Origin of the sequence: Acidovorax sp. sif1233, from assembly GCF_019218755.1 — a bacterium.
GTDB lineage: Bacteria > Pseudomonadota > Gammaproteobacteria > Burkholderiales > Burkholderiaceae_C > Acidovorax.
Genome location: NZ_JAHUWZ010000003.1, coordinates 1 through 115343, shown reverse-complemented (window position 1 = coordinate 115343; position 115343 = coordinate 1). Strand labels below are relative to the sequence as shown.

Here is a 115343-nt window from a genome sequence, read left to right as displayed (position 1 = left end):
CGCCAACGGTCGACACTCCGGGCGCAACCGTCACCGTCAACGGTGTGACCGTTGCCAGCGGCACCGCCTCAGGGGCTATTGCGCTGAACGTCGGCTCCAACACCATCACCACCGTCGTCACGGCTCTCGACGGGAGCACCACTAAGACCTACACCATCACCGTCACGCGCGCGGCACCGCCCTCGAGCAATGCCAACCTGAGCAACCTAGCGCTCTCGGCAGGTACTTTGAACCCCGTGTTCGCCTCGGGCACCACCTCCTACACGGCCAGCGTGCCCTTCACTACAACATCGCTCACTGCCACGCCCACCGTGGCCGATGCCACTGCCAGCGTCACCGTCAACGGTGTCGCTGTCACCAGCGGCAATGCGTCGGGGGCCATTGCGTTGGCAGTGGGCTCCAACACGATTACCACCGTCGTGACCGCCCAGGACGGCACCACGACCAGCACCTACACCACCACCGTCACCCGCGCGGCCGCGTCGGGCAACAACCAACTGGGCGCGCTGTCGCTTTCAAGCGGCGCACTGACCCCCGCGTTTGCCTCGGGCACCACCGGCTACACGGCCAGTGTGGGCAATGCCACCACGTCGTTGACCGCCACCCCCACCGTGGCCGACGCTACCGCCAGCGTCACCGTCAATGGCGTGGCCACCACCAGCGGCAACGCCTCGGGCGCGATTGCGCTGAACGTCGGTAGCAACACCATCACCGTCACCGTCACCGCGCAGAACGGCACGCCGCTGAGCTACACCGTGACCGTGACCCGGGCCGGGTCGTCCAATGCCGACTTGTCTGCGCTGTCGCTGTCCAGCGGCACCTTGGCGCCTGCGTTTGCAGCTGGCACCACCAGCTACACGGCCAGCGTCAGCAACGCCACCACCTCGCTCACGGTGACCCCGACCGTGGCCGCCGGTACCGCTAGCGTCACCGTGAACGGTGTGGCCACTACCAGCGGCAATGCCTCGGGCGCGATTGCGCTGAATGTGGGCAGCAACACCCTGACCACGGTCGTTACGGCCCAGGACGGCACCACGACCAAGACGTATACCGTCACCGTGACCCGTGCCGCGTCGTCCAACGCTGACTTGTCTGCGCTGAGCCTCTCTAGCGGCACTTTGAGCCCGGTGTTCGCATCGGGCACGACGGGCTATGTCGCCTCCATCGCGGCCGGCACCTCCAGCCTTACCGTCACCCCCACCGCGGCCGCTGGCACCTCCAGCATCACCGTCAACGGGGTGGCTGTCACCGGCGGGGCCGCCTCGGGTGCCATCGCGATGAACCCGGGCAGTAACACGGTCACCATCGTCGTCACCGCCCAGAACGGCGCGACCAAAAGCTACACCGTGACCATCACGCGCGCGCTGCCTTCGGGTGACGCTGATCTGTCTGCGCTGTCCTTGTCCAGTGGCACCTTGGCGCCTGCCTTTGCCGCTGGCACCACCAGCTACACGGCCAGCGTCGGCAACGCCACCACCTCCCTCACCGTGACGCCAACCGTGGCCGATGCCACTGCCAGCGTCACAGTGAACGGGGTGGCCACCACCAGCGGCAGTGCCTCGGGCGCGATTGCGCTGGCGGTGGGTGCCAACACCATTACCACCGTCGTGACAGCGCAGGACGGCACCACCACCAAGACCTACACGGTGACGGTGACGCGGGCGGGATCGGGCGACGCCAACCTGTCGGCCCTGGCGTTGCCGGGCGGCAGCATCAGCCCGGCGTTTGCGCCGAGCACCACGGGCTACACGATGTCGATCGCGGCCGCGACCACCAGCATCACCGTCACGCCGACGGTCAATGAACCGAACGCAGCGGTGACGGTCAACGGCGTTGCCGTGGCCAGCGGCAATGCCTCCGGCGCCATCGCCATGAACACCGGTGCGAACACCGTCACGGTCGTGGTCACCGCGCAGAATGGCACCACCAAGACCTACACGGTCACCGTGACGCGTGCGGTCTCGTCGAATAACGACCTGGGCGCATTGTTGTTGTCGAGCGGCACCCTGAGCCCGGTATTCAGCGCGGCCCAGCAGAACTACACCGCTACCGTGCCCGACAGCTCCATCACCGTCACCCCCACCGTGGCCGATGGCAGTGCGAGTGTCATGGTCAACGGCGTTGCCACGCCCAGCGGCAACGCGTCGGCCCCCATTGCGCTGAACGTCGGCAACAACATGGTCACTGTGCAAGTGACCGCCCAGAGCGGCTCCACCAAAAACTACACGGTCACCGTGATGCGTTCGCGCCCCACCACGGCGACGGGCATCAGCCCCACCGGAGGCGGTACGGTGAATGCCAGCCTGTCGGGGCCGGCTGGCTGCGGTTTTGACCAGGCGAATTTCATCCCCCGCACGGGAGGCGCGGGCTCGCCGCCTTCTGGGGGCACGGCCGGGTATGTGTTTCCCCAGGGCTTATTCGATGTGATCGTCGGAGGTTGCACCAACGGTGCCGCAGTGACCATCACGCTGACTTATCCGCAGCCGTTCCCATCCGGCGCCGTGTACATGAAATACGGCCCTACGCCGGGCCAGGGTGCTCCCCACTGGTACCCGTTCCCCGGAGCGACGATCACCGGCAACACAGTCACGCTGGTACTTACGGATGGCGGCTTGGGGGATGATGATCTAGCGCTGAATGGCTCTATCCCGGATCCGGGCGGTGTGGCACTGGCCGCAGTCTCCACGGGGATTCCAACGCTTTCCCAGTGGGGTGTGCTGTTGTTGTCCTTGATGCTGGCTGCAATAGCCGTTCTGTGGACTGGTGCTCCGTCTCGTGAACAACTGGTACTTATCGTGCGTACCAGTGAGGTATCTTTGAAACGGAGATACCGCGATGAGGACAGGCAGACCGAAGACTGAACTGGTGCTGTCGGATGAGGAGCGTTCGCAGCGGCTGTCGCTTGCTCGACGCCGCTCGCTGCCTGCGGTGGTAAGCAATCAAGGGAATTTTTAGAAACTATCAATCACACCTAAATGTGATAGTTATTCCACGTTCATATGATATTTTCTACCAGGGCCTGAGCCAGGGCGGGCGCCGTTGAGTATTTTCCAGTGTCGATGGAAATATAGTTCCCCAATTTTGTAGTTCCATAATCAGAACGGCGGTGCAGCGTTGATTTTCGATCCGAAAGTGCTCCTTGGCCGGCGGCAAAAACCCATCCACCTTCAAGGGTGGAACGCTCTGCTTGCTCGCGGATTTTCGCTACCCACGGCAATAAGGCTTGAAGATGATTGAGAATGGAATTCGATATATCCTCAGCATCTTTGGATGCTAAATGAGGCTCCGGTGGTGAAATGTCAGAGCTGTCTACACGCAAACCATCGGGATACCAGGAGAGGTAAAAATCGCGCCCGTTGTAGTTTTTTATGTCTCCGAATGGTCCGGTGGCGATGACAGCGCAAGGGGCATGAACCGGTTCTGCAGTGTGCAAGAAAAGCGATTGACGGTACCTGTTCGACCAAACTCCTGTCGGCTCTAGCCCCGCAGTTCGATCTATCGCTAAACGACCTTGCCAGAGCGAGTTTATTACGTAGTCGTATGGGCCAAATATGCCTGCGGAAGTCTCTATTTTCCACGTGCCGTTGATTCCAACCTCTGCGGGCCGTGCAGCCATGACACGGGTTCCCATAAATTGTTGAATCAATTTTTCAGCGCCCATCGCAGGTATAAACCGCTCGGCGACCCAATTGGTATCAACGGATCTTTCTGGAACCCGAAAGCCTGCAACAATATCTGGCGACGATGTGAAACCAGCCAGTTCGGAAGAGCTCAGCTGGTGAATCCGACTTTCAGACGCATCTGCTAGATATCGCGCTGCATCTGGGTGAGATCGCACGCGCTCAACGACTTTCTCCATGTACGTCTTCATTTCCGATGCAGAAGTCACGGATTTGCGATGGCAAAAAAACAGGTCGTCTTCGGAGGTAATGGCTGGAGCGAGGGACGTGCCGATCAATTCCTCTATCAATGGCCGAAATCTGAGACCGCCGGGAATCACATGATCCGCCGTGCTTAGCGATGGATCTGCGCTGTAGAGGCACCCCAAGTGGATTTTTCCTTCGTTCCATCGGCTTGCCGCACTGAACGGTTGTTCAGCCATATCGAAGATGGATACTTCGATTCCTTTGCGGGCAAAAAACAGCGCTGCAGAGCAGCCCATGATGCCAGCACCAAGGATGGCAATTCGGGGGGGATTTCGCATATGTCTTAATTCCAGGTCGAGACATATGATCCGGGATCATAGGGTTCGCTGGCCAATACTAAAAGTGAGGAATCCGAAACCAAATAAGTCTGGCGGCACCACACGCCAGCTCCTAAAAGGAGGCCTGGTCCGGCTGGTGTCAGCACAGTATCCACTTCTTCGTGCCCCTTTCTGAGCAAGAGGCCGATCTTTCCATGCAAGCAAATGAGGAGTTGTTCCCCGCTGCGGTGGCCATGCTCCCCCCGAATGGATCCGGTTGGGGCATCTGTCACTGTGAATGCGCGGCGTGGCGTGAAGGGCAGGCTATCAAAATCGAGGGGCAGCAGATTGCCTCGCTCATCAGTGTGAGTGGGAAGGTCAATGAAGCGGACTCGCCCCCCAAACCAACTGGAACAGAGGTTTGGAGCGATGGTGTTCATCACTTTTCCTCTTTTTTGAGATCTGGATTGTTTTGATAGAGCCATCTCGCCAAAGGGCTGGCGAGCGTCATTTTTTGCTCAGTAGTGAGGTTGGAAATCCAAATTTCCCGCATTATCGCGGCATAGACCTCATAGCGTTGGCGTTTGGAGAATTCCCAACTTCTGGATAAGCTACCGGGTTTGTAGTATTTGTAGCATAGAGTTTGAGGGATGCGTGCGAATTCTCCCAGGAGGCTCATGTGGAACAGCCACGGCCAATCTGCGGAAAATTCTCCTGCGCGATGGGTTTTGAGGCCGTTGATTTGCCGCGCTTGATTTAGGCGAAATAGTCCCCGATTGGGTACCCACCATTTATTACTCCCACTCATCATGAGTGCACCCCGTTGGACCGGGTCGCGAACACCCTCAAGCTCCGTGAATATCCAGTGCTCTTGAGTTCCGTTGGTGTTTGTCAAGTGTACGTCCGAATAACTCATGACAACCTCTGGCCGCATGTCCAGCACTTCTGTCAGCAGTTTGATGTATTCGGGTTTTACGATGTCATCGTGAAACGCAAACAGTACATAATCTGCGTCAGTCTGATCAAGTAAAAAGTTGCAGTTGCCCACATAACCTAGTCGATGCGGTTGCAAGATCACCCTGAAGCGCGAGTCTTTCTGACCATGCGCCATGCAGATCTCATAAGTTGAATCACTGCATTCATCTACAGAGACGATAACTTCCAGGTGAGGGTAAGTCTGCGCGGAGAGGCAGTCGAGGGTTGCTTGAATGAATGCCGAAGACTGCCACGCCGGGACAAGCGCGGCCACTTTCGAGGGCTTTGGACTAGGTTGCATGGGCTTGGTAAAGTGAACTCCAATTCTCAGTGTAGTAGAGCCGAATGGGATCGCGGAGGGTTTGCCAGCCTACGTCGTGTTGGCCGCTTGCGTGCATGCCGCAGCACAGTCGGGTGGGCTAGTTCGGGATGCACCGCGACCCGCAAAAGCCTGGATACCTCCCGGAAACCGCTTGCGTCTGTTGCTCGCGGTTTCCCCTTTCTGACCATCAGAACCGGTACGTCGAAGTCAACGTGTACGTCCGTGCCTGCCCGTAGAAGCAATCCCCCCGCGCCAGGCACTGCGTGATGTGCACTTTGTCCGCGAGGTTGACCACGTTGAAGGCCACGCGCCAGTCGCTGGCGTCGTACGCCACCATCGCATCGGCCAGGGTGGCGGCCGGGGTGCTGATGGCGCTGGTGCCGCTCCACTGCGAGCCGGTGTAGCGCACGCCGGCGCCCACGGTCCAGCCGCCGCGGCCCTCGCTGGCGAAGCGGTGGCTCAGCCACGCCGATGCGGTGTGTTTGGGCACACTGGCCACGGGAGTACCCTGGTCGCCGGCGTTGCTGCGGCTGATCTTGGCATCGGTAAACGCGTAGCCCAGGGTGAAGTCCCACTGGCGTGCGAGGCTGGCCTGCACTTCGGCTTCAAAGCCCCGGACCTTGACTTCGCCGATCTGCAGGCTGTTGAGCGGGTTGCCGGGGTCGTTGGTCTTGCGGTTCTTCTCGCGCAGCTGGTAGACCGCCGCGAAGGCGCTGATGCCCTGGCCGGCGGGTTGCCATTTCACGCCGGCCTCCCACTGCTCGCCGCGCTGGGGTTTGAAGGCCGTGCCGTAGGCGTCCACGCCGCCCAGCGGCTGGAACGACTCGGAATAGCCCGCGTAAGGGGCCCAGCCGCCGTCCATCTGGTAGGTGAAGCCCGCACGCTTGGTCCAGGCCTTGTCATCCACCGCGGCCGCGGGGCGGCCCACGGTGTCGGTCTGGGCGCTGTCGTGGCGAAGGCCCAGCGTGGCGGTCCAGCGGTCCCACTTGATCTGGTCCTGCAGGTAAAAGCCCAGCTGCTTTTGCACCACGTTCGGTTGCCGCACCAGCTGCGCTGTGGTGGGTGGCGTGAAGTTACCGTACACCGGGTTGTACACGTCGATGGCCGGTGCCACGGCGCGCCAGGCCTGCTGGCCGGTGTGGTTGCGCTGCACGTCCAGGCCCGCGAGCAGGGTGTGGTCGGCGTTGCCGGTCTTGAGCTTGCCTTCGAGCTGCGTGTCGATCAGCAGCATGCGGCCGGTGTTGATGTTCCACACCGCATCGCGCACCACGGTGCGGGCGTCGCTGTTGAACACGGGGCGCGCGGGGCGGCCCGTGGCGGCGTTGGCGGTGAAGCTGGTGTAAATCGTGCGGTAGTCCACCTCGCTCACTGTGCGGCGCAGGTTCTGGCGCACGGTCCAGTCCGCGTTCAGGCGGTGGCTGAAGAGGTAGCCCCAGGAGTTGTTGGTGGTGTCAAACGCGTCCCAGCCCGGCTCGCCGATGAAGGTGTTGCGCGGGATCTGGCCGTAGCGGCTGGCCAGCTGCGTGCCCTGCCACGGGAAGAAGCCGATGATCGAGCCGCTCTGGTCCTTCTGGTGCAGCGCCTGCAGCGTGAGCGAGGTGTCGGCGTTGGGCTTCCAGGTGAGCGAGGGCGCGAACACCAGGCGGTCGTCGTCCACGTGGTCCACCTGGCTGCCGCTGTCGCGGCCCACGGCCACCAGGCGGTAGAGCCACTGGCCGTCCTGGTCGAGCGCACCGGTCAGGTCGGCGGCGATCTGCTTGCGGGCGTTGTTGCCCAGCTGCAGCTGCAGCTCGCGTTGCGTTTCTGCCTGCGGGCGTTTGCTGGTGAGGTTGAGCACGCCACCCACGCTGCCCTGGCCGTACAGCACCGAGGTCGGCCCGCGCAGAAACTCCACCCGCTCCAGCGTGTAGGGGTCGGGCCGGCTGGTGTTGTAGGTGCCGTAGGTGCGCAGCAGGCCGTCCTGGTACTGCGACACGGTGCCGCCGCGTGCGGCAAAGCTGTCCACGCGGCTGTCGAAGTAGTTCGACACCGCCCCGGCCGTGTATGCCGTGACCTGGCGCAGCGTCTGCACGCCCTGCGCCTCGATCTGGTCGCGGGTGATCACGCTGATGGCCTGCGGGGTTTCGATGAGGGGCGTGTCGGTCTTGGTGGCGCTCAGCGCGCGTTTGGCGACGAAGCCGGTGACCGGGGCTGTGGGGCTTTCCTGTTCGCTGCCCGCGCTCACGGTGACGGGGGCCAGGGCCCTTTCGGCGGTGGGGGCGGCCGTGCCTTCGGCGGTGGCCTGCTGGGCGTGGGCGGCGCCGCACAGCGCGAGCAATGCGGCCTGCGCGATGGCGGTGCGGCAGGCGGTGGTGCCAGGTCTCATGGTGCTGTTTCTCCGATGGTTGAAAACTCTTCAAGCCCGAGGCGCAAGGCTTGCGGGGGCAAGCGCTGGCCTGCGGTCAGGTGATGGGGTGGTGCGGACGGTGTGGCGCGCCCTCAGAACGTGTAGTCCAGCGACACCTGTACCGTGCGCGGCTGGCCGGGCACCACGGTGCCAAAGCCGGCGGCCGTGGCCGTGCCGTCCAGGTAGTAGCGGCGGTTGCCCGCGTTCTTCAGGTTGGCCTGCAGCCGCACGCCGCCCGCGAACTGGTAGCCCACGGCCAGGTCGACCACGGTGAAGCCCGGCAGGCGCCACTTGTTTTCGTTGGCGGTGAACTTGTCGCCCTGGTGCACCAGGCCGCCGCCGACCCACAGGCCGGGCAGTTGCGGCAGGCGGTACTGCGTCCACAGCGATGCGTTGCGGCGCGTGGCCAGCGCGACACGGTTGCCCACGTTGGCACCGGCGGTGGTGTCGGACAGCACCTTGGGGTCGTGGAAGCTCGCATTGGCCGTCACCGTCCAGCCGGGGGTGATGCGGCCTTGCAGCTCCAGCTCGATGCCCTTGATGCGCTGGCGGGCGGTCAGCACCGAGTAGCCCGGGTGCTGCGGGTCGGTGGCGGGCGCGTTGGTCAGCTCCAGCTCGAAGGCCGACACCGTGGTCATCAGGCGCTGGTCCAGCCATTCCTGCTTCCAGCCCACCTCCAGCTGCTTGCCCTCCGACGGCGGCGCGGAGCGGTCGCCCCACAGCAGCGTGCTGGTGTTGGCCTGGAACGAGCGCGCATGGCTCGCGTAGAGCATGCTGCCGGGGCGGGGCTCCCAGCTGATCGCCGCGCTCGGCTGTGTCTTGCTCAGGTCGGTGGCGGGCGTGGAGTACGCGTCCTTGAAGCGGTCGTGGCGCAGGCCCAGCAGCAGGCCGAAGTCGCCCAGCACCATGCGGTCCTGCACGAACACGCCGGTGTTGCGCGCGTCCGAGGACAGCCGGGACACGCCGGTGGACGCTGCGGGTGGCACCAGGCCCGTCACCGGGTTGTAGAGGTCGACGGCACCCAGGTTGCCGGTGGCGCGCGCGCCGTACACGCCCTGGATGGTGCGCCAGTCCACGCCGGCCAGCAGGGTGTGTTGCACCGGGCCGGTCTGCACCTTGGCGCGCAGCTCGGCCAGCGCGGTGTCCGATGTGTATTCCTGCCCGGGTGCCAGCCAGTAGCCGCGCGGGACCCGGCCGTTGGCCGCAGGGCCCATGGGGGAGGGCAGGTTCACGTTGCGGTTCGTCTCGTTGCGCGACAGGTGCACGCGGCCCTGCAGCACATCGGTGAAGCGGTGCTCCAGTTCGGTGGAGTAAAAGCGCATGCGGCCGTCGGTGGTCAGCCACGGCTCGCCGTAGAACGCGCCCACTGGCAGCACGTCGGCACTGCGCGGGTTCTTGGGGTCGGGCACCGCCAGGCCCACGGTGGAGACGCCGTCGATGCCCTGGTATTCGGCCTGCGCGCGCCAGACGGTGTCGGGCGTGATCTGCCACTCCAGGCTGCCGGCGATGCCCTGCTTGCGCGGGGTGTTGCCGTCCACGAAGCTGCCTCCCCGGCTGGCGCCGCCATCGAGCCGGTAGCGCAGCGTGCCGTCGGCGTTGAGCGGGCCGGTGAGGTCGAACTCCGCGTTGCGCCAGCCGTCGCTGCCCACGCCGACCTTCACGTTGCGCAGCGCCTCGGCCTGGGGCCGCTTGCTCACGTAGTTGACGAGGCCGCCGGGCGCGACCTGGCCGAACTCCAGCGCGGCGGGGCCCTTGATGACCTCGACCCGCTCGATGTTGAACAGTGGCGGGTCCAGCAGGTGGACGAACTTGGCGCCGTCGCGCAGGAAGTTGAAGGTGTTGTTGGCCCACAGCCCGCGGATGGAGAACTGCGAGTACGAGCCGTAGTACTCGCTGCGCATCGACACGCCCGAAGCGTTGCGCAGCACGTCGCGCTCGGTCGTGGCCATCTGCTGCTCCAGCAGCGCGTTGTCGATCACGCTGACCGAGCGGGGCGTCTCCAGCACCGACAGGCCCAGGCGCGAGCTGCTCTGGGCGCGCCGTGCGGGTGTCGCTGCCGCGCCGGCGGTCGAATCGACCACATCCACCTGGCGCAACGATGGCGCCGCGGCGGGCGGGTCGGCAGGGTCTGGCGCCGCGCTGGTTTGTGCCAGGGCTGCACTGCACAGGGCCAGCAGGGCGGCGTGGGCCACGGCGGTGCGCAAAAAGTTCGGTTGGATCATGGTGCTATGGTTTTAATAGCTGCTGGCGCTTGTCCATCAAGCGGTAGGCGGCAATTGGATTGGGTCGGATTGGATTGGGTTGGCTGCATGCCTCATCCACGCTCTGGTCCGTTCGGGCCGAGCCTGTCGAAGCCAAGGCGCTTTCTGCGAAGGGCCCTTCGACAGGCTCAGGGCGAACGGTGGATTTGCGGCAAGCACCCACCAGACGCTGGATGCAGAAGCCGCACCCTGCACGACACCGCTGGCGTGAGCGACTGGCTGTTGCCGGTGGTGCGTCGGCCCGCGCTGCAGGGACTGCGCAGAGCGTGGGTCCAGTCGCGGTGGCGCCTTGCGGGCTGCGCCGCGGCGGTCGCTAAGGCTCAGAGCGGATCACAAAACTCAGCGAAACGGTTCTGGCCAGGCGCCACGTCGCAAGCAGTACGCGCAGTACGCGCAGTACGAGCAGTACGACAAGACATGGCAACAACGCCAGAAGCGCTTTGTGAGCCGCTCTCAGTGGGCCTTGGGGGGCGCGGGCAGGGCGGGCGACGCCATGCCGTCGGCCAGCACGAAGGTCAGCGTGGTCACGTAGCTGGCTTCGCCGTATTTCTCGCCCTGGGCTTCGCCGGGGGTCTTGTCGCTGTGCTTGACCTCGGCCACGTACTGGCCCTTCCAAGGGGTGACGAAGGTCACGGTACCGTCTTCAGCCGCCTCGGCCTCGCGCGTCCAGCCCGAGGGGGCTGCCAGCTGCACCTTGGCCTTGGGCAGTGGCGCGCCCTTGTAGACCACCTTGAACTCGCCAGGCTTGCCGGTGGGCACCAAGTCCAGCGGCGCGGTGGGCGCCACGGCTTGCGTCAGGCCCGCCACCCAGCGGGCCGAGGGCTGCCAGTACATCGCGGGCAGGTTGCGCTTGCTGCGGTCGATCAGCGGGTAGGTGGCGGCGGCGAACAGTGTGTCGGGCGTGCCGGCCACGGTGTAGTTGAAGCCGTCCTTGCCCAGCTGGCCGTCCACGCGCTGCTCCGTGGTGCCGGTGCGCTGCTCGAGTGCAGGCACGCCCTTGAATTTGTCCAGCGAGCCTGGCGAGGTCTCGCGCAGGTTCTCGTTGAACTCGCCAAAGTGCAGGCGGGCCTGGCCGCCCGCGTTTTCCAGCCACACCTGGTGGGCGTGGGCGGCGGTGACGGCGGTGAGGGATGCACAGGCGAGCAGGGCGGCAAGCACGGGGGCCTTGTGGCGCAGGGACGAGGACATGGCAGTTTCCTTTCGGTGGTTTCAACAAAAATCGGCAAGCACGCAGCGCTCCGCGCCCCTGGACGAGGGGGCGAAACGCGGCGCGAAAGGGATTGGCTGCCTACGCCCGGTGGTCAGGCGCTGGGTGGCTGTGCGGCGGTGTGCAGGGTGCAGCGTCCGGATGAACGCGCCGCTGGGGCAAGGGGCTGTGGTGCAGAGTGGGGAGAGCCGGTGGCGTCAGAAGTCCACGCCCACGCTGACCGACAGCGTGCGCGGCGCACCCACCACCAGGTAACCCGCGCCGGGGTAGCCGCCCGATGATGCCCAATAGTTGCGGTTGGTGAGGTTGTCCACGCGGGCGCGCAGCGTGACCAGGCGGCCTTGCACCTCGGTCAGGTAGCGCACGCCCACGTCCAGGCGGTTCCAGCCGGGCACGCTGATGGTGTTCGTGGCGTTGGCATACACCGAGCCGGTGTGCACCAGGCGGCCGTCCAGCGCCAGGCCGGTCACGCCCGGCACGTCCCATTCGGCGCCGATGTTGGCCTGCAGCCTGGGCACGCCGATCACACGGCGGCCGTCGGTGCTGGCGGTGCCCGTGTTCAGCTGCTTGGCGTCGAGCCAGGTCAGGCCGCCCAGCAGGCGCAGGCCCTTGGTGGCCTCGCCCTGCACGGCCAGCTCGATGCCCTGGTGCCGGTCCTTGCCGTTGCTGCGGAAGATGTTGTCGCTGCCCACGTAGGCGCGCGGCTTGGTGGTGGAGAACAGCGCCACGCTGCCGCCAAAGCGGCCGCCGTCGAACTTCACGCCCACTTCTTTTTGCTTGGCGACGTAGGGCGACAGCATCTCGCCACGGTTGGCGGCGGTGGAAGGCGCGGTCGCGCCCTGGCTCAGGCCTTCCACGTAGTTGCCGTACAGCGACAGGCTCTTGTCCAGCTTGTAGACGGCCGCCAGCAGCGGGCTGGTGCGGCTCTGGTCGTAGCGGTCGGTCTCGGCCGCCGTGCCGTAGGCGTAGTTGGCGATCTCGATGGTCTGGTGGCGCAGGCCGCCGGTGAGCAGCAGGCGCTTGTCCAGCAGCGAGAGGGTGTCGCCGATGGCAAAGCTGGTCAGGCGCGTGCTGCCGGTCAGGCGCGGGTCGGCCAGGTCGCCGCCGCGGAAGGCACTTGCGCTGAAGCCTGGCAGCGGGCTGTACACGGGGTTGTAGAGGTTGGTGGACTGCGTGTTGGCAAAGTCCATCGCGTAAGCGTTCTTCTTGTCCGCGCTGAAGTGCGATGCCACCACCACCCACTCGTGGCCCACGCTGCCGGTCTGCAGCTTGCCGCGCAGGCCCAGCTCGCCGGTGTTGACGCTGTCCTTGCGGGTGTTGTCGAAGCGGTAGGTAGAGCCCGCGCCGGTGCTGCTGTCGCTCACCGTCAGGTTGGCCAGCGAGTTGGCTTCGGAGCTGCGGCGTGCGCCGGCCGCGGCCCAGCCGGTGATGTCCTGCGTGATGTCCCATTCGCCGCGCAGCGTGCCGAAGGTGTCGCGCTCGTTCGAATACGTCCAGGGCTGGGCGAAGTTGGTGCCGCCGTCCGGGGCGGTGGGCATCTGCGTGGCGGTGGCGCCCAGCGTCACATTGGTGCGGGTGCTCTTGAGCTTGTGGTCCTGCCAGCCGATGTCGCCCGACAGGCGCACGTCGCGGCTGCGCCAGTCCAGCCCCACGGCCGCCAGGCCGAGCTTGACGTCTTCATGGTCCACGGCCGTGCCGCCGTTGTGGGTGGCCGCATTCACGCGGATGCCCGTGTTGCCGTCGGGACCGAAGCGGCGCGCGATGTCGGCCGCCAGTTGCGTCTGCCCGCCGCTGGAGACGCCGAATGTGACGCGGTTCAAAGGCTCGTTGGGCGCGCGCTTGGGCAGCAGGTTGATCGATCCGCCGATGCCGCCGCCATTGGGGCTGGCACCGCTCAAGAAGGCCGATGCACCGCGCAGCACTTCCACGCGTTCGAACAGCTCGGTGGCGATGTACTGGCGCGGCAGCAGGCTGTACAGGCCGTTGTAGGCCGTGTCGTCCGAGTCCAGGATGAAGCCGCGGATGAAGTACGCCTCCTGGAAGTTGCCGAAGCCGCGCGCCACGCGCACCGTGGGGTCGTTCTGCAGCACGTCGCCCACGCTGCGGGCATGGCGGTCCTGGATGAACTCGTTGGTGTAGCTGGTGATGGAAAACGGCGTGTCCATCGCGTCCTTGGTGCCCAGCACGCCGGCACGGCCGCCGCGCGCCACCTGGCCGCCAGCGTAGGCGGGCGACAGGCCTTGCGCCGATGCGTCGGCACTGGCGTTCACCGTCACGGTGGACAGCGCCTTGCCTTCCGCCGGGGTGGTTGGCGCAGCCTGCTGGGCCAGCACGGCAGGCGCCGCCAGCGCGAACATCACGGCGGCGGCAATGGCCACCGGCGTGGCGGCAAAAACGGGGCGCAGCGGGGCTGGCTGGAACGATGTGGCTGGGCGCATGGTCGTGGTGTGAAAAATGAAGTTGAAGGAGGTGTCAGCGCGGCGCCGAAGTGGTGCCGCTGCTGTGGATGTCGGTGTCGACGGGGTCGCCGGCGCGGCCCGGGGTGGTCTGCGGTGCCGGGGTGTCACGGAGGGCGCGGCGTGCATGGTGTGCCTGCTGTGAAAAAGGCCATGAGAACCAGCCCATCACCGCCACCGGAACGCCCAGGCCCACCCACGACCACCAGTCGCCCCAGGTGTCGGACACCAGGGCGGTGATTAGGCCCGTGGTGGTCAGCACGCCCACCACGATGGGCCAGCCCCACAGCGACCAGAACGGGTTCGGCTTCATGCGCGGCCCTCCGTGCGGGGCAGCGGCGTGCCGGTGCGTGCAGCTGGGATGGCGGTAGAGGCAGTGGGCAGGCCGGTAGGCGCGGGCGCGGTGGCGGCCGCGGTGGTGCTGCCCGCCTGCACGCCCTTGCGCAGCCACAGGTATAGCCCGCTGCCCAGCACGACGATGGTCGCAATGTCGAGCAGCGCCCAGATGATCTTCATCGGCATGCCGCCGTAGTCGCCAAAGTGCAGCGGCTGCGACACCAGCAGCGCCGTGAGGTACCAGGGCAACTGCGGCGCGGCCGTGACCTGGGCCGTGCGCGCGTCCACCATCACGGGCTGCAGCAGGCGCGAGGTCAGCGGTTCCTTGCCGCGCAGGAAGAAGGTGTTGTGGTGGGGGCTGGAGAACGCGGTGCCCGGGAAGGCGATGAACGACAGCTTCATCTCCGGCGCGTGCGCCTGGGCCGCCTGCAGGGACTGCTGCAGCGGGCCGCGCTCGGCCACGGGCACGGTGGGCTGGCCTTCGTAGGGCTTGAGCAGGACGGACAGCTGGTCGTACTGCCAGTACTTGATCATCAGGTCCGCCCAGGTATTGATCATGCCCGTGGCGCCCACCACGAGGGCCCACACCAGGGTGACGATGCCCAGCAGGTTGTGCAGGTCGAGCCACTTGACGCGGGTGGAGCGGTCCCGGCGCACCTCTCCGAAAGCCAGCTTGCGCATGAACGGCGCGTACAGCACCACGCCGGTGACGATGGCCACCAGCAGCAGCAAGCCCATGAACCCCAGGAACAGCTTGCCCGCCAGGCCCGCGAACAGGTCCACGTGCAGGCGGAACATGATGTACATGAAACCCTGGTCCACCGGCCGCTGCGACAGCACGGCGGCGGTGCGCGCGTCGACCGCGATGGACTTGAAATCCTCGGTCGGTGAGGGCGTGGGCGTGAGGGTGACGAACCACAGGGCGTCGTCGTCCTCGGGCTGCGAGGCGAACTGCACCACGCGCTCGGGGTGCAGGGCCTGCGCGGCGGCCAGCACCTTGTCCAGGCTGGTGCGCGGCGTGTGGGCGGGCATGGGGGGCGCCTCGACCTCGGTGCCCAGCAGGTGGCCGATCTCGTGGTGGAAGATGAGCGGCAGGCCGGTGAGGCACAGCAGCAGCATGAAGACGGTGCACACCAGGCTGGACCACTTGTGGGTCCAGCTCCAGCGGCGCAAGGCGGTGGGGCTCATGGCGGTGTCGGAAGGTAGGGGCGCGGTGCCCGCGCGCGCGCCCGGTCCCCGCGCGGCGAGCACGGGCGACGCGGCGGTGGAGATGCCACCCAGGTGGCAAAAGCAGGGGCGAATGAAGTCAAGCCAGGCAACCCGGAAACGTCGAAGGGGCGGTGGGTGCTGGCTGCAGCCGGCTGCGGGGCGCGGGCTGTGGCTTGCGGATACCTAATTTTACATTGCAAATGGGAATTATTCCTATTGTTGGGATGCGCGGGGCGCCGCGTTGTCTGGGATGAGCAACACCCGGTGGCGGGTGGGCGCGGGCAGGGGGCGCGCGCCCGTGGCATCGCGTGCAGTGCCCCGGCGCACTGGCGTTGGCCGAGCCACCAAAGTGCTTGCGTGGCTATAGTGCGCGGGCGTGCCCGAACGGGTGCGTGACCGTCGCCACTACAACACTTGGCCTTCCGGCCATCAAAAGACACTTTCATCCATGAAACATTGCCTTGCCCTTTGCGCCATCGCGCTGGCTGGCTGCGCTTCGCAGTACCACCCCCAACCCACCGCCGACAGCGCCACGCTGAAGATCATCGGCAACAACGCCCACTTCTTCACCGAGGCGTACGAGAACGAAGACTGCGTGCCCCACAAGGACGGCATCCGTCTGGCGACCTTCACCGGGATGACGAAGGACGTGGAGAACCCTTCCGTGGGCAAGACGGTGCAGATTCCGGCCGGCAAGCCGTTCGTGCTCTCGCACTACTACATCGATGCGCGCGTGGCCCAGAACCGGATCTGCCGGGTGACCGTGGCCTTCGTACCCGAGCGTGGCCAGAGCTACCAGACATACTTCCATGTGGAGCCGGACGTGAGCAGCTGCGATACCGTGGTGTCCGCCAGTACCGGCAGCCCGTCCATGAACGTGCCATCGTTCAAGTACGGCCGCAACCTGTGCGTGAGCGGCGAGAACCACGGGCCCGTCGCGCGCAAGGCCACACGGCTCGACTGGAAGGTGAACCTGCAGCGCGCTCCCGCACGCTGAGGCGCGGCAGCCGGCGGGCCCGGGCAGGCCCGCTGGCGGTAGCCCGCTTCCCCGTCAGTACCGCGCCTTGAGCGCCACCGTCACGCGGCGTGGCTCGCCATAGAAGTTCTGGCGCGACACGCCGGATACCTTCTCGTAGTAGGTCTTGTCCAGCAGGTTGTCCACCGACAGGTTCAACGACAGGTGGTCGTTGATCTGGTAGCCCACCTGCGCGTTGAACACCGCGTAGCCGGGCGCGTTGATGCGCAGCGCGCCGCTTTGCGCGAAGAACGCGCTGCGGTACGACATGCCTCCGCCCACGCTGAAGCCGCGCAGTGCCGGGCTGGTGAAGGCATAGCGGGTGAACAGGTTCACGCTGTGGCGCGGCGTGATGGGGCTGAACACCTGGCCCTGCTGGGCGACGGGCGCCTTCAGGTAGCGGGTGTCGTTGTAGGCGTAGCCCGCCACGATGTCCCAGCCGGGCTGTGGCTGGCCGCTGACCTCGGTCTCGAAGCCCTGCGCGCGCACCTTACCGCCGGCGATCGATGCGTTGGTCACCACCGGGTCGGCGACAGCGCGGTTCTCGTCGATGATGCGGAACAGCGCTGCATGGGCCTGCAGGCGCTTTTGCAGGAACTCGCCCTTCACGCCCAGCTCGACCTGCTTGCCCGTGCGCGGGTCGAGCAGTTGCTTGGCCGCGGTGAGCTGGGTTTGCACCACGAAGGTTTCGGCGTAGCTGGCGTAGCCGGTGTACTGCGGGTGGAAGTCCCACATCAGCGCGATGGAGGGCACGAACTGGCGGCCGGGATCGGCCGATGCGGTGACCGCGCCGGTACTGGTACTGCGCGTCACCACCTCGGCCCACGACAGGCGCCCCCCCGCGAGCAGCTTGACGGTGTCGGCCAGGCTGACCTGGGCCTGCCCGTACAGCGCGTTCTCGCGGCGGGTGACGATGGAGGTGAAGCCCTTGAGCGTGATGTCGGGGTACGCCAGGTCGTAGTTGGGCCGCAGCAGGTTGAAGGGCAGGGTCGGCCCGTAGATGTAGTTGCCGTCCCAGGTCCTGCCTTCGTTGTGGCTGGCGCCCACCAGCAGCTTGTGGGTGCGGCCCGCCACCTGCACCGGCGTGGCCAGGAAGGCGTCGTAGTTGCGGGTGCGCACGTGGAAGTCGCCGTCCACGGTTTCCATGGTGAAGCTGCCGTCGGCGGCCAGGGCACTGTTGGCCCGGGCGGAGCGGTAGAAGGCCGTGCGGTCGATGTCCCGCGCGGACAGGCGCACCACGCCGCCGCCGGCCAGGCGGTGCTCCAGCTCGGCGAAAACGTCGGTGGTTTCCAGGTCCTGGCGGTTGGCGCGCAGGCCGGCAAAGGAACTGCGGGGCAGGTCGGCCAGGCGGCCGTCGGCATAGGTGGGCAGGCCCTGGTCGATGGCGGCGCGCACGCGCTGCTGCGCTGCGCCCACCGACACGGTGGTGGACGGGGCGATGTCCCATTCCAGCGTGCCGTAGCCCAGGCGCTTGTTGTTGAACAGCGTGTCGATGTGGCTGTCACGGTCTTCCACCACGGCCACGGCGCGTGCGCGAATGGTGCCTTCGGCGTTGAGGCCGCCGCCCACGTCCACCGTGCCGCGGCGCAGGCCGAACGAGCCCACCGCCGCATCGGCACCGATGGCCAGTTTGGACGGGGCGCGCTTGCGCACCAGGTTGACGGTGCCGCCGGGTTCGCTCGCGCCCTGCAGCAGGCCGGCCGGGCCGCGCAGCACTTCGATGCGGTCGTACATGGCCGTATCGAGCGTGCTGTAGTTGCCTTGCGGAATGGGCACACCGTCGAGCTGGATGGCGCCCAGGTCGAAGCCGCGCGACTGGAACGAGTTGTAGTTGCCCGCGCCGTCCAGCCGCGTGATGGTCATGCCAGTGCTCAGCTTGATCGCGTCTTCCACCTTGGTCAGGTTGCGGTCGTCGAGCTGCTGGCGCGTGACCACGCTGATGGACTGGGGCGTCTCGCGCGGCGTCTGCTGCAGCTTGCCCACGCTGACTTCGCGGGCGGTGTACTGGCCGCTGCCCTCGGTGGTGGCGCCGTCCGCGCCGTCGGTCACCTTGACCTCGGGCAATGCGGCCGTGGCGGCGGTGGTGGCGGCGGTCTGGGCCTGGGCTGTGGCCAGCGTGGCCAGCAGCGAGGCCGCCAGGGCCAATGGGTGCATGCGCATGGTGCTTCTCCTCCTCGATGTTGCTATGAATTGAGTAGCTGCCAGCGCTTTTCCATCAAGCGCTGGTGGCGTAAAAGGCTTTGAATTTGCTGGCGGCGCCTGCATGTGCCGTGTCAGAACCGCGTGCGCAGCGTCACCTGCAGCGCGCGGGGCGAGCCGGGCAGGATCAGGTTGTCGTTGCTGCCGTGGGCCGACACGTAGTACTTGCGGTTGGCCAGGTTCTTCACGTTCACGTCCACATCCCACTGGCCCACCGTGTACTGCAGCGCGGCGTCGAGCGTGGTGTAGCCGGGCAGGGTGACCAGGTTGGTCAGCGAGGTGAAGCGTGCACCCACGTAGTTCACGCCGCCGCCCACGCGCAGGCCGTGGCCCAGGTCCTTCATGGCCCACAGGAACGCGGAGTTGCGCGGCGTGAGCGCGGCCACCTTGCCCTGCGCCGCGATGGCCGCCGTGGGCAGCTGCAGCGAGCCCGTGGTGGCCAGCGACTTGGTCATGCGACCATCGAGCCACGCGTAGCCGGCGCTCACGTCCCAGCGGCCGGGCAGGCGGCCATTGGCGGTCAGCTCCAGGCCGTTGGTGCGCTGCGTGCCCACGTTGATCTGGCGCGACGGGTTGGTCGGGTCGGTGTTTTTGATGTTGGTGCGCTCGAGGTTGAACAGCGCGCCGGTGAAGTTCAGGCGGCCGTCCAGCACATCGAGCTTCACGCCGATTTCCTTGTTCTCGGTGATCTCGGGCTCGGCGCCGGTGGTGTTGGCGGCCAGCGCAAAGGTCTCGGCCGAGGGCTGGAACGACTTGCTGTACGACACGTAGTACGACAGCGTTTCGTTGGGCTGCCACACCAGGCCCGCGCGGGGGCTGAACTTCTTGTCGGTACGCGAGAGGCCCGCGAGCTTGCGGTCGAACGTGGTCTCCTGCCCGAACACGTCGTAGCGCGCGCCCACCAGCGCCTTCCACTGGGGCGCGAGGGTGATCTGGTTTTGCCAGTACAGCGCGGCGGTGTCCTGTGTGGTGTGGCTGGGGATGGCGCCGTCGGCCGCAAAGCTGGCGGCCGGGATGGCCGGGGCGGGGCGGTTGCCGGGGTTGAAGATCGGCACGCGGTCGGCGCCGCCCGAGACGGACTCGGCGCGCTTCTTCTGCTGGCCCAGCTCCACGCCCATCAGCCATTCCTGCTGGAAGCCGCCCAGCCGGTTGCGCCAGGTGACGTCGGTCTGGTTGAAGAAGCCTTTTTCGTCGCGCAGGACGAACGAGCGCGTGCGGCCCACGGTCAGGTTCACCGGGTCGGTGGTGCCGCCGGGCAGGGTGTTGTAGCGGTCCAGCGCGTAGTCGTACAGGCGCGTGACGTTGCGCACCGACCAGTCGTCGTTGAAGCGGTGGTTCAGCGTGGCCGCGAACGACTGCATGGTGCTGGTGGTGGTGTCGTCCTGCGCGGCATTGCTGGAGCCGTAGTATGTGCGGGGCGATACGTTGACGGGGCGGCCGTTGAGCGCGGGAATGCCAAAGTCCGTCAGGCGCTGGTCGCGGGCGTGGGTGTACTGCAGCAGCAGGTCGGTTTGCGCCGCGAGCTTGAGCGCGAGCGACGGCGCGAAGTTGTGGCGCTTGACGAACTGCTGGTCGCGGTAGCTGCCCGAGTCCTCCACCGCGGCGTTGATGCGAAAGGCCGCGGTGTCGCTGATGCCCACATTCACATCGGCCGTGGCGCGGCGGTAGTCGAAGCTGCCCAGGCCCAGCGAGGCCTCGCCCGAGGTCTCGCCGAACCTGGGCTTCTTGGTCACGCGGTTGATCAGGCCGCCCGACGAGCCGCGCCCGTACAGCACGGCGGCGGGGCCCTTGAGCACCTCCACCCGCTCGATGTCGGCCAGGTCGCGGAAGTACAGGGCATCGTCGCGCACGCCGTCGACAAACTGGTCGGCGATGGCCGTGAAGCCGCGGATCACCACCTGGTCGCGCTGCCCGTCGCCGTGGCTCATGGCCACGCCGGGCACGTTGCGCAGCACGTCTTCCATCGACCGCGCGCCCTGGTCGCGCATGAGCTGCTCGGGCACCACGTTCACGGCCTGGGGCACGTCGCGCAGCGGCGCACTGCCCTTGGTGGCCGAGGTGCTGGCGGCGGGCGAGTAGCCGTCGTCCCCCGTGGTGGACTGCACCGTGACCTCGCCCAGCGTCTGCGGTGCGGTGGCCGGTGGTGGGCTCTGCGCCCACGCAGCGCTGCAAAGCGCGGCGAGCAGGGCGGCCGACAGGGGCCTGAGCGTATGGGACTGGCGGATGGCGTGCATGGTTTTTCCTTGAGCGTGTGCGCAGCGCAGATGAAGACGGCAACCCCGCACCCCGTGCCTGGCGCGGGCCGGTGGTCGGCCCTTGGCTGGGAGGTGTGCGAAGCGTGAAAAGGGGTGCGGGTGGTGGCGGTAACGTTCAGGGGCGGAGGTCTGGCGGGCGGGCGGCGGTGTTCATCACCAGCCCCAGGCCCACGCAAGCAGGCCGCCCGCCAGGGCCGCGCCCGCCAAGGCCGGGGCGCGCCGGGGTTGCCAGGTCATGGTGGCCGTCACGGCCACCGCCGCCACGGAGAGCGCGACGGTCCAGGCGGTGATGCCCAGCGAGGCTGGGGTCTCGCCCGAGGGGCGGGCCGCCAGCCACAGCGACAGCAGCAACACCAGCCACCCGGCGCGGCGCAGGTGCAGCAGGCGGCGCTCCGTGCCTTCCCGGCCCAGCGCGTCTTCATGGTGGCGGTCCATGCCCAGTGCGATGGCGGACCACGCCGCGAAACACAGCAGAAAGGCGGACATGGATCAGGCCCCCGAGGTCGAGACGTCGGGCGTTGCCGACAGCGCCGGTGCAGCGGGCCGTGGGGCGGATGCGCTGGCAGCGGCGGCGTGGCGCAATGCCTTGGACACAGCGGCCCGGCCCTTGCGCACGCGCCCCGGGCGCAGCCGCCAGGACAGCCAGCCCAGCAGCAGGCCCGTGGCCAGGAACGACAGGTCCATGCTCGCCCAGATCCATTCGCCCGCGGGCAGCGTGACGCCCAGGTGGGTGTGGGTGGTCAGTGCGTTGATCAGCGGCAGGGCCGTCCACACGGCACCCGCAGCGCCCAGCGGCACGGACCAGCCCATGCGGCTGGGCCGCGCCACGGCGCACGCCAGCGCCCACAGCAGCGCGATGCCCCAGGCGCTGAAGAACCAGGCCAGCTCGGTGTCGGCCCGGCCCTCGATGCCCACGGGGATCAGGCGGTTGGAGGCCACGTACACGCCGCAGGCCAGCGGCAGGCCTGCCAGCGTGGCGATATTGATGGCGGCCACCAGGCGCTCGCCGAAGGGTGCCTTGGTGCGCGCTGCAGGGGCGGCTGCGCCCTGGCGGCCGGCTTTCGTCTGCGACAGGGCGCTGCGCTTGACGGTCCACAGCACCATGCCCGTGGCGATCATCAGGCTGCCCAGCACGCCAAAGCCGAAGAGGGCCCAGCGCATGCCCACATCGGCAAAGCGCGCCAGGTGCAGCCCGTACAGCACGCCATACGTCTTGGCGGCGGGGCCCGTGGGGTCGGCCTGGTCCAGCCACTGGCCGGTGGTGGCGTCGAACAACAGGCGCGGCGGGCGGTACTGCAGTCGGTCGCCCTCGTGGCGCGTGACCTCGACCACGGCGCGGCCCTTGGCATCGCGGCGCGCCTGCAGGCTGCCGATGCGCCCGCCGTCCCAGCGGGTGCGTGCTTCGGTCAGGATGGGCTGCAGCGCGATGGCGGGCAGGGGCTCCACCTTGTCGTTTGCGCCGCGGCGGGGGCGGCTCTCGGCCTTCTCGCCCTGCAGGTCGGCAAAGTACGCGTTGGAGTCCACGCCTTTTTCATTCTTGTACGTGGTGGCGATGCCGGCGGGCATGTACAGCGTGTGGAAGATCATCAGCCCGCTGAAGGTGATCATCAGGTAGAACGGCAGCACCAGCACGCCGGTGACATTGTGCGCATCCAGCCAGGCGCGCTGCCCGCCCTTGGTGGGACGGAAGGTGAAGAAGTCCTTGAAGATGCGCCGGTGCGTGATCACGCCCGTGATCAGCGCGACGAACATCAGCATCGTGGCCACGCCCACCACCCAGCGGCCTTCGAGGGTCCAGCGGCCCTTCTGGGCCGTGCGCAGCTCGAAGTGAAAGCGGTAGAAGAAGTCGCCGCCCATGGTCTGGCGCGCCTCGATGGCTTCGCCGGTCTGCGGGTTCATGCGCAGCGTCTCGAACCGGCCGTTGCCGGTGCCGCGCCACAGCAGGTTGACGGCCGGGTCGCGCTCGTCGGGCAGGTGCATGATCCACTGCGTGACCTCGGGCGACTTGCGCTGCAATGCGTCCAGCGACTTCTGGGCCACCTGCGCATCCGCCGCGGGCAGGCCGTGCATCTCGGGGCGCATCCACAGGTTGAACTCGTTCTTGAAGAACGACAGCGTGCCGGTGAGGAAGATCGCAAACAGCAGCCAGCCCAGGATCAGCCCGGCCCAGGTGTGCAGCCACGACATCGCCTGGCGAAAGCCTTCTCGGTCATTGGGTGTCCTGGCGGCGTTGGCCTTGGCGTTGACCGGGGCAGCCGTGGGCATGCCCGCTGCCATGTCTGCGGACGCGTCGGGTGTCAGTGTGGTGGCGTTCATGCGGCGGCCTTCATCCATTGCGACGCCATGGCGCAGGCGCCCAGTACCAGCGCCGGCAGCAGCGTGCCGGCCCATGCACCCAGGGCGGTGCGGGCATAGAACGCCCAGCCCGCGGCCATGGCGTAGGCCAGCCAGGCCAGCATGGTGGCCGTCAGCACGGCTTCCACCCGCGGCATGAACTGCGCCAGCCCCAGCGACAACGCGGCCGCGAACCCCGCCGCCAGCGCATAGCCGCCTCCGATGGCCGCCACGGCGCGGGAGGTGATGGCCAGCCGGTAGCGCCAGTCGACATGCGCGGTCTTCATGGCGTGCCAGCCGGGGCGCGGCTGTCAGCAGGTGATCCGGGCGATCGGAAAGAAGCGGAGGCCCCGGGCAGGCAGGGGCTGGCGGTGCGGCGCAGCATCAGGAAGGCTCCAGGCAGGTTTGGACACAACAAACGTACAAACGCTGGCTGCAGCGGGGCAGGGCCCGGCTGACTGGCTGGCTAGGTATTCAGGGAATCAATCACGGCACCCCGGCGCAACGCGCACTCCATGCCATCAGGTCTGGGGAAGAGGTGGGCAGGGAAGGGCGGGCGCCGGTCGTAAGAACGCATTCTACTTTTGTTGAGAAGCATTCGCATTCATTGCGGCACAACTTTGGCGGCTTTGATGTGCAGTTGCAACATCCTGTGACTGCAGGGCGATGCGGCCCTGCCTTCGCGCGGACACAAAAAAACGGGCCAGGGCCCGTTTTTCTGATTTCTTCGTTGGTGGTTTTTTTCGTGGAGCGCTCTGGTGAACTCTTGCTTCAGTCTGCGTCGCCCATCTGCGACTGCAGGTAGTTCTGCAGGCCGACCTTGTCAATCAGGTCGATCTGGGTTTCGATGAAGTCGATGTGCTCTTCCGTGTCATCCAGGATCTTTTGCAGGAGGTCGCGCGAGACGTAGTCACGCACGCTTTCGCAATGGGCCATGCCTTCCTTGATGGTGGCCTGGGCGCCTTGTTCGGAGCGCAGGTCGCAGGCCAGGATCTCTGGCACGTCTTCACCGACCTGGAGCTTGGCGAGGTCCTGCAGGTTGGGCAGGCCGTCGAGCATGAAGATGCGGTCCATCAGCCAGTCGGCATGCTTCATCTCGCCGATGGATTCGGAGTACTCCTTCTTGGCCAGCTTGTCGAAGCCCCAGTGCTTGAGCATGCGGTAGTGCAGGAAGTACTGGTTGATGGCCGTGAGCTCGTTCTTGAGCTGGGCCTGCAGATGGCCAATGACCTGTGCGTCACCTTTCATGGGGACTCCTTATTGTGTTGATTCCGCCCGATTGTCGTGACCTGAGTCAGCAGGCGCAAGGCAATCCCCTGCGGGGGCGCACGGGGTGCGTGTGATGCTGAGTTGTGTTCGCATTCCCGCGCGGGTGGGCTGCGCGCCGAGCGCGGCCGGGGCGGGCTTCGTGCGCGGCGCCATGCCGCTTCCCGCCAAAAAAGAGGCCCTGGGTGTGATGACCCAGGGCCCGGTGCATCGGCGGGCCGCGTGTGGCGGCCTGGCCTGCCAGCGGGCTACAGCGCCTTGGCGGACGGGCCCGCTGGCGTGGCCGTGGGCTGCCCGGCGCGCTGCTGGTCGCGCCAGTGCGCAATGCCCAGCCACAGCGTGGGGACCAGCACCAGGGCCAGCGAGATCGCCTGGGCCACCGTGCCTTCGGCCAGATCCTCGGTGGCGGCATGCCACCAGGCGTTGTCGATGCCCGGAATCAGCGCGCCTTCGGTGAATTCATGGAAGGCATAGACCACGAGCTGGACCGCGAACACCGCCATGAACCACGAGGTCACGCGGAAGAAGCGGCCCAGGTTCACCGCACGGCCGTAGCGCGTCCAGGCCCATGCAATGGCGATGGCCAGGGCCAGGCCGGCGATGCCGCCCCAGGCCATGTAGCCCAGCTCGGCGCTGCGGGCCAGCGCGGCCAGCATCGTGGCGGTCTCCACGCCTTCGCGGCCCACCATGAACAGCGAGAACAGAAACACGGCCAGGGCGGCGCGCGGGCCCTCCAGCACGCTGGCGCGGTCGATGCGCTGGGCGATCTCCTGTCCCATGCCTTTGCCGGCGCTGCGCATGTGCACCACGCACCAGGCGACGGCGGCCGCGGCCACCAGGGCCATCACCCCCTCGGCCGCGGGTGACAGCGCGCCCACCTGCGACAGCACCCAGCCCAGCACCAGCGACAGCAGCACCGCCACCACGACGCCGGCGCGCAGTGGCAGCAGCAGCGCCAGGCGCCCGGTCTTGCGCAGATACAAGGTGGCGATGGCCACGACAAGCAGGGCTTCAAGCCCCTCGCGGAAACAGATCAAGAGGGTCTGGAACATGGCGGATTCGGTTCTTTGCTATGAGTTTATGAGCTGCTTGCGCTTTTCCATCCAGCGCGCGGGGCCGGTGGGGTCACACCCGACGTGAGCCGTGCGGAGATGGATGTGCCTTGCGCCCCTGGAGCAGATCATAAATTCAACTGAGAATGAGTTGTATTTGAATATTTGACAAGGCGCAATGGTTGGGCATGTTCCCCTGTGGATCGGGGGCGGAGGATTTTCCGCTTTCAGTCTCGATGTATAGTTATTGGCAATTGATTTGATCTAATCAATTAATTGGATTGATGGCCCGGAAAGGCCTAGACTTCAGTCCTGTTCACTCAACCACCAACAAGGAAACAGCAATGTCCCTGATCAATACGCAAGTTCAGCCGTTCAAGACCACCGCTTTCGTCAACCGCAATGGCAAGGGTGAATTCGTCGACCTGACCGAAGCCGACCTGAAGGGCAAGTGGTCCGTGCTGATCTTCATGCCCGCAGCCTTCACCTTCAACTGCCCCACCGAAATCGAAGACGCCGCCGAGCACTACGCAGAGTTCCAGAAGGCTGGCACCGAGGTCTACATCGTCACGACCGACACGCACTTCTCGCACAAGGTGTGGCACGAAACCTCGCCCGCCGTGGGCAAGGCCAAGTTCCCCCTGGTCGGCGACCCTACGCACCAGCTGACCAACGCGTTTGGCGTGCACATCCCTGAAGAAGGCCTGGCACTGCGCGGCACGTTCGTGGTCAACCCCGACGGCATCATCAAGACGTCCGAAATCCACTCCAACGAGATCGCGCGCGACGTGAAGGAAACCGTGCGCAAGCTCAAGGCGGCCCAGTACACCGCCGCCCACCCCGGTGAAGTCTGCCCCGCCAAGTGGAACGACGGCGCCAAGACCCTGGCTCCTTCGCTAGACCTGGTCGGCAAGATCTGAGCGGACACTGATTCGGCAGAGCGCTGCGGGCGCTCCCCAGCCGGACAGCGCCATGGCGCACGCGCGCCATGCCGTCCGGCTTTTTTACGCCTTTTTCACCTACCTTTGCGGTGCCGGGCTTGCCACAAGCAGCCCCAACCCCCACCCTGCAAGTCACAACTCGAAAGGACACCACCATGCTCGACGAACAACTCAAGACCCAGCTTTCCGCCTACCTGGAGCGCGTGACGCAGCCGTTCGAACTGGTGGCTTCCCTGGACGACAGCGAAACCGCCCGCGAGATGCGCGAGCTGCTGACGACCATCCAATCCCTGCGCAGCGACAAGATCACGCTGCGCACCGACGGCAACGACGCGCGCAAGCCCTCGTTCAGCCTGCAGCGCGTGGGCAGCACGAATTCGCTGCGTTTTGCCGGCCTGCCCCTGGGCCACGAATTCACCTCGCTGGTGCTGGCCCTGCTGTGGACCGGCGGCCACCCGCCCAAGGTCGAGCCCGAGGTGATCGAGCAGATCGCCGCGCTCGACGGTGACTTCAACTTCGAGGTCTACATGAGCCTGACCTGCCACAACTGCCCGGACGTGGTGCAGGCGCTGTCGCTCATGGCCATCGTCAACCCCAAGATCAAGACCACCGTGATCGAAGGCGGCGCCTTCCAGCAGGAAGTGGCCGACCGCGAGATCATGGCCGTGCCCATGGTGTTCATGAACGGCCAGGTGTTCGCCTCGGGCCGCATGTCGGTCGAGGAGATCGTGGCCAAGCTCGACACCGGCGCCGCCGCCCGTGACGCGGCCAAGCTGTCGGCCAAGGCACCGTACGACGTGCTCATCGTCGGCGGCGGCCCCGCCGGCGCCGCGGCCGCCGTGTACGCGGCCCGCAAGGGCATCCGCACCGGCGTGGCGGCCGAGCGCTTCGGCGGCCAGGTCAACGACACGCTGGCCATCGAGAACTACATCTCCGTGCTGGAAACCGACGGACCCAAGTTCGCCGCTGCCCTGGAAGCCCACACCCGCGCCTACGACGTGGACATCATGAACCTGCAGCGCGCCGACCAGCTGATCCCCGCGGCCCAGCCCGGCGGCCTGATCGGTGTGAAGCTGGCCAACGGCGCCACCTTGCAATCGAAGACGGTGATCCTGTCCACCGGCGCGCGCTGGCGCAACGTCAACGTGCCCGGCGAAGCCGAGTACAAGAACAAGGGCGTGGCCTACTGCCCGCACTGCGACGGCCCGCTGTTCAAGGGCAAGCGCGTGTCGGTCATCGGCGGCGGCAACTCGGGAGTCGAGGCTGCCATCGACCTGGCCGGCATCGTGGCCCATGTCACGCTGGTGGAGTTCGCCGACCAGCTCAAGGCGGACGCCGTGCTGGTCAACAAGCTCAAGAGCCTGCACAACGTGACCATCCACACCAACGCGCAGACCACCGAGATCACCGGTGCCGACGGCAAGGTCAACGGCCTCAAGTACAAGGACCGCGCCACGGGCGTGGAGCACCTGGTGCAGCTCGAAGGCGTGTTCGTGCAGATCGGCCTGGTCCCCAACACCGAATGGCTCAAGGGCACGGTGGAGCTGTCCAGGTTCGGCGAGATCATCGTCGACTCGCACGGCCGCACCAACCTGCCCGGCGTGTTCGCGGCGGGGGACTGCACCACGGTGCCGTTCAAGCAGATCGTGATCGCTGCGGGCGATGGGTCGAAGGCCGCGCTGAGCGCGTTCGACCACCTGATCCGCATGCCGGTGGTGGCGGCCGCGCCAGCGGGTGCCCCGGCTGCGGAAACGGTGGCGGAAACCGTTTGATGTTTGATTGAAAATGGCCTGCAGCGCTTGATGGTAAAGCGCTGGCAGCTATCAATAGATGAGCGACCGGCTGTGTTGTGCGGCCGGTCGCTTTTTTTCGTGGGCCCGCCGTGTCTTGGGGAGCGGCTGGTGCCGTGTGGTTGTAAATCTGGTTACGTATTGAGAATTATTCTCATATAATTCACCCCATCAGCCAGCCACAACGGCCCTTTCTGCTGCCCGCAGAAGCCAGGACCGTCTGCATGGAGCCAGCTCTGTATTCGTTGTCGTTTCAGAGAAGGACTCCCCTCCGTGGCGCAGGCATTCCGTACCCCTCCGTTTTCTTCCCGGCGCGCACTGGCGCACCCCTCCGATCAATGGCTGCAAGGCCGTCTGCGGCCGCTCACGTGGCTGGTGGCCTGTGCATGTGCCGCCATCGGCAGCGCGCATGCGCAAGATGTGGCCCAGCTGGTGGCTGCGGGCCCGGTGCTCAAGGAGGTTGTCATCAGCGGCTCGCGCAGCGAGCAGGACCGCGACGAGCTGCCCATGAGCATCGACGTGATCAACGCGCAGGCCATCGAGGAAGGCCAGGTGCGCGACATCCGCGATGTGGCGCGCGAGCTGCCCAACGTGTCGGTCACGCGCTCGCCGGCGCGCTTCACGCTGGCCAGCGGCTCCACGGGGCGCGAGCAGAACGCGGGCTTCAACATCCGCGGCCTGGACGGCAACCGCGTGCTGATGATGGTGGACGGCATCCGCCTGCCGCGCAGCTACGTCTTCAGCGCCAATGCCTTCGGGCGCGACTACCTGGACATCGGCCTGCTGCAGCGCATCGAGGTCGTGCGTGGCGCCACATCGGCGCTGTATGGGTCGGACGGCATGGCGGGCCTGGTCAACTTCATCACCGCCGAGCCGTCGGCCTTCCTCGATGGCGACAAGCGCATCGGCGGCCGCGTGAGCCTGGGCTACGACGGCGACGACCACGGCAAGCGCGTGGGCGCCACGGTGGCGGGACGGGCGGGCGACACGGTGCAGTGGCTGCTGGGCGGCAACGTCACGCGCGCCAGCGAGCTCGACAACATGGGTACCAACAGCGCGGCCAATGCCGACCGCACCCGTCCCAACCCGCAAAAGGACCAGAGCGGCGCGCTGCTGGGCAAGGTCATCCTCACGCCCGGCGGCGGCCAGCGCCATGTGTTCACGCTGGAGCATGTGGACAAGAACTCCGACTACGAGCTGCTCACCGCGCGCTCCAAGCCGCCGCTGGCCGCCACGTCCGTGCTGGGCTCCACGTCGTTCACCGACATGCAGCGCAGCCGTGCGACGTGGGAGGGCTCGTTGCGCGTGAACTCCGCCTTTGCCGACGACCTGAAGGCGACGCTGAGCTTTCAGGATTCCCACTCGCGCGAGTACGTCACCGAGGACCGCAACACCGCCGCCGACCGCGTGCGCGACGTGACCTACGACGAGCGCACCTGGCAGGCCAACCTGCAGGGCAGCAAGGTGCTGCGCGCAGGCCCTGGTGGTCTGGTACAGAAGATCACCTACGGCTTCGACTACACGTCGGCCAAGGTCGAGAACCTGCAGACCGGCGTGACCCCGCCCGTGGGCGAGACCTTCCCGCTCAAGCGCTTTCCGGACACCACAGAGACCAGTGCCGCCCTGTACGTGCAGGACGAGTTCGTGACCGGCCCCTGGAGCATCACCCCGGGCGTGCGCTTCGACACCTTCCGCATCAAGGCCGACCAGGCGGGCTTTGGCGCGCAGGCCGTGTCCCTGTCGGGCAATGCCACCTCGCCCAAGTTCGGCGTGCTGTACCGCGCCAGCGAGCAGTGGAGCGTGTTCGGCAACTACGCGGCGGGCTTTCGTGCGCCCAACGCGGGCCAGGTCAACGCCTTCTTCGAGAACCCGGTCAGCAATTACAAGACCGTGCCCAACGCCAACCTGCGCCCCGAAAAGAGCCAGAACTTCGAGCTGGGCGTGCGGGGCCGTTTGGAGAGCCTTTCCATCGAGGCCGCCGCCTTCACCGGCCGCTACAAGGACTTCATCGAGGACCTGCGCCAGGTCGGCGGCACCGGTGCGCCGGGCAACCCGCTGGTGTTCCAGTCGGTCAACATCGGCCGCGTCAAGCTCAACGGCTTCGAGGTCAAGGGCGACATGCGCTGGGGCCGGTGGGCCGGCGGGCAATGGACATCGCCGTTCAGCTACGGCCAGACGCGCGGGCGCGATACCGCCACCGGCAGGCCGGTGAACACGGTGGACCCATCGCGCCTGTCTGCCGGCCTGCGCTACGACACCGGCCACTGGATGGCGCGCCTGGATGCCACCCACGCCGCCGCCAAGAAGGCCAGCGACGTGGCCGTGGCCACGGGCAGCACGCAGTACCTCACGCCGTCGTACACGGTGCTCGACCTGTCGGGCCAATGGCGCATCCGCAAGGACCTGCGCCTGAACCTCGGCATCTACAACCTGACCGACAGGAAGCACTGGCGCTGGGCCGACGTGCGCGGCCTGGCAGCCAACGCCAACTTCATCGACGCCTACAGCCAGCCCGGCCGCTCCGTGCGGGTGTCGCTGGTGGCGGACTTCTGAGCACCCACGTGAACACGTTCCAAGGCCACCCATCAAGGAGAACACCCATGAGCCACGTTCCCGACCCTTCCAATGCCTCCGATGCCAGCGCCCACTGCGACGAGGAGTACAGCCTGCCGTGCGCCGAGGCGCTGCTGGCCGGCACGCTCGCCCTGATGACGGGCTACGTGCAGGCCTGCTGCGACACCCACCGCGACGCCATGGGCCGCAAGATATCGGCCAACCTGCAGATGCTGGCCGACGCCGACGGCTTCACCGCTCACTTCCGCACGGTGGTCTGGAGCCTGCAAGGCCGTTGGGAACAGCAGTGCAAGGCGCGCCAGGACACCGCCGCCAGCGCCGCACTGGTGGCCGCAGAGCAGCGCCGCGTGCTGTGGCACACCGCGCCGGAGGCCGTGCAATGAGCCGCGCCGTGACGAACACCCCGGGCACTCCAGCCTCCGCGCCCCTGGCCGCACCCGACATTCGCGCGCAGTTCGCCACCGCACGTGCTGCCGGCAAGCGCGCCAAGGATGCGGCCGAGAGCCTGGGGCTCTCGGAAGGCGCTGCGGTGGCGGCCCACGCGGGCGAGCATGGCCACCCGCTCAAGGCCGTGCCGCTGCAGGGTTCGTGGCTGGAGATGCTGCAGGCGCTCGAGGCCTGCGGCCCCTTGATGGCCCTCACGCGCAATGAAGGCGTGGTGCATGAGAAGACCGGCATTTACACCAACGTGTCGGCCACAGGCCCGGTGGGCATCGCGCTGGGCGAAGACATCGATCTGCGCCTGTTCTTCGCGCAGTGGCATGCTGGCTTTGCCGTGACCGAGCTGGCCAACGACCCCGCCAGGCCGCCGTCGCGCAGCCTGCAGTTCTACAACGCCAGCGGCCGCGCCGTGCACAAGATCTTTACCCGCGAAGCGACCGACCTGGCGGCGTTCGATGCGGTGGTGAGCCGCTTCGCGCAGCCCAGCGCGGGCTATGTGTTCGGCAAGGCGCCCGCGCCGGAAGCGGTGCGGCCCGATGCCGACATCGACGCCGACGGTCTGCGCGAGGCCTGGGGTGCCATGCAGGACACACACGAGTTCTTCGGCCTGACCAGGAAATTCGGCGTGGAGCGTCAGCAGAGCTTTCGCCTGGTCGAAGGCCAGTTCGCGTGGCGCGCCGAACCGCAAGCGGTATCGCGCCTGCTGGACGAGGCCGCGGTGGACGGCCTGCCCATCATGGTGTTCGTGGGCAGCGGCGGTTGCATCCAGATCCACACCGGGCCGGTGCGCAACATAAAGCCGCTCGACACACCGCACGCCCAGTGGATCAACGTGCTGGACGCAGGCTTCAACCTGCACCTGCGCACCGACGTGGTGGCCAGCGTGTGGGTGGTGGAAAAGCCGACGGCCGATGGCGTCGTCACCTCCGTCGAGGCGTTCGACCACGCGGGCGAGCTGATGGCCATGTTCTTCGGTGCGCGCAAGCCCGGCAAGCCCGAGCTGCAGGGCTGGCGCGACCTGGTGGCGCGGCTGCCGCAGGCGCAGCAAGATGAGGTGGTCCATGCTGCGTGATGGCCTGACCGACGCGGCGCGCAGGCAGCTGCTGCGCGGCATGGCAGCGCTGCCGCTGCTGTCTGTGGTGGGCGCGGAGCGCGCAGTCGCGGCCAGCCCGGCGCGCATCGTCTCGCTGGGCGGTGCGTTGACCGAGGTGGTCTACCTGCTGGGCGCGCAAGGCCAGCTGGTGGGCACCGACACCACCAGCCTGTTCCCCGAGGCCGCGCTCAAGACCGCCAAGGTCGGCTACATGCGCCAGCTCTCGGCCGAGGGGCTGCTGTCCCTCAAGCCCGACGCCGTGGTGGGCACCACCGAGGCCGGCCCGCCCGTGGTGCTGGACCAGGTGCGCAGCGCCGGGGTGCGCGTGGAACTGGTCAAGGCCGACCACACCTGGGACGAGGTGCAGCGCAAGGTGGTCACCGTGGGCCGTGTGGCGGGCCGCGAGCGCGAGGCCGCCGCCCTGCAGGCCGATCTCGATGCCCAGTGGGCGGCGGTGCAAAAGAGCGTGGCCGCGGCTGCGCGGCGCCCGCGCGCGATCTTCATCCTCTCGCACAGCGGCAGCCCCATGGTGGCGGGCACCGGCACGGCGGCCGATGCGCTGATCCGTTTTGCGGGCGGCACCAACGCCATCACGCAGTTCGCGGGCTACCGGCCGCTCACGGCCGAGGCCATGGCCAGCGCCGCGCCCGAGGTGCTGCTCAACAGCACGCAGGGCATCGAGGCGCTGGGCGGCGAGGCCGCGTTCTGGCAGCGGCCGGAACTGGCGCTCACGCCCGCTTTCCGCCACAAGGCCCTGGTGACGATGGAGGCCAGCCAGCTGCTGGGCTTTGGTCCGCGCCTGCCCGGGGCCGTGCGCGAGGTGCACACCCGCATGCAGGCGATCACCGCGTGAGCGGCCTGGCCGTGGCGCAGCCGGGTGCGCGCTGGACCGCGGGGCGCCTGTCGCCCCGCACCGCGCTGACCGTGGGCTCGGTACTGGTGGTGCTGGCATTGGCGTGGGCCAGCACCCAGGGCGCGTACGCCATCGCACCGGCCCAGCTGTGGCAGGTGCTGCTGCAGGCCGTGGGGCTGGCGCCTTCTGCCGAACAGGCACCGGAATACCTGGTGTTCATCAACATCCGGCTGCCACGCCTGTTGATGGGCGTGGCGGCCGGGGCGGGCCTGGGGCTGGCGGGTGCGCTGATGCAGGGGCTGTTTCGCAACCCGCTGGCAGACCCCGGCCTGATCGGCGTGAGCAGCGGCGCCGCGCTGGCTGCTGCGCTCACCATCGTGCTCGGCATGCACTGGCTGCCCGACATGCCGCGCACGCTGGGCAGTTGGTCGCTGGTGACCATGGCCTTTGGCGGTGGCCTGGTGGTCACGGCGCTGATCTATGGGCTGGCGCAAGCCGATGGCGCCACGCGCATGGGGCTGATGCTGCTGGCGGGCGTGGCGGTCAATGCGCTGGCGCTGGCGGGGCTGGGCTACCTCAACTTCATCTCCACCGACGAGCAACTGCGCAACATCCAGATGTGGCTGCTGGGCAGCCTGGGCGGCGCGCGCTGGAGCGCCGTGGCGCTCGTGGGCACCGTCGTGGCGGTGGCCTGCGGCCTGGGCCTGGCGCTGGCGCGCCCGCTCAACGCGATTGCGCTGGGAGAGGCGCAGGCCGCGCTGCTGGGCGTGCCGGTGGAGCGCACCAAGCGCCTGGCGGTGCTGGTGACGGCGCTCGCCGTGGGGGCCGTCACGGCGGCCACCGGCATCATCGGCTTCATCGGCCTGGTGGCGCCGCACTGGGTGCGCCTGGTGGCCGGGCCGGATCACCGCGTGGTGCTGCCGGGATCGGCCCTGCTGGGCGCCGCGCTGGTGCTGGTGGCCGACGTCGTGGCGCGCACCATCGTCAAGCCGGCGGAGCTGCCGCTGGGCGTGCTCACCGCCTTCATCGGTGTGCCCTTGTTCCTGGCCATGCTGCGCCAATTCAGGAGCAAGGTATGAGAGCAGGCCCGCTCCATCCCGGCGATCCGCTGGTGTGCGATCAATTGGCGGTGGGCCTGCCCGGCCTGCCGCTGCTGGCGACCGTGCATGCGCGCCTGGCGCCTGGCCGCTTCACCGCCATCCTGGGGCCGAATGGCGCGGGCAAATCCACGCTGCTGTCCATGCTGTCGGGCCAGCGCGCGCCGCGCTCGGGCTCGGTCAGCCTGAGGGGCCGGGCGCTCACTGCGGTTGGTGCCTTGGAGCTGGCGCGCCTGCGCGCCGTGCTGCCGCAAGAGACGGCGGTGGCCTTCGACTTCACGGTGCAGGAGGTGGTGGAGATGGGCCGCTTTCCGCACCGCCAGTCGCCCAGCCGGAACGAGGCGCGCATCGCCCGCGAGGCCATGGAGGCCACCGGCGTGGTCCACCTGGCGGCGCGCGGCGTGAACACCTTGTCGGGCGGCGAGCGGGCCCGCGCCCACCTGGCCCGGGCGCTGGCGCAGATCTGGGAGCCCCGGCCCGATGGCGCCACGCGCTGGCTGCTGCTCGACGAGCCCACCGCCGCGCTCGACCTGGCGCACCAGCACCAGGCCATGGCCCTGGTGCGCCGCTGGGCGGTGGAGCAGGGCATCGGCGTGGTGGCGGTGCTGCACGACCTGAACCTGGCGCTGCGCTATGCGCACGACGTGGTGCTGATGGGGGCCGGGCGCTGCGACGTGGGGCCCGTGGGGCAAACGCTGGACGCGGCGGCGATCGCGCGCGTGTGGGGTGTGGAGTGTTCCGAAGTGCGCGCCAGCGACGGCACGCCGCAGTTTCTCGTGGCGGCCGGATGAAGCCGACATGACGATTTGGTCATCTGCTCCCGTCTTGCCCTTGGTCGCATGGGGATATGCACGGTTGCGCATGCTGCACCGCGCCATCTTGTCACTAGAATGCGCGCACACCATGCGCCGCCTGCTCCTCGTCTTTTTGCTGCTGTTCATGCCGCTCCAGTCCATCTGGGCGGCTGCATCGCCGTACTGCGGGCACGAGGCAGCGCCGCAGGCATCGCACTTTGGCCACCATGTGCACGAGCACCGGGCCGACGTGCCGGCCGAGCCATCCCATGCCAGCGAAACTCAGGACCACAAGGCCCTGGCCACCACCGGCACGGCCGACATGGACTGCCATGCCTGCCACGGCGTGGGCAGCGGCATGGCGCTGAGCGCGGGTGCCCAGGCCATCGTGGTCTCGGTCGCCCGCCCTGTTTCCCAGGTGGCACCTGCCTGGGTGCATCCACCCCTCTCGCGCCCCGAACGTCCCAACTGGTCCGTCCTCGCCTGAGCGGCGAGGCGGGGCACCGGGTAGCCCCTTCCTGACGATTCCACGCAGCTCTCGCGGGCGGCGGCGGCGCGTGCTTGTGCGCCGGACATCGTCGTGCCTTGCCGATTTCAACCCCGTGGCCCCCGGCCATTGCAGAGGAATCGGATGCAACGAACGAGAAGAACGAACCACACACCACGGCTGTGCATGGCGGCCGTGGCCCTGGGGTGGGCGCTGGCCGGCAGTGCTGCGCTGGCCCAGACGCCGGCACCACCGCTCACGCTCAAGGCCTTGTTCGACAGGGCCTGGGAGCGCCAGCCCGAGGCGCAGTCGGCCGCGCTGCGGCGCGAATCGGCACAGGCCGCGCGCAGCGGTGCATCGTCCTGGACGGCCGAGCCCGCCGCGCTGGAGCTGCAGGCCAAGACCGACCGCCCCGGCAGCAACCAGGGCAACCGCGAAGTGGAGATGGGCGTGGCCCTGCCGCTGTGGCTGCCCGGCGAGCGCGCCCGCAAGGCCGCGCTGGGCGATGCCGAGATCAAGGCCGTGGAGAGCCGCCGCCTGGCCGCCCAGCTGCAGCTGGCCGCCAGCGTGCGCGAGGCTTGGTGGGCGCTGCAGCGTGCGCAGGCCGAGCTGGGCCTGGCGCAGGACCGGCTGCAGAGCGCGAAGCAGCTCGCAGCCGACGTGGCGCGCCGTTTCAAGGCCGGCGACATGGCGCGTGCCGACCAGACCCAGGCCGATGGCGCCGTGGCCCAGGCCGAGGCCGCCGTGGCCGAAGCCCTGGGGGCACGCGATGTCGCGCAGGCGGCCCTGGCGGCCTGGGGCGGCCAGGAGGTGCTGCCCGACGCTGCAGAGCCCGAGGCCGAAGCCTTGCCCGCCGCCGGCCTGCCCGCCGACCACCCGGCCGTCGCCGACTGGCAGGACCAGGCCGAGGTGGCGCGCCGCGCCGCCGACCTGGCCGCCGTGCAGACCCGTGCCAATCCCGAGCTGACCGTGGCTGCCACGCGCGGGCGCGAGCAATCGGGCGAGCGCTACCTGCAAAGCTTCACCGTCGGCGTGCGCGTGCCCCTGGGCGGCGGCGACCGTGCGCGCGCCAAGGAGGCCGCCGCACGCGCCGACGCACTCGACGCCGAAGTGCGCGCCCGCGTCGAGCAGGACCGGCTGGCTGCCGACGTGGCCGCTGCCACGGCGCGTGTGAAGGCCACCCAGGCCCAGCGCGAGGCCATGGCCCGCCATGCGGCACTGGCGCGTGACACACGCGGTTTCATCGGCAAGGCCTTCCGCCTGGGCGAAGCCGACTGGCCCACGCGCCTGCGCGTGGAGCTGGAAGCCGTGCAGGCCGAGCGCCAGCTGGCGCGTGCCCGCATCGATGCGGCGGCCGCCGTATCCACCCTGCGCCAGGCCCTGGGCCTGTTGCCGCAGTGAGCGCCCTATCCATCCCGACACCCTGTTTGTGATCACCATGCAACTCCTTTCTCTTCCTTCCGCGCTGGCCCTGGCCTTGGTGCTGGGCCTGGCGCCTTCGTGGGCACTGGCTGGCGATGGCCATGACCATGGCGAAGCCCCCGCCGCCGCAGCCGGCCCTGCGATACCGCGCTTTGCCGCCACCTCCGACCTGTTCGAGCTGGTGGGCGTGCTCGACGGGCAAAAACTGGCGCTCTACCTGGACCATGCGGGCGACAACAGCCCGGTCAAGGAGGCCCAGCTGGAGATCGACATCGCCGGCACGCGCGTGCCCGTGACCCGCGTGGCCGACGGCGAGTTCCAGGCCGCGCTGGCCGCACCGCTGGCCGAGGGGGTGAGCCCCGTCACCGCCACCGTCGTGGCCGGCAACGACACCGACCTGCTGGCCGGCGAGATCGACGTGCACGCCGCGGCCCAGGCCCACGCCGAGCCCACGGGCCGGCGCAACGCGTTGGTCGCCGGTGCCCTGGCCGCCGTGCTGGCAGCCCTGGCCCTGGCGTGGGGCCTGCGGCGTGGCCGCGCCGCGCGCGCCCAGCGCCTGGGAGGTGCAGCATGAAGCGCCTGACCTCTCTCCATTCCGTCGTGGCCCTGGCGATGGCCGCTGCGCTGTGCGCCCCGCTGGTGGCGCGTGCCGGTGAAGGCCATGACCATGGCGACGCGCCCGCAGCGGCCGACGGCAACGGCCCCAAGCGCCAGCCCGATGGCAGCGTCTTCCTGCCCAAGCCTGCGCAGCGCCAACTCGGCGTGCGCACCCTGGTGGCCGCCGAGGGCCAGCACCCCAAGGCCTTCGAGCTGGCCGGCACGGTGGTCATGGACCCCAACGCTGGCGGCAAGGTGCAGGCCGCGCTGGCCGGCCGGCTGGAGGCAGGCACCAAGGGCCTGCCCGGCGTGGGCCAGGCCGTGCGCAAGGGCGAGGTGCTGGCCTATGTGGTGCCCACGGCGGGCGCCATCGAGCGATCCAACCAACTGGCCCAGCAGGCCGAGCTGCGTGCGGCGCGCGACCTGGCGGCACGCCGCGTGGCGCGTTTGAAGGACCTGTCGGACACCGTGCCGCGCAAGGACATCGAGGCGGCCGAGAGCGAGCTGCAAAGCGTCACCCAGCGCCTGGGCGCGGTGGGGGCGGGCCTTTCGACCCGCGATGCGCTGGTGGCGCCCGTCTCGGGTGTCATCGCCTCGGCCAATGCCGTGGCAGGGCAGGTGGTGGATGCGCGCGAACTGGTGTTCGAGGTGGTGGACCCCACGCGCCTGCGCGTCGAAGCCCTGGCTTACGACACGGCCCAGGCCCACAGCGTGGCCGGCGCCGCGCTGGCCGTGGGCGGGCAGCGCGTGCCGCTGCGTTTTCTGGGCGCGGCGCGCAGCCTGCGCGACCAGGCGCTGCCGCTGCAGTTTGCCGGTGACTCGGCCGTGCTCGGTACCTTGGCCCTGGGCCAGCCCGTGCGCGTATTCGTGCAATCCACCGAGCAGGCCGTTGGCGTGCAGGTGCCCGTGGCTTCGCTGCTGCGCAATCCCGCGAACCAGACCATCGTCTGGGTCAAGGAGTCGCCCGAGCGTTTCGTGCCGCGCGTCGTCACCTACGTGCCCCTCGACGGCACCTCGGTGGCCGTGACCTCGGGCCTCAAGGCCGGTGACCGCGTGGCCACGCAGGGCGCCACGCTGATCAACCAGGTCCGTTGAAGGAAACCACGCAATGTTCAAGTGGCTACTCGAAAGCAGCCTGGCCAACCGGCTGCTGGTGCTCATCGCGGCGGGCGTGCTGATGGCCTATGGCGCCTTCACGCTGTCGCGCACGCCGGTGGACGTGTTCCCCGATCTCAACAAGCCCACCGTCACGCTGATGACCGAGGCCGGCGGCATGGCCGCCGAGGAGGTGGAGCAGCTCATCACCTTCCCGCTGGAGACGACCATGAACGGCCTGCCCGGCGTGGAGAGCGTGCGCTCCACCTCCAGCGCGGGCCTGTCCTTCATCTACGTCACCTTCGACTGGAGCACGGACATCTTCCGCGCGCGGCAGATGGTGTCCGAGCGCCTGTCGTCCATGGAGGAGGGGTTGCCCGCGGGCGTCACGCCGCGCATGGGGCCCATCAGCTCCATCATGGGCGAGATCATGCAGGTGGCGATCCCCATCGACGTGCAGCGCACCACGCCCATGGCCGTGCGCGAGTACGCCGACTGGGTGCTGCGTCCGCGCCTGCTGGCGATTGCCGGCGTGGCGCAGGTGATCCCCATCGGCGGCGAGGTGCGCCAGTTCCAGGTGCAGCCCAACACGGCGCGCATGGCGGAGCTGGGCATCACGCACGACCAGCTCACGGGGGCGCTCAAGGGCTTCTCCAGCAACACTTCGGGTGGCTTTTTGGAGCTTAACGGGCGCGAGTACCTGATCCGCCACCTGGGCCGCACCTCGCGCCTGGAGGATCTGCAGAACCTGGCGCTCACCGCAAGGAACGGCCAGCCCGTGCTGCTGCGCCAGGTGGCCGAGGTCACATTTGCTGCGGCCCTGAAGCGCGGCGATGCGGGCTTCGAGGGCAAGCCGGCCGTGATCCTCGGCATCCAGAAGCAGCCCACGGCCGACACCATCGCGCTCACGCGCAGCATCGAGTCGGCGCTGGGTGATTTGAAGAAGTCGTTGCCCGCAGGCATGGAGGCGCCGCGCGTCACCTTCCGCCAGGCGAGCTTCATCGAGGCCTCGGTCACCACCCTGCAGGGCAAGCTCATGGGCGCCTCGGTGTTCGTGGCGGTGATTTTGTTCGTGTTCCTGGGCACGCTCAGGCCCACGGTGATCGCGCTCACGGCCATCCCGGTGTCGATCTTCATCACGGCGCTGGTGTTCAAGTACTTCGGCCTGTCCATCAACACCATGACGCTCGGGGGCCTGGCGATTGCCATCGGCGGCCTGGTGGACGATGCGGTGGTGGACGTGGAGAACGTGCTGCGCCGCCTGAAGATGGACCGCGCCAAGCACCCCCAGCACCGGCTGCACCCGCTGGAGGTGGTCAAGCTCGCGTCGATGGAGGTGCGCTCGGGCATCCTCTACGCCACGGCCATCATCGTGCTGGTGTTCCTGCCGCTGTTTGCGCTGCCGGGCATCGAGGGGCGTTTGTTCGTGCCGCTGGGCATCGCCTTCATCGTCTCCACGATCGCGTCGCTGCTGGTGTCGGTCACCGTCACGCCGGTGCTGGCCTTCTACCTGCTGCCGCGCATGAAGAACCTCGACCATGGCGACACGCGCGTGGTGGCCTGGCTCAAGGCGCGCTACCGCCGTGGGCTCACCCGGGTGCTGGCACGTCCGCGCATGGCCATGGCGGTGAGCGGGGTGGCGGTGGTCCTGTCGGTGGCGGCGGTGCCGTTCTTTCCGACGACCTTCTTGCCGCCGTTCAACGAGGGCACGCTGCTCATCGGCATGCGCCTGAACCCGGGCGTGACGCTGGCCGAGTCCACCGCCCTGGCCAGCCAGGCCGAGGTGCTGGTGCGCCAGGTGCCCGAGGTCACGCACGTGGGTCGGCGCAGTGGCCGGGCCGAGCTCGATGAACATGCCGAGGGCGTGCACGTGAGCGAGCTCGACGTGGGCCTGCTGCCCGCGGCCGAGCTGAAACGCAGCATGGCCGAGGTGCAGGCCGACATCCGCAGCCGGCTGGCGCAGATGCCGGCTGCCATCGCCATCGGCCAGCCGATCTCGCACCGCATCGACCACATGCTCTCGGGCGTGCGCTCGCAGATCGCGATCAAGCTCTTCGGCGAGGACCTGGATACCCTGCGCGGCCAGGCCGATGCGCTGCGCGCGCGCCTGGCCAGCATCGACGGCCTGGCCGATCTGGAGGTGGAAAAGCAGGTGCTGGCGCCGCAGATCACCGTGCGCGTGGACCATGCCGCGGCCGCCCAGTACGGGGTGCCGGCCGCGCAGGTGCTGGCCACCTTGCAGGGCCTGGTGGAGGGCGAAAAGGTGACGCAGATCGTGGAGGGCAGCCGGCGCTTTGCGCTGGTGGTGCGCCTGCCCGAGAGCGCGCGCTCGCTGGACGGCCTGGCGCAGATCATGATCGAGACCCCACGCGGACGCGTGCCGCTGTCGCGCCTGGCCGGCATCGAGGACGGCGACGGCCCCAACCAGATCAGCCGCGACGATGGCAAGCGGCGCATCGTGCTCTCGGCCAACGCGCAGGGCAGGGCGCTGTCCGACGTGGTGGCCGACATCCGCAAGGTGGTGGACGAGACGCGCCTGCCCGACGGCTACTTCATCACCCTGGGCGGCCAGTTCCAGGCGCAGGAGGAGGCCAGCCGCCTGGTGGGCATGCTGGCCGTGGTCTCGCTGGTGCTGATGTTCGTGGTGCTGTACACGCGCTACCGCTCGGCCACGCTGTCGGCGCTGATCATGGCCAACATCCCGCTGGCGCTGGTGGGCGCCGTGCTGGGGCTGTGGATCTCGGGCCAGCCGCTGTCGGTGGCGGCGCTGATCGGCTTCATCACGCTGGCGGGCATCTCGGTGCGCAACGGCATCCTGAAGGTCAGCCACTACCTGAACCTGATGCGCGTGGAGGGCGAGAACTTCGACACCGCGATGATCGTGCGCGGCTCGCTGGAGCGCCTGTCCCCCGTGCTCATGACCGCGCTGGTCACGGCCTTCGCGCTGGCACCGCTGCTGCTGGAGGCCGAGCGCCCCGGCACCGAGATATTGCACCCGGTGGCGGTGGTGATCTTCTCGGGCCTGATCAGCTCGACCCTGCTCGACACCTTCCTGACCCCGGCCCTGTTCTGGCTGTTCGGCCGCCGCGATGCCGAGCGTCTGCTGGACGACAAGAACGCCGAGGCGTTCTGACCCTGTTCCCTGTTCCCATCCTCCCTTTGAAAGGATCACCATGACAACGAAACATCTTCTCGCCACCCTGGCCCTCGCATTCTGTGGCACTGCCTTTGCGGCAGGCGACCACGCCCACGGGCACGAACACAAGCCGCTGCATGGCGGCATCGTCGTGGAAGCCAATGACATGGACTACGAACTCGTGGCCAAGCCCGACCTCCTCACGCTGCACCTGCGCGACCACGGCAAGCCCGCCCGGACCGAAGGCGTGAACGCCAAGCTCACGCTGCTGAACGGTACGGAAAAATCCGAGGCGATGCTGGTGCCAGCGGGAGAAGGCCGGCTGGAAGCCAAGGGCACGTTCAAGGTGGCCGCGGGCACCAAGGTGGTGGCGCTGGTGGCGCTGCCGGGCAAGAAGCCGGCGAATGTGCGGTTCGCGGTGAAGTAGGCGCGCGCTCATTCAGCGTGCTGCAGGCCGGCGGCATGACCCCGCCTGCTGCTGCGCGTGGATTCGCCCTCAGGGGCGGGCCTACTTCCACTGACGTCCATCGCCGGTAGCGCACCCGTAGGGTGGCACGACCCGGGCAAAGCGTTCCTGCAGTTGCGCGCAGCCCTGGCGGTTCAGGGGCGCTGGCGCCCTGGAGTTCAGTTCGAGCCCCACTTCGTCGTAGGGCGAAGTGGCCTTGTGCACGTAGTCGTACCAACGTTTGCCGACGAACAGCACCACCATTGCGGCGGCTGCAAAAGACACCAGGGCACCGGGGCAACGTGAAGGATGAGGGTTTTTTTAACGAGGCTCCGGGGGCGCGATGCCGCACACAGCGATCCACGCGCAGGGGAGCGGTCGAGGTTAGTGCTCCCAATCGCTCACATATTAATAGCTATCAGATATTGCTGATCAAGCGCTAGAGCCTTTTTTAATCAAGCGACGGGGTGCGACGCGTTCGGCGCAAACGCTCGGCGGTTCGCCCCTCAGTACACCAGCCGCTCCGGCCGGATCTCCTGCAGGATGGTCGTGGCGATCTCTTCGATGGACTTGGTGGTGGTGGACAACCACCGGATGCCCGCGCGGCGCATCATGGCCTCGGCTTCGGAGACTTCCATGCGGCAGTTCTCCAGGCTGGCGTAGCGGGAGTTGGGACGGCGCTCCGCGCGGATTTCGGCCAGGCGGTCGGGGCTGATGGTCAGGCCGAAGATCTTGCTGCGAAACGGCACCAGCGCGGGGGGCAACTGGCGGCGCTCGAAGTCTTCGGGGATCAGCGGGTAGTTGGCCGCCTTGAGTCCGCACTGCATGGCCAGGTACAGGCTGGTCGGTGTCTTGCCGCTGCGGCTCACGCCCACCAGGATCACGTCGGCACCCGCCAGGTCGCGGTTGCTCTGGCCGTCGTCGTGCGCCAGGCTGAAGTTGATGGCCTCGATGCGGTCGGTGTATTCCTTGCTGCGGCTCACGTCGCTGAAGCGGCCGACACGGTGGTGCGACTTGATGCCCAGTTCTTCTTCCAGCGGGTGCACGAAGGTGCCGAACATGTCCAGCAGCATGCCCTTGCAGCCTTCCTGGATGACCTTGAGCACTTCCATGTTGACAAGGGTGGTGAAGACCACAGGCTTCTTTCCCTCGACCTCGCCCGTGTGGTTGATCTGCCGCACCGCCTGGTGGGCCTTGTCCACGGTGTCGATGAAGGGCAGGCGCACATGGCGCGGCTTCATCTCGAACTGCGCCAAAATGGCATTGCCGAAGGTTTCGGCGGTGATGCCGGTGCCGTCCGAGACGAAAAAAACGGTGCGCGTGTGCATGGAGCAGGGTGCCTTTCAGTACGTCAGCCTGCCGCCAGTGCCGCAGGCCTACAATTGTGACAATTATCCAAATTCTCACCATGCACTTCGTCGGCCCACAACCACAACGACAAAGCCGCTGCCCGTGCATGGCCGCTCGCCCATCGCTCCAAGGGGGCGGGCGCGCAGACCCGGTTTCAACTTCTGGAGCTTTCCCATGTCTGCACTTTTCAGCCCGACCGCCCTGGTCGTACCGTTTGAAAACCTGAGAATGACCGATGTCGAGGCCGTAGGCGGTAAAAACGCCTCCCTCGGCGAGATGATCTCCCAGCTGCCCCAGGGCGTGCGGGTGCCCACGGGCTTTGCCACCACGGCGCACGCGTTTCGCCAGTTCCTGGCCCACGACGGCCTGGCCGACAAGATCAGCGCCAAGCTCAAGAGCCTGGACACCGAAGATGTGCGCGCCCTGGCCGCCGTCGGCGCCGAGATCCGTGCCATGGTCGAGGCCCAGCCTTTTCCGGCCGACCTGCAACAAGCCATTGCCGAAGCATTCGCCATGCTGAGCGCCGGCAACCCCGCCGCCTCGTTCGCGGTGCGCTCGTCCGCCACGGCCGAAGACCTGCCGGACGCATCGTTTGCGGGCCAGCAGGAGACCTTCCTGAACGTGGTGGGCATCGACGACGTGCTGCACAAGATGAAGGAGGTGTTCGCCTCCCTGTACAACGACCGCGCCATCTCCTACCGCGTGCACAAGGGCTTCGAGCACGACGTCGTGGCCCTGTCGGCCGGGGTGCAGCGCATGGTGCGTTCCGACCTGGGCGCGGCCGGCGTGATGTTCACCATCGACACCGAGTCCGGTTTTGAAGACGTGGTGTTCATCACCAGCAGCTACGGCCTGGGCGAGACCGTGGTGCAAGGCGCCGTGAACCCCGACGAGTTCTACGTGCACAAGCCCATGCTTCGTGCCGGCAAGAAGGCCGTGATCCGCCGCAACCTGGGCAGCAAGCTCATCCAGATGGTGTTTTCCACGCCCCAGGAGAAGGCCGCCTCGGGCAAGCTGGTGAAGACCACCGACGTGCCCACCGAGCAGCGCAACCGCTATTCCCTGACCGATGCCGACGTGCAGCAGCTCGCCCAGTATGCGCTGGTGATCGAGCAGCACTACGGCCGCCCGATGGACATCGAATGGGGCAAGGACGGTACCGACGGCCAGCTCTACATCCTGCAGGCACGGCCCGAAACCGTGAAGAGCCAGTCCAAGGGCCAGGCCGAGATGCGCTACAAGCTCAAGGGCCAGGGCACCGTGCTGGCCGAGGGCCGCGCCATTGGCCAGAAGATCGGCACCGGCCCCGTGCGCCTGGTGCACAACATTGCCGAGATGGACAAGGTGCAGCCCGGCGACGTGCTCGTGACCGACATGACCGACCCCAACTGGGAACCCGTGATGAAGCGCGCCAGCGCCATCGTCACCAACCGGGGCGGCCGCACCTGCCACGCCGCCATCATCGCGCGCGAGCTGGGCATTCCGGCCGTGGTGGGCTGCGGTGACGCGACCGAACTGCTGAAAGACGGCACGCTGGTCACCGTGAGCTGCTCCGAGGGCGACACCGGCCGCATCTACGACGGCCTGCTGGAAACCGAGGTCACCGAGGTGCAGCGCGGCGAGATGCCCAGCATCCAAACCAAGATCATGATGAACGTGGGCAACCCCCAGCTGGCCTTCGATTTCTGCCAGCTGCCCAACGAGGGCGTGGGCCTGGCGCGCCTCGAGTTCATCATCAACAACAACATCGGTGTGCACCCCAAGGCCATCCTGGACTACCCGCAGATCGATGCCGACCTGAAGAAGGCCGTGGAGTCCGTGGCCCGGGGCCATGCCAGCCCGCGCGCCTTCTACGTGGACAAGGTGGCCGAAGGCGTGGCCACCATCGCTGCCGCCTTCTATCCCAAGCCGGTGATCGTGCGCCTGTCGGACTTCAAGTCCAACGAGTACAGGAAGCTCATCGGCGGCAGCCGCTACGAGCCCGAGGAAGAAAACCCGATGCTGGGCTTCCGCGGTGCGGCGCGCTACCTGAGCGCTGATTTCGGCGAAGCCTTCGCGATGGAATGCGAGGCCCTGAAGCGCGTGCGCAACGACATGGGCCTGACCAACGTGCAGGTGATGGTGCCCTTCGTGCGCACGCTGGGCCAGGCCGAGCGCGTGACGCAGCTGCTGGCCCAGCACGGCCTGGAGCGCGGCAAGGACGACCTCAAGGTCATCATGATGTGCGAGGTGCCGAGCAACGCCATCCTGGCCGAGCGTTTCCTGGAGTTCTTCGACGGCTTCTCCATCGGCTCCAACGACCTGACCCAGCTCACCCTGGGCCTGGACCGCGACTCGGGGCTGGAACTGCTGGCGCACGACTTCGACGAGCGCGACCCCGCTGTGCAGCAGCTGATCCACCAGGCCATCAAGGCCTGCCTGGCACAGGGCAAGTACATCGGCATCTGCGGCCAGGGCCCCAGCGACCACCCGGACTTCGCCCAGTGGCTGGCCGCCGAGGGCATCTCGTCGATCTCGCTCAATCCCGACAGCGTGATCGCCACCTGGCAGCAACTGGCAGGCTGATGTGACGCGGCAACCCCCCGGGCGGCCGTGCCGCTTTCCCCTTCTCGCGCGCCACGCGCAGAAGGGGGTGCGCGCCCGGCGCGGCGGGGCGGCACTTGTGCGGGGGGGCCTGTTGTTCGACCTGCCCTCATTGCACGGGCCACGCGTGGCCCGCAGGGCCGTGGATCGCTGAGAGCCTGCGTGAACGACTCCGCCATGCCCCGTCGATCACCATCCGAGGCGGAAATGGCGGGCCCGTTCCCGCCCGATCTGCACGATGTGCGGCACCTGAAACTCAAGGCGGGCCTGCTGCTGCTGTGGGCGCTGGTGTCGTTTGGCGCCACCTATTTCGCCAGGGACCTGCAGGTGCTGGTGTTCGGCGCTTGGCCCCTGGGCTACTGGATCGCGGCACAGGGTGCGGTGCTGGTGTTCATCGGCATCGTGGTGGCCTATGGGTGGGCCATGAACCGGTTCGAGCGCCAGGACGCTGAGCGCATTGCGGCCGCATCCCTGGAAGACGCGGCCCTTCCTCCTGGCTGACCATGGCTGAGAACAATTCCTCCGGCGCAGACCGGGCCTACCTGTGGCGGCTGCACCGCATCCTGGCGCTGTATGTGGCGGGCGTGCTGGCCTTCCTGGCGCTGATGACCTGGGCGGAGCACCAGGGGCTCTCGCGCCACTGGATCGGCCCCATCTTCCTGTTCCTCACGGTGATGGTGTACGCGGGCATCGGCGTCTACGGCCGCACCACCGACCCGGAGGAATACTACGTGGCCGGCCGGCGGATTCCGCCCATGTACAACGGCATGGCGGCGGCGGCCGACTGGATGAGCGCCGCGTCGTTCATCAGCCTGTCGGGGGCGCTCTACCTGCAGGGCTTTTCCGGCACGCCGGGGCAGGCGGGGGGCCTCGCCTACCTGCTGGGCTGGACGGGCGGCTTCTGCCTCGTGGCGATGCTGATCGCGCCGCACCTGCGCGCCATGGGCCTGTACACCGTGCCCGATTTTTTCCACGTGCGTTTTGGCGGCCGGTGGCCGCGCGTGATCGCCGCGCTGGCCGCCGTGCTGTGCTCGTTCACCTACGTGGTGGCGCAGATCTACGGCGTGGGGCTGATCGCCTCGCGCCTGACCGGCGTGCAGTTCGAGATCGGCATCATGCTGGGACTGGGCGGCGTGCTGCTGTGCTCGTTCCTGGGCGGCATGCGCGCCATCACGTGGACGCAGGTGGCGCAGTACGTGGTGCTGCTGCTGGCCTTCCTGATCCCGGTGTCCTGGCTGGCCTACAAGCAGCTTGGCAACCCGCTGGCGCCGCTGGTCTATGGCGAGCAGATCAGCAAGATCGCCGATCTGGAGGCGCAACTGCTCGATTCGCCGGCGGAACACCAGGTGGTGCAGACCTACTTGCGGCGCGCCCAGGATTTCGAGGCCCGCCTGAGCGACGTGGAGGGTGCCCTGGAGCGCGAACGCGAGAAGGGGCGCGAGCGCATCCGCGCGCTGCGCACCCAGAACGCCGATGTGGGCCTGATCGTCACGGCCAGCCGCGAGCTGGCGGCCCTGCCGCGCGATGCCGCCGCGGCCCGCGAGCGCTGGACCCGCGAGATGCGCGAGAACTATGAGCGTGCCCGCCCCCTCGGTGGCCTGCCCCTGCACAGCCAGGCCTATGTGGGCGACCCGAAGGGCACCCCCGAGGAGCAGCGCGACTACGAGTTGACGCGCCGCAATTTCCTGGCGCTCATGTTCTGCCTGATGGTGGGCACGGCGGGCCTGCCGCACCTGCTCACGCGCTACTACACCTCGCCCACGGTGTCGGCGGCGCGCGCCTCGGTGGCGTGGTCGCTGTTCTTCATCGCCTTGCTGTACCTGAGCGCCCCGGCGCTGGCGGTGCTGGTGAAGTTCGAGGTCATGCAGAACCTGGTGGGCAGCAGCTTCGAGGCCCTTCCCAACTGGATGGCCCAGTGGGCGCGCGTGGACAGCTCGCTGCTGTCGGTGGAGGACGTGAACAGCGACGGCATCGTGCAGTTTGGCGAGATCCGGCTCGGGGCCGACCTCATCATGCTGGCCACGCCGGAGCTGGGGGGCCTGCCGTATGTGGTCTCCGGCCTGGTGGCCGCGGGTGGGCTGGCCGCGGCGCTGTCCACCGCCGACGGCCTGCTGCTCACCATCAGCAATGCGCTGGTGCGCGACCTGTATTTCCAGGACACCCAGCGCGAGGCATCGCCCGAGCAGCGTGTGATCCTGAGCAAGTTCGCGCTGCTGGCGGTGGCCTTGTCGGCGGCCTTTGTCGCGGCGCTCAAGCCGTCAGAGATCCTGCCCATGGTGTCGGCGTCGTTCTCCCTGGCCGCATCGGCTTTCGTGCCGGTGATGGTGCTGGGCATCTTCTGGCGCGGCACCACGCGGCAGGGCGCGGTGGCCGGCATGGTGGCGGGGCTGGGCGTGGCGGTGTACTACATGCTTTCGCATGTGTCGGCCATGCGCGCGCTGCCCAGCTGGATGCTGGCGGACGGGCTCTGGTTTGGCATCCAGCCCATCTCGGCCGGCGTGTTCGGCGTGCCGACGGGACTGGTGGTCGCCGTGGTGGTGAGCTGGGTGACGCGGCCCGCGCCCGCCTTGCCGCGCATCCGCTCCGAGATGTAGCGGCGCCGCGGGATTGCGGGTTGCGGCACGGGGCCAGGAGGGGCGCGACCGCGTTCCGGCCAGCGCTGCCATGGTTATGCGTAAACCCCGATTTTCAATGGTGCACAAACGTGAGAATCTGGCCTGCAGGGGCTCGTGGGGTGGTGGGTGCCCCGCGTCAACCCGCCACCGTTCAGCTCAAGGAGGCTCATGGTTCTCGTCAAAACGCCGGCAGGGCAAGAAGCGCTCAAGGACCGGCACGGCAGTCTCAGTTCGCGCCAGCGTTCGGCCTTCATCCTGTTTGATGGCAAGCGCTCCACGGGCGAGATTCTGGCGGCCACCGCCGCCATGGGAATCACGCAGGACGACGTGCAGGCCATGATCGCCCAGGGGCTGCTGGCGCCGCTGGCGGGGCAGTCCCTGCCTGCCGCAATGGCCGCCAGCCAGCCAGCCCCCGTGGCCGAACCCGCGCCAGCGACGGACCTGGGCACGGTGGCGTCGCCGCTGGAGGGGTCGGGGCGCACGCCGAAAGAGCGCTACCAGGCGGCCTACCCGATTGCCACCGAGCTGACCGCCGCCATGGGGCTGCGCGGGTTCCGGCTGAATCTGGCCGTGGAGGGAGCGGGCAGTTTCGAGGACCTGGCGGCGCTGGCACCGAAGATCCGCGAGGCCGTGGGCGACGCGAAGTTCGAGCGGCTGGACAAGGCGCTTTTTGATTGACGGGACACCCCGAGCCGCTCTGTGCCTTTCCTTTCTACGGCGCGGCATCCTTGCGCGCGGGCCTGGCCTGGGCTGCGCCCGTGCCAGAGGTGGCGGGCCAGGCGTAAAAAAAGCGGCCCGAAGGCCGCTTTGGTGTCGTGTCGGATGCTGCCGCGCAGGCTGCGCGATCAGCGGCCGACCTTGAGCAGTTCCACATCGAACTTGAGCGTGGCGTTCGGAGGGATCACACCGCCCGCGCCGCGCGCGCCGTAGCCCAGGGCCGCGGGGATGATCAACGTGCGCTTGCCGCCGATCTTCATGCCCTGCACGCCTTCATCCCAGCCCTTGATGACCATGCCGCCGCCCAGCGAGAACTCGAAGGGGTCGTTGCGGTCGTGGCTGGAGTCGAACTTGGCGCCTTGCTCGCCGTTGTTGTAGAGCCAGCCGGTGTAGTGCACCGACACGTTCTGGCCCTTGGTGGCTTCGGCGCCGTCGCCCACGGTGGTGTCTTCGTATTGCAGTCCGGATGCGGTGGTGGTCAGTGCCATGGATGAAATTCCTTGCTTGCTATTAAAAATATAGCTTCTAGCGCTTGTATGTCATGCGCTAGAAGCTAATTTGGCCCTGTATTTTAACGAGAAGCCCCTTCGCGGGGAACAGACGGGACCGCTGGCCTGTGGTCAGACCTTCTTGGCGCGGCCGGCCACCCAGCGGGTGGCGAAGGCCTGCACGTCCGACAGGCGCTTGAGCAGGTCGGCGCCGGAAGGAGTGACGGTGTAGCCGTCGCTGCCATGGTCCACGAAGCCGGCTTCGCGCAGTTCCTTGATGCGGGTGTTGAGCGTGTTGGGGGTGATGCCCCCCACGCTGTCCTGCAGCAGGCGGAAGGTCTGGGGGTGGCCGTCCTTCAGGGCCCAGAGCACGCGCAGTGCGTAACGGCATTCGAGCCGCTCGAACAACTGGTTGATGGCGGCATTTTCTTTGGAGCTCATGGACGCTTCTCCTCGCGCAAGTGTTGGATCAAGTTTTCATTCGGGTGGGCGAATGCCGGGCCCGCTGATGCGCTGAGACTATAGCGCGGAACCCATTTTGCTACAAGTTTAGTAGCTCAGAACGCACACCACGCATGCGCTACGCCCCAAAAATGACGTGTTACAACTCAAACTGTTGCGATGGGGCCACGGTTGGAGGCGGTCATTCCTGGCGGCCCAGCCCCGCCAGGTGGTGGACCAGCAACTGTGCGGCCGGGGTCAGCATCTGGGCGCTGCGGTAGCAGATGGCGAAGCGCCGCCGGGCCCAGGGATCGCTCAGCGGAATCACGCGCACCGGGGCGGTCTGGGCAAAGGGCAGGGCGACCTCGCGCGGCACGACGCTGATGGCCAGGTTGGCGCGCACCACCCGCAGGGCCGCGTCGAAGTTGGACACCAGCACCCGGTGCGCGAGCATTTTTCCCTCCACGGCCGCGGCGCGCGCCAGCAGCACCTGCACGGCGCTCAGCGCGGGCATGCTCACGAATTCATGGTCCAGCACGTCGGCGAACCGCACGCTGGCGTGCCGGGCCACGGGGTGCGAGGCATGTGCCACCACGGCGAGGTGGTCATTGCGGTAGCCGCGCGTTTCCAGGCCGGAGAGGTCCGCCGCGTCCCAGCAGATGCCAATGGACGCGCTGCCGTCGCGGATGCCCTGCACCACGTCCGGGCTCACGCGCTCCTCCAGGCTCACCTGGATGTCGCGGTGCGCCGGGTCCTGCAGGAAGGCGGCCACATCGTCGGCCAGCGATTCGGCCATGACCGAGGCCGTGACCAGCATGCGCACGTGGCCCCGGATGCCGGTGGCATAGGCGGCCATGTCACGCTCGATCTGGCCCACGCTGGCGAGCATGGTGCGCGCGTGTTCCAGCAGCGTTTCCCCCGCCGGGGTAGGAATGACGCCGCGCCGCTTGCGCACCAGCAGGGCGGTGCCCACCGTGTCCTCCAGCTGGGCCAGCCGCTTGCTGATGGCCGAACCCACGATGGACTCCTGCTCGGCCACGCGCGCGATGCTGCGCTGCTCGCACACGGCGGCAAACAGGCGCAGGGTCTGCAGGTCGAGATCGCGCATGCAATTGCCTCCGCTTGAAAGACTGTGATGTTCCTTTTGGGAATCATATGGCTTCCGAGATGTATTTTCTGATTCTGTTGGGAATTTCTAGAATCTCCCACGGAACACCAACGAGCTGGAGACAACGCCGTGAACACCCCTTCTTTTTTCCCCGCGACCCGTCCCGCGCCCGGCATGGCGCCCGCGCGGGCCGTGGTGCGCGAAGTGGGCCTGCGCGACGGCCTGCAGAGCATCGCCACCATGGTGTCCACCGCGCACAAGATCGACTGGCTCGACGCGGCCTATGCCGCGGGCCAGCGCGAGATCGAGGTCGGCTCCTTCGTGCCCGCCCGCCTGCTGCCCCAGCTGGCCGACACCGCCGAGGTGCTGGCCCATGCCAAGACCCTGCCGGGCCTGGTCGCCTCGGTGCTGGTGCCCAACTACAAAGGCGCCGAACGTGCGCTTGAATGCGGCGCCGACCTGATGGTGGTGCCCCTGTCCGCCAGCCATGCCCACAGCCTGGCCAACCTGCGCAAGACACCCGACGACGTGGTGGCCGAGGTGGCGCGCATCCGCGCGCTGCGCGACGCCAGCGGCAGCCGCTGCCTGATCGAAGGCGGCGTGGGTACGGCGTTTGGCTGCACCCTGCAGGGCGAGGTGGCCGAGATCGAGGTGCTGCGCCTGATGCAGGCCCTGCTGGATGCCGGGGCCGACCATGTGAGCCTGGCCGACACCGTGGGCTATGCCGACCCGGCCTCGGTGGCCCGCCTGTTCGAGAAGGCCCGCGCGCTGGTGGGAGACCGGCTGGCCTGCGCGCACTTTCACGACACGCGCGGCATGGGCCTGGCCAACGTCTACGCGGCCTGGCAGACCGGCATCACCCGCTTTGATGCCTGCCTGGCCGGCATCGGCGGCTGCCCGCACGCGCCGGGCGCCAGCGGCAATGTCACCACCGAAGACCTTGTGTTCATGCTGGAACGCATGGGCGTCGCAACCGGCATCGACGTGGACGCGCTGCTGGCGCTGCGCGAGCGTGTGGCGGGCTGGCTGGCCGGGGAGACCCTGCACGGCACGCTGTGGCAGGCCGGGGTACCGCGCACCGGCGCAGGGGCCGTCTCCCTGGCCGCCATCCACTGAGCTCGCCACGAGCTCAACATTGAGCCACCGCCGCGCGCCCTTCCATCCCGTATCGTCGCCCCATGACATCCCACACCGATTCTTCTTCCTCCCCGCTCGCGCCACCCGGCACCTCTGCCCCCTGTGCACTGCCCCTGCAGGGCCTGCGCGTGGTGGAGTTCACCCACATGGTCATGGGCCCCACCTGCGGCATGGTGCTGGCGGACCTCGGGGCCGAGGTCATCAAGGTCGAGCCCGTGGACGGCGACCGCACGCGCCACCTGCTGGGCGCCGGCGCGGGCTTCTTCCCCATGTTCAACCGCAACAAGAAGAGCATCGCGCTGGACCTGCGCAGCCCCGAGGGCCTGGAGGTCGCGCGCAAGCTGGCCGCCTCGGCCGACGTGGTGGCGCAGAACTTCAAGCCGGGCGTGATGGCGAAATACGGGCTGGACCACGCGGCCCTGAGCCAGCTCAACCCGCGCCTGATCTACGTGAACCACACCGGTTTCTTGCCGGGCCCGTATGAGCACCGCACGGCGCTCGACGAGGTGGTGCAGATGATGGGCGGCCTGGCCTACATGACCGGCCGGCCCGGCGACCCGCTGCGCGCGGGCACCAGCGTGAACGACATCATGGGCGGCATGTTCGGCGCCATCGGTGCCATGGCGGCGCTGATGCAGCGCGGCATCACCGGGCGGGGGCAGGAGGTGGATTCGGCGCTGTTCGAGAACAACGTCTTCCTGGTCGGCCAGCACATGATGCAGTACGCCGTCACCGGCCAGCCGGCCGCGCCCATGCCGGACCGCATCTCGTCCTGGGCGCTGTACGACGTGTTCAGCGTGAAGGATGGCGAGCAGATTTTCCTGGCCGCCGTCAGCGATGCGCAATGGATCACCTTCTGCGACGCCATGGGATTCGCCGACCTCAAGGCCCACCCGCAACTGGCCACGAACAACGACCGGGTGCGCGCCCGTGCCACGCTGATGCCCGACTTGCGCCAGCGCCTGGCCACTTACAGCGCCGCCGAGCTGGCGTCCATCTTTGAAAAACACGGCCTGCCGTTCGCACCCATTTCGCGGCCCGAGCAGCTCTTTGACGACCCGCACCTCAACGCCACGGGCGGCCTGGCCGACATCACCCTGCCCGATGGCGAGCGGGCGGGGCAGACCGCCCGCACCACGCTGTGCCCGCTGCGCATGGACGGCCAGCGCCTGGGCGTGCGGCTGCAGCCGCCCGTGCTGGGCCAGCACACCGGCGCGCTCATGCAGGAACTGGGCTACACCCCCGCGCAGATCCAGGCGCTGCAGGACAGGCACGCCGTGGCTTGAGCAATGCGCCCGCTGGGGCGCGTGCACCCGCCGGGCGATGGATGAGATCACAACACGGAGACAACCGCCATGCACCACCATCCTTTCATCCACCACCACCCCGCCTGCCCGCCACCGGCGCTGCGCCGGCGCACGGCGCTGGCCGCGTTGGCCGCCGGCCTGGCAGCGCCTTTGCACGCGTGGGCCCAGGCGGCGTCGGAGCGCCCGCTGCGCCTGATCCTGCCCGTGAGCGCCGGTTCGGGCGTGGACGGCCTGGCGCGCGCCTTCGGGCCCGGCCTGGGCAAGTCGCTCGGGCGCGCCGTGGTGATCGAGAACTTCCCCGGAGCGGGGGGCATCACCGGCACCTCGATGATCGTCAAGGCGCCCAGGGACGGCTCGGCACTGGGCATGGTGTCCAACAACCACGTGGTGAACCCCAGCGTCTTCAAGAGCATTCCGTACGATGCCGTCGACGACGTGACGCCCATCACCGTGATCGGTGCGACGCCGTTCGTGCTGGTGGCGCACCCCTCGGTGGCCGCCCGGAACGTGCGCGAACTCATCGCCCTGGCCAAGGCCCAGCCCGGGACCCTGAACTACGGTTCGTCGGGCAACGGGACCATCCTGCACCTCGCGGCCGAGATGTTCGTGCACGAAGCGCAGGTCGACATCAAGCACATCCCCTACCGTGGCATGGGGCCGCTCACGGCCGACGTGCTGGGCGGGCAGATCCAGCTGGCGTTCATCGCGGTGGCCGTGGCGGCGCCGCATGTGAAGGCGGGCACGCTCAAGGCCATCGGCCTGTCGTCCACCACCCGCTCGCCGCTGTTGCCGGATCTGCCCACCATCGCGGAACAGGGCCTGCCGCAGTACGCGCTGGATGGATGGGTCGGCATGGTGGGGCCCGCGGGCCTGCCCAAGGCGGAGACCGAACGGGTCTACCAGGCCGTGCGCGCCACCCTGGGGATGCCCGAGGTGCGCGACGCGCTGCTCGCCCAGGGCTACCTGCTGCAGGCCACAACGCCGGATGCCACGGCCGCGTTCTTCCGCACCGAGGTGGCGCGCATGGCGAGGCTGGTGAAGCAGTCCGGGCTCAAGATAGATTAGTTGGGGAGCCCTCCCTCCGAGGCGCTGCGCGCCTGCGCGGCCCCGGTTGCAGGGGCAATGCGCAGGCCGCTGGACAACGGAGATCCTCCGCCGTGGTCCAGAAAATCCATGGAAACGGGTGTCCGGCGCTTATTGAATAATGGCTTTTTGCTATACAAAATATAGCAATAGGCGCTTGTTCGACGCCAGTACGTCCCTGTGCGGCATTCAATGCGCCACAGGTGGCAATGCCAAGGCACGGTGGCTGCCGCGCAGGCGGAACACTTCCACGGCCTCCACCAGCTGGCGCGCCTGGCCGCTCAGGCTGCCGGCCGCCGCCGCGCTTTCTTCCACCAGGGCCGCGTTCTGCTGCGTGGTTTCGTCCATGCGCACGATGGCCTGCGTGACGCGCAGCATGTCGCTGGTCTGCGCGGTGCTGGCCTGGCTGATTTCGTTCATCAGCGCGCTCACGCCCTGGATGGAGGAGACCACCTCCGTCATGGTGCTGCCCGCGTTGCGGGCCAGGTCGGAGCCGGCCTGCACGCGCTCCACGCTGGTCTGGATCAGCTCCTTGATCTCGCGCGCGGCGCTCGCGCTGCGGGTGGCCAGGTTGCGCACCTCGCTGGCCACCACGGCAAAGCCGCGCCCCTGCTCGCCGGCGCGTGCGGCTTCCACGGCGGCGTTGAGCGCCAGGATGTTGGTCTGAAACGCGATGCTGTCGATGACGCCGATGATGTCGGCAATGCGGCGCGAGCTGTCCTGGATGCCCTGGACCACCGTCACCATCTGTGTCACCACGTCGCCTCCGCGCTGGGCCACCGATGCGCCATTGCGGGCCAGCTCGCTCGCGCGCTGCGCGTTGGAGGCGTTCTGCTGCACGGTCGCCTGCAGCTGCTGCATGGACGAGGTGGTTTCGTCCAGCGACGACGCCTGCTCCTCGGTGCGCATGCTCAGGTCCACGTTCCCCTGGGCGATCTCTGCGCTGGCGCTGGCCACGCCCTCGGCGTTGCTGCGCACGCCCGACACCACGTTTTCCAGGTTCTCCTGCATGGTGCGCAGGGCCTCAAGCAACCGCGCGGGTTCGTCCTTGCCATCGACCCGGATGGTCGTGGTCAGGTCGCCCGCAGCCACCTTGTTGGCGACCGAGACGGCCACCCGCAGCGGGCGCACCACCGAGCGCGTGAGCAGCCAGCCCGCGCAGCCGCCCAGGGCCGTGACCAGCGCCAGCGCCACCAGGCTGCTGGCGAGCGCCCGCCGCGCGTTCAGCGCCGCCTGTTCGGCAATGGCCGTGCTGCTGGCGGCCACCTGCTCGCTCAGGGCGGTGAGCAGCCTGGCGGGGCCCTGGTCGATGTCGGCCACGTCGGCATCGCCCGCGGAGGGCACAAAACCGAGCGACTGGAACACTTCAAAGCCCTTGCGGTAGCCCTGCGCCATCTGCGCGTGGGCCTGCGTGAACTTCTGCAGCGCCGCCTTTTCCTGCGCATCGGTCAGCTGGGGCTCCAGCGCCTTCGCCGCATCGGCGACGCGCTTTTCGCTCGCCTGGAACGCCGCCCAGTGCAGCTCGCGCTTGCGCGAGTCCTCGCCCCGCAGCAGGGTGTTCTTCCACTCCTGCACCTGGGTCTTGAACTCGTTTTCCATGCGGCTTACCGCGCGTTCCTGGGCCACGCGCTCCTGCACCGTGGTCTCGTAGGTGCCCAGGCTGCGGTACAGGGCCGCGATTCCGAACAGCGCGGCCCCCAGCAGAAGGGCGAGCACCAGGCCCAGCGCGGTGGCCATGCGTGCGCCGATGGAGTGGTTGGACATTTTCATCAGCGGCTCCTGGCAATGCTTTTCAGATGAACTGGCTGCGGTGGCAACTGGCATGGCCATGGCCCGAGGCCGCCATGCAAGGGCCGCCCCCGCCGCGCGGGCGGCGCACCCGCTTGCGGGGCCGGGCGTCGCCACTCCAAGCGGTTTGCCGGCGCCGGCCTGCACGGCCCCGAAGGGCGGCCGCTCCTGGCCGCTGCGCCGGGGCGCGAAGCGACCCGGGGGTGTCTCTAGGCTTTCAGCTTGAGCAGGTACACCATGACCCGCGCCGTGGTGAGGTCCAGCTCCATGAACTCTGCCAAATCCTTGCCCGTCAGCCAAGAGGGTTCCCAGCGATTGTTCTTGAGCGTGCGCAGCCAGGACTCGTGGGCGGTGGCCGCCTCGACCGCGGCCAGCATCTCGGCCACGCGCGCGGGCGGCACGCCTTTGCCGGTGAACACGCCCCGCCAATTGGCCATGGTCGCGTCCAGTCCCTGCTCACGGAAGGCCGGCAGGCCAAAGGCGCTGCGGCGGGACGATACCCCGATGGCGCGCAGCTTGCCCGCCGCGATGGCGTCGCTGAATTCGCTGTAGCCGGAAAGGCCCATCGCCGCACCGCCGGACACGACGGCGTCCACCACTTCGGAGCCGCCAGCGAAGGGCTTGTAGACCAGGCCTTCCGGGCTGGCTTTGGACGCGCGGGCCAGCACCCCGGCAAAGATGTGGTCCACGCCCCCCGCGGAGCCTCCGGCCACCGGCACGGCGCGCAGGTCCGCGCGCATGGCTTCGGCCAGGTCCTTGGCGTTCTTGATGGGGGATTTGGCCGCCACCGCCGCCACCAAGTAGTCGCTGGTGAGCCGTGCAAGCGGCTGGATGTGGGTCAGGTCCACGGCGGGTTTCTGCAGGGCCACGGCGCCCACCATCACCATGCCGCCCATCAGCAGGGTGTTGGCGTCGTTGCCGTACTTCTCCGCGTACTTGGCCAGGCCGATGGTCCCGCCCTTGCCGCCGACGTTTTCGTATTCGATCTGGTCTGCCGCACCGACGGCGGCAAGGGCCGCACCCAGCGCCCGGCCCGTCTGGTCCCAGCCACCGCCGGGGTTGGCTGGGATCACGATGCGCAGCGTGGGCGCCAGCCTGGAGGCCTTGGCGGGCGCGCCGCGCGCGCCAGCGGCAGTTGCACCGGCGGCCTGCGCCCAGGCAGGCGCTGCAAGCGATGCGCCGAGCGCGCCCACGGCGCTGGCTGCGGCAGCCTGGGTGAGGATCTGGCGGCGGTTGAAGGATGTCATGCGGTGTCTCGCAAAAAGGTGGCAGGTCGTTGAACGGGCACGTGCAGCGTGCACTGGGATGCCAGGCCCTGCAGCCGGAGAGTGCCGAACTGCATGACAGTCTCCATCAGCAGTATGTAATAGTCGCGTTACAAGCTGTCATTTTGCTGTCGGGAGCATCGGGGTAAACGCGGGGCCGCCCGCAGAAACGAAAAAGCCCCGCACCGCGATGCGGGGCAGGGCCTTGGGGTGCAGCCAGGGCAGCCGGCTGCCGGGGTGGTTACAGCGAGTCGATGAAGCTGCGCAACTTGTCCGAGCGGCTGGGGTGCTTGAGCTTGCGCAGCGCCTTGGCTTCTATCTGGCGGATGCGTTCGCGGGTCACGTCGAACTGCTTGCCCACTTCTTCCAGCGTGTGGTCGCTGGTCATCTCGATGCCGAAGCGCATGCGCAGCACCTTGGCTTCGCGGGGCGTGAGGCCATCGAGGATGTCCTTGACCACGTCGCGCAGGCCGGCCTGCATGGCGGCTTCGATGGGGGCGGTGTTGGCACCGTCCTCGATGAAATCGCCCAGGTGGCTGTCGTCGTCGTCGCCGATCGGCGTTTCCATGGAGATCGGCTCCTTGGCGATCTTCATGATCTTGCGGATCTTGTCTTCCGGGATCTCCATCTTCGCGGCCAGGATGGATGCATCGGGCTCGAAGCCGAACTCCTGCAGATGCTGGCGCGAGATGCGGTTCATCTTGTTGATGGTCTCGATCATGTGCACCGGGATGCGGATGGTGCGCGCCTGGTCGGCGATCGAGCGCGTGATGGCCTGGCGGATCCACCACGTGGCGTAGGTCGAGAACTTGTAGCCGCGGCGGTATTCGAACTTGTCCACGGCCTTCATCAGGCCGATGTTGCCTTCCTGGATCAAATCGAGGAACTGCAGGCCACGGTTCGTGTACTTCTTGGCGATGGAGATCACGAGGCGCAGGTTGGCCTCGATCATTTCCTTCTTCGCGTCGCGCGAGGTGGCCTCGCCCTCGTTCATGCGTTTGTTGATGTCCTTGAGCTCGGTCAGCGGCACCACCACGCGCGATTGCAGGTCCATCAGCTTTTGCTGCAGTTCCTGCACGGGCGGAATGTTGCGCGCCATCACCGTGCTCCAGGGCTTGCCGGCGGCGGCCTGCTTTTCCACCCACTTCAGGTTCAGCAGGTTGGGCGGGAAGTCCTTAATGAAGGTTTCCTGCGGCATGCCGCACTTGTCCACGATGATGCGGCGCAGCTCGCGCTCCTTCTTGCGCACGTCGTCCACCTGGCCGCGCACCATGTCGCACAGCTTCTCGATGGTCTTGGCGGTGAAGCGGATGGTCATCAACTCGGCCGACAGGGCCTGCTGGGCCTTCACGTACGCAGGAGTGCCGTAGCCTTCCTTGTCGTACACCTTGTGCACTTTTTCAAACAGCTCGCGCAGCTTGTCAAAGCGCTCCAGTGCCTGCTTCTTGAGCTCTTCGAGTTTCTTGGTCAGCGCCTTGGAGCCGCCCTTGCCGTCGTCGTCGTCGGCTTCGTCGAATTCGTCGAAGTCTTCCTCGGCTACATAGTCGTCGGCCTCGTTGGGGTTGGAGAAGCCGTCCACGATGGTGGAGATGACGACCTTGCCTTCGCGGATTTCCTCACCCATGTTGAGGATCTCGGCGATGGTGGCGGGCGATGCGCTGATCGCCTCCATCATGGCCATCAGGCCGCCTTCGATGCGCTTGGCGATCTCGATTTCGCCTTCGCGCGTGAGCAGCTCTACCGTGCCCATTTCGCGCATGTACATGCGCACGGGGTCGGTGGTGCGGCCGAATTCCGAGTCCACGGTGGACAGGGCGGCTTCGGCGGCTTCCTCGGCTTCTTCTTCGCTGGCGCCCGTGGGAGCGTTGTCGGTGATGATCAGCGCCTCGGCATCGGGCGTCTGCTCGTATACGGCCACGCCCAGGTCGTTCAGCGTGGTGATGACGGCTTCGAGGGTTTCGGCATCCACCAGCTTGTCGGGCAAGTGGTCGGAGATTTCGACGTGCGTGAGGTAGCCGCGCGTCTTGCCCAGTTTGATCAGGGTTTTCAGGCGCGAGCGGCGCTTGGCCAGGTCTTCCTCGGACAGGACGGTCTCGTCCAGGCCGAATTCCTTCATCAAGGCGCGTTCCTTCGCCTTGCTGATCTTCATGCGCAGCGGCTTGACCTTCTCGACCGTGGCCGCGGCTTCGGTGGTTTCCTCGACTTCACCTTCCAGGTCCGCTTCGATGTCGGACAGGTCGGTATCGTCACCGCTCTCATCGCCGCCGGCCGCAGCCTTGGGCTTGCGGCCCCGCTTGGCGGGCGCCTTGGATTCGGCGGCACCCGCGGCCTTGGCGGGGCGTCCCGGGCGCTTCTTCGGGGTGTCTTCCTCGTCGGATGCGGCAGCCTTGGCGCGGACAGGCTTTTTCTTCAGCAATTCATCGGCGGCTTTTGTCAGCTCGGCAGAACTTTTCACGGGCACGGTTTTAACTTTCTTGGCTGCTGGGGCGGGTGCGGGTGCAGCTTTTTTGGCCGCGGCCTTCGCGGGAGCCTTGGCAGCAGGGGTGGAAACGGCCTTCGCGGCGGTGCCTGGAGCAGACTTGGGCGGCTTCGCGGACTTTTGAGCGGGCATGGGAGAACCTCAGAATCAAAAACGGACACAAAGAAAACGCAAGCGCCACAGATCCCGGCGCGGGTGGCAACGCGAAGCTGAAAATGTCTTCGCGCTTTGAGGGGAGGCCCTCAGGGGCAAGATGTCTGGGCGATCATTTGGTGTGCAGTCCTTGCGATGGTTGGGCTGGTTGTGCGCGTTTGTCACGGTGGCCCGGTTCGGAGGTGCTGCTGTCGCTCTTGCCGCTAACTAACCCTACATTATACCGCTTGGCGGGATTTCAAGCGGCTTTGACAGCCACTCCCAGCAAAACCCTGCGTTTTTGTTCCAGTGCACGGTAGCGCTCCAGGGCGGTCGGGTCCGTGGCGGCTTGCAGCATCAGCAGTTTTTGCTGCTCCTCGATGTCTTCGATCTGCATGCGGCTGAGCAGGTCCCGCAGTTCCGTGCGCAGCTCCTGCAGGTCGCCTTCGGTCTGGGCGTGCGAGCCCGTCATCACCTTCACGGCCAGAGCTTCGCACTCGTGATCGCGCAGGCTCTCGCGCAGCACGGCCCAGGCCAGGGGGCCGTGTTCGTGAAACTGCGCCTCCAGCCAGCCAAAAAGCGGGCCGTGGGGAGGCTGCAGCGCACACAGGGTGGCGTGGTCGTCGTGGGTCAGCTCTTCCAGGAAGGCCATGTGCGACAGCAGCAGGCGCGCGGCATGGTCCGTGCGGCTGGCGGTGGGTGTGCGCGGCAGGCGGGGCTGGGGCGGCCAGGGAGAGTCCTTGTCCTTTTTCTTCCAGTTGCCCTTCCAGTCGCCGCCCTTGCGGAACGGGGGCTTGTTGCCATAGCTGCTGCCCTGGCCAGCACTTCCGCCGCTGCCGCCGCCGTAGCCGCCTTGGTATCCGCCGTCGTATCCAATGCCCGGCTCGCCTTGGGGCGGCCACGACCCCCCGTCGGGCGGGGCGTCCCAGGAGGGTGGTTCGTGGTCGTAGGCCGCAGGCGCCTGTCGGGCCGGTGCACTACCTGCGCCGGTATGGCCGCCGTGACCGGAGTGGGAGGACCTCGGTGCCTCGCGCGCCGTGGCCTGGCCCCACAGGTCCGCCAGGTCCTGTGCCTTGAGCTGGGTGAGGTCCGCCAGCTCGCCCAGCACCTGGCGCTTGAGCACGCCGTCGGGCAGGGCCGTCCAGAGCGGCCTTGCGTTGCTGGCCATGTGGGCGCGGCCCTCGGCGGTGGCCAGGTCGCAGCCGTCGCTGGCCGATTCGACCAGGAAGCGGCTGAGCGGCACGGCCTCACTCACGTGCTTGGCAAAAGCGTCCGTGCCGTGGGCGCGGATGAAGCTGTCCGGGTCGTGCTCGGCCGGCAGGAACAGGAACTTGATGCTGCGCGTGTCCGTGGCGTGGGGCAGGGCGCCATCGAGCGCCTTGCGCGCGGCGCGCCGGCCGGCGTTGTCTCCGTCGAAGCTGAACACCACCGATTCGGTGAAGCGCAGCAGCTTGTGCACGTGTTCGGGTGTGCAGGCGGTGCCCAGCGTGGCCACCGCGTTCGGAAACCCGAGCTGCGCCAGCGCCACCACGTCCATGTAGCCCTCGGTGACCAGGGCATAGCCTTGCTCGCGGATGGCCGTGCGCGCCTCGAACAGGCCGTACAGTTCGCGGCCCTTGTGGAACACGGGGGTTTCGGGCGAATTGAGGTACTTGGGCTTGTCGTCGCCCAGCACGCGGCCCCCAAAGCCGATGCATTCGCCCTTGACGTTGCGGATGGGGAACATGACCCGGTCGCGGAACCGGTCGTAGCGCTTGCCGCCGTCCTCGTCGTTGACGATGACCAGGCCGCTTTCCTCCAGCAACGGGTCGTCGTACTGCGCGAAGACGCTGGCCAGGCTGCGCCAGCCTTCGGGGGCGTAGCCAAGGCCATACCGCTTGGCCACCGTCCCCGAGACGCCGCGCCCCTTGAAGTAGCCAATGGCGCGCTGGGATTCCCGCAGGTGGCGGCGGTAGGCGTCGGCAGCCTTCTCCAGCACGTCGGTCAGCGTGGCCTGCTTCTGGCGGGCGGCGGCGGCGCGTTCCTTCTCCTGGGGGGAGATGTCGTCGTCCGGCACCGAGAGGCCCACCTGCTGGGCCAGGTCCTGAACGGCCTCGACGAAGCCCATGCCCGCGTGCTCCATGAGGAAGCTGATGGCATTGCCGTTCTTGCCGCAGCCAAAGCAGTGGTAGAACTGCTTGGCGGGGCTCACGCTGAACGAGGGGGATTTTTCGCCGTGAAAGGGGCACAGCCCCATGAAATTCGCACCGCCTTTCTTGAGCTGCACATAGCGGCCCACGATGTCGACCACATCGACGCGGGCAAGCAGTTCCTGAATGAAAGACTGAGGGATCGTCACGCCGCGTATTGTCCGCGTAAACTGTTTGTTACCAGATATTGCAGAAGCGGGGCTTTCGGCATGGCGGTCACGGCATGGTGGCGGGCAATGGACGCGTCCAGCACTTCGGCGCAGCGGTGGCTGCGGCGCCGGGATGTGGCCGTGCTGCTGCCGCTGGTGCCCGCGCTCCTGTGGCCCGCGCCCGCGAGGGCCGCGCCGGTGCTGCGCGTGCTGTCCTGGCCGGGGTATGCCGACCCCGACATCGTGGCCGTTTTCGAGAAGCGCCATGGGGTCAAGGTCGAGGTCACCACCGTCGCCTCCGACGACGTGCTGCGCACCCAGCTGGCCTCTCCCCAAGGGCCCGGTTTCGACCTTGTGGCCGCCAATACCGCCGAAATCGCGCGCCTGGTGGCACGCCGGCTGCTTGCACCGTTGCCTGTGCACAACATTCCCAATGCCGAGCGCCAGCTTCCACGCTTTCGGCAATTGCATGCGATTGCGGGCATCGCGCAGGGAACGGATGTGTTCGCGATGCCTTACACCTATTCCGAGATGGGGCTGATCTATGACCGCCAGCAGATGGCCGTGCCCCCCAGTTCCATCGCGGTGCTGTGGGACCCGCGCTGGCGGGGGCGTGTGCTGGCATTCGACGGCAGCAGCCACGGGTTCTCCCTGGCGGCCATGTACCGCGGCCTGCCGCCGTTTCACCTGCATGCGGCCCAGTTCGGCCCCCTGGCCAGGGACCTGGTGGCCCTGCGGCGCAACGTGCGTTCGTTCTATAGCCTGCCCGAGGAGTCGCTGGAGCTGTTTCGCAAGCACCGCATTGCCGTCATGCACGCCAACTACGGCCAGCAGCAGCTCAAGCAGTTGCGCGATGCCGGGCTGGACGTGGGCTACGTGGTGCCGCGCGAGGGGGCGCTCGCCTGGCTCGACTGCTGGGCCATCACCCGGCGCTCGACCCAGCCCGCATTGGCCGCCGAGTGGATCAACTACATGCTCGACCCCACGGTGAGCCGCGAGCTGACCCGGCGCCAGGGCCTGGCCAATACGCTCGACGAGCCGCCCGCGCTCTCGGACGACGCCCCCGCCGGGGCCATCGTCTGGCTGGAGCCCGTCGAGGACGAAGCACGCCGCGCGCAACTGTGGCAGCGCATCCTGTCGGGAGACCGGCCCTCCCGGTTCTGACGCATGAAAACCCGCATGAAATGGGGCATTGCGCTGCGGCTGGGAATCCTGCTGGCGTCCTTCAGCGTGTTTGCCGCCGTCCTGGCGGGCTACTACACCTTCGACTCCAGCCGCACGCGCCTGCAGGGGCGTGCCGAGCAGGCGCTGCTGGCCACCACCCAGGTGCTGTCGCGCCACATGCAGGCGGGCTTTGGCACGGTGGCGCGCGACACCGCCTTCCTGGCCAGCGTGGCCGCCATCGAGCAGGACAGGAACGTGCTGGCCGACATGTTCAGGGCCAGCCTGGTGGCGCACCCGAGCTACCAGCAGATCCGTTTCATCGGTGCGCAGGACTACGGCCTGGAGCTGGTGCGCATCGACCGCACGGGGGACGCCTGGCTACGCGCGAGCGAGGGGGAGCTGCAGGAGAAGGCCCATTTCCCCTTCGTCTTCGAAACGCTGGCGCTGGGGCCTGGCGAGGTCTATGTGTCCGAGTTCGGCATCAACCACGAGGGGGCTCCCGATGCCGAGGCCCTGCCTGTGTTCAGCATGGCCTCGCCCGTGGTGCGTGGGGGGCAGGTGCGGGGCGTGGTCGTGGTGCGCGTGGCGGCGCACCAGTTCCTGCGCAATTTCAATGCTGCGCTGCCCGCCTCCTACAGCTTCTTTCTCAGCAACCGCTGGGGCGATTTCCTGGTGCACCCGGACGCCACCCAGACCTTCGGCTTCGACCGCGGCCAGCGCATCCTGATCCAGGATGCCTTCGGCCCGGTGGCGGCCCTGATCGAGGGCCGCGAGGAACAGGCCGTGCTCAGCCAGCAGGGCCCTGGCGATGACGAGGCGCGTGTCTTCTCGTTCGTGCGCATGCCCTTCGGGCGGCCGCAGGAGGGGCGGTCCATGGTGGTGGGGCTCTCCCAGCCCCTTGCCGCCGTGCAGGGCGAGGTGGTGAGCCTGGGGCGCAGCATCTTCAAGATCCTGCTGGTGCTGAGCGCCGTGGGCGTGTTGCTGGCGGCCTGGGTGTCGCGCGTGGTCACCCAGCCCCTGAAGGCCATGGTGCGCGCCACGCAGGCCTTTCCGCAGGGCCGCCCGCATGGCGTTCTGCCCGTGCAGCGCGAGGATGAGGTGGGTGAGCTGGCGCGCAGTTTCCAGGACATGGAGCAGCAGATCAGCCGCCAGATGACGGAGCTCAACGCCAGCCGCGACGCCATGGCCCACCTGGCGCACCACGACGCGCTCACGGGCCTGCCCAACCGCCGCATGTTCGAGCAGCGCCTGGCGCAGGCGCTGGAGCTGTCGCGCCGCAGCGGGCGGGACTGCGCGCTGCTGTTTGTGGATCTGGACGATTTCAAGGCCGTCAACGACGCGCGGGGCCATGCCGCGGGCGACCGGGTGCTGCAGGCCGTGGCCCGCACCGTCGTGGGCGCCGTGCGCCAGGCCGACACCGTGGCCCGGCTCGCGGGCGACGAGTTCATCGTGCTGTGCGAGAACGTGGATTGCGAAGATGCGGCGCTGCAGATCGCCGCCAAGCTGGAGCTCGCTTTCGAGAGCCCGCTGCAGATCGACGGCCAGCCGCTGGCCCTGCGCGCCAGCATCGGCGTGAGCCTGTTCCCGCGCGACGCCCAGGACGCGCACACGCTGCTGGCCAGCGCCGACGCGGCGATGTACCGTGTCAAGCAGAGCCGCCGCCGAAGGGTTTGAGTCAGCCTGGGGCGGTAGCCTGTGACCCGTTCACCCACCTTCGCGAGCCATGACCTCCATCTTCGACCAGAACCTGCCCCGCACCGAAGCCAACTTCGCATCCCTGTCACCCCTGTCGTTCATCGAACGCACGGCCGAGGTCTATCCCGACCGCCTGGCCATCGTGCACGGCGACTTGCGCCAGACCTGGAGCCAGACCTATGCCCGCTGCCGCCAGCTGGCCAGCGCCCTGGCGCAGGCAGGCATCGGCAAGAACGACACGGTGGCCGTCATGCTGCCCAACACCCCACCCATGGTGGAGGCACACTTTGGCGTGCCCATGGCGGGCGCGGTGCTCAATGCGCTCAACACCCGGCTGGACCCGGAGGCCATTGCCTTCATGCTCGACCACGGCGAGGCCAGGGCGGTGATCGTGGACCCCGAGTTCACCGGCACCATGGCCAAGGCGCTGGCCCTGCGCACGGGCATTACGCCCATCCGCGTGATCGAGGTGCAGGACGTGCTCTACGGCCCCGCCGCGCAGAGCCTGGGCGGCACGGACTACGAAGCCTTTGTCGCCACGGGTGACCCGACTTTTGCCTGGAGCCTGCCCGACGACGAGTGGGATGCGATTGCGCTCAACTACACCAGTGGCACCACGGGCAACCCCAAGGGCGTGGTCTACCACCACCGGGGCGCGGCCAGCAATGCCATCAGCAACGTGCTGGAGTGGGACATGCCCAAGCACGCGGTCTACCTGTGGACGCTGCCCATGTTCCATTGCAACGGCTGGTGCTTTCCCTGGACGGTGGCGGCCCGCGCGGGCGTGAACGTGTGCCTGCGCCGCGTGGACGCGCAGGCCATCTTCGACGCCATCCGCACCCATGGCGTCACGCACTACTGCGGCGCGCCCATCGTGCACGGCCTGCTGGTCAATGCGCCGGATGCGATGAAGGCGGGTGTGCAGAACCTCGCACAAGGGGGCGTCAAGGCCATGGTGGCGGGCGCCGCGCCCCCGGCCTCGATGATCGAGGGCATGGAGAAGATGGGGTTCGACCTGACCCATGTGTACGGCCTGACCGAGGTGTACGGCCCCGCCACCGTGTGCGCCAAGCACGATGCGTGGGACCAGCTCGACATCGGCGAGCGCGCCCGCCTCAACGCCCGCCAGGGCGTGCGCTACCACCTGGAGCGCGACGTGCGCGTGCTGGACCCGGAGACCATGCTGCCCGTGCCGCAGGACGGCGAAACCATGGGCGAGATCATGTTCAAGGGCAACATCGCCATGAAGGGCTACCTCAAGAACCCCAAGGCCACCGACGAGGCCTTTGCGGGCGGCTGGTTCCACAGCGGCGACCTGGCCGTGCAGTACCCCGACGGCTACATCAAGATCAAGGACCGCAGCAAGGACATCATCATCTCGGGCGGCGAGAACATCTCGTCCATCGAGGTCGAAGACGTGCTCTACCGCCACCCCGACGTGCTGGCCGCCGCCGTGGTGGCCAAGCCCGATGCCAAGTGGGGCGAAACCCCGTGCGCGTTTGTGGAACTCAAGGCGGGGGCCACCACCACGCCCGAAGACATCGTGGCCCACTGCAAGAAGCACCTCGCGGGCTTCAAGGTGCCCCGCGCCGTGGTGTTTGGCGAGCTGCCCAAGACCAGCACGGGCAAGATCCAGAAGTTCGAGCTGCGCAAGCTGGCCGGGTCGGCGGCGGCCATCAACGTCTGATCACACGGCTCAGCCAAAACCGCACGCCAGCGTCTGCCGGCCGCCATCGAGGTTGTATTCGGACTTCCAGTAGTGCCGGTCTTCGATGGCGGTGAACGCCACGCCGGGCCCGGTGGGGTAGGCCGTCGCGAACGGGCGGCGCAGGATCACAAGCAGCTCGCATTGGGGCGGCCAGTCCGCCACTTCGTCGATGACGTTGCCCCGTGCCAGCTCGGCCTCCAGGATCATGCGCAGCGGGGCGGCCAGCGCGGCGGGAATCTGCTGACGGCTCATGCGCCGGGCTGGCTGGCGGCGGCGGGCTGTGCCGACCGTTCGGACGGAGCATCGTCCAGCAGCCGCTGCAATGCCAGCACCTGCCACTGGTGCTCCGGCTCGAAGGCCGAGAGGTCTTGCACCGCATACCCCCCATACGCGTACACCGTGGCATAGGCCGCGTAGCTGGCGGCCTCCAGCGCCCGGCCCGCGAGCGCGTTGGCCACGGCGTAGGTGGCCGACACGGCGGCATGGGCCGATCCGTCCAGCGACTGCGAGCCCCGGTGGTGCGAGGCCACCTCCTTCATCCGGGCGGCGGCGTTCGCCAGCGTGGCTGCATCCACCGTGCCTGCCGTGAACGCCGCCAGCGTGTCCAGGCCCGCGATGGCCTCGGGGTCTTCCAGCAGATGGCGCACGCGCTCGACACACGCCAGGCCAAACGCCAGGCGCAGAGGCGTGTGGGCCTCGCTGGCCAGGTCGCAGCCGGCAGCCAGTTGCGTGAGCGCTGTGTTCATGGCGTGAGTCCTTTCCGGGGGCTGGGCAGTTCACGGGTATTTGCTATCAATAAAGTAGCTGATTGCGCAATGGGTACAAGCGCTGACGCCTGTTTTGACCCAAAAATCCGCCCTGCGGGAAGGCGGCTGAGACATGGCGGTGGGCGCAGGGCATTGTGGCGTCCCGCGGGCCTTGCGTCGAGCCGTGCAAGATGGGCCAGGGTGGGAGGAACGGCTATGCCGCGAGGCCTTCCAGCCAGGCGCGTGGCGACATGCCCAGCTTCTGCGCAAACACCCGCGACAGCGCGGACGGGTTGGCATACCCCAGCCCATGGGCGATCGATTTCACGGACCGCCCGCCGCGCAAGTGGGCCTGCGCGAGGGTGAGGCGCCAGTGCGCCAGGTAGTCCGCGGGCGTTTCGCCCACCACGGCCTTGAAGCGTGCCGCGAAGGCGCTGCGCGACATGCCGGCCTGCGCGGCCATCTGCTCCAGGCTCCAGGCCTCGCCGGGCGCATCGTGCAGGGCCATGAGCGTGCGCGCCAGGCGCGGGTCGGCCAGGCCAGTCAGCAGGCCCGGGGGCATCCGCGCCTCCTCGGGGTGGTCGAGCAGCCAGCGCAGCAACTGCAGCAGCACGACTTCAAAGAGCCGGTCGGCCAGCACGCGGTGGCCGCAGCGCAGGCGGTCGGTCTCGGCGAACAGCAAATCCAGCGCCTGCTGCAGGCCCTCGACGCGGGCCAGCGGCAGCAGCACCAGCGGGGGCAGGGCGCGCGCCAGCGGGTGGCTGGCGCCGCCATCGAAGTCCAGTGCAGCGCAGGTGAAGTCCGAGCCCTCCATGGGCGCGTTGTGAAAGAAATGCTCCAGCGGCCGCGCGTAGAACAGCAGGCTGGGCTCGCGCACCTCCAGGCGCTCCGATGGCCCCGCCAGGGGCTGGTGGGCGACCACCATCTCGCCGCGCCGCAGCACATGCAGAAACCCGCGCCCGGGCGCCGCCGCGAAATGGGTGACGCCGCACAGCGGGCCGGTGTGGAACAGGCGCGCCCGCACCCTGAACCGTTCCAGCAGCGAGGACAGGCGGTCCAGCGGCACGGACGGTGGCGTGAGGCTGCTTTCCGTGGGGCTCATGGTTGTTTTGGATGTATTGGTATGAATGATGGACTATTGATGCCCAATGGTATTCGATGTCGCCAGACACTGCAGGGGTGCTGTGTTCATGCACCCGATGCGGCCAACGCACCGGCTTTCAACCTCCATGCCATTTCCAAGGAAGACACCATGTCCACCATTGCCTCCTCCGCCGCCCGCATTCCCCTTGTCGACCGCTCCACGGCCAGCGGCCCGGCGCGCGCGCTGCTCGACCAGATCCACGGCGCTTTCGGCGCCACACCCAACATGTTCCGCGCGGTGGCCAACTCGCCGGCCGCGCTGCAAAGCATGTGGGGCGCCTTCGGTGCGCTGGGCAGCGGCCAGATCGGCGCCGCGCTGGGCGAGCAGATCGCCGTGGCCGTGGCCAACCGCAATGCCTGCGACTACTGCCTGGCCGCCCACACGGCGCTGGGCCGCAAGGCGGGCGTGAGCGGCGACGAGCTGGCCGCCGCGCAGTCGGGTGCATCCGCCGACCCGCGTACCGCAGCGGTGTTGCGCTTCGCGCTCAAGCTGGTCGACGAGCGCGGCCAGGTAGATGCCGCCGATGTGCAGGCGCTGCGCGAGCAGGGCTGGAGCGACGGGCACATCGTGGAGATCGTGGCCCATGTGGCGCTCAACCTGTTCACCAACTACGTGAACGTGGCGCTGGCCGTGCCCGTGGACTTCCCCGGCGTGAAGCTGCGCCCCGCGCGCTGAGCCGAGGGGGCTGCATGCCCCTCACGCCACTGTGCGGGCCGCCTGCAGCTCCTGCTCCAGCCACGCCGCGAAGCGCTGGGCCTGCGGCGATGCCTGGGGCGCCAGGCCGTAGTAGTGGCGCGTGAGCGGCAGGGCCAGCCCCGGCAGCGGGCAGGCCAGGCGGCCCGCCGCCAGGTCCTGCGCCACCAGCGAGGCGGGAGCGAGCGCGAAGCCCAGCCCGTCCAGCGCGGCCTGCAGCACGAAGTGCAGGTGGTCGAACTGCAGCTGGCTCGCCGGTTGCAGGCGCGGGGCGCCCACCTGGCGCTTCCAGTCGTCCCAGTCGCCGGGGCGCGAACGTGACCACAGCAACACGTGCGCCGCCAGGTCGGGCGGCGTGCGCACCGGCTGGGCCGCCCACAGCGCGGGTGTGCCCACCACCAGGGCCTGGTCGTGCAAAAAAGGCTGCGGCGTGATCGCGGCCGGCCAGCCCGCCAGCCCCCGGCGGATGGCCACGTCGAACGGAGCGGTGGCGTGGTCGGGCGTGACCGTGCTGGTCACCACGTTGGGCTCGATGTCCGGGCACTGCGCGACGAAGCCCGGCAGGCGCGGGATGACCCAGCGCACGGCGAACGAGGGGCGCACGTTGATGGTCACGGTGCGCGGGGCCCCGGGTGTCGCCAGGGCCTGGGCTGCGGCGCCGATCTGCGCCAGGGCGGGCTCCACCTGTGCAAAGAACTGCTGGCCCTGCGGCGTGAGCAGCACCTGCCGCACGCGCCGCTCGAACAGGGCCACGCCCAGGTGGTCTTCCAGCGCGCGGACCTGGCGGCTGATGGCGCTGTGGGTGACATGCAGTTCCATGGCCGCGCGCGTGAAGCTCAGGTGGCGCGCTGCCGCCGCGAAGGCGCGCACCGCATGGAGCGGGGGCAGGCGCTGTGGCGTGGCGGGCGGCATGTGTGCGATTTTGTCACGCATGCCGGGCGGCGATGTCGTTTGTCAGCGGCCGCCGTCGTGCGCACCATCGCCCCTGGCCCTGATCCCCTCCACCCTTTTTTTGAACCACCCGCCATGACAGCCACCGCCCCGGCGCAGCCCGACCCCCATGCCATCGACACCCTGGCGCGCCTGGAGGCGCTGCTCGGGCCGCTCAGCGATGCCTCCGTGCACAAGGAGGTGCCCCGCGTCCACCCCGCCTACCGCGCCATGATCGAGGCCTCGCCCTTCGCGGTGCTGGCCACCACCGGCCCCGGGGGGCTCGATGCATCGCCGCGCGGCGATCCGCCGGGCTTCGTGCAACTGCAGGACGACACCACCCTGCTGCTGCCCGAGCGCCGGGGCAACAACCGCGCCGACAGCCTGCGCAACATCCTGGCCGATCCGCGCGTGGCGCTGCTGTTCCTCATCCCCGGCGTGGGCGAAACCCTGCGCGTGAACGGCCGTGCCCGCATCAGCGTGGCGCCCGACCTGCTCGCGCGTTTCGTGGTCAACGGCCAGCCGCCCAAGTGCGTGGTCGTGGTCGACGTGGAGACCGTGTTCTTCCAGTGCGCGCGTGCCCTCCAGCGCTCGCGCCTGTGGGATGCCGTGCCGCCCGGCACCCCGCGACCGGTGCCCACGCCCGGCGCCATCCTTGCGTCCCTCACGCACGGCGCATTCGATGGCGCGGCGTACGACCAGGAACTGCCGGCGCGGCAGCAGGCGACGCTGTATTGAGAGGATCGGCCGGACGGACGCGAACCCTCAGGCCTGCTCGGCCGTGAAGGCCGCCGCCGCCCCCCGCAGCGCCTGCGCGAACTGCGCCACCTCGGCATGCTGCGCGTCCCGCAGGCGCTGGAACAGCGTGATGGGCGGCAGCGTCCAGCCAAAGCGGTGCGGCACGATGGCCACGCCGGCGATGCGCACCAGCTCCTGCGCGATGTCGGCCGGCACGATGGAGACAGCCCGCTCGCTGGCCGCCACCAGCTCGCCGATGACCTTGGACGAGAGGCTTTCCACATAAGGCTGCGGCGGCACCACGCCCGCGCGCAGGAAGAAGTCGGTGATCTGCTCGCGCATGGGCGTCTGCCGCGCGCCCAGCACCCAGTCCAGGTCCGCCAGCTCGGCCCAGGCCAGGGGCTTGCGGGCCAGGCGCGCCGACAGGCGGCGGTGGGCGATGAGGCGCGGCTCCTGGTGGTACAGCACCTCGTGCACCAGCCCGTCCATGTCGAGCACGGCGGATGCGCGGCCGATCACGCAGTCGAATTCGTGCCCGCGCAGGCGCTGCAGCAGGTGGTCGCTGGTGCCTTCGTGGATGCTCACCGTGGCGCGCAGCCCGCGCGGCCGGGTCTGCCCGATGGCCGCGGCCAGCAGGCGGCCCGGCACGAAAGGGATCACGCCGACCTGCAGGTGCGCGGCGCGGCCCGCGCTGGCCGCTTCCATGTCGCGGGCCCAGTGGCCCAGGTCCTGCAGCAGGGTGCGCGCACGGGCCAGCGCCACGGCGCCGAGCGCGGTGGGCACCATGCCGCGCGGGGAGCGCTCGAACAGCGGCGCGCCGAAGATCGCCTCCAGTTCGGCCAGCGCGTGCGTGATGGCGGGCTGGCTCGTGGCCATGTGGTGCGCCACGCGGGTGAGCGTGCCATGCGCCTCGATCTGCTGCAGCAGCACCAGATGACGCACCTTCAGGCGCGAGACAAGGCGGGCCTGGACGGTCTCCGGATCCAGGGGCGGGGGCGTGGACATCGGGTTTTTGGGGTATTCAGAAAACTGTATGGCTTGATATTAATTGCTGATGCTTTGCTTATGGGAAGTCTCCACAATGCGAAGCGAGCGAGGGAGCGAACAGGCAGGTGGGTGGAGCTGGCGGGAGCGCAGAGGCACCGCCAGTCTCCTTGGGCACGCGGACAACCAGAAGGGGGACAAGGCAATGGATTCAGTGCTGTGGGTGGTGGCCCTGGGGGCCGTGGCGGCGGGCTTCGTGCAGGGCCTGTCGGGCTTTGGCTTTGGCATGGTGGCCATGTCGTTCTGGGCCTGGACGCTGGAGCCGCGCCTGGCGGCCGTGCTGACCGTGTGCGGCGCGCTCACGGGCCAGCTGGTGGCGGCGGCCACGGTGCGCCGGGGTTTTGACCGGGTGCGCCTGCTGCCCTTTGTGCTGGGCGGCCTGGTGGGCATCCCCATCGGGGTGGCCGTATTGCCCCGGCTGGACATGGACGCGTTCAAGGTCATCCTGGGCACGCTGCTGGCGCTGTGGTGCCCGGCGATGCTCATGGCCAAGCAGTTGCCCCGCATCACACGCGGCGGGCGCGTGGCCGACGCGCTGGTGGGCATGGCGGGCGGCGTGATGGGTGGGCTGGGCGGCTTCACCGGCGTGCTGCCCACGCTGTGGTGCACCTTGCGCGGTCTGGACAAGGACGTGCAGCGCGCCATCATCCAGAACTTCAACCTGGCGATGCTGCTGGTGACCTTCATCACCTACCTGGCCACCGGCCTGGTCACCCGCGAGGCGCTGCCCCTGCTGGCCATCGTGGTGCCGGCGATGCTGGTGCCCACGCTGTTGGGCGCGCGGCTGTACCACGGCATCAGCGACCTGCGTTTCCGCCAGATCGTGCTCGGGCTGCTCACGCTGTCGGGTGTGGCCATGCTGGTGGCGAGTGCGCCCAGGGTGCTGGCGCGGCTGGGGTGAGGGCGCACGCCTTCAGAACCCTGACGGCCCGGCAGCGCAACGGCGTCCAAGGCTCTAACATGCCCTTCGGCACGCGCCTTGCTCATGCGGGCGCGGCCGCCGCGGCGTGTGCCGGGATGACTGACCGGCGCGGCTGCGGCATCCATCCACCGAGGAGACTTATGACAACACACAACAAATCGCTTGCACGGGCTGCGGGCGCCGCCCTGGCTCTGGCCCTGCTGGCCGCGCCGGCCCTGGCCGAGGTGTACGCCAAGGAAGAACTGATCAAGGCCAGCAAGGAGGCCGCCGGCGGCGGCAAGGGCACGCTGATCGGCGAGTACGCGTTCACGCGCGACAAGGCGTCCAGGGACCAGGCCATCAAGGAGATCAGCTGGCTCACGCTGCAGCCGGGCGACTCCATCGGCTACCACAAGCACACGACCAATGAAGACACCTACATCATCGTCTCGGGCCGTGGCACCTTCCGCGACAAGGACGGCCGCGAGGTGCCCGTGAAGCCGGGCGATGTGACCATCGTGCGCAAGGGCGAATCCCATGGTCTGGTCAACACCGGCACCGAGCCGCTGGTGTTCGTGGATGTGATCGCCGAGCAGTGAGGGCGCCGTGGCGCGGCCCCGCGCAGTGACAGGGGCTGGGCGGCGGGGGGCCGGCCGGGCTGCGTGCGGGCGGCACATAGAATGCCGCGGTGCCCGCCAGCGCACCATTCCTTCCCGTCCCCCGCTGCTCCTCTCTTCGCACCTTGACTACCTTCGTGAACGGGCCTCTTTCGCGCGAGCTGGCCATGCGCTTTCTGGGCGGGTTCGACATCTCGCGCGGACAGGAGGCAGTGACCGCGTTCCCCTATGACAAGGTCCGCGCACTGCTGGCCTACCTGGCCCTGGAGCCTGGCGAGCACCGCCGCGAGCACCTGGCCGACCTGTTGTGGCCGCAGGTGGATGCCGAGCGGGCCCGCGCCAACCTGCGGGGTTGCCTCTTCGACCTGCGCCGTGCGCTGGGCGAGGCGCAGGCGACGGCGACGGGATCCCCGCCGCTGATCGAAGCGTCCCAGAAAACGCTGCGCCTGCTTGCCGGCGCCGGCTGCCGCCTGGACGTGGCCGATTTCCTCGCGGGCGCCGGCGTGCCCGTGGATGCGCCGGCTTTGCTCGAGCAGTGTGTGGCGCACTACCGGGGGCCCCTGCTGGCGGGGCTGTACCTGCCCGACGCGCCCGAGTTCGAGGCATGGCTGGCCGCGCGGCGCGAAGGGCTGCACCGCCAGGCGCTGGACATGCTGGAGCGGCTGGTGGCGCACCACGAGCTGCAGGGCCATGCCGCGAAGGCGCTGCAGTATGCGCAGCGCGCCATCGAGGTGGACCCGTGGCGCGAGCCCTTGCAGCGCAGCTATCTGCGGCTGCTCGCGCGCCGCAGCCCGTCCGCGGCGCTGACGCACTATGCCGCGTACCGCCGCGCCATCGCGCAGGAGCTGGGGGCCGAGCCGGAGCCACAGACCGTGGCGCTGGTCGAACGCATCGGCGCCGCCGCAGCACCGCAATCCCCGCGGCCCGAGGGCCTGGCGCTGCCGGAACGCCGCCGCCTTGCCGTGCTGGCCTGCGATTTCGAGCCGCGCGACGGCATGGACCCCGAGGACGCCGCCGCCGCGCTGGCGGGGCTGCTGGAGCAGGGCAGCGGGCTTGTTCGCGGGTACGCAGGCCATGTGGTCGCGGCGCAGGGGGGCGAGCTGCTCGCCTTCTTCGGCTACCCCAGCGCGCGCGAGCATGCGCCGCGCGACGCCGCGCAGGCCGCTCTCGCCCTGGTGCAGACGTGGCGTGCCGCGGGCTGCGCGGCGGACCTCGTGCCGCGCGTGGGCCTGCACGCGGGCTGGGCCTTTGTGGCCGAATCCCAAGGCCCGCCCGATGCGGCGGGCACGCTCACCAGGACGGCGCGCCGCATGGCGCAGGCCGCGCCGGCGGGGGGCGTCTTGGCCAGCGCCGCGTTGCGCGGCATCCTGGAGACGCATTTCCAATGGGGCTCTGCCCAGGAGGGCGCGGCGGTGCTGCTGGCCCGAAGGCAGGACATGCGCCGCGGGGATGCGGAGGAGCGCCCCGCCTCTCCCCTGGTCGGGCGGCGCCAGGAGCTGGACAGGCTGCTGGCCGCGTGGGGCGACGCGCAGCGGGGGCGGCAGGTGGGCGTGCTGCTGCGGGCCGATGCGGGCAAGGGCAAGTCCCGCCTGGCGGCGGCCCTGGCCCAGCAGGTCCGGGCCTGTGGCGGCCGGGTCGCCGAAGTGGCCTGCCAGGCCGAGTCGGCCCACATCCCCTATTTTCCCTTTGTCGAGCAGCTGCATCGCCAGATGGGGCTGGACCACGGCACGCCCGCCGATGCGCACCAGGGCGCTGTCCAGGCCGCCGTCCAGGTCCTGCAAGAGCTGGGGACGGAGGCCACCCTGGCGGAGCTGCCCGTGCTGCTGCACCTGCTGGGCTTGCCCATGGACCCCGGCATTGCCGCCGCTGCGCAGCCCCTGTACCCGGCCCAGCGCAAGGAACGCGAGCAGCACCTGCTGGCGCGGCTGTTCGGCCCCGGCAGCGATGGCCGGCCGCTGCTTCTCGTCGTGGAGGACCTGCACTGGGCCGACCAGGCCACATCGGAGCTGCTCGAGCGCATGCTGGTGCCAGACCGCGATGCTCCCTTGCTCCTGCTGTGCACCACGCGGGCGCAGCCGCATGGGCCGCTGGCCGCCAGGCTGGCGGTGCAACTGGAACTGGCGCCGCTGTCGTACCAGTCCATCCGCGCCCTGGTGACGCAGCTGGAGGGCGGCACGCGGCTGGGGGATTCCCAGATGGCGTCCATCGTGGGCCGCGCCGACGGGGTGCCCCTGTACGCCGAGGAACTGGCCCGTGCCGCTCTGGCGGGGGGCGCAGGCCACAGCGAGGTGCCGGCCACGCTGTGGGACGCATTGGCCGCGCGCCTGGATGGAATGGGCCCGGCCAAGCGCATCGCACAGTACGCGGCCTGCATCGGCCGCGACTTCGGAGAGGACCTGCTGCGCGCCATCGCCGGGCCGCAGGACGATGTGGGCGGCGGCCTGGAGGTACTGCAGCACGCGGGGTTGGTGCGGCGGCGGCTCGGCGGGCCGCTGTATTTCCGCCATGCGCTCATCCGCCAGGCCGCCTACGAATCGCTGGCCCAGGCCGAGCGGCGGCGGCTGCATGCCCGGCTGGCCGAGGCGCTGCGCACCGATTTTTCCGAGCGTGTGCGGGCCTATCCCGCAATCCTTGCCCACCACCTGTCCGAATCCATCCATCCCGCCGCTGCGCATGCCTGGTGGGTGGCCGGCACCCAGGCCGCATCGCGCTCGGTGCTGGGGGAGGCCATCCACGACTTCTATGCGGGCCTGGCCGCCGTGCAGGCGCTGCCCGAGGACGACCCGGGCCGCGCGCGCGACGAGCTGCTGCTGCAGGTCGGCCTGGGCACGGCCCTGGTGGGCGCGCAGGGCTATGGCTCCGACGCGGCCAGGGATTGCTTTCACCGCGCCTGGGCGCTCGCCGCCAGCGCGCCGCCGGGCATGGACCTGTTCCCGCTCATGTGGGGGCTGTGGATGGTGGGGCGCCACAGCGAGGACGAGCATCCGCTGGAATACGCCGACCGCCTGGCCCGCATGGCCGAGGGCAGCGCCGACCCGGCGCGGCGCATGGCCGTGGAGTACGCCTACGGCAACAACACCCTGTGGCTGGGCGAGTTCGCGCGCTCGCGGGGGCACCTGGAGGCGGCCATCGGCTGGAGCACGCGGGTGGGCAGTGCCGAATCGATCGCGCGGTTCGGCGAGGACATCGGCATCGCCGCGCGCGCCCTGCTGGCCTGGGTGCACTGGATCGAGGGCGACCTGCCGCGCGCGCGGGCGCTGGCCGATGACAACGTGGCCCTGGCACGCGCGCTGGGCCACGCGCACAGCTTCGGCTTTGCGTTCAGCTGCGCCGCCGTGCTCTACCGCCACCTGCGCGATCCGGAGCACGCCGCCGCCCTCAGCGCCGAACTGCTGGCCTACGCGCAGCACCACCGGCTGCTGCTGTGGCAGGCCGCCGCCGCGGCGGTGCTGGGCTGGGCGCAGGCGGTGCAGGGCGATGCCCGCGCGCTGGCCCCCATCCGCGAGGGCCTGGAGGGCGCGCGGCAGGTGTTCCGCGTGATCGAGATCACCTTCATGGCGTTCCTCATCGATGCGCTGCTGCACCTGGGCCGTGGCGCCGAGGCGCTGCCCGCCATCGACGAGGCGCTGCACAAGGCGGCCGCGCACCACGACACGCATTTCGTCGCAGAACTCCTGCGCCTGCGGGGCGATGCCCTGCTGCAGCTGCGGCCGTCCGACACCGCGCCGGCGCTGCGGCTGTACCGCGACGCACTGGCGCGGTCCGAGGCCTGCGGCGCGGCCCTGTTTGCGCTGCGCAGCGCCACGCGCATCGCACGCCTGCTGGCGGCGCAGGGGGCCTGCGGCGAAGCGGCGGCGCTGCTCGAACCCGCATTGGCTCGCGTCTCGGACCTGCCTGGCAACCCGGATCTGCACGAGGCACGGGAATGCCTGGCGCAGTGCACCGCGGCGGCCGCGGCCATGCGTCCCTGACGGAAGCATCGCGGCGGCCTGCCCCCCTGGCATTTTGTCGCGGGCCCGGTCCAGGGCCGCGATCGCGGCATTCAACGCTCTGTCAACGCCCTGCTTTCCACAATCCGCCCCTTGTCCAAGGTGCCGCGGCGCGGCGTAACAGGGAGGAGGCGGGATGGTCGTGAATGCAGCGAAGAAGGCCGAGGCGGCGTACCCATGGCGTGGCACCGTGCGTGCCGCTGCCATGGCCCTGGCGCTGGGCTGGGGGCTGGCGGCGCAAGGCAGCCATGCGGCGGTGCCCGCCTCCGTCAGCTACCAGGGGCAGCTCACCCAGCCTGGTGGCGGGCCGCTGGCGGGGCCCGTGCAATTGCAGTTCCGACTCTACGATGCGGCCACGGGCGGCTCGGCGCTGTGGGAGGAGACCCATCCGGCGGTGGCACTGGCGACCGGCGTCTTCAGCGTGCAGCTGGGCAGCATCGCCCCGCTGGCCTTGCCGTTCGACCAGCCGTATTACCTGGGCGTGAGCGTGAACGGCGCCGCCGAGCTGGCGCCGCGCATGCCCCTGTCCAGCGCGCCCTATGCCCTGAGCGCGAAGACCGTCGCCGACGGCGCGGTCACCGCCGCCAAGATCGGCCAGGTGTGCGCCGTGGGGGAGACGCTGCTGCAGACGGCCACCGGCTGGGCCTGCGGCGCGGCCACCGGCCCGCAGGGGCCGGCGGGTCCAGTGGGAGCGGCCGGCCCCATCGGCCCGGCCGGTCCCACCGGCGCGGCGGGCGTGCGGGCGCTCATCGCCACCGCCGCCGAGGCTGTTGGCGCCAACTGCGCCACTGGCGGCACGCGGGTGCAGGGTGGCAGCGATGCGAACAGCAACGGCGTGCTGGACGCGGGCGAGGTCTCCGCCACCGCCTACGTCTGCAACGGCGCCCAGGGGCCGCAGGGGCCTGCCGGGCCGCAGGGCCCCGCCGGCCCGGCTGGCGGCGGCGCCGGCAACCTGGTGCACGGCTGCTTCAGCGTGGGGCAGGCCGGCAGCGGCACGGGCTACACCGTGGCCTACGACGGCGGCACCGGCCAGCACCAGATCACCTTCACCACCGCCTTCGCCAGCGCCGGCTACACGCTGGTGCTGGACGCGCGGGCCGCGCCCACGGGCCGCGCGCGCGCCGTGCACCCGGTGGCCAAGGCGGCCGGCGCGGTCACGCTGGCGCTGGGCTGGCTCGACAGCGCCGAGACGGCGCAGCCGGTGTGCTTCATCGCCGCGCAGTGATGCATCAAGAGAACGACATGCCATGAAGAAGAACCACGCTTTTGCTTCCCTGGCCCTGGCGGCCGCCCTGGCCGCCGGCGCATCGCCCGTGATGGCGCAGCAGGAATGCATGATGGGTGAGCTGCGCCTGTTTGCCGGCAACTTCGCGCCCCGCAACTGGGCCCTGGCGCAGGGGCAGATGCTGGCCCTCAACGCCCAGACGGCAGCGCTGTTCAGCATCCTGGGCACCACCTACGGCGGCAACGGATCCTCCACCTTCGCCCTGCCGGACCTGCGCGGGCGCGTGGCGGTCGGCGAGGGGCAAGGGTTCGGACTGACCTACCGCGCACTGGGGGACCAGTGGGGCGCTGAGACGCACACGCTGACCACCGGCCAGATGCCCCTGCACATCCATGCCCTGAACGTGGCCAGCAATGCCCCGGCCACCACGGGCACCCCCGGCAGCGACAAGGTGTTGGCCGTGGCGCAGAACGCGGGGCTGTATGCCGCCGCGTCGCCGTCGGTGCAGCTGGCCGCCACCAGCGTGGCGTCCGCCGGCAACGGACAGGCGTTCCTGATCCTGCCGCCGAGCCTGGGCATGAACTACATCATCTGCACCGCGGGTGACTTCCCCGTCCGGCCGTGAGCACCGCCATGCAAACACGGCGAACACGGCTGGGCCAGCTCCTGCTGGCCGGCACGGGCCTGCTGGCATGCGCCGGCACCGGCGCGCAGGTGGCCGGCAACTGCCTGCTGGGCGATGTGCGGCTGTTCGCGGGCGACTACGCGCCGGTGGGCTGGATGCTCGCCAACGGCCAGGCCTTGAGCATCACCGACCACAACGCGCTTTTCTCGGTGCTGGGCACCACCTGGGGCGGCGACGGCATGACCCACTTCAACCTGCCCCATCTGGGCAGCCGGATCCCGGTGGGCACGGGCCAGGGACTAGGGCTGGCCACCGACGTCGTCGAAGGCACGCACCGGGGCGACGAGCAGATGTGGCTTCAGCACTGGAACCTGCCGCCCCACAGCCACGCGGTGGCGGCGGCGGGCGGCGCGGCCACCAGCGCCACGCCCGCTGCCGGCATGGCGCTGGCCGCGGTGCCGGAGGCGGGCGCCTTCGCGGCGGTCGCGCCCGACACCCGGCTGGCGCTCACGTCGGTGGGGAGCGCGGGCTCCACCCAGTCGTTCGAGAGGCTGCCGCCGTCGCTGGCGCTGAACTACATCATCTGCGTGGGGGGCACGTACCCCACGCGGAACTAGCGGGCAGGGAGCGCGGCATGCCATCCTTTCTTCTCTCCTCGGGCCGCGCGGCTGCTGCGCTCGCCCTGCTGGCTGGCGCCCTGGGGGCGCCGCCCGCAGCGGCCCAGGCCGGCGCCATCGCGGGGCAGGCCGTGGCGGGCCTGTCGTCGGGCGGCGGCGTGGTGCTGCACAGCGGCGCCGTCATTCCTCTGGCCAGCACGCCGGTGCTCACGGGGGGCAGCCTGCCCGGGGGCGTGGCGGGCATGGCCTACAGCCAGAGCCTGTCGGCCACGGGGGGCACGCCGCCCTACACCTACGCCCTGGCGGCCGGAAGCAGCCTGCCGGCGGGCATGTCCCTGTCCGCGGGAGGCCTGCTGTCGGGCGCCCCCACGGCGGCGGGCCACTACGGCTTTTCGGTGCAGGTCACGGACGCCGCGGCGCAGACGGCCACGGTGACCTATGTGTTCTCGGTGGCCGCCGCGCCCGGTCCAGGCGGGCCCGCGACCCCGGTCGCCGTACCGCTGGGCGGCCCGTGGGCGGGCACGTTGCTGGCGCTGCTGATGGCCGGGGGCGCGGCCACCGCACGCCGCCGTCAGCGCAAGGATTGATACCATTTTGGGCTGCAGCGCTTTACCGCAAAGCGCTGGAAGCTATTAAAAATATAGCAAAACATGCACGGACCGGTGCCTGCGCTCCCGCGTGCACCCGCCAGGGCGGCGGGCGTTCAACGCTGCGTCAACGCTGCCTGCGAACAATCGCGGCCCAACACGGTGCCGTGCAGCGGCTGAAGGGGGAGGGGATATGGGCGGTTGGAAGGCGGGGTTGCGGATGCGCCGGTGGGTGCTGGGTTGTCTGCTGGCGTGTGCCTGTGGAGGGGCGGTGGCCGATGACCCGGAACCCGGCTTCACCAATTACGCGCAGCTGGCCTCCATCGCGGTGGGCGGTGTCGCCGCGGTTTACCCGCTGGGGGATCTTACCGACGACCCGCTGCGGGTGGCGGTGCCGGGCATCCGCATTGGCCATTGCGCGCCGCAGAGCATCGCGGTGCGGGCCTGGCAGCCCAACTACCAGCCCTATACCGTGCGGGCCCTGGGGCAGACGCTCCACCTGTTCGGCGGCGAGACGGAGGGCGCGCTGTCCGTCCCCCTGGCGTTTGGCGCCAACACGGTGGAGCTGGCGGTGGAGCGGCCCCTGTCGTTCGACTACACCGCCAGGGCCTTCTACACGCTGCAGATCGAGCGCGAGGGGCCGGGCGCCAACGCCGAGCTGGCCGCCCTGGCGCTGTCGGCGGGCACGCTCTCCCCGCCGTTCGATCCGGCCACGCACAGCTACAGCGCCACCGTGCGCGACCGGTCCGTGGCGGTGGTCGCCACGGCGGCGGACTGCCCCGGCCTCACGGTCAACGGCCAGCCGGTGGCCAGCGGCAGCGCATCGCCGGCCATCCCGCTGGCCCTGGGCGCGAACACGGTGACGGTGCAGTCCGTGGCTCAGGACGGCACCACCCGCACCTTCGATCTGGCCATCACGCGGCTGGCCAGCGCCAGCGCCGACCTGGACAGCCTCGCCCTGTCCGGCGCCGCGCTCAGTCCGGCCTTCGACAGCGCCGTGACGGGCTACAGCGCCACGGTGCCCTATGCCACCACGGCGGTGTCGCTCACGGCGTCGCCAGCTGCATCCACCGCCACCCTCACCGTCAACGGGGCGTCCTTGGCGGCGGGCGTGCCGCATTCCGTGGCGCTGCAGGCGGGGGCCGCCACGGCGATCGCCGTCGGCGTGCAGTCGGAGGACGGCTTGGCCACCAGGACCTACACCGTGACCGTGGCCCGCGCCGCGCCCGACACCAACGCCCGGCTGGCGGCGCTGGCCCTGTCGGCGGGCACGCCGAGCCCGGCGTTCGATCCGGACGTGATGCTCTACACCGCATCGGTGGCCGGCACCGTCAGCGCGGTGACCGTCACGCCCACCCCCGCCTTCGCCGGGGCGTCGGTCACGGTCAACGGCGCGCCCGTGGCGGCCGGGGGCGGCGTGAGCGTGCCGCTCGCGCCCGGCACCAACACCATCGCCGTTCGGGCCACGGCGCAGGACGGCGCCACGCAGCGCACGTACACGCTGCGCGTGGTGCGTGCCAGCCTCGTGAACAGCGCCAGGCTGCTGGGGCTGGCGCTGTCCAGCGGCACGCCCTGGCCGTCGTTCCATCCCGCAATCGCCGCCTACACCGTGCGGGCCGCCAGCGATGCCTCCACGCTCACGGTCACGCCCACGGCGGAGGATGCGACGGCCACCATCCTCGTCCATGGTGGTCCGGTGGTGCCGGGAGAGGCCTCGGCGCCGATTCCCCTGCAGCCCGGCCACAACGCCATCACCATCCAGGTCACCAGCACCGACGGCCTGCAGACCGGCAGCTACACGCTGGACGTGCTGCGCGGACGCACCGACGCGGCGCTGGCCGGGCTGACGCTGTCGGGCGGCAGCCTCAGCCCCGCGTTCGACCCGGACGTGCTGGCCTACAGCGCCAGCGTGCCTTTCGTGATGGCCTCCGTGCGGGTGGGGCTGGCGCTGCCCGATGCCGAGGCCACGGCCCGCGTCGGCGGGCAGATGCTGCGCAGCGGCCATGCCGCCACCGTGGCGCTGGCGCCGGGGCCCAACACCGTGCCGGTGCAGGTCATGTCCAGCGACGGCATGGTGCAGCGCACCTACCTGGTTTCCATCACGCGCCAGGCGCCGCAGGCGGTGCCGCTCGCGCACAACCCGACGGCCTTCGCCGCGCCGCTGTCGTTGCCGCTGGAGGGCACGCAGGCCGTGACGCTCGCGGTGGGCGACGTGGATGGCGATGGGCATGTGGACATCGCCGCGGTGAGCCTGGTCCGGCGGGACATCGCGCTTCTCGCGGGCCGGGGCGATGGCACCTTCGCCGCCGCGCAGTGGTCGCCGGTGGGGTTGGGCGACGGTTTCCTGCTGGCACTGGGCGACTTCCAGGGCGACGGCTGGCTGGACGCGATGGCGGTGGATGGCAGCCACGCCCAGCTGGCCTCGGGCCTGGGCGATGGGCGCTTCAGTGCGCTGTCGCCCCCGCTGGCCTGGCCGCCCGCGGCGGCCGCGGGCGTCGCGGCGCTGGACGTGGACGGCGATGGCCGCCCCGATCTCGTGTCGCCCGGCGCGAACGGCGCTGCCGTGCAGCGCGGCCTGGGCGGCGGCCGCTTCGCGGACGCGCAGCCGGTGGGGAGCCTGGGCTGGGTGCGGTACGTCGTCGGCGGGGATTTCAATGGCGATGGGCGGATCGACCTGGTGCTGGCCAGCGGCGACGGTGCGCTGCAACTGCTGCCGGGCCTGCCCCTGGGCGGTTTCGGCGCGCCTTTCGACGGGACGCTGGGCGTGCCCATGGGCGGGGCGGTTCCGCGCGTGGGCGACCTCGACGGCGACGGGCGCGATGACCTCGTCGTCGCCGTGTCGGTGAACGGCGTGAGCACGGTGTTCGTGCTGCGGGGCCGCCCGGACGGCAGCTTCGAGAACCCCGTGCGCTTCGCCAGCGGCCTGGGGCCCATGATCGGCCAGGAGGTGCCGCAGGACGTGGTGGTGGGCGATTTCAACGGCGACGGCCATCCCGACGTCGCCGTGCTCAACGGCAACGGCGGCGCCTTCAATGTCGCCATCCTGGCGGGGCAGGGCGATGGCAGCCTGGCGGCGCCGCAGCTGCATTACGTTCCGTGGCTGCCCTCGCGCATGGCGATGGCCGACCTCGACGGCGACGGCAAGCCCGACCTGGTGATGAACGCGCTGTCGAACCGGGGGGAGGGGCTGAGGGTGCTGCGCAACACCGCGCCCGACCTGGCCCAGGTGGTGCCGTCCAGCGGCACACTGAGCCCGGCGTTCTCGGGCGCCGTCACCGCCTATGCCGTGCAGTTGCCCGTGGGCGGCCCGGACTTCACGCTCACGCCCTGGCTGGCCTTCGGCACCGCCGAGGTGCGCGTCAACGGCGTGCCGGTGGCCAGCGGCAGCGCATCGGCGCCCGTCGCGGTGCCCGCCGGCGGCAGCGCGGTCGTCACGGTGAGCGTGCTGGCGCGCGATGGCGGCACGGCCACCTACACCTTCTCCGCCACGCGCCCCGTGCCCAGCGCGAATGCCCTGCTGGGCGCGCTCACGCTGTCCGCGGGCAGCCTGGGCCCGGCGTTCGATGCCGGCACCCTGCAGTACACGGCGAGCGTGGACCACGCGGTGGCGTCCATCACGCTGACGCCCCTGGCGGCCGAGCCCACGGCCAGCGTGCGGGTCAACGGCGCGCTGGTGGCGCGCGGCAGCGCGTCGGCGCCCATCGCGCTGGCCGTGGGCGACAACCCGGTCACGGTGCTGGTCACGGCGCAGAGCGGTGCCACGCTGTCGTACGTGGTGCGCGTGGTGCGTCCGGCCGCCGCCACCCAGTTCACGGGCGAGGGGCCGGGCGGCGCCGTCACGGCGGGTTTTTCGGGCGGCGGGGCCGGCTGCGGCTTTGCCGCCAGCAGGTTCGTTCCCGCCGCCAGCGTGGCGCCGGCGGCGCCCACGGGCGTGGCCTTTCCGCACGGGCTGTTCGATTTCGCCACCGCCGGGTGCGCGGCAGGGGCCACGCTGCACTTCACCATCACCTATCCCGCGCCGCTGCCGCCCGGCACGCGCTATTGGAAGTGGGGCCCCACGCCCGGCAACGCGGCTGCGCACTGGTACGAGCTGCCCGCCACCATCAGCGGAAACACGGTGCGGTTCAGCATCACTGATGGGGGCCTGGGCGACGATGACTTTGCCCTGGGGCCCAACGGTGCGGTGCAGGATGCGGGAGGCCCCGGCGTGCCCATGGTGTCCGGCGCGACGGCCGTGCCCACGCTGTCGCCCTGGGCCCTGCTGCTGCTGGCGGCCGGTGTGGCGGCCCTGGCGGGGGCCGGCCGGCGGCGGGCGGCACGGTGAGCGCGGGGCTCAGTCCCCCATCACCACGCCCTCGCGCCGCGGGTCGGCGCCGCCCATCCAGAGCTTCTTGCCGTGGGCGTTGCCCAGGGTGATGGCCTGCAGGCCGCTGGTCATGTTCATCTCGCGCACCTCGGCGCCGCGTGCGCGCAGGGCCTCCACCGTGGCGGGCGGGAAGCGCTTTTCCTCCAGCAGCGTGGGCCCGTTCATGGAGCCGAAGTTGGGCAGGTTGATGGCCTGCTGGGGCATCAGGCCCCAGTGGAAGACGCCGTACAGCGTCTTGGCCGTGTAGTGGATGATGGCCGCGCCGCCGGGGCTGCCGCCGCTCATCAGCAACTCGCCGGTGGCCTTGTCGAACACCAGCGTGGGCGCCATGGACGAGCGCGGGCGCTTGCCGGGCTGCACGCGGTTGGCGATGGGCTGGCCCTGGGCATCGGCGGGCGCGAAGCTGAAGTCGGTGAGCTCGTTGTTGAGCAAAAAGCCCTTGACCATTTGCCGCGCGCCGAACTGGTCTTCGATGGTGGTGGTCATGGCCACCGCGTTGCCGAACGCGTCGACGATGCTGATGTGGCTGGTGCCGTACTCGGGCTGGTCGGGCATGGGCGCGTAGCTGGCCTTCACCGCGCCGGGGTTGCCGGGCTGCGCGACCTTCATGCTCTGTGCGCCGATGAGCTTGGCGCGTTCGGCCAGGTAGGCGGGGGCGAGCAGGCTGCTCCAGCTGCCGGCGGGAGGCTGCACGAAGTCCGGGTCTGCCACGTACTGCGCGCGGTCGGCAAAGGCCAGGCGCGCGGCCTCGGTGTACAGGTGCAGCCAGTCGGCCGAGGGGATACCGTCCTGCAGCGGCTTGGCGGCCGCGTCGGTGTTCTTGAGGATGCCCAGGATCTGCCCGATGGCGATGGCGCCCGAGCTGGGCGGCGGAAAGCCGCAGACGCGGAAGTCCTTGCTGGCGACCTGGTAGTCGTGGCACAGCGCCTCGCGCTTTTTGGGCTGGTAGCCGGCCAGGTCGGCCAGGCTGAGCTTGCCGGGGTTGGTGGGGTGCTTTTGCACCTTGTCGACGATGGCCTGGGCGATCTCGCCCTCGTGCAGGGCCTTGCTGCCTTCGGCGGCGATGCGGCGCAGCACCGCGGCCAGTTCGGGGTTGCGCAGGTTCACGCCCACATCGCGGGCATCGCCATCGGCTTTGTAGAAGTAGGCGGCGGCCACCGGGTCCTTTTTGAGGTGCGGGTCCGCCGCCACCAGGGTGTTAAGCCGTGCGCTGATTTTGAAGCCGCCCTCGGCCAGGGTGATGGCGGGCTGGAACAGTGTGGCCCAGGGCAGTTTGCCGTGCTGCTTGTGTGCCAGCTCCAGCATGCGCACGGTGCCGGGCACGCCGACCGAGCGGCCGCCCACCACGCCGTCGTAAAACGGCACGGGTTTGCCGTCGGCGCCGAGGAAGAGTTTTTCGTCGGCGGCGGCGGGCGCGGTCTCGCGCCCGTCATAGGCCTCCACCACCTTGCCGCTGCTGTGCAGCAGGAAGGCGCCGCCGCCGATGCCGCTGGACTGCGGCTCGACCAGGGTCAGCACCATCTGCACCGCGATGGCCGCGTCCACGGCCGAGCCCCCGGCCTTGAGGATCTGGTAGCCCGCGTCGGTGGCCAGCGGGTTGGCGGCGGCCACGGCGAATTTCTCGGTGGCCCAGCCGGGTTTTTCGGTGTAGCCCGAGGAGCCTTCGGGCTGGGCCGGCACGGTGTAGGCGAACGGCGAGGGGGCGCTGGCGCAGCCGGCCAGCAGTGCGGCGAGCGCGGCGCAGGTGATCAGGCCAGGGCGCAGGCTGCGGGGGGATGCCGGGGCCGGCGAGACGATGGGGGACATGGGCTTCTCCTTCGTGGCAAGCAAGAAGCGGCCATCGTACGGTGCCCAGCCTGCGCGGGGGCTTGGCGTTACATTGCGCTACAGGCGCACGGTCTGAGGTCTTTTGCGGCCCTTTCGCTTTCTGGATAAGCGCTGAAAGCTATCAAAAAATGAGCATTCACGCCGGCACGGGCCCCGCGCGGCCGTCCTGAACCACGAACCGGGCCAGGGTGCTGGCGCCGCTGTCCGCGCGCATCGGGTCGTCCACCGCGCGCAGGGTGGTGGTCCAGCGCTCGGGCGTGATGTCCGCCAGGCCGTAGCCGCGCAGGTCGCAGCGGGCCAGCAGCACGTGGGGGTTGTGCCGCGCCACGGCGTCCACCTTGTCCTGCGTGGTGCCCGAGCGCGAGCTGATGGAGGTGCCGCAGAACTCGCTGGCGATGACGGGCGAGCCGGGGCGGTCCGCGTCGGCGTGCACGCGGCACACGTAGTTCTGGTGGATGTCGCCGCCCAGCAGTACGGTGTTGCGGGGCGCGTGGCGGGCCACCGATTGCAGCAGGCGTGCGCGGCCTGCGGGGTAACCGTCCCAGCTGTCGGTGGACACCATGCCCGAGGGGTAGTGGCGCGGCGAGAACAGCGTCTGCTGCGCGACCACGCTCCAGCGCGTGGTGTCGCGGGTGGCCGCGTCGCTGGCCAGGCCGGCGTCGAGCCACTGCTCCTGCGCCGCGCCCAGAAAGCTGCGGGCGGGGTCGCCCAGGTCGGCGCACTGGCCGCCGCGCACTGCGCCTGCGCTGGCGGATTCCGGTGTGCGGCAGGCCTGCCAGGTGCGGTACTGGCGGCCGTCCAGCAGGTGGATGTGGGCCAGCCGGCCCCAGCGCAGCCGGCGGTAGACCTGCAGTGCGTCCCACCGGGTGTCGGGGAAGGGCCGGTTCAGGCTGGCCGCGCGCAGCGGCATGTTCTCGTAGAAGGCCTGCCATGCGGCGCCACGCATCGCCGCAAAGCCGGTGGCGTCACCCCGGCCCGCTCCGGCGGCGTAGTCGTTCTGCACCTCGTGGTCGTCCCAGGTCACGGCCCAGGGGCAGGCGGCGTGGGCGGCCTGCAGGGCCGGGTCGCTCTTGTGCAGCGCGTACCGGTCTCGGTAGTCGGCCAGCGTGGTGGCCAGCTGGAGGCTGTGGGTGCGCGCCAGGTCGGCCGTGTTCCTGGGCGTGGCGTACTCGTAGATGTAGTCGCCCAGGAACAGCACCAGGTCGGGCTGGTCGGCCGCCAGGTGGCGCCATGCGGCGTAGTGGCCGTGCTCCCAGCGCTGGCAGGAGGCAAATCCCACGCGCAACGCGCCAGGCAGGTCGCCCGGTGCGGGGGCCGTGCGCGTGCGGCCCACCGTGCTCACCGCATCGCCCAGCATGAAGCGGTAGTGGTACCAACGGTCCGGGGCTAGGCCGCGCAGCTCCACATGCACGCTGTGGCCGAGCTGCGGCAGGGCAGGCGCCTCGCCCTTTTGCACGATCTTCGCGAAGCGCGCATCGTGCGCCACCTCCCACCGCACGGTGTGGGCGGCCTGCACCTGCGCCGCATCGGCCATCACCAGCCGCGTCCACAGCACCACGCCGTCGGGCGCCGGGTCTCCACTGGCCACGCCCAGCGCGAACGGATTGGCGTGCAGCGACGGCGGGTTGCTCCAAGCCCAATGGGGCAGGCTGGTGGCAGCGGCAGCCATGGCTGCGCGCCGCAGAAAGGACCGTCTTTGCTCTGGGGGCACTGCAGGGTGCGCCTTAGTGCGCTGCGCTCAAAACTGGCGCAGCCCAGGCCAGCGGCCGCCGCGCAAGGGCCGCCAAGCTGCGGATGCGGCGCTTCGCTTGCGTGCGCTGGCGGCGTCCCCGTCCGGGGGAAGGCGCCGAAGGCGACACAGGGGGGCTTCCTTTCATGCCGCCATCACGCGGTTCTTGCCCGAGCGCTTGGCCAGGTACATGGCCTGGTCGGCGCGGCGGATGGTGTCCGCGCTGTCTTCGCTGTCGTGCAGCTGGGCGACCCCGGCGCTGAAGGTGATGAGCACCTTCTCGGAGCCCTGCAGGAAGAAGCGTGTCGTGAGCTCCCGCTGCAGCCGCGTCATGGCGGCCACGCCGCTTTCCACGGGGGTGTCCGGCAGCACCAGCACGAATTCCTCGCCGCCGTAGCGTGCCAGCAGATCCTGGGGGCGCATGACCTCGCGCGTGACCTGCGCCAGGTGCACCAGCGCCGCATCGCCGCCGGAATGCCCCAGTCGGTCGTTGATGGTCTTGAAGTTGTCCACGTCGAGCAGCGAGAGGCACAGCGGAGACCCCAGGCGGCGCGCACGCGCGATTTCGCGCTCGATGGCCTCGTCCAGGCCCTTGCGGTTGAGCGAGCCGGTGAGCGGGTCGTGCCGGGCCTGCTGGCTGGCGCGGTCGAGCTCTTCCTGCAGCTTGGCCACTTCGGCGCGCTTGGCTTCGGTGCGCTCGCGCAGCTCATGGAGCTCGTCGTGCGTGACGCGGCTGTCCAGCGCCATCGCGCGGGTGGCGGTCATCACCTCGTGCAGCACGGGGGCGATCTCCTCCAGCGTGTTGGCCTTGCCGATCAGGTCGGCGCACCGTGCCATCGTGCCCTGGTAGGTGGTGCTGGACGCCGTGATCCGGGCCAGCCGTTCGATGAACGTGGCCAGCATGTCCTTCATCTGCTCCTGGGCCTCGACCGTGCGGGCCTTGGCCTCGGCCTGCTTGAAGATCACGTCCTTGAGCCGGCGCTGCACGTCGTCCAGCCGGCGCAGCGTGAGCGGCGGCGTGGACGCGGCCATGAGCGCCTCGGCCTGGCCGTGCAGCCAGCGGTCTTCCAGGCTGAGCACGGCGATGTTCTCGAACACCATGTGCAGCAGCTCCAGCAGGCTGGCGCGGATGGAGGCCTGCTCCTCGGTGGCGAACGACAGCCTGTAGGTGAAGTTGCCCAGCATGAGCTGCACCGTGGAGATGGGGGGCGCGGGCTCCTTCAGGAAGGTGATGAGCTGCTGCGCCATGTCGATCACGCGGGCATCGTCTTCACCAAGCGCGGGCAGCGTGTTGTCGATGAGGCGCGCCAGCATCTGCGCAAACTCGTCCGGCAGGATGCCTGGCGAGGCAGTGGCCGCGGCCCCGGGGGCCGGCTCCACCGGCGCCGATGCCGCCGTGGCGGGGTTCAGGCCCAGGTTGGCGTAGCCCACCAGCACACTTTGTAGCGAAGTCCAGTCTTTGTTGTTGACGGCGCGTTCGAATTGGCCCAGCAGGCGCTTCTGTGCGGGCGTCTGCCCCGGCAGCACCCTCAGGATGTGCTGCAGGGGGCCTTCGGGAAATGGCTGCGGGCTGCGGACTCCTGCGATCTCGTCATACAGCGCCAGATAGTTGTCGGGCGTCGGGGGAAGGCGCCGGGTGGCCAGCTGCTTGAGCGTCTCGCGCGCGATTTCGGAAGGTGGTCGGTCGGCCATGTGCGGACACCAGTGTCAGGGAGAAGCAGGATGCGCGAGTGTGACACAGCGGCCGGATTCCCGGGGCCTGGATGAAGCCGGGCGGCGCGCCCGGCGGGCCACAGGCTCAGTTCACCATCACCAGCTTGCCCATCACGCCCCGCGAACCCATGTGCGCATAGGCGGCGGGCAGCTCGGCCATGGGCATGGTGCGGTCGATCACGGGCTTGATCTTGCCCTGGGCATACCACTGCGCCAGCTCGCCCATCATGGCGGCATTGGCCTTGGGTTCGCGCTTGGCGAAGTCGCCCCAGAACACGCCCACGATGGAGGCACCCTTGAGCAGCGCCAGGTTGAAGGGCAGGGCCGGGATGGGGCCGGAGGCAAACCCCACGACCAGGTAGCGGCCGCGCCAGGCGATGGAGCGGAACGCGGGCTCGGCGAAATCGCCGCCCACCGGGTCGTAGATCACGTCCGGGCCCTTGCCGTCGGTGAGCGCCTTGATGGATTCGCGCAGGTTGTCCTTGCTGTAGTTGATGGTGGCGTCCGCCCCGATGGAGGTGCACAGCGTGCATTTCTCGTCGGTGGAGGCGGCAGCGATCACGCGTGCGCCCATGGCCTTGGCGATCTGGATGGCCGAGGTGCCCACGCCGCCGGCGGCGCCGAGCACCAGCACCGTTTCGCCGGCCTTGAGCTGGGCGCGGTCCACCAGCGCGTGGTACGACGTGGCGTAGATCATGATGAAGGCTGCAGCATCCACGTGCGAGAAGCCATCGGGCAGGGGCATGCACAGTGCCGCGGGCGCGATCGTGTGGGTGCCGAAACCGCCCGTGCCCGACAGGCAGGCCACGTTCTGGCCCACTTTCAGATGCGTCACGCCGTCGCCCACGGCGGCCACGACGCCCGCGTATTCAGAGCCGGGCACGAAGGGCAGTGGCGGCTTCATCTGGTATTTGTTCTGCACGATGAGCAGGTCGGGGAAGTTCAGGCTGGCTGCCTTGATCTCGATGAGCACCTCGCCCGCCTTGGGCGTGGGCGTGGGCAGTTCGGTCCAGGCCAGGGCGTCGACGCCGACGGGGTTGGTGCAAAGCCAAGCGTGCATGGGAAAAGTCTCCTGTCAATGTGGGACGCATGATAGGCGGGGCCTGCCGGGGCGCGATGTCCCACGAGCGACGGCTTGCGCCTGCGTTGCGCAGGGCAGGGCCCGGGGCACGCCACCTACAATCCGTTGCAACCCCTTCTGCAACCATGAAAATTCTGATTTCCAACGACGACGGCTACCAGGCTCCCGGCATCGTGGCGCTGCACGATGCGCTCAAGACCCTCGACGGGGTGGAGGTCGAGGTGGTCGCGCCAGAGCACAACAACAGCGCCAAGTCCAATGCGCTCACCCTGCATTCGCCGCTGTACGTGCACCAGGCGCACAACGGCTTCCGCTACGTGAACGGCACGCCCGCCGACTGTGTGCACATCGCCCTCACCGGCCTGCTGGGCTACCGGCCCGACCTGGTGGTGTCGGGCATCAACAACGGCGCCAACATGGGCGACGACACCATCTATTCCGGCACCGTGGGCGCGGCGATGGAGGGCTATCTGTTCGGCATCCCCGCCATTGCCTTCTCGCAGGTGGACAAGGGCTGGGGCGAGATCGAGGCGGCCGCGGCCAAGGCGCGCGAGATCGTCGCGCAGATGCGGGCCCAGCGTCTCGTGACAGAGACCCCATGGCTGCTGAATGTGAACATTCCCAACATGCCGCTGGAGGCGCTGCAGCCCCTCAAGCTGTGCCGGTTGGGGCGCCGCCACGCGGCCGAGCGGGTGATCGTGCAGGAAAGCCCCCGGGGCGAGGCGATGTACTGGATCGGCAGCGCGGGGGCCGCCAAGGACGATGCGGAAGGCACGGATTTTCATGCCACGGCGCAAGGCCACGTGTCGATCACGCCGCTGAAGGTGGACCTGACGGACCACGACAACCTGGGCTACTGGGCACAGACCGCGTCCCGCCTTGTGGCAGGCGTGGCCGGGGCGCCGGGACCGTGATGCAGCGCCGCCCCGGATTCCCTGCCAGGTTGCCAGGATCTGGACCTTCTCCCGCCAGGCACGCCCCGGTCGCTCCGCCCGCGCGCCAGCCGGCGGCGGCGCCGGTGGGGGTGGGGCTGGATTCGGCGGCGGTGCGCGCGCGCATGGTGCACAAGCTGGCGGCCGGAGGCATCACGTCGCCGGCGGTGCTGCACGCCATGGGCACCGTGGAGCGCCATCGTTTTGTCGACAGCGCGCTGGTCAACCAGGCGTATGAGGACACCAGCCTGCCGATTGGCCTTGGGCAGACCATTTCCAAGCCGAACGTCGTGGCCCGCATGTGCGAGCTGCTGCTGGGCGCCGAAGGCGCGCGCGCGGGCGGATTGGGACGTGTGCTGGAGATCGGCACGGGCTGCGGCTACCAGGCGGCCGTGCTGAGCCACCTGGCGCGCGAGGTCTATACCCTGGAGCGCCTGCGGGGCCTGCACGACAAGGCGCGCCACAACCTGCGCCCGTTTCGCCTGGCCAATGTCCACTTGCTGTTCGGGGACGGCATGCTGGGCTACGCCAAGGGCGCGCCTTACGCGGCCATCATCGCCGCCGCAGGCGGGGATGCCGTGCCGCAGGCGTGGTGCGACCAGCTGGCGGTCGGAGGGCGGCTGGTGGCGCCCATGGCGGTGGCAGGCGGGCAGCAGATGTTGCTGGTGATCGACAAAACCCCGCACGGATTGAAACAAAACGTGCTCGAGCCCGTACATTTTGTCCCCCTAAAATCGGGGATTGCCTGAAGGGAAATGCTTATGTTCGTATCGCGTGGTCTTGTGGTTGGGTTTACCGTGGCGCTGGCGGGGCTTGCGCTCACCGGTTGCGGCACCCGGCTGAACAAGGCTCCTGTGGAAGACCGGGGCACATCCTCCTCGTCCTCCGCGCCTCCGCCAGCGGCCCAGCCCGGCGTGGTGGTGGGGACACCCCTCAAGCCGCTGCCCGGCGCGGAAAATGCCGGAAAACCAGGCTACTACACAGTCAAGCCGGGAGATACCCTCATTCGCATCGGCCTGGAGTCGGGCCAGAGCTGGAAAGACATTGCGCGCTGGAACAACCTCGAGAACGCGAATCTGATCGAAGTGGGCCAGGTGCTGCGCGTGGCGCCGCCCGCGCCCGCCTCGCAGGCCGTGGCCGCCGACAGCGGCGTGGTCACCCGCCCGGTGACCTCCTCGACGGTGACGCCCGCCAATCCCGCCAGTGCGGCCGTGCCCCCGGCCAGCGCGGCCAAGCCCGCCACCTCGGCGGCCTCCGGCCCCGTGGTGGCCGTCGCGCCGGCAACGCCGACACCGTCGTCGGGTGCCGCGGAAGACGACATGGCATTCATCTGGCCCGCTCCGGGCTCGCTGATCGCCGGGTTCGACGAGGCGCGCAACAAGGGATACGACATTGCTGGCAAGGCGGGAGACCCGGTCCTGGCCGCCGCCGACGGCCGCGTGGTGTATGCGGGCGCGGGGCTGCGCGGATACGGCAACCTGGTCATCCTCAAGCACAACAACACCTTTCTGACGGCGTACGCGCACAACCAGACCCTGCTCGTCAAGGAGGACCAGTCCGTGCGCAAGGGGCAGAAAATTGCCGAGATGGGCAGCACCGACGCCGACCGCGTCAAGCTGCACTTTGAAATCCGCCGGCAAGGCAAGCCCGTCGACCCGTCGCGCTACCTGCCTGCACGTTGATTTCCGCCGTGGCTTCGCCGCCAATGGGCGCAACGGGCATGGCGCGGGAATCGGCCGGGGCAGCGGATGAGCTGCTGGCCGACGAGTCGGAAGGGCTGGCGGACGAGTCCGGGAGCGAGCTTCGCTCCATGCACATCGGGGCCGGACAGCATGGCGTGCGGCTGGACCGGGCGCTGGTCGATCTGGTGCCCGAGTTTTCCCGCAGCTACCTGCAGCAACTGCTGGCGCAGGGGCTGGTAAGCCTCAATGGCAAGCCGCTTCCCAAGGCGGCAGCGCGCGTGAAGGCGGGCGATCAGGTGGTGCTGGAAATGCGGCCCACGCTGCAGAGCCAGGCCTTCCGGCCTGAGTCCATGTCCATCGACGTGGTGTTCGAGGATCCACATCTGCTGGTGGTGAACAAGCCCGCCGGCCTGGTGGTACACCCCGCGCCGGGGAACTGGAGCGGCACCTTGCTCAACGGCCTGCTCGCCCGCGACGAAAAGGCGCTGACCGTGCCGCGCGCGGGCATCGTGCACCGGCTCGACAAGGACACCAGCGGGCTGATGGTCGTTGCCCGCGACCGCGCCACCATGGACGCGCTGGTCGCATTGATTGCCGAGCGCAAGGTGCAGCGGCAGTACGTGGCCATGGCCCACGGCGCATGGTCGGGTCCCAAGATCCGCACGGTGGAAGCGCCCATTGGCCGGGATCCGCGCAACCGCCTTCGCATGGCGGTCGTCGACCTGGCGACCCATGCGGGCAAGCTTGCGCGCACCGACATCCGGTGGCTCGCTGGCGCGGACGAGGGCTGCTGGGTGCAATGCACCCTGCATACGGGCCGCACGCACCAGATCCGCGTGCACATGGCGTCCTTGCGGCATCCGTTGGTGGGGGATGGCCTGTATGGCGGCGCGCCGGTCGGCAGCCTGCAGCGGCAGGCGCTGCATGCCTACCGCCTGGCCTTCTCGCACCCTGTGACCGGCGAGGCGCTGGAATTCTGGGCGCCGGTGCCGCAGGACATCTGCCAGGCCCTCTCGTCATGGGGGCTGGGCTACAATGCGCCCTGACGGCCAGACTGGCCCCAGCCCGAAGACGGAATCCCGCCGGGCTCTTGCGTCGCGCCAGCACCCTTGCACAGCGCGCCATTGATTGCCCCCTGCTGTTGATGTGACACCCGTTGCAACGCGTGGCACTTTTCCAGGAATCGCTGAACCATGAACACGGTGGATGCCAAAAGGGTCCTCGAAACTGCGTTGATCTGCGCGCAGCAGCCTGTGCCTTTGCGCGAGCTGCGGGTGCTGTTCCATGACGCGCTGGGGTCGGACACGCTCAAGGTATTGCTGCAGGAGCTGCAGCTGGAATGGACGCAGCGTGGCGTGGAGCTGGTTCAGGTGGCCACGGGCTGGCGTTTCCAGAGCCGGCCCGAGATGCGCGAGTACCTCGACCGGCTGCACCCCGAAAAGCCGCCGCGCTATTCGAGGGCCACCATGGAAACCTTGGCGATCATTGCGTATCGCCAGCCTGTGACGCGGGGTGATATCGAGGACATCCGGGGGGTGACGGTCAACAGCCTGATCGTCAAGCAGCTGGAAGACAGGGGCTGGGTCGAGGTCATCGGCCACCGGGAAACGGTGGGGCGTCCGGCGCTGTTTGCGACCACGCGGCAGTTTCTGGATGACATGGGGCTGCAGTCGCTGGACCAGTTGCCGGTGCTGGATGACCCCACCGGCAATGCCAATGTCCTGGAGGCCATGGCCGCTGCCGCCCAAGGGGTGATAGAGCCGGAGCCCGAACCGGCAGCGGAGCTGGTCGCTGCGCCATCGGAGCCCGGCCCGGGCCAACAGCCGCCAGAACCGGGCGCGGCGCCGGATGCGGTGCTGCCCGTGGAAGACTTTTTTCAGAATGCGGAGACGGATCTCCGCGACGACGATGCCGATACCCCGGGTGGTATCCAGGGAAATACTTGATGAACGATTCGACCCCCGAAATGCCGGCTGATCTGCCGGAGGCTGCGCCTGCGCAGGCGGCTGCGGCGCCGAAGAAACCTGCTGCCAAGCGCGCCCCGCGCAAGAAGGCGGTGCCGGTGGCTGTGGTTGCCGAGGAGCAAAGTGCTGCTGGCGACGCCATCGCTTCGGCGGCCCCCGAGGCCGTTTCTGAGGTGGAGCCCGTGACAGCTGCGGAGTTGTCGCCCGAGGCGCTCTCCTCGTCGCAGGTGGTTGCAGGGCCCGAGGCCGAGGCTGCGGCGGCGCATGCGGAAGGCTTTGAGTCTGTGGGCCAGCCAGGGCAGGGCGGCCGCAGGAACCAGGGCCAGCCCGGCGGCAGGCCGCCCCAACGCCCCGAAGGTGCCGGGCGCGACAGGCGCAAGGCGGCGCCGGTGGTGGATGGCTATCAGTTCGAGGATGTGGTGTCGGGCCGCTTCGATGAGGATGATGCGTCGGCCGACGCCGTTCCCGCCAAGCGCGTATTGCTGCCCCAGCTGGAAACGCCCAAGCTTCACAAGGTGCTGGCCCAGGCGGGGCTGGGGTCGCGGCTCGAGATGGAGCAGCTCATCCTGGAAGGGCGCATCTCCGTGAACAACGAGCCTGCCCATATCGGACAGCGCATCCAGTTCGGAGACCAGGTCAAGGTCAACGGCAAGCCCATCCGCTACCGGATCGACCCGCCGCCCGCGCGCGTGATCGCGTACCACAAGCCGGTGGGCGAAGTGGTGACCCATGACGACCCCCAGAACCGGCCCACTGTCTTTCGCAAGCTGCCCCGGCTCATGCAGGGCAAGTGGCAGTCTGTCGGGCGCCTGGATCTGAACACCGAAGGCCTGCTGCTGTTCACCAGTTCCGGCGAACTTGCCAACAAGCTCATGCACCCGCGTTTTGGCTTGGAGCGCGAGTACGCCGTGCGGGTGCTGGGCGCCTTGAGCAACGAAGAAAAGCAGAAGCTGCTGGATGGCGTGCGCCTGGACGATGGCATGGCATCCTTTGGATCGATCGAGGATGGCGGTGGCGAAGGCTCCAACTGCTGGTACCGGGTCACCATTTCCGAAGGGCGCAACCGCGAGGTGCGTCGGATGCTGGAGTCTGTGGGACATGCGGTCAGCCGGCTGATCCGTATCCGGTACGGCGCCATGGTGCTGCCGCGCGGGCTCAAGCGCGGCGCCTGGCTGGAACTCGATGAGAGTGACATCCGCGCCCTGGTCCAGGCCGCCGGTGCCGGACGGCCGGAGGCTCCGGCCGAAGGCCGGTTGGAAGAGGGGCCGGGTGCGGGCGGGCGCGGCGGCAACAAGCGCAACCGGGGGCGCAACGGGCCCCGCGTGGGCGACGGCCCGCGCCGCGACATGTCGCAGGGGGCGCCGGGCGGCCCCCGTGGCCAGAAACCCCGCCGTGACAATGGACAACAAGGTCAGGCCCGCGGCAACAATGCCGGCGGCGGTGACCGCCAGCGCGGGGCGGTACAGCCGGATCCGATGAAGACCTCGGTGGGCTATATCGGCATGGACAGCCTCTCGCGGCACCGCCAGGACAAGCGGCGCCCCGGCGGAGGCGGCCCTCGCCGCGGGGGTGGCGGGCGCTGAGCGCACGCTGCGCCGGTCTGCCCGGTTAGAATCGAGGGCTTTGTCCAGTGGGCAAACGAATTACAGCAACATCATCCATTCAGGAAATCAACATGGCAATCGAACGCACCCTCTCCATCATCAAGCCCGACGCAGTGGCCAAGAATGTCATCGGTCAGATCTATGCACGCTTTGAAGCTGCCGGCCTCAAGGTCGTGGCTGCACGCATGGCCCACCTGTCGCGCCTGGAAGCCGAGCAGTTCTACGCCGTGCACAAGGAGCGTCCTTTCTTCAAGGACCTGGTGGACTTCATGATCTCCGGCCCCGTGATGATCCAGGCCCTGGAAGGTGAAAACGCGATTCTGAAGAACCGCGAACTCATGGGCGCCACGGACCCCAAGAAGGCAGAAGCCGGCACCATCCGCGCCGACTTCGCTGACAGCATCGATGCCAATGCAGTGCATGGTTCCGACGCAGCTGAAACCGCCCAGGCAGAAGTGGCCTTCTTCTTCCCCGGCCTGAACATCTACTCGCGCTGATATGGTGCTCCCCATGCCTGTTCCCGCAATCGTGGGACACCTGCGCCATGGGGACGACCGCGCTCGGCCCGTCACTGGGAGGGCGCGATGACCACCACCAACCTGCTGGAATTTGACCTCGACGGCCTGGCTGCTTTCTGCCAGCAACTGGGCGAAAAGCGTTTTCGCGCCACCCAGCTGTTTCGCTGGATCCACCAGCGCGGCGCCAGTGACTTTGACGCCATGAGCGATCTGGCCAAGGCCCTGCGCGACAAGCTCAGGGGTTGCGCCCGCGTCGAGGCCTTGCCGGTCATCTCAGAGCATGTTTCCTCGGACGGCACGGTGAAGTGGCTGTTCGCCGTGGGGGATGGCAATGCGGTGGAAGCCGTCTTCATTCCTGAGGATGACCGCGGAACGCTGTGTATTTCCTCCCAGGCCGGCTGTGCCGTGGGGTGCCGCTTTTGCTCCACGGGGCATCAGGGTTTCAGCAGGAATCTGACCACGGGCGAGATCGTCGCGCAGTTGTGGTTTGCAGAGCATTCCTTGCGCAAACGCCTCAAGTCCGAAGATCGGGTGATCTCGAACGTCGTGATGATGGGGATGGGCGAGCCGCTGCAGAACTACTCGGCGCTCGTGCCCGCCTTGCGCGTCATGCTCGATGACCATGGGTATGGTCTGTCGCGGCGGCGGGTGACGGTATCCACGTCGGGCGTGGTCCCCATGATGGACCGCCTCTCGCAGGATTGCCCGGTGGCCCTGGCCGTGTCTTTGCATGCGCCCAACGATCCGCTGCGGGACAATCTGGTACCGCTCAATCGCAAGTATCCGATCGAAGAGCTGCTGGAGGCCTGCAACCGCTATCTGGCGCACGCACCGCGTGATTTCATCACTTTTGAATACTGCATGCTCGATGGCGTCAATGACCAGCTGGAGCATGCGCAGCAGCTGATCGAGCTGGTCAAGCCCGCCCGTGGCGCAGGGGTGCGCTGCAAATTCAATCTCATTCCCTTCAATCCATTTCCCGCATCGGGGCTGTTGCGATCTGCGCAAAATCAGGTGGTTGCGTTTGCGAAGGTCCTGAGCGATGCAGGTATTGTCACAACGGTGCGCAAGACCCGGGGAGATGATATCGACGCGGCCTGTGGCCAGCTCGCGGGAGATGTCAAGGATCGCACACGGGCCGCCGAGCGCATGGCAAAGCAGCGGACAATCGTGCTCAAACCGGTGACTTGATCAGCAAGCAATCGGCATACTTCAAGGAGGCTCTACATGGTGGGATTGGTTGGAAGCTGGCAGCAACTTGGCCGCTGGACACTCACGGCATGTGGCGTGCTCGCATGCATGTCCGTACTGCAGGGGTGTGCGACCAACAACAGCATGTCCACCGTGGATACCAATGCGGGATTGGTCACTCCGTCCGATGAGCCTGAAACGCGGCGCCGTGCCCGCATCCGCCTGGAGCTTGCATCCAACTATTTCGAGAACGGCCAGACCGCCGTGGCGCTTGATGAAGTCAAGCAGGCGCTGGCGGCCGATCCCACGTATTCCGACGCCTTCAACCTGCGCGGCCTCATCTACATGCGGCTGAACGATTTTGCGCAGGCGGACGACAGTTTTCGCAGGGCGCTGGCGCTCAGGGGGAACGATCCCAACCTGTTGCACAACTACGGCTGGTTGCTCTGCCAGCAGCAGAAGTACGCAGAAGCGGACCAGCAATTCGGGCGGGCGCTGGCCAATCCTTCCTACACCGCGCGCAGCAAGACACTCATGGCACGCGGGCTTTGCCAGTCGGGGGCCGGTCAGTTCGCCGAAGCCGAGCAGTCACTGCTCAAGGCCTATGAATTGGATGCCGCCAACCCCGTGGTGGGCTACCACCTGGCTGCGCTTTTGTTGCGGCGCAACGAGCTGACCCGCGCCCAGTTCTATATCCGGCGGCTGAACAACAGCCAGTTTGCCAACTCCGAGTCGCTGTGGCTCGGAATCAAGGTGGAGCGTGGCCTGGGTGACTCCGTGGCCATGAAGCAGCTGGCGGAACAGTTGCGCAAGCGTTTCCCGGATTCGCGGGAACTGGGGGCATACGAGCGTGGGGCTTTCAATGAGTGAGGTTCTGGAGAGTGGTGGAATGACGGCGGGTGGATTGCTCAGGGAAGCGCGGCAGGCATCCGGCATGCACATTGCCGCCTTGGCCGTGGCGCTGAAGGTGCCGGTCAGCAAGCTGGAGGCGCTGGAGGCCGACAACTACGAGGCGCTGCCTGATACGGTGTTTGTGCGGGCGCTGGCATCCAGCATCTGCAGGACACTCAAGCTCGATCCTGCGCCCGTCCTGTCGCTGTTGCCGCAAAGCAAGAGTCCGCGTCTGGCCACGGACAGTGCCGGTCTCAATGCACCCGTGAAGGGCGGTTCTGGCAAGTCGTCTTCGTCCTCGGGGTCCTTTTCGGGATCCACTTCGCGGTCCGTCACCTTGGTGGTGCTGGCGCTGCTGGTGGGAGCTCTCGTCCTTGTTTTCTTTCCCCGCCAGCAGGACGGGACGACGAGCACGACAGGCGCAGTGCAGGCACCTGCCCCGGTGACGGCCGCTCCTTCGGTCATCGCGGAACCTCAGGCCAGCCCCGCACCCACAGAAGTATCGAGTGCCGCGACCGGCGTTGCCGAGCGCAAGCCGGAGAGCCCCGCGCCAGTTGCGGCGGGGCGCCCCGATGCAGCCGCGCCCGCGGCTGCCAATGGTGTTGCATCGGCCCCGGTGGCGGCCGCCAGCGCAGCCGCACCCCCCGCAGGTGCGCTGGTGCTGCGCGCGCGCAGTGAATCCTGGGTGCAGGTGCGGGACTCCGCAGGCGCGGTAGCGCTGCAGCGCAATCTGGTCGCGGGCGAGTCGGTGTCGGTCGCCGGGTCGATGCCTTTGGCGGTTGTCATCGGACGCGCGGACGTGACGGAGGTCTTCGTGCGCGGAAAGCCTTTCGACCTGACGACTGTGTCGCGTGAAAACGTTGCTCGCTTCGAGGTGAAATAGTGGAACAGGTATCTGGTGATATGGGGCCCATTGCGATTGCATCCCCTTTGCCTCGGCGCTCACGCCAAGCCAGGATCGTGTGGGGATCCCGTGTCGTGACGGTGGGCGGCGATGCGCCCGTGCGCGTGCAATCCATGACAAATACCGATACGGTGGATGCCATCGGCACGGCCATACAGGTCAAGGAGCTGGCGCAGGCGGGTTCGGAGTTCGTGCGGATTACCGTGAATACCCCCGAGGCCGCGGCGGCGGTGCCCTATATCCGGGAACAACTGGACCGGATGGGAGAAAGTGTGCCGCTCGTGGGAGACTTTCACTACAACGGGCACCGGCTGCTCACGGATTTTCCCGATTGCGCACAGGCGCTGTCCAAGTACCGCATCAATCCGGGCAATGTCGGCAAGGGTGACAAGAGGGACCGGCAGTTTGGCCAGATGATCGATGCCGCCATGCGGTGGAACAAGGCGGTACGCATCGGGGTGAATTGGGGCAGTCTCGATCAGGATCTGCTGGTGGACCTTATGGACGCCAACAGCCGCCGGTCCTCGCCCTGGGAGGCGCGCCAGGTCATGTATGAGGCGCTCATCACGTCGGCCATCGAGTCCGCTCGCCGGGCCGAGCAGATGGGGCTGGATGGCAATCAGATCATCCTGTCGTGCAAGGTCAGTGGGGTGCAGGATCTGATTTCCGTCTATCGTGAGCTCGCACGCCGCTGCGACTATGCGCTGCATCTGGGGCTGACGGAAGCGGGCATGGGAACCAAGGGCACGGTGGCGTCGGCAGCCGCGCTGTCGGTTCTGCTGCAAGAAGGCATCGGCGATACCATTCGCGTGTCCCTGACGCCCCAGCCCGGGGAGGCGCGCACGCAGGAGGTGGTGGTCGCCTCCGAGATATTGCAGGCGTTGGGTCTGCGTATGTTTGTCCCCAGCGTCACGGCATGCCCGGGCTGTGGCCGCACCACAAGCACGACCTTTCAGGACCTGGCCAAGCAGATCGACGATTTTCTGCGTGCCCAGATGCCCGTATGGCGGGTTCGTTATCCCGGCGTCGAGAATCTGCGCGTCGCCGTGATGGGGTGCATCGTCAACGGTCCTGGCGAAAGCAAGCACGCAGACATCGGCATCAGCCTGCCCGGTACGGGTGAGGCGCCTGCGGCCCCTGTGTTCATTGATGGCGAAAAGGCCCTGACTCTGCGCGGCGAGAACATTGCCAATGAGTTCCATCAGATCGTCGAGCAGTACATTGAAAAGCGTTTCGGTGCCGGGGTTCCCGCCGCCTGACCCGCTGCATCCGCGCCGACAGCCCTTGCTCGGCCCCCGCAGTGGGGCCGCAAGGAAGCTCTCTCAAAATAATTGGATAAGAAAAGAACAGCTGTGAGTAACGAAAAAAGCGCCACCTCGCCCAAGCCGGAAAAGCTGGTGGCCGTGAAAGGCATGAATGACATCCTGCCTCCGGAATCTGCCCGCTGGGAGTGGCTGGAGGCCAAGGTCCGGGGCCTGATGGCGCGCTACGCCTACCGCAATATCCGTACGCCGATCGTCGAGCCCACGCCGCTTTTTGTGCGGGGGCTCGGCGAGGTGACCGATATTGTTGAAAAAGAGATGTACTCGTTCGAGGACCGTCTCAATGGCGAGCACCTGACCCTGCGCCCCGAGGCGACGGCAGGCGTCGTGCGCGCCGTGGCCGAGCATTCCATGCTGTACGACGGGGGCAAGCGCCTGTACTACATGGGGCCCATGTTCCGCCACGAGCGTCCGCAGCGCGGGCGGTATCGCCAGTTCCATCAGATTGGCGCCGAGGCGCTGGGTTTTCCGGGCGCCGAAGTCGACGCGGAACTGATTTTGCTGGCCCAGGCGCTGTGGCGTGAACTGGGGCTTCAGAATGTGCGGCTGGAGCTCAACAGCCTGGGCGAGCCCCATGAACGCAAGGCCCATCGTGCTGCGCTGATCTCGTACCTCGAGCAGCATGCCGATGTGCTGGACGAAGAAGCACGCCGGCGTTTGCACAGCAACCCCCTGCGCATTCTGGATACCAAGAACCCCGCCATGCAGGCCATCGTGGAGGCCGCACCTCGGTTGATCGATTTCCTGGGGCCGGAGTCGCTCGCGCATTTCGACGCAGTGAAGTCCATCCTGAGTGCCAATGGCGTCGCATGGACCGTCAATCCGCGCCTTGTCAGGGGCATGGACTACTACAACCTGACCGTGTTCGAGTTCGTCACCGACCAATTGGGCTCGCAGGGCACGATCTGTGGCGGCGGCCGCTACGACTACCTGATCGGTCAGATTGGTGGCAAGGCTGCGCCAGCGGTGGGCTGGGCGCTGGGGGTTGAGCGTGTGCTCGAACTCCTCAAGGAGCAGGCCAGCGCATTGCCGGCGCTGGCTCCCGATGTGTATGCGGTGATTCCCTCGGCGGCGGCGTTGCCGGTGGCGGTTGCGGCCATCGAGCGCCTGCGGCAACTCGGCGTCAGTGTGCAGATGCATGCTGCGCCCGCAGGCGGTGAAGGAATGGGCAGCATGAAGTCCCAGTTCAAGAAGGCAGATGCGAGCGGCGCGCTGCATGCGCTGGTCTTTGGCGACGATGAGCTCTCCCGAGGGATGGTTGTTGTCAAGTCCTTGCGCGATGGTGTCGGAGCGCAGGCCGAGCAACCGCTGGACTCCCTGGTCGAATGGGTGTCCCACCTACAATCCAACCGCTAAACAGAACATATTCCATGGCAAATCACCTAGATCTCGAAGAACAAGAACAGCTTGACCAGCTCAAGCATTTCTGGAATACCTGGGGCACGCTCATCAGTTCGGTACTGATTCTGGTGGCGGGCTCCCTGGTTGCGTGGAACGGATACCAGTATTGGCAAAACCGCCAGGCGAGCCAGGCCGCGGCGCTCTTTGATGCCGTGGATGTGGCTGCCCGGACGGGGGATCAAGCGCGCATGGCGCAGGCGTTTGCCGACCTCAAGGCCAAGTATTCGGGCACTACGCAGGCCAGCCAGGCCGGCCTCGCGCTCGCCAAGACGATGGTGGATGCCGGCAATGCCGATGGCGCGAAAGAAGCGCTGGCCTGGGTGGCCGCCCAGTCAGGGGATGATGGCCTCAAGGCGCTGGCCAGGTTGCGCTTGGCCAGCGTGCTGATGGACCAGAAAAACTACGATGAGGCGCTCAAGCAGGTGTCTGGCAGCACTCCCCTTGAGTTTGAAGCGGTGTTCGCAGATCGCAAGGGGGATATCTATGCCCTGCAGGGCAAGCGCACAGAGGCGATCGCGGAGTATGCGAAGGCATACAAGGCCTTCGAGGAGAGTGTGGAGTATCGGCGCCTCGTGGAAATCAAGCTTGGTGCCTTGGGGGTCTCGCCGCAGGGTATCGCGGTGGCTGTGGCTGCTCCTGTGGAAGGGGTGAAATAACCATGGCGTTCAATCGTGCAAACAACACGCCGGGCGGGCGGATGCTGCTGCGTGGCGTTTCGTCCGCGGTGCTGGTCGCCACGTTGGCCGGGTGTTCGCTGTGGAGTGGCAGCAGCTCCAAACCCGTACCTGCCGATCTGGGGGCCAATGTCGCTGTCCTGGGTGTGCGGCAGGCATGGACAGCGCGCATCGGCAATGTTGGAGGATTTCCGCTGGAGGTCCACTCCGCAGGCAATGTGGTGACCGTGGCATCCGCTGACGGTGTGGTGGCTGCGATCGATGCGCGCACCGGTGGAGACGTATGGCGCACCGCACTGGCCGAGCCCTTGTCCGCGGGTGTGGGAAGCGATGGAAAGTCTGCGGCTGTCGTGTCCCGCAGCAACACGTTGATTGTTCTGGATGCCGGCCGTGAGCGTTGGCGGCAATCCTTGGCTGCGCAGGTATTCACGCCCCCCCTGGTCGCTGGCGGGCGTGTCTTTGTGCTGTCGACGGATCGGTCGCTGGCCGCCTACGATGCTGTGACGGGGCGCAAGCTCTGGAGCCAGCAGCGCCCTGGAGACCCCTTGGTCTTGCGCCAAGCCGGCGTACTCCTGGCTGTGGGAGATACCTTGGTGGCGGGTTTTGCCGGCCGCCTTGTGGGTTTGAACCCGGACAACGGCAGCGTTCGCTGGGAGGCGCCGCTGGCCAGCTCGCGCGGTACCAATGATGTCGAACGCCTGGTGGAACTGGTCGGCCGTACCAGCCGGGTAGGGGACTCCGTCTGTGCACGGGCCTTCCAGTCGGCTGTGGGTTGCGTCAATACGGCCAGAGGCGCGGTGGCCTGGACGCAGCCGGCCAGTGGAGCCGATGGAGTGCACGGCGATGGCGAAGCGCTGTTCGGGGCCGAGAGCAATGGCACGGTGATTGCGTGGCGCCGCAGCGACGGCTCACGCCTGTGGGCGACGGACAGGCTCAAGCACCGCAAACTGACAGCGCCTTTGCTGCTGGGACGCTCGGTGGTGGTCGGGGACGATGCAGGCCTCGTTCATCTGCTTTCCCGTGCGGACGGTTCTCCGCTTAACCGCATTGCCACCGATGCATCCGGCATAGCTGCGGCGCCCGCTGTCGCTGCCGATACGCTGGTGGTGGTCACGCGAAACGGTGGCGTCTACGGATTCCGTCCTGATTGATGGATCTTATTCAATGAAGCCAGTTATCGCCCTCGTCGGGCGTCCGAATGTCGGCAAGTCCACGCTTTTCAACCGTCTGACCAAGTCTCGCGACGCCATCGTGGCGGATTTCGCCGGGCTGACGCGGGACCGGCATTACGGCAATGGCAAGCAAGGCAAGCACGAGTACATCGTCATCGATACAGGGGGCTTCGAGCCTGATGCATCGAGTGGCATCTACAAGGAGATGGCCAAGCAGACGCAGCAGGCCGTTGCCGAGGCCGATGTGGTCATCTTCGTGGTCGATGCACGTGCCGGCGTTTCTGCGCAGGACCATGACATTGCAAACTACCTGCGCCGCCTTGGCAAACCCTGTGTGCTGGTCGCCAACAAGGCGGAGGGCATGCTGGAAGGTGTGCAGCTGGCAGAGTTTTATGAGCTGGGGCTGGGCGAGGTGTATCCCGTGTCCGCGGCGCATGGGCAGGGTATCCGCAGTCTGGTTGATATCGCCCTGGAACCCCTGCAGCTTCCTGAGCCGGACGACTCCGAGGCCGGCTCCGACAAGAGCATCATCAAGCTTGCCGTCGCAGGGCGGCCCAATGTCGGTAAATCGACGCTGATCAACACCTGGCTTGGTGAGGAGCGCCTTGTCGCGTTTGACATGCCAGGCACGACCCGGGATGCCATCACCGTGCCATTCGAGCGCAATGGCCAACGCTTCGAGCTGGTCGATACGGCGGGGTTGCGCCGCAAGGGCAAGGTGTTTGAGGCGATCGAGAAATTTTCGGTCGTGAAGACCCTCCAGGCCATTGAATCGGCCAACGTGGTTCTGCTGCTGCTGGACGCGACCCAGGGGGTCACGGATCAGGATGCGCACATCGCAGGCTACATCCTTGAAAGCGGCAGGGCCGTGGTGGTGGCTGTCAACAAGTGGGATGCCGTGGACGACTACCAGCGCCAGTTGCTGGAGCGGTCCATCGAGACCCGGCTCGCCTTTCTGAAGTTTGCCTCGATGCATTTCATTTCCGCCAAGAAGCGGCAGGGGCTGGGGCCGCTGTGGACGTCGATCGCCCAGGCGCACAAGGCGGCAACCTGCAAAATGTCCACGCCGGTGCTCACACGCCTGCTCCTGGAGGCTGTGCAGTTCCAAAGTCCCAAGCGGGCAGGCATGTTCCGCCCCAAGATGCGGTATGCACACCAGGGGGGCATGAACCCGCCGGTGATCGTGATCCATGGCAATTCGCTCGAACATGTCACCGATGCCTACAAGCGCTTCCTGGAAGGACGCTTCCGCAAAGAGTTTGATCTGGTGGGCACGCCGCTGCGGATAGAAATGAAAACCTCCCACAATCCTTTTGCCGACAAGGACGAGGCCTGATCCAAAGGCTGGAGCCCTGAAGGGCCATGCACTACCAGCCCGATTTGCCCTTCGGGCTGTGGTAAGGTGCTGGTTTACAACAACATTTTGAACACGGAGAATATCGTGAGCAATAAAGGCCAGCTTTTGCAAGATCCCTTCCTCAACGCGCTGCGTCGGGAGCATGTTCCTGTTTCCATCTATCTGGTGAATGGAATCAAGCTGCAGGGGCAGATCGAGTCATTCGACCAGTATGTGGTGTTGCTGCGCAATACAGTGACCCAGATGGTTTACAAGCACGCTATTTCCACCATCGTGCCAGGTCGCGCCGTCAATTTTTCCACCGCCGACACCCCTGATGCAGATAGCAGCAACGCTTGAGTTGTTGTTTCTGAACCGGTCTTCGCTTCTTGCACGGATGGTGCGAGAAGGCCATCTGATTTGCATGCGATGACATCTTCGCGCGTGGACGGCACCCCGGTGTTGCTGGTGGGGGTGGACTTTGGTTTTCCCCATTTTGATGGCGATCTCGAGGAATTGGGCCTGCTCGCACAGACGGCGGGCATGAACCCGGTTGGCCGCCTGACATGCAAACGCAAGGCCCCGGACGCGGCCTTGTTTGTCGGAAGTGGCAAGGCAGACGAAATTCGCACTGCGGCACAGATGCACGGTGCGGTTGAGGTGCTGTTCGATCAATCGCTCAGCCCAGCCCAGCAACGTAACTTGGAGCGTCACCTTGAGCTTCCAGTCAACGACCGCACGCTGCTGATTCTGGAGATTTTTGCCCAGCGCGCCCGCAGCCATGAGGGCAAGCTTCAGGTGGAGCTCGCGCGACTGCAGTACCTCAGTACCCGCCTCGTGCGTCGATGGTCTCACCTGGAGCGTCAGACGGGTGGGATTGGCGCACGTGGTGGCCCTGGCGAGAAGCAGATTGAACTCGACCGCCGGATGATTGGCGACGCCGTCAAGCGCACCCGCGAGCGTCTTGTCAAGGTCAAGCGGCAGCGGTCCACCCAGAGGCGGCAACGGGAGCGGCGCGACACCTTCAATATTTCATTGGTCGGCTACACCAATGCGGGCAAGTCCACCTTGTTCAATGCGTTGGTGAAGGCCCGTGCCTATGCCGCAGACCAACTGTTTGCCACGCTGGACACGACAACGCGCCAACTGTATCTGGGCGCTGCAGGACGATCGGTGTCCCTCTCCGATACGGTGGGATTCATTCGCGACCTGCCCCATGGCCTGGTGGATGCATTCCAGGCGACGTTGCAGGAGGCCATTGATGCGGATCTGCTGCTTCATGTGGTGGATGCCTCCAATCCGGGTTTTCCGGAGCAGATGGCGCAGGTCCAGAAAGTGCTGCATGAGATCGGGGCTGCGGATATTCCTCAGATACTGGTGTTCAACAAGCTGGATGCGCTGCAGGCGGAGCAACGTCCCCCGCTTCTGGAGGATCAGTACGATGTGGACGGGCAATTGTTCCAGCGCCTGTTCGTGAGCGCGCGCTCCAGCGAAGGGCTGGACACGCTTCGCCAGGCGCTTGCATCCAGGGTGGTGATTGCGGCTCAAGAAGGCATGACCCCTGGTGCCGCCATTGAATTGCCAGGGTCCGAGCCCTGATTGGGCACAATGCCAGCATTACCGATGCCATCCAGAGAACCAGAGACTTTGCGCATGAATTTCCAAAATCGCACCCTAGGCTGGACTTCGCTGCCAGCACGTATTCGGGGCATGTTCAACCTGAACGATCCCCGGTGGGGACGTGGCGAAGACAACAAGTCCGATGATGGCGCACGCCCAGAGGACCGCCCCGTTCCCCCGCCTTCGGGAAACCGAGGGGGGGACCAGCGCCCGGGCAATGGGCAGCCGCCGGATCTCGACGAACTGTGGCGCGACCTGAACCGTAAGCTGGGCGGATTGTTTGGATCCAAGAACGGCGGCGGGCGCGGGCCGGGCAACGGTGGCGGTTCGGGCGGCGGGTTCCAACCCGACATGAAGAGCGCAGGCGTTGGTGTGGGGCTGATCGCCGGGATTGTGTTTGTCATCTGGATGGGGACAGGGTTCTTCATCGTCCAGGAAGGCCAGCAGGCCGTGATCACTCAGTTTGGCAAATACAAGAGTACGGTGGGCGCGGGTTTCAACTGGCGATTGCCATACCCCATCGAGCGCCACGAGCTTGTTTTCGTGACCCAGATTCGCTCCGCCGACGTGGGCCGGGACAGCGTCATCAAGAGCACCGGCCTGCGCGAGTCGGCCATGCTCACCGAAGACGAGAACATCGTCGAGATCAAGTTTGCCGTGCAGTACCGCTTGAGTGATGCACGCGCCTGGCTGTTTGAAAGCAAGAATCCGTCGGATGCAGTGGTACAGGCCGCCGAAACGGCGGTTCGCGAAGTGGTAGGAAAGATGCGCATGGATACGGCCCTGGCCGAAGAGCGTGACCAGATTGCGCCGCGGGTCCGTGCGCTCATGCAAACCATTCTTGACCGCTACAAGGTCGGTGTCGAAGTTGTTGGAATCAACCTGCAGCAGGGCGGGGTGCGTCCACCTGAACAGGTGCAGGCGTCGTTTGACGATGTGCTGAAAGCAGGGCAGGAGCGCGAGCGGGCCAAGAACGAAGCGCAGGCATACGCCAATGATGTCATCCCGCGTGCAGTGGGCTCTGCGTCGCGCTTGAATGAGGAGGCGGCAGCTTACAAGGCGCGGATTGTTGCGCAGGCGCAAGGCGATGCGCAACGCTTCTCTTCCATTCTGGCGGAATACCAAAAATCGCCTCAGGTGACCCGTGACCGCATGTACCTGGAGGCCATGCAGCAGATTTACGGCAATGTGACCAAAGTGCTGGTCGAGTCGCGCCAGGGCTCCAATCTGCTGTATCTGCCCCTGGACAAGATCATGCAAGGCGTGGCGAGCGGAGCAGGGCCTCTGGATGCTCCGGCTGCCGCTGCGCCCGCGCCGGCGGTGGTGCCAGCCGTGCCTTCGTCCACTTTTTCGAATGACCCCCGAGCGCGTGACAGCAGTCGCACACGCGATCGTGAATCTCGCTAGGAGCTGCTCGTGAACAGAGTCGGATTTATTGCATCTACCCTCCTGGTGGTGCTGGCCCTCATGAGCTCCATGCTTTTCGTGGTGGACCAGCGCCAGTTTGGCGTGCTCTACGCGCTGGGGCAGATCAAGGAAGTGATTACCGAGCCGGGCTTGAATTTCAAGCTGCCGCCGCCTTTCCAGAACGTGTCGTATATCGACAAGCGTCTTCTGACGCTGGACAGCAGCGATACAGAACCCATGCTGACGGCTGAAAAACAGCGTGTGGTCATCGACTGGTATGTGCGCTGGCGTATCTCCGAACCCACGGAGTACATCCGCAATGTGGGGTTGGACGAAAGCGCCGGGGCCATGCAGCTCAATCGGGTAGTGCGCAATGCCTTTCAGGAGGAAATCAACAAGCGCACTGTCAAGGAACTGCTGTCTCTCAAACGCGAGGCGCTGATGGCAGATGTCAAGCGCGAAGTGCTCGAGACCGTTCGCGGGGCCAAGCCCTGGGGTGTGGACGTGGTGGATGTGCGCATTACCCGCGTCGACTACGTGGAAGCCATCACGGAATCGGTCTACCGGCGCATGGAGGCTGAGCGTAAGCGTGTCGCCAATGAACTGCGCTCCACAGGGGCGGCCGAGGGCGAAAAAATTCGGGCGGATGCAGATCGTCAGCGTGAGATAGCGATTGCCAATGCCTACCGCGATGCCCAGAAGATCAAGGGTGAAGGCGATGCTGAAGCAGCGCGCATCTACGCCGAGGCTTTTGGCCGGGACCCACAGTTTGCCCAGTTTTACCGCAGCCTGGAGGCATACAAGTCCAGCTTCAACAAGAAGACCGACGTGATGGTCCTCGATCCTTCGTCTTCGGAATTCTTCAAGACTTTCCGAGGTGGAACCTCGGCCACGGCGCCTGCCGCCGCGGCACGCAAGTGAGTTTCCCCGCCCTGGCTGTTGGTAGCTTGCCGCAGTGACTTTTGACAGCCTTTGGACGGCTCTGGCCCTCGTGCTGGTGATTGAAGGGCTATTGCCCTTCCTATCGCCACAGGGCTGGCGGCGTGCGGTCTCCCAGATTGCACTGCTGCAGGATGGCCAGATACGTTTTTTCGCATTGCTGACCATCGTTGCCGGTGTTGCCATGCTGTGGTTCTGACCTGGGCTTGGAGTCCTGGCGGTGGAGTCTCTCGGGCCTTCGCTCTCCTCCCGGTAGAATCACGGTTTTAACAGCCTCCCCTTTTCTCCATGTCTGCTTGGGTCCTTCCGGATCACATTGCCGATGTCTTGCCGTCCGAAGCGCGGCACATCGAAGAATTGCGTCGCGGGCTGCTTGATACAGCCCGTTGTTATGGCTATGAGCTGGTGATGCCTCCTTTGCTGGAGCATCTCGAATCCTTGCTGACAGGTACTGGCGAGGCGCTCGACCTCCAGACTTTCAAGCTGGTGGATCAGCTCTCCGGGCGTTCCATGGGGCTGCGGGCGGACACCACCCCCCAAGTGGCCCGCATCGATGCGCACCTGCTCAATCGCAAGGGGGTTGCTCGGCTGTGCTATTGCGGCCCCGTACTGCACACCCGGCCTGACCGTCCCCATGCCACACGCGAGCCCCTGCAGTTCGGCGCGGAGATATACGGGCATGCCGGGCTGGAGGCGGACCTCGAGGCTTTGCAGTTAGCCCGGGAGTGCCTGCGGGTTGCGGACGTTCGTGGCACGACGATCGACCTGGGGGACGTGCGGATTGTGCGCAGCCTGCTGGCTGGCGTGCCGCTGAATGCGCAGGTGTTGAGTGCCATCCATGCCGCGCTGGCTGCCAAGGACGCTGGCGAATTGGTGTCTTTGACCCGCGCTTTCCCCGAGAAGTCTCGCAAAGGTTTGCTGGCGCTGCTGCAGCTGTATGGAGATCAGGCTGTGTTGGATGAGGCTGAAAAAGCGCTCAAGCACTTTCCCGACATTCCCCTGCTGCTATCAAATTTGAAATGGCTTGCTACCCGGTTGGAGGGGGCTACCGTGACGTTTGATCTGGCCGATTTGCGTGGCTATGCGTATTACAGCGGTGCACGTTTCGCGATCTATGCACCGGGTGCAAGCGATGCGTTGGTCCGAGGCGGGCGCTATGACGAAGTGGGGGCCGTGTTCGGCAGAAACCGCCCCGCGGCAGGGTTCAGCTTGGATCTCAAGCAAGTGGTCGGCGTAGTGTCGCCGCGTGCGTTGAAGGCGGCGATCCGGGCCCCATGGGAGGAGTCCGATGAGGTCAATGCGGCCATCGCCAAACTCCGCAAGGCGGGTGAGACGGTGGTCTGCGTTCTGCCGGGGCATGAGAGCGAAGTGGACGAGTTCCACTGCGACCGGGAACTGGTGCAGGTTGCGGGCCGGTGGGTCGTGCAGGCTGTTTGAGCAATTGAAAATTGAATTGGGTTTGAGATGAAAGCAACCAAAGGTCGCAATGTAGTGGTGGTCGGGACCCAGTGGGGTGACGAAGGCAAGGGCAAACTGGTTGATTGGCTGACAGAGAGTGCCCAAGGCGTGGTCCGTTTTCAAGGCGGGCACAACGCTGGCCATACGCTGGTGATCAATGGGGTCAAGACTGCGTTGCACTTGATTCCCAGCGGCATCATGCGACCCGGGGTGAAGTGCTACATCGGCAACGGCGTCGTGCTGTCGGCAGCCAAACTGTTCGAGGAAATCGAAGGCCTTGAGAAGGCGGGTGTTGAAGTGCGGTCACGCCTGCGCATCAGCGAGGCCTGTCCCTTGATCCTTCCTTTCCATGCTGCCATTGACGTGGCGCGTGAAGCCGCGCGCGAGCAGGGCGGTACGGAGAAGATTGGAACAACAGGCCGGGGTATTGGTCCCGCGTACGAAGACAAGATTGCCCGCCGCGCACTGCGGGTGCAGGACCTGAAATACCCAGAGCGGTTTGCAGCCAAGCTGCGTGAGTTGCTGGACCTGCACAACCATACCCTCACGACGTACCTCCGCTCCGGCTCGTTCGTGTTTGGTGATGCGCTCAAGCCGTACATCCAGGATGGCAAGGTTCAGTTTGACGTGGTCTATGCAGAGGCGATGCGCCATGCCGAATTGCTCAAGCCCATGATGGCCGATGTGTCACGTGAATTGAACGATGCCCACCGCGAAGGCGCCAATCTCCTGTTCGAAGGTGCACAAGGTACGTTGCTGGATGTGGACCATGGCACCTATCCCTATGTCACCTCCAGCAACTGCGTGGCCGGCAACGCAGCGGCGGGATCCGGCGTGGGGCCTGGCATGCTGCATTACATCCTTGGCATCACCAAAGCGTATTGCACCCGCGTAGGCGGGGGACCATTTCCCACCGAGCTGGACTGGGAAGTGCCAGGTACGCCGGGTTACCACATGAGCACGGTGGGTGCTGAAAAGGGCGTGACTACTGGACGCAGCCGCCGCTGCGGCTGGTTTGATGCCGCATTGCTCAAGCGCAGTGCGCAGGTCAATGGCCTCTCTGGCTTGTGCATCACCAAGCTGGACGTTCTGGATGGCCTCGAAGAACTGTTGCTTTGCACGGGATATGAGCTCGATGGCGAACGCATTGATCTGTTGCCCATGGGGGCTGAAGACATCGCCCGCTGCACCCCTATCTACGAGACATTGCCAGGGTGGAGTGACTCCACCGTTGGTGTGACCGACTATGCCAAGCTCCCGGAAAGTGCCCGGCGCTACCTGGAGCGCATCGAACAGGTGACAGGTGTGCCGATCGACATGATTTCTACTAGTCCGGATCGGGATCACACCATCATGATGCGCCATCCCTATGTCGCTGGCTGATTGCCTTTGACCCTCGCCTCTACAGCTATACATCCAGGAGCCATTTCATGTTGACCGAAGACGGCAAACACCTCTATGTCAGTTATGACGAGTATCACAGCCTCATCGAGAAGCTGGCCCTCAAGGTGCATCAGTCGGGATGGATGTTCGACACGATCCTGTGTCTTGCACGGGGCGGGTTGCGTCCCGGCGATATCCTGAGTCGTATCTTCGACAAGCCCCTGGCCATCATGTCCACCAGCTCCTACCGTGCCGAAGCCGGCACCGTGCAGGGGCATCTGGATATCGCTCGCTTCATCACAACTCCCAAGGGTGAGATCGCTGGTAAGGTGCTGCTGGTCGATGATCTTGCGGACTCCGGCCACACTCTGCATGCCGTGATCAATATGTTGAAGACCAACTATGCTCCGATCACCGAACTGCGCAGTGCGGTGATCTGGACGAAGGGTCTGTCTACGTTCTCTGCGGACTACTCTGTGGAGTTTCTGCCGACAAACCCCTGGATTCATCAACCCTTTGAAGGCTATGACAGCCTGAGCCCCGACAAGTTGCTTGAGAAGTGGCGTGTGTAGAGAGGGCTGCGAATTCTGAAATTTCACGGACTTTCTTCTGCCTCTCTGAAATTGGTGCTATAGTCGAGGGCTTCGCTACTGAGGCGGTGCTGCAGAGATGCGGGGCGCTGGAGGTTTGGGTGATGATGGGGTCTAGGCCTTGTTGTTGCCGGGGCTGAGAAGGTGGAAGAAGAAAGTTTGGT

93 protein-coding genes (1 of these 93 running past the window's edge) are annotated in these 115343 nt (G+C 67.8%); 59 read left to right on the top strand and 34 right to left on the bottom strand.

Translation table 11 applies throughout. The annotated features are described in order from the left end of the window. On the top strand, positions 1-2861 hold the 3' portion of the coding sequence (locus tag KW843_RS12230; RefSeq protein WP_218295421.1) for an IPTL-CTERM sorting domain-containing protein. The gene continues 1270 nt to the left of window position 1, outside the view; the window shows 2861 of its 4131 coding nt (coding positions 1271-4131); its start codon lies off the left edge, out of view; it ends in the stop codon at positions 2859-2861. 134 nt (positions 2862-2995) lie between these two features. Here the strand turns inward: KW843_RS12230 and KW843_RS12225 are convergent, their stop codons facing one another. The 9 genes from KW843_RS12225 to KW843_RS12185 form a co-directional block, all read right to left on the bottom strand. Then, positions 2996-4204, bottom strand: coding sequence for an FAD-dependent oxidoreductase (locus KW843_RS12225; protein WP_218295420.1), 1209 nt, complete (start codon positions 4202-4204; stop codon positions 2996-2998). A gap of 5 nt (positions 4205-4209) precedes the next feature. Continuing rightward, positions 4210-4623, bottom strand: coding sequence for an FdtA/QdtA family cupin domain-containing protein (locus KW843_RS27005; protein ID WP_218295419.1), 414 nt, complete (start codon positions 4621-4623; stop codon positions 4210-4212). Further along, positions 4623-5459, bottom strand: a complete 837-nt coding sequence (locus KW843_RS12215) for a glycosyltransferase family 2 protein (RefSeq protein ID WP_218295418.1) — start codon at positions 5457-5459, stop codon at positions 4623-4625. Before KW843_RS12215 ends, KW843_RS27005 begins: the two co-directional genes overlap by 1 nt. 208 nt (positions 5460-5667) lie before the next feature. After that, positions 5668-7845 (bottom strand): TonB-dependent siderophore receptor, encoded by a 2178-nt coding sequence (locus tag KW843_RS12210; protein WP_218295417.1) that lies wholly within the window; start codon positions 7843-7845, stop codon positions 5668-5670. A 113-nt stretch (positions 7846-7958) separates the two neighbouring features. Beyond that, positions 7959-10088 (bottom strand): TonB-dependent siderophore receptor, encoded by a 2130-nt coding sequence (locus tag KW843_RS12205; protein ID WP_218295416.1) that lies wholly within the window; start codon positions 10086-10088, stop codon positions 7959-7961. Between the two features lie 492 nt (positions 10089-10580). After that, positions 10581-11315 carry a DUF4198 domain-containing protein gene (locus tag KW843_RS12200; protein WP_218295415.1) on the bottom strand — a complete coding sequence of 245 codons (735 nt, stop codon included), beginning with the start codon at positions 11313-11315 and terminating at the stop codon, positions 10581-10583. 216 nt (positions 11316-11531) lie between these two features. Next, positions 11532-13772 carry a TonB-dependent siderophore receptor gene (locus tag KW843_RS12195; RefSeq protein WP_218295414.1) on the bottom strand — a complete coding sequence of 747 codons (2241 nt, stop codon included), beginning with the start codon at positions 13770-13772 and terminating at the stop codon, positions 11532-11534. Positions 13773-13806: 34 nt separating this feature from the next. Further along, a complete protein-coding gene (locus tag KW843_RS12190) occupies positions 13807-14103 on the bottom strand; it encodes a hypothetical protein (protein ID WP_056173771.1) in 297 nt (98 codons plus the stop codon). Beyond that, the gene (locus tag KW843_RS12185) at positions 14100-15314 is read right to left on the bottom strand and encodes a PepSY domain-containing protein (RefSeq protein ID WP_255594723.1); all 1215 of its coding nucleotides are present in this window, start codon (positions 15312-15314) and stop codon (positions 14100-14102) included. The genes KW843_RS12190 and KW843_RS12185 overlap by 4 nt, the downstream gene beginning before the upstream one ends. Positions 15315-15783: 469 nt before the next feature. Here KW843_RS12185 and KW843_RS12180 point away from each other — a divergent pair, with 469 nt between their 5' ends. Beyond that, positions 15784-16332 (top strand): hypothetical protein, encoded by a 549-nt coding sequence (locus KW843_RS12180; protein WP_218295413.1) that lies wholly within the window; start codon positions 15784-15786, stop codon positions 16330-16332. A gap of 54 nt (positions 16333-16386) precedes the next feature. Here KW843_RS12180 and KW843_RS12175 read toward each other — a convergent pair whose 3' ends face one another. The 7 genes from KW843_RS12175 to KW843_RS12145 form a co-directional block, all read right to left on the bottom strand. Further along, complete coding sequence (locus KW843_RS12175; RefSeq protein WP_218295412.1) at positions 16387-18510, bottom strand: TonB-dependent siderophore receptor; 2124 nt, start codon at positions 18508-18510, stop codon at positions 16387-16389. A 113-nt stretch (positions 18511-18623) separates the two neighbouring features. After that, a complete protein-coding gene (locus KW843_RS12170; RefSeq protein ID WP_218295411.1) occupies positions 18624-20783 on the bottom strand; it encodes a TonB-dependent siderophore receptor in 2160 nt (719 codons plus the stop codon). Positions 20784-20957: 174 nt separating this feature from the next. Continuing rightward, on the bottom strand, positions 20958-21290 hold the full coding sequence (locus tag KW843_RS12165) for a DUF3325 domain-containing protein (protein WP_218295410.1): 333 nt from the start codon (positions 21288-21290) through the stop codon (positions 20958-20960). A 3-nt stretch (positions 21291-21293) separates the two neighbouring features. After that, on the bottom strand, positions 21294-23069 hold the full coding sequence (locus tag KW843_RS12160; RefSeq protein ID WP_218295807.1) for a PepSY domain-containing protein: 1776 nt from the start codon (positions 23067-23069) through the stop codon (positions 21294-21296). A gap of 47 nt (positions 23070-23116) precedes the next feature. Continuing rightward, on the bottom strand, positions 23117-23425 hold the full coding sequence (locus KW843_RS12155; protein ID WP_218295409.1) for a DUF3649 domain-containing protein: 309 nt from the start codon (positions 23423-23425) through the stop codon (positions 23117-23119). Positions 23426-23909: 484 nt separating this feature from the next. Then, the gene (gene bfr, locus KW843_RS12150) at positions 23910-24386 is read right to left on the bottom strand and encodes a bacterioferritin (RefSeq protein ID WP_218295408.1); all 477 of its coding nucleotides are present in this window, start codon (positions 24384-24386) and stop codon (positions 23910-23912) included. A 266-nt stretch (positions 24387-24652) separates the two neighbouring features. After that, positions 24653-25456, bottom strand: a complete 804-nt coding sequence (locus KW843_RS12145; protein WP_218295407.1) for an FTR1 family protein — start codon at positions 25454-25456, stop codon at positions 24653-24655. A 344-nt stretch (positions 25457-25800) separates the two neighbouring features. On the opposite strand from KW843_RS12145, the gene ahpC reads away from it, so the two are divergent. The 14 genes from ahpC to KW843_RS12075 all read left to right on the top strand — a co-directional run bounded on the left by ahpC (position 25801) and on the right by KW843_RS12075 (position 42203). Beyond that, a complete protein-coding gene (ahpC, locus tag KW843_RS12140; protein WP_218295406.1) occupies positions 25801-26376 on the top strand; it encodes an alkyl hydroperoxide reductase subunit C in 576 nt (191 codons plus the stop codon). 176 nt (positions 26377-26552) lie between these two features. After that, positions 26553-28169 (top strand): alkyl hydroperoxide reductase subunit F, encoded by a 1617-nt coding sequence (gene ahpF, locus KW843_RS12135; RefSeq protein WP_218295405.1) that lies wholly within the window; start codon positions 26553-26555, stop codon positions 28167-28169. A gap of 336 nt (positions 28170-28505) precedes the next feature. Next, positions 28506-30740: a TonB-dependent hemoglobin/transferrin/lactoferrin family receptor gene (locus tag KW843_RS12130; protein ID WP_218295806.1), complete on the top strand. Its 2235-nt coding sequence runs from the start codon at positions 28506-28508 to the stop codon at positions 30738-30740. Positions 30741-30787: 47 nt separating this feature from the next. Further along, positions 30788-31144 carry a hypothetical protein gene (locus tag KW843_RS12125; RefSeq protein ID WP_218295404.1) on the top strand — a complete coding sequence of 119 codons (357 nt, stop codon included), beginning with the start codon at positions 30788-30790 and terminating at the stop codon, positions 31142-31144. Then, the gene (locus KW843_RS12120; RefSeq protein ID WP_218295403.1) at positions 31141-32274 is read left to right on the top strand and encodes a hemin-degrading factor; all 1134 of its coding nucleotides are present in this window, start codon (positions 31141-31143) and stop codon (positions 32272-32274) included. Before KW843_RS12125 ends, KW843_RS12120 begins: the two co-directional genes overlap by 4 nt. Beyond that, positions 32264-33148, top strand: a complete 885-nt coding sequence (locus KW843_RS12115) for a hemin ABC transporter substrate-binding protein (RefSeq protein WP_218295402.1) — start codon at positions 32264-32266, stop codon at positions 33146-33148. Before KW843_RS12120 ends, KW843_RS12115 begins: the two co-directional genes overlap by 11 nt. Further along, a complete protein-coding gene (locus KW843_RS12110; protein ID WP_218295401.1) occupies positions 33145-34227 on the top strand; it encodes an iron ABC transporter permease in 1083 nt (360 codons plus the stop codon). Before KW843_RS12115 ends, KW843_RS12110 begins: the two co-directional genes overlap by 4 nt. Further along, positions 34224-35036 (top strand): heme ABC transporter ATP-binding protein, encoded by an 813-nt coding sequence (locus tag KW843_RS12105; protein WP_218295400.1) that lies wholly within the window; start codon positions 34224-34226, stop codon positions 35034-35036. Before KW843_RS12110 ends, KW843_RS12105 begins: the two co-directional genes overlap by 4 nt. A 112-nt stretch (positions 35037-35148) precedes the next feature. After that, positions 35149-35526, top strand: coding sequence for a hypothetical protein (locus KW843_RS12100; RefSeq protein WP_255594722.1), 378 nt, complete (start codon positions 35149-35151; stop codon positions 35524-35526). 144 nt (positions 35527-35670) lie between these two features. Beyond that, positions 35671-36927: a TolC family protein gene (locus tag KW843_RS12095; RefSeq protein WP_255594721.1), complete on the top strand. Its 1257-nt coding sequence runs from the start codon at positions 35671-35673 to the stop codon at positions 36925-36927. A gap of 37 nt (positions 36928-36964) precedes the next feature. Beyond that, on the top strand, positions 36965-37522 hold the full coding sequence (locus tag KW843_RS12090) for a hypothetical protein (protein WP_218295399.1): 558 nt from the start codon (positions 36965-36967) through the stop codon (positions 37520-37522). Beyond that, the gene (locus KW843_RS12085) at positions 37519-38640 is read left to right on the top strand and encodes an efflux RND transporter periplasmic adaptor subunit (protein WP_218295398.1); all 1122 of its coding nucleotides are present in this window, start codon (positions 37519-37521) and stop codon (positions 38638-38640) included. The genes KW843_RS12090 and KW843_RS12085 overlap by 4 nt, the downstream gene beginning before the upstream one ends. Positions 38641-38653: 13 nt before the next feature. Continuing rightward, a complete protein-coding gene (locus KW843_RS12080; protein WP_218295397.1) occupies positions 38654-41773 on the top strand; it encodes an efflux RND transporter permease subunit in 3120 nt (1039 codons plus the stop codon). Between the two features lie 40 nt (positions 41774-41813). Beyond that, positions 41814-42203 (top strand): hypothetical protein, encoded by a 390-nt coding sequence (locus tag KW843_RS12075; RefSeq protein ID WP_218295396.1) that lies wholly within the window; start codon positions 41814-41816, stop codon positions 42201-42203. An 81-nt stretch (positions 42204-42284) separates the two neighbouring features. Here KW843_RS12075 and KW843_RS12070 read toward each other — a convergent pair whose 3' ends face one another. Continuing rightward, complete coding sequence (locus KW843_RS12070; RefSeq protein ID WP_369642881.1) at positions 42285-42506, bottom strand: hypothetical protein; 222 nt, start codon at positions 42504-42506, stop codon at positions 42285-42287. 221 nt (positions 42507-42727) lie between these two features. Further along, positions 42728-43549 carry a pyruvate, water dikinase regulatory protein gene (locus KW843_RS12065; RefSeq protein ID WP_218295395.1) on the bottom strand — a complete coding sequence of 274 codons (822 nt, stop codon included), beginning with the start codon at positions 43547-43549 and terminating at the stop codon, positions 42728-42730. Between the two features lie 196 nt (positions 43550-43745). Between KW843_RS12065 and ppsA the strand changes: the two genes are divergently transcribed. From ppsA to KW843_RS12045, 4 genes are all read left to right on the top strand, one after another. Further along, positions 43746-46136 (top strand): phosphoenolpyruvate synthase, encoded by a 2391-nt coding sequence (gene ppsA / locus KW843_RS12060; RefSeq protein WP_218295394.1) that lies wholly within the window; start codon positions 43746-43748, stop codon positions 46134-46136. A 195-nt stretch (positions 46137-46331) separates the two neighbouring features. Further along, entirely contained in the window at positions 46332-46655 is a 324-nt protein-coding gene (locus KW843_RS12055) for a DUF4212 domain-containing protein (protein ID WP_218295393.1), read from the top strand. A 2-nt stretch (positions 46656-46657) separates the two neighbouring features. Further along, entirely contained in the window at positions 46658-48748 is a 2091-nt protein-coding gene (locus KW843_RS12050) for a VC_2705 family sodium/solute symporter (RefSeq protein WP_218295392.1), read from the top strand. 189 nt (positions 48749-48937) lie between these two features. After that, on the top strand, positions 48938-49447 hold the full coding sequence (locus KW843_RS12045; protein WP_218295391.1) for a hypothetical protein: 510 nt from the start codon (positions 48938-48940) through the stop codon (positions 49445-49447). A 167-nt stretch (positions 49448-49614) separates the two neighbouring features. Here the strand turns inward: KW843_RS12045 and KW843_RS12040 are convergent, their stop codons facing one another. The 3 genes from KW843_RS12040 to KW843_RS12030 all read right to left on the bottom strand — a co-directional run bounded on the left by KW843_RS12040 (position 49615) and on the right by KW843_RS12030 (position 51523). Beyond that, positions 49615-49974 carry an FKBP-type peptidyl-prolyl cis-trans isomerase gene (locus KW843_RS12040; protein ID WP_218295390.1) on the bottom strand — a complete coding sequence of 120 codons (360 nt, stop codon included), beginning with the start codon at positions 49972-49974 and terminating at the stop codon, positions 49615-49617. A gap of 132 nt (positions 49975-50106) precedes the next feature. Next, positions 50107-50415, bottom strand: a complete 309-nt coding sequence (locus tag KW843_RS12035) for a helix-turn-helix domain-containing protein (RefSeq protein ID WP_218295389.1) — start codon at positions 50413-50415, stop codon at positions 50107-50109. Positions 50416-50617: 202 nt separating this feature from the next. Beyond that, positions 50618-51523 (bottom strand): LysR family transcriptional regulator, encoded by a 906-nt coding sequence (locus KW843_RS12030; protein ID WP_218295388.1) that lies wholly within the window; start codon positions 51521-51523, stop codon positions 50618-50620. 174 nt (positions 51524-51697) lie between these two features. Between KW843_RS12030 and KW843_RS12025 the strand changes: the two genes are divergently transcribed. The 3 genes from KW843_RS12025 to KW843_RS12015 all read left to right on the top strand — a co-directional run bounded on the left by KW843_RS12025 (position 51698) and on the right by KW843_RS12015 (position 55032). Then, the gene (locus KW843_RS12025; protein ID WP_218295801.1) at positions 51698-52639 is read left to right on the top strand and encodes a hydroxymethylglutaryl-CoA lyase; all 942 of its coding nucleotides are present in this window, start codon (positions 51698-51700) and stop codon (positions 52637-52639) included. A gap of 62 nt (positions 52640-52701) precedes the next feature. Further along, entirely contained in the window at positions 52702-53946 is a 1245-nt protein-coding gene (locus KW843_RS12020) for a CaiB/BaiF CoA-transferase family protein (protein WP_255594720.1), read from the top strand. Between the two features lie 69 nt (positions 53947-54015). Then, positions 54016-55032 carry a tripartite tricarboxylate transporter substrate binding protein gene (locus tag KW843_RS12015; protein ID WP_218295387.1) on the top strand — a complete coding sequence of 339 codons (1017 nt, stop codon included), beginning with the start codon at positions 54016-54018 and terminating at the stop codon, positions 55030-55032. A gap of 207 nt (positions 55033-55239) precedes the next feature. Here the strand turns inward: KW843_RS12015 and KW843_RS12010 are convergent, their stop codons facing one another. The 4 genes from KW843_RS12010 to dnaG form a co-directional block, all read right to left on the bottom strand. Then, positions 55240-56820 (bottom strand): methyl-accepting chemotaxis protein, encoded by a 1581-nt coding sequence (locus KW843_RS12010; protein WP_218295386.1) that lies wholly within the window; start codon positions 56818-56820, stop codon positions 55240-55242. 227 nt (positions 56821-57047) lie between these two features. Further along, positions 57048-58085 (bottom strand): tripartite tricarboxylate transporter substrate binding protein, encoded by a 1038-nt coding sequence (locus KW843_RS12005; protein ID WP_218295385.1) that lies wholly within the window; start codon positions 58083-58085, stop codon positions 57048-57050. A gap of 259 nt (positions 58086-58344) precedes the next feature. Next, a complete protein-coding gene (gene rpoD / locus KW843_RS12000; protein WP_218295384.1) occupies positions 58345-60714 on the bottom strand; it encodes an RNA polymerase sigma factor RpoD in 2370 nt (789 codons plus the stop codon). A 259-nt stretch (positions 60715-60973) separates the two neighbouring features. After that, positions 60974-63052, bottom strand: a complete 2079-nt coding sequence (gene dnaG, locus KW843_RS11995) for a DNA primase (protein ID WP_218295383.1) — start codon at positions 63050-63052, stop codon at positions 60974-60976. An 87-nt stretch (positions 63053-63139) separates the two neighbouring features. Here dnaG and KW843_RS11990 point away from each other — a divergent pair, with 87 nt between their 5' ends. Genes KW843_RS11990 through KW843_RS11980 form a run of 3 tightly spaced genes read left to right on the top strand, consistent with a single transcriptional unit; the run spans position 63140 to position 67598 of the window. Then, positions 63140-64216, top strand: a complete 1077-nt coding sequence (locus tag KW843_RS11990) for a PotD/PotF family extracellular solute-binding protein (RefSeq protein WP_255594719.1) — start codon at positions 63140-63142, stop codon at positions 64214-64216. Between the two features lie 3 nt (positions 64217-64219). After that, positions 64220-65890, top strand: coding sequence for a diguanylate cyclase domain-containing protein (locus tag KW843_RS11985; protein ID WP_255591120.1), 1671 nt, complete (start codon positions 64220-64222; stop codon positions 65888-65890). Positions 65891-65939: 49 nt separating this feature from the next. Continuing rightward, the gene (locus KW843_RS11980; RefSeq protein ID WP_218295381.1) at positions 65940-67598 is read left to right on the top strand and encodes an acyl-CoA synthetase; all 1659 of its coding nucleotides are present in this window, start codon (positions 65940-65942) and stop codon (positions 67596-67598) included. A gap of 9 nt (positions 67599-67607) precedes the next feature. Here the strand turns inward: KW843_RS11980 and KW843_RS11975 are convergent, their stop codons facing one another. The 3 genes from KW843_RS11975 to KW843_RS11965 form a co-directional block, all read right to left on the bottom strand. Then, positions 67608-67871: a hypothetical protein gene (locus KW843_RS11975; RefSeq protein WP_218295380.1), complete on the bottom strand. Its 264-nt coding sequence runs from the start codon at positions 67869-67871 to the stop codon at positions 67608-67610. After that, on the bottom strand, positions 67868-68365 hold the full coding sequence (locus tag KW843_RS11970) for a hypothetical protein (protein ID WP_218295379.1): 498 nt from the start codon (positions 68363-68365) through the stop codon (positions 67868-67870). The genes KW843_RS11975 and KW843_RS11970 overlap by 4 nt, the downstream gene beginning before the upstream one ends. Before the next feature lie 214 nt (positions 68366-68579). Continuing rightward, positions 68580-69467 carry an AraC family transcriptional regulator gene (locus KW843_RS11965; protein ID WP_218295378.1) on the bottom strand — a complete coding sequence of 296 codons (888 nt, stop codon included), beginning with the start codon at positions 69465-69467 and terminating at the stop codon, positions 68580-68582. Between the two features lie 150 nt (positions 69468-69617). Between KW843_RS11965 and KW843_RS11960 the strand changes: the two genes are divergently transcribed. Next, positions 69618-70184 carry a carboxymuconolactone decarboxylase family protein gene (locus KW843_RS11960; RefSeq protein ID WP_218295377.1) on the top strand — a complete coding sequence of 189 codons (567 nt, stop codon included), beginning with the start codon at positions 69618-69620 and terminating at the stop codon, positions 70182-70184. 21 nt (positions 70185-70205) lie between these two features. Here KW843_RS11960 and KW843_RS11955 read toward each other — a convergent pair whose 3' ends face one another. Then, positions 70206-71135 (bottom strand): LysR substrate-binding domain-containing protein, encoded by a 930-nt coding sequence (locus KW843_RS11955; protein WP_218295376.1) that lies wholly within the window; start codon positions 71133-71135, stop codon positions 70206-70208. A 93-nt stretch (positions 71136-71228) separates the two neighbouring features. Here KW843_RS11955 and KW843_RS11950 point away from each other — a divergent pair, with 93 nt between their 5' ends. Next, a complete protein-coding gene (locus KW843_RS11950; RefSeq protein WP_218295375.1) occupies positions 71229-71870 on the top strand; it encodes a pyridoxamine 5'-phosphate oxidase family protein in 642 nt (213 codons plus the stop codon). A 27-nt stretch (positions 71871-71897) separates the two neighbouring features. On the opposite strand, the gene KW843_RS11945 is transcribed toward KW843_RS11950, so the two are convergent. Then, on the bottom strand, positions 71898-72875 hold the full coding sequence (locus KW843_RS11945) for a LysR substrate-binding domain-containing protein (protein ID WP_218295374.1): 978 nt from the start codon (positions 72873-72875) through the stop codon (positions 71898-71900). Positions 72876-73059: 184 nt separating this feature from the next. Here KW843_RS11945 and KW843_RS11940 point away from each other — a divergent pair, with 184 nt between their 5' ends. The 8 genes from KW843_RS11940 (at position 73060) to KW843_RS11905 (ending at position 85799) form a co-directional block, all read left to right on the top strand. After that, positions 73060-73815, top strand: coding sequence for a sulfite exporter TauE/SafE family protein (locus KW843_RS11940; protein ID WP_218295373.1), 756 nt, complete (start codon positions 73060-73062; stop codon positions 73813-73815). Positions 73816-73976: 161 nt separating this feature from the next. Beyond that, a complete protein-coding gene (locus KW843_RS11935) occupies positions 73977-74414 on the top strand; it encodes a cupin domain-containing protein (RefSeq protein ID WP_255591121.1) in 438 nt (145 codons plus the stop codon). Between the two features lie 143 nt (positions 74415-74557). Beyond that, positions 74558-78403: an AAA family ATPase gene (locus KW843_RS11930; RefSeq protein ID WP_218295372.1), complete on the top strand. Its 3846-nt coding sequence runs from the start codon at positions 74558-74560 to the stop codon at positions 78401-78403. A gap of 154 nt (positions 78404-78557) precedes the next feature. Continuing rightward, the gene (locus KW843_RS11925; RefSeq protein ID WP_218295371.1) at positions 78558-79646 is read left to right on the top strand and encodes a collagen-like protein; all 1089 of its coding nucleotides are present in this window, start codon (positions 78558-78560) and stop codon (positions 79644-79646) included. 22 nt (positions 79647-79668) lie between these two features. Further along, positions 79669-80271: a phage tail protein gene (locus tag KW843_RS11920; RefSeq protein ID WP_255591122.1), complete on the top strand. Its 603-nt coding sequence runs from the start codon at positions 79669-79671 to the stop codon at positions 80269-80271. Between the two features lie 8 nt (positions 80272-80279). Further along, positions 80280-80888, top strand: a complete 609-nt coding sequence (locus KW843_RS11915; protein ID WP_218295370.1) for a phage tail protein — start codon at positions 80280-80282, stop codon at positions 80886-80888. A gap of 17 nt (positions 80889-80905) precedes the next feature. Beyond that, positions 80906-81475, top strand: a complete 570-nt coding sequence (locus tag KW843_RS11910; protein WP_218295369.1) for an Ig domain-containing protein — start codon at positions 80906-80908, stop codon at positions 81473-81475. Positions 81476-81746: 271 nt separating this feature from the next. Continuing rightward, positions 81747-85799 carry an IPTL-CTERM sorting domain-containing protein gene (locus tag KW843_RS11905; RefSeq protein WP_218295368.1) on the top strand — a complete coding sequence of 1351 codons (4053 nt, stop codon included), beginning with the start codon at positions 81747-81749 and terminating at the stop codon, positions 85797-85799. Positions 85800-85808: 9 nt separating this feature from the next. Here the strand turns inward: KW843_RS11905 and KW843_RS11900 are convergent, their stop codons facing one another. The 4 genes from KW843_RS11900 to KW843_RS11885 all read right to left on the bottom strand — a co-directional run bounded on the left by KW843_RS11900 (position 85809) and on the right by KW843_RS11885 (position 92170). Further along, positions 85809-87647: a gamma-glutamyltransferase family protein gene (locus KW843_RS11900; protein ID WP_218295367.1), complete on the bottom strand. Its 1839-nt coding sequence runs from the start codon at positions 87645-87647 to the stop codon at positions 85809-85811. Positions 87648-87804: 157 nt separating this feature from the next. After that, positions 87805-89337, bottom strand: coding sequence for an alkaline phosphatase (locus tag KW843_RS11895; RefSeq protein ID WP_218295366.1), 1533 nt, complete (start codon positions 89335-89337; stop codon positions 87805-87807). 204 nt (positions 89338-89541) lie between these two features. Beyond that, complete coding sequence (locus KW843_RS11890; protein WP_218295365.1) at positions 89542-91089, bottom strand: GGDEF domain-containing protein; 1548 nt, start codon at positions 91087-91089, stop codon at positions 89542-89544. Positions 91090-91195: 106 nt separating this feature from the next. Beyond that, a complete protein-coding gene (locus tag KW843_RS11885; RefSeq protein WP_218295364.1) occupies positions 91196-92170 on the bottom strand; it encodes an NADPH:quinone oxidoreductase family protein in 975 nt (324 codons plus the stop codon). 146 nt (positions 92171-92316) lie between these two features. Here KW843_RS11885 and surE point away from each other — a divergent pair, with 146 nt between their 5' ends. The 23 genes from surE (at position 92317) to KW843_RS11770 (ending at position 115161) form a co-directional block, all read left to right on the top strand. Continuing rightward, positions 92317-93105 (top strand): 5'/3'-nucleotidase SurE, encoded by a 789-nt coding sequence (gene surE, locus KW843_RS11880; protein ID WP_218295363.1) that lies wholly within the window; start codon positions 92317-92319, stop codon positions 93103-93105. Next, the gene (locus tag KW843_RS11875; protein WP_218295362.1) at positions 93105-93872 is read left to right on the top strand and encodes a protein-L-isoaspartate(D-aspartate) O-methyltransferase; all 768 of its coding nucleotides are present in this window, start codon (positions 93105-93107) and stop codon (positions 93870-93872) included. Before surE ends, KW843_RS11875 begins: the two co-directional genes overlap by 1 nt. Before the next feature lie 12 nt (positions 93873-93884). Then, complete coding sequence (locus KW843_RS11870; RefSeq protein ID WP_218295361.1) at positions 93885-94805, top strand: peptidoglycan DD-metalloendopeptidase family protein; 921 nt, start codon at positions 93885-93887, stop codon at positions 94803-94805. Positions 94806-94843: 38 nt separating this feature from the next. Then, complete coding sequence (locus KW843_RS11865; protein WP_218295797.1) at positions 94844-95851, top strand: RluA family pseudouridine synthase; 1008 nt, start codon at positions 94844-94846, stop codon at positions 95849-95851. Between the two features lie 147 nt (positions 95852-95998). After that, entirely contained in the window at positions 95999-96751 is a 753-nt protein-coding gene (scpB, locus tag KW843_RS11860) for an SMC-Scp complex subunit ScpB (protein WP_218295360.1), read from the top strand. After that, entirely contained in the window at positions 96751-98352 is a 1602-nt protein-coding gene (locus KW843_RS11855; RefSeq protein ID WP_218295359.1) for a pseudouridine synthase, read from the top strand. The genes scpB and KW843_RS11855 overlap by 1 nt, the downstream gene beginning before the upstream one ends. 92 nt (positions 98353-98444) lie before the next feature. After that, the gene (gene ndk / locus KW843_RS11850; RefSeq protein ID WP_008905954.1) at positions 98445-98870 is read left to right on the top strand and encodes a nucleoside-diphosphate kinase; all 426 of its coding nucleotides are present in this window, start codon (positions 98445-98447) and stop codon (positions 98868-98870) included. 87 nt (positions 98871-98957) lie between these two features. Continuing rightward, complete coding sequence (gene rlmN / locus KW843_RS11845) at positions 98958-100082, top strand: 23S rRNA (adenine(2503)-C(2))-methyltransferase RlmN (RefSeq protein ID WP_218295358.1); 1125 nt, start codon at positions 98958-98960, stop codon at positions 100080-100082. Between the two features lie 36 nt (positions 100083-100118). After that, positions 100119-100952, top strand: a complete 834-nt coding sequence (gene pilW, locus KW843_RS11840; protein WP_218295357.1) for a type IV pilus biogenesis/stability protein PilW — start codon at positions 100119-100121, stop codon at positions 100950-100952. Then, positions 100945-101856 (top strand): RodZ domain-containing protein, encoded by a 912-nt coding sequence (locus tag KW843_RS11835; RefSeq protein ID WP_218295356.1) that lies wholly within the window; start codon positions 100945-100947, stop codon positions 101854-101856. Before pilW ends, KW843_RS11835 begins: the two co-directional genes overlap by 8 nt. A 20-nt stretch (positions 101857-101876) precedes the next feature. After that, positions 101877-103136 carry a flavodoxin-dependent (E)-4-hydroxy-3-methylbut-2-enyl-diphosphate synthase gene (gene ispG, locus KW843_RS11830; RefSeq protein WP_218295796.1) on the top strand — a complete coding sequence of 420 codons (1260 nt, stop codon included), beginning with the start codon at positions 101877-101879 and terminating at the stop codon, positions 103134-103136. Positions 103137-103289: 153 nt separating this feature from the next. Continuing rightward, positions 103290-104555 (top strand): histidine--tRNA ligase, encoded by a 1266-nt coding sequence (gene hisS / locus KW843_RS11825; RefSeq protein WP_218295795.1) that lies wholly within the window; start codon positions 103290-103292, stop codon positions 104553-104555. Between the two features lie 14 nt (positions 104556-104569). After that, the gene (locus tag KW843_RS11820) at positions 104570-105256 is read left to right on the top strand and encodes a tetratricopeptide repeat protein (RefSeq protein ID WP_218295355.1); all 687 of its coding nucleotides are present in this window, start codon (positions 104570-104572) and stop codon (positions 105254-105256) included. 41 nt (positions 105257-105297) lie between these two features. Next, positions 105298-106425 carry an outer membrane protein assembly factor BamB gene (gene bamB, locus KW843_RS11815; RefSeq protein ID WP_218295794.1) on the top strand — a complete coding sequence of 376 codons (1128 nt, stop codon included), beginning with the start codon at positions 105298-105300 and terminating at the stop codon, positions 106423-106425. Between the two features lie 13 nt (positions 106426-106438). After that, positions 106439-107782, top strand: a complete 1344-nt coding sequence (gene der, locus KW843_RS11810; RefSeq protein WP_218295354.1) for a ribosome biogenesis GTPase Der — start codon at positions 106439-106441, stop codon at positions 107780-107782. Between the two features lie 105 nt (positions 107783-107887). Beyond that, entirely contained in the window at positions 107888-108142 is a 255-nt protein-coding gene (gene hfq, locus KW843_RS11805) for an RNA chaperone Hfq (RefSeq protein WP_218295353.1), read from the top strand. 69 nt (positions 108143-108211) lie between these two features. Next, on the top strand, positions 108212-109381 hold the full coding sequence (gene hflX / locus KW843_RS11800) for a GTPase HflX (RefSeq protein WP_218295352.1): 1170 nt from the start codon (positions 108212-108214) through the stop codon (positions 109379-109381). A gap of 54 nt (positions 109382-109435) precedes the next feature. Next, positions 109436-110809, top strand: coding sequence for an FtsH protease activity modulator HflK (gene hflK / locus KW843_RS11795; protein WP_218295351.1), 1374 nt, complete (start codon positions 109436-109438; stop codon positions 110807-110809). Between the two features lie 9 nt (positions 110810-110818). Next, entirely contained in the window at positions 110819-111730 is a 912-nt protein-coding gene (gene hflC, locus KW843_RS11790) for a protease modulator HflC (protein WP_218295350.1), read from the top strand. 34 nt (positions 111731-111764) lie between these two features. Next, complete coding sequence (locus tag KW843_RS11785) at positions 111765-111947, top strand: DUF2065 domain-containing protein (RefSeq protein WP_218295349.1); 183 nt, start codon at positions 111765-111767, stop codon at positions 111945-111947. A gap of 89 nt (positions 111948-112036) precedes the next feature. Beyond that, entirely contained in the window at positions 112037-113185 is a 1149-nt protein-coding gene (locus KW843_RS11780; RefSeq protein ID WP_218295348.1) for an ATP phosphoribosyltransferase regulatory subunit, read from the top strand. A gap of 27 nt (positions 113186-113212) precedes the next feature. Then, a complete protein-coding gene (locus tag KW843_RS11775) occupies positions 113213-114589 on the top strand; it encodes an adenylosuccinate synthase (RefSeq protein WP_218295347.1) in 1377 nt (458 codons plus the stop codon). A 47-nt stretch (positions 114590-114636) separates the two neighbouring features. Further along, positions 114637-115161: a phosphoribosyltransferase gene (locus KW843_RS11770; protein ID WP_218295346.1), complete on the top strand. Its 525-nt coding sequence runs from the start codon at positions 114637-114639 to the stop codon at positions 115159-115161. Positions 115162-115343: the final 182 nt, after the last annotated feature.

Bases quoted from the DNA above. Each gene is read 5' to 3' on its own strand.
- KW843_RS12225 (WP_218295420.1), bottom strand. From the start codon at position 4,204: ATGCGAAATCCCCCCCGAATTGCCATCCTTGGTGCTGGCATCATGGGC.
- KW843_RS12020 (WP_255594720.1), top strand. From the start codon at position 52,702: ATGACATCCCACACCGATTCTTCTTCCTCCCCGCTCGCGCCACCCGGC.
- KW843_RS12005 (WP_218295385.1), bottom strand. From the start codon at position 58,085: ATGACATCCTTCAACCGCCGCCAGATCCTCACCCAGGCTGCCGCAGCC.
- KW843_RS11885 (WP_218295364.1), bottom strand. From the start codon at position 92,170: ATGCACGCTTGGCTTTGCACCAACCCCGTCGGCGTCGACGCCCTGGCC.
- KW843_RS12205 (WP_218295416.1), bottom strand. From the start codon at position 10,088: ATGATCCAACCGAACTTTTTGCGCACCGCCGTGGCCCACGCCGCCCTG.
- KW843_RS27005 (WP_218295419.1), bottom strand. From the start codon at position 4,623: ATGAACACCATCGCTCCAAACCTCTGTTCCAGTTGGTTTGGGGGGCGA.
- KW843_RS11865 (WP_218295797.1), top strand. From the start codon at position 94,844: ATGGCGCGGGAATCGGCCGGGGCAGCGGATGAGCTGCTGGCCGACGAG.
- KW843_RS11990 (WP_255594719.1), top strand. From the start codon at position 63,140: ATGGACGCGTCCAGCACTTCGGCGCAGCGGTGGCTGCGGCGCCGGGAT.
- KW843_RS11820 (WP_218295355.1), top strand. From the start codon at position 104,570: ATGGCAAATCACCTAGATCTCGAAGAACAAGAACAGCTTGACCAGCTC.
- KW843_RS11975 (WP_218295380.1), bottom strand. From the start codon at position 67,871: ATGAGCCGTCAGCAGATTCCCGCCGCGCTGGCCGCCCCGCTGCGCATG.
- hisS (WP_218295795.1), top strand. From the start codon at position 103,290: ATGAATGACATCCTGCCTCCGGAATCTGCCCGCTGGGAGTGGCTGGAG.
- KW843_RS11780 (WP_218295348.1), top strand. From the start codon at position 112,037: ATGTCTGCTTGGGTCCTTCCGGATCACATTGCCGATGTCTTGCCGTCC.
- KW843_RS11890 (WP_218295365.1), bottom strand. From the start codon at position 91,089: ATGGCCGACCGACCACCTTCCGAAATCGCGCGCGAGACGCTCAAGCAG.
- KW843_RS11985 (WP_255591120.1), top strand. From the start codon at position 64,220: ATGAAAACCCGCATGAAATGGGGCATTGCGCTGCGGCTGGGAATCCTG.
- KW843_RS12055 (WP_218295393.1), top strand. From the start codon at position 46,332: ATGCCCCGTCGATCACCATCCGAGGCGGAAATGGCGGGCCCGTTCCCG.
- KW843_RS11925 (WP_218295371.1), top strand. From the start codon at position 78,558: ATGGTCGTGAATGCAGCGAAGAAGGCCGAGGCGGCGTACCCATGGCGT.
- KW843_RS11920 (WP_255591122.1), top strand. From the start codon at position 79,669: ATGAAGAAGAACCACGCTTTTGCTTCCCTGGCCCTGGCGGCCGCCCTG.
- KW843_RS12075 (WP_218295396.1), top strand. From the start codon at position 41,814: ATGACAACGAAACATCTTCTCGCCACCCTGGCCCTCGCATTCTGTGGC.
- KW843_RS12210 (WP_218295417.1), bottom strand. From the start codon at position 7,845: ATGAGACCTGGCACCACCGCCTGCCGCACCGCCATCGCGCAGGCCGCA.
- KW843_RS12030 (WP_218295388.1), bottom strand. From the start codon at position 51,523: ATGCGCGATCTCGACCTGCAGACCCTGCGCCTGTTTGCCGCCGTGTGC.
- KW843_RS12040 (WP_218295390.1), bottom strand. From the start codon at position 49,974: ATGGCACTGACCACCACCGCATCCGGACTGCAATACGAAGACACCACC.
- ahpC (WP_218295406.1), top strand. From the start codon at position 25,801: ATGTCCCTGATCAATACGCAAGTTCAGCCGTTCAAGACCACCGCTTTC.
- KW843_RS12215 (WP_218295418.1), bottom strand. From the start codon at position 5,459: ATGCAACCTAGTCCAAAGCCCTCGAAAGTGGCCGCGCTTGTCCCGGCG.
- hflK (WP_218295351.1), top strand. From the start codon at position 109,436: ATGAATTTCCAAAATCGCACCCTAGGCTGGACTTCGCTGCCAGCACGT.
- KW843_RS12115 (WP_218295402.1), top strand. From the start codon at position 32,264: ATGCTGCGTGATGGCCTGACCGACGCGGCGCGCAGGCAGCTGCTGCGC.
- KW843_RS12065 (WP_218295395.1), bottom strand. From the start codon at position 43,549: ATGCACACGCGCACCGTTTTTTTCGTCTCGGACGGCACCGGCATCACC.
- KW843_RS12085 (WP_218295398.1), top strand. From the start codon at position 37,519: ATGAAGCGCCTGACCTCTCTCCATTCCGTCGTGGCCCTGGCGATGGCC.
- KW843_RS11835 (WP_218295356.1), top strand. From the start codon at position 100,945: ATGAGTGAGGTTCTGGAGAGTGGTGGAATGACGGCGGGTGGATTGCTC.
- bamB (WP_218295794.1), top strand. From the start codon at position 105,298: ATGCTGCTGCGTGGCGTTTCGTCCGCGGTGCTGGTCGCCACGTTGGCC.
- KW843_RS11950 (WP_218295375.1), top strand. From the start codon at position 71,229: ATGACAGCCACCGCCCCGGCGCAGCCCGACCCCCATGCCATCGACACC.
- KW843_RS12180 (WP_218295413.1), top strand. From the start codon at position 15,784: ATGAAACATTGCCTTGCCCTTTGCGCCATCGCGCTGGCTGGCTGCGCT.
- KW843_RS11870 (WP_218295361.1), top strand. From the start codon at position 93,885: ATGTTCGTATCGCGTGGTCTTGTGGTTGGGTTTACCGTGGCGCTGGCG.
- KW843_RS12080 (WP_218295397.1), top strand. From the start codon at position 38,654: ATGTTCAAGTGGCTACTCGAAAGCAGCCTGGCCAACCGGCTGCTGGTG.
- KW843_RS11945 (WP_218295374.1), bottom strand. From the start codon at position 72,875: ATGTCCACGCCCCCGCCCCTGGATCCGGAGACCGTCCAGGCCCGCCTT.
- KW843_RS12160 (WP_218295807.1), bottom strand. From the start codon at position 23,069: ATGCCCACGGCTGCCCCGGTCAACGCCAAGGCCAACGCCGCCAGGACA.
- KW843_RS12145 (WP_218295407.1), bottom strand. From the start codon at position 25,456: ATGTTCCAGACCCTCTTGATCTGTTTCCGCGAGGGGCTTGAAGCCCTG.
- KW843_RS12010 (WP_218295386.1), bottom strand. From the start codon at position 56,820: ATGAAAATGTCCAACCACTCCATCGGCGCACGCATGGCCACCGCGCTG.
- KW843_RS12025 (WP_218295801.1), top strand. From the start codon at position 51,698: ATGGCGCCCGCGCGGGCCGTGGTGCGCGAAGTGGGCCTGCGCGACGGC.
- KW843_RS12100 (WP_255594722.1), top strand. From the start codon at position 35,149: ATGCGCCGCCTGCTCCTCGTCTTTTTGCTGCTGTTCATGCCGCTCCAG.
- KW843_RS12175 (WP_218295412.1), bottom strand. From the start codon at position 18,510: ATGCGCATGCACCCATTGGCCCTGGCGGCCTCGCTGCTGGCCACGCTG.
- KW843_RS11900 (WP_218295367.1), bottom strand. From the start codon at position 87,647: ATGTCCCCCATCGTCTCGCCGGCCCCGGCATCCCCCCGCAGCCTGCGC.
- KW843_RS12165 (WP_218295410.1), bottom strand. From the start codon at position 21,290: ATGTCCGCCTTTCTGCTGTGTTTCGCGGCGTGGTCCGCCATCGCACTG.
- KW843_RS11980 (WP_218295381.1), top strand. From the start codon at position 65,940: ATGACCTCCATCTTCGACCAGAACCTGCCCCGCACCGAAGCCAACTTC.
- KW843_RS11965 (WP_218295378.1), bottom strand. From the start codon at position 69,467: ATGAGCCCCACGGAAAGCAGCCTCACGCCACCGTCCGTGCCGCTGGAC.
- KW843_RS12185 (WP_255594723.1), bottom strand. From the start codon at position 15,314: ATGAGCCCCACCGCCTTGCGCCGCTGGAGCTGGACCCACAAGTGGTCC.
- KW843_RS12190 (WP_056173771.1), bottom strand. From the start codon at position 14,103: ATGAAGCCGAACCCGTTCTGGTCGCTGTGGGGCTGGCCCATCGTGGTG.
- KW843_RS12015 (WP_218295387.1), top strand. From the start codon at position 54,016: ATGCACCACCATCCTTTCATCCACCACCACCCCGCCTGCCCGCCACCG.
- pilW (WP_218295357.1), top strand. From the start codon at position 100,119: ATGGTGGGATTGGTTGGAAGCTGGCAGCAACTTGGCCGCTGGACACTC.
- KW843_RS12105 (WP_218295400.1), top strand. From the start codon at position 34,224: ATGAGAGCAGGCCCGCTCCATCCCGGCGATCCGCTGGTGTGCGATCAA.
- ppsA (WP_218295394.1), top strand. From the start codon at position 43,746: ATGTCTGCACTTTTCAGCCCGACCGCCCTGGTCGTACCGTTTGAAAAC.
- KW843_RS11940 (WP_218295373.1), top strand. From the start codon at position 73,060: ATGGATTCAGTGCTGTGGGTGGTGGCCCTGGGGGCCGTGGCGGCGGGC.
- KW843_RS11910 (WP_218295369.1), top strand. From the start codon at position 80,906: ATGCCATCCTTTCTTCTCTCCTCGGGCCGCGCGGCTGCTGCGCTCGCC.
- KW843_RS11935 (WP_255591121.1), top strand. From the start codon at position 73,977: ATGACAACACACAACAAATCGCTTGCACGGGCTGCGGGCGCCGCCCTG.
- KW843_RS11770 (WP_218295346.1), top strand. From the start codon at position 114,637: ATGTTGACCGAAGACGGCAAACACCTCTATGTCAGTTATGACGAGTAT.
- KW843_RS12045 (WP_218295391.1), top strand. From the start codon at position 48,938: ATGGTTCTCGTCAAAACGCCGGCAGGGCAAGAAGCGCTCAAGGACCGG.
- KW843_RS11875 (WP_218295362.1), top strand. From the start codon at position 93,105: ATGCAGCGCCGCCCCGGATTCCCTGCCAGGTTGCCAGGATCTGGACCT.
- rlmN (WP_218295358.1), top strand. From the start codon at position 98,958: ATGACCACCACCAACCTGCTGGAATTTGACCTCGACGGCCTGGCTGCT.
- KW843_RS12170 (WP_218295411.1), bottom strand. From the start codon at position 20,783: ATGCACGCCATCCGCCAGTCCCATACGCTCAGGCCCCTGTCGGCCGCC.
- KW843_RS11915 (WP_218295370.1), top strand. From the start codon at position 80,280: ATGCAAACACGGCGAACACGGCTGGGCCAGCTCCTGCTGGCCGGCACG.
- rpoD (WP_218295384.1), bottom strand. From the start codon at position 60,714: ATGCCCGCTCAAAAGTCCGCGAAGCCGCCCAAGTCTGCTCCAGGCACC.
- surE (WP_218295363.1), top strand. From the start codon at position 92,317: ATGAAAATTCTGATTTCCAACGACGACGGCTACCAGGCTCCCGGCATC.
- KW843_RS11855 (WP_218295359.1), top strand. From the start codon at position 96,751: ATGAACGATTCGACCCCCGAAATGCCGGCTGATCTGCCGGAGGCTGCG.
- KW843_RS12125 (WP_218295404.1), top strand. From the start codon at position 30,788: ATGAGCCACGTTCCCGACCCTTCCAATGCCTCCGATGCCAGCGCCCAC.
- KW843_RS11955 (WP_218295376.1), bottom strand. From the start codon at position 71,135: ATGCGTGACAAAATCGCACACATGCCGCCCGCCACGCCACAGCGCCTG.
- KW843_RS12035 (WP_218295389.1), bottom strand. From the start codon at position 50,415: ATGAGCTCCAAAGAAAATGCCGCCATCAACCAGTTGTTCGAGCGGCTC.
- KW843_RS11960 (WP_218295377.1), top strand. From the start codon at position 69,618: ATGTCCACCATTGCCTCCTCCGCCGCCCGCATTCCCCTTGTCGACCGC.
- scpB (WP_218295360.1), top strand. From the start codon at position 95,999: ATGAACACGGTGGATGCCAAAAGGGTCCTCGAAACTGCGTTGATCTGC.
- KW843_RS12120 (WP_218295403.1), top strand. From the start codon at position 31,141: ATGAGCCGCGCCGTGACGAACACCCCGGGCACTCCAGCCTCCGCGCCC.
- ndk (WP_008905954.1), top strand. From the start codon at position 98,445: ATGGCAATCGAACGCACCCTCTCCATCATCAAGCCCGACGCAGTGGCC.
- KW843_RS12095 (WP_255594721.1), top strand. From the start codon at position 35,671: ATGCAACGAACGAGAAGAACGAACCACACACCACGGCTGTGCATGGCG.
- ispG (WP_218295796.1), top strand. From the start codon at position 101,877: ATGGGGCCCATTGCGATTGCATCCCCTTTGCCTCGGCGCTCACGCCAA.
- KW843_RS11895 (WP_218295366.1), bottom strand. From the start codon at position 89,337: ATGGCTGCCGCTGCCACCAGCCTGCCCCATTGGGCTTGGAGCAACCCG.
- KW843_RS12195 (WP_218295414.1), bottom strand. From the start codon at position 13,772: ATGCGCCCAGCCACATCGTTCCAGCCAGCCCCGCTGCGCCCCGTTTTT.
- ahpF (WP_218295405.1), top strand. From the start codon at position 26,553: ATGCTCGACGAACAACTCAAGACCCAGCTTTCCGCCTACCTGGAGCGC.
- KW843_RS12155 (WP_218295409.1), bottom strand. From the start codon at position 23,425: ATGAAGACCGCGCATGTCGACTGGCGCTACCGGCTGGCCATCACCTCC.
- bfr (WP_218295408.1), bottom strand. From the start codon at position 24,386: ATGAAAGGTGACGCACAGGTCATTGGCCATCTGCAGGCCCAGCTCAAG.
- KW843_RS12090 (WP_218295399.1), top strand. From the start codon at position 36,965: ATGCAACTCCTTTCTCTTCCTTCCGCGCTGGCCCTGGCCTTGGTGCTG.
- KW843_RS11970 (WP_218295379.1), bottom strand. From the start codon at position 68,365: ATGAACACAGCGCTCACGCAACTGGCTGCCGGCTGCGACCTGGCCAGC.
- hflX (WP_218295352.1), top strand. From the start codon at position 108,212: ATGACATCTTCGCGCGTGGACGGCACCCCGGTGTTGCTGGTGGGGGTG.
- KW843_RS12050 (WP_218295392.1), top strand. From the start codon at position 46,658: ATGGCTGAGAACAATTCCTCCGGCGCAGACCGGGCCTACCTGTGGCGG.
- KW843_RS12200 (WP_218295415.1), bottom strand. From the start codon at position 11,315: ATGTCCTCGTCCCTGCGCCACAAGGCCCCCGTGCTTGCCGCCCTGCTC.
- der (WP_218295354.1), top strand. From the start codon at position 106,439: ATGAAGCCAGTTATCGCCCTCGTCGGGCGTCCGAATGTCGGCAAGTCC.
- KW843_RS11775 (WP_218295347.1), top strand. From the start codon at position 113,213: ATGAAAGCAACCAAAGGTCGCAATGTAGTGGTGGTCGGGACCCAGTGG.